Source organism: Bradyrhizobium sp., assembly GCF_016219575.1.
Classification (GTDB): Bacteria; Pseudomonadota; Alphaproteobacteria; order Rhizobiales; family Xanthobacteraceae; genus Bradyrhizobium.
Map to the genome: position 1 here is coordinate 53887 of NZ_JACRMG010000029.1, position 114859 is coordinate 168745.

Sequence of the window (114859 nt, forward strand, 5' to 3'; positions counted from 1 at the left end):
TGCTGCCGCCGGACAACGCCACCGGCAACTTCACCAAGATCGTGCAGCGCGTTCCGGTTCGCATCCGCGTGCCGAAGAGCGTGGCGAGGCAGCATCTGCTGCGCGCCGGCATGTCGGTCTATACCACCGTCGATACCCGTGAAGGCGCGCACGACGCCGACGACGAAGCTGATCTGGACTCACCCGGGACGGTGAATTCGAAATAGTCGGGGCCGCGGATCATGGCCGACGCCACCACTGCACCGCCTGCAATGATGAACCCGGCCGCGGAGTCTGAACGGATTCCGCCAAAGCGGCTGCTTTGCTTCCTCATCATGGTGTTCGGGATGTTCATGTCCATCCTGGACATCCAGATCGTCTCGGCCTCGCTCAACGAAATCCAGGCCGGCCTGTCGGCGAGCCAGAGCGAAGTGTCGTGGGTGCAGACGTCGTACCTGATCGCCGAGGTGATCGCGATCCCCTTGTCCGGCTTCATGTCGCGCGCGCTCGGCACGCGGCTGCTGTTTGCGATCTCCGCGTCCGGCTTCACCATTGCGAGCTTCTTCTGCGGCTTCGCCTCGACCCTGGAGCAGATGATCGTCTGGCGCGCGATCCAGGGATTCCTCGGTGCCGGCATGATCCCGACCGTGTTCGCCTCCGCCTACACGGTATTCCCGCGCAGCAAGTTCCACATCGTCGGTCCCATCATCGGGCTGGTCGCGACGCTGGCACCGACCATCGGTCCGACGGTCGGCGGCGCGATCACCGACTGGATGTCGTGGCACTGGCTGTTCTTCATCAACATCGTGCCCGGCATCGGCATCACCATCGGCGTGCTGATCCTCTGCGATTTCGACCGGCCGGATTTCAAGCTGCTGCAGCATTTCGACTGGTGGGGCCTGTTGTTCATGGCGGGTTTCCTCGGCACGCTGGAATATGTGCTGGAGGAGGGGCCGCGCTATGAATGGCTGCAGGACACCTCGATCGCGGTCTGCGCCGCCATCTGCGCGATGTCGGCCATCGCCTTTTTCTGGCGCGTGCTGACGGCGAGGGAGCCGATCGTCGACCTCACTACGTTCGCCGACCGCAATTTCGGCATCGGCTGCCTGATCGCGCTGTTCATCGGCGTCGGCCTCTACGGTCTCACCTACATGTATCCGCGCTATCTTGCCGAAGTGCGCGGCTACAGCGCGCTGATGATCGGCGAGACCATGTTCGTCTCGGGGATCACCATGTTCCTGGTGGCGCCGATCATCGGGCGCCTCATGACCAAGATCGACATGCGCCTGATCATCGCGTTCGGCCTGATCGTCTTCGCACTCGGCTCCTACCAGATGACCTGGATCACCAAGGACTACGATTTCTGGGAGCTGTTCGTGCCGCAGGTGCTGCGCGGCGTCGGCATGATGTGCGCGATGGTGCCGACCAACACCATTTCGCTGGGAACGCTGCCGCAGGAGCGGGTGAAGAACGCTTCCGCTCTGTTCAACCTGATGCGCAATCTCGGCGGCGCGATCGGGCTTGCGGTCATCAACCAGGTGCTGAACGAGCGCACCGACCTGCACATCGCGCGGCTGCACGAGCGCGTCAACTGGGGCAACGCCACCGCCGTCGAAACGCTCAACATGCTGACCCAGCGCATGCAGGGCATGGGCGATTCGACGCTGATGGCGCTGAAGCAGCTGTCGCAGATCGTGCACCGCCAGGCCGCCGTGATGGGCTATGGCGACGCCTTCTTCCTGCTGACGGTGTTCTACGTCGGCCTCAGCCTGCTGGTGCTGCTCTTGAACAAGCCGTCCCCCGCCGCGCTCGGCGGGGGCGACGCAGGGCATTAGTCCGCAATCGAACTGATCCGCCTCGAAGGCCCGGCCTCAGCGGCCCAACATGTAGTTGACGCCGACGCGGAAAACGTGGCCGTCGAAGCGTGTGTTCGAGTTTGACGCCGCCGTGATGATTCCACCGCCTGAAAAATTGGTCGGGCCGACATTCTGTGCAAGCACGCCGTTCGCGTAGGTTACCGAGCCCAGGTCGTAATAGAGGTATTCAAGCTTGGCGTTCCAATTCCTCGCGAACATCCACTCGAGGCCGGCACCGACGGTGTAGCCTGCTCGCAATCCCGACGATGATCCGGCGATAGCTGACGGCGCCGGTGGAAAGCCGCCCGGGTCGAACCCGGCCTGGAAGATCGAGGTGCTCGAGTTTGCACCGCCGTAGGCCAGGCCGCCCGTGCCATAGATCAGCACGCTTGGCGTGACGATTCCGCCGAGACGTCCACGCAACGTTCCGAGGTAGTCGAGGCTGCGCGACGCCGTGATCTGCGTCCTCCAGAACTGTCCGGGAATGTTGGTGGGCACGATGGTGGTGACGCTCCCGCTTTCTCGGAGCGACGACCACTGGATATCGGTTTCGATACCGATCAAGAGAGATGGCGACGCAAGATAATTCCAGCCGAGTTGCGCGCCGCCGATAAAGCCGCCGTTCCCCTTTCCGATCCGGGATCTCGCGCCGCTGGCCACACCAGCGACTTCGACGGGGTCGGTGCCGGTACCGGGCGAAATGATGGTGGCGTCGGTGCTGACGAGCGAACTGGCGGGTTCGAGATAGCCGGCGTTCAATCCGACGTACCAGCCGCTCCAGCTATTGGGGGCGGCGACCTTGGCTGGCATCTTGACCGGCATATCGGCCGCAACGCCAATCCCACCCACGGCGAGGCTCAGTCCCATCCCGGCCAGAACGGCCAAACCGACCTTGCGCATAAGTGTAGCCCCCAACGATCGTTATCACTCTCGTTGGTACGCGGAGATGTTTCTCCTGTATACTTTTCATGGGCTCCGGCGATCGGTTGCGCGAAGAACCCGTTCTCATGTGGCTGCTCGGCAACGGAAACATATTTCCATTTGTGCGCCAATGACGAGCAAATTGCTTGTCGCGCGCCTACGCGTTGAGGACGGGTGCGCCCGCCGTCACATCAATCCGCCTCGAACGCCGAGCTGTAATCCTGCTTCAGCGCGGGATCCTGCTCGCTCTTCTGCAGCACGCAATTGCCGATCACGAGCACGTCGAGCTCGTTGCCCATGAAGCAGCGGAAGGCGTCTTCCGGCGTGCAGACGATCGGCTCGCCGCGGACGTTGAAAGAAGTGTTGACCAGCACGGGGCAGCCGGTCAGCTCCTTGAAGCGGCCGAGCAGGCGGTGGAACAGCGGGTTGGTGTCGCGGTGCACGGTCTGGATGCGGGCGGAATAGTCGACATGCGTCACCGCCGGGATTTCCGAGCGTGACACGTTCAGCTTGTCGATGCCGAACAGCGCCTGCTCTTCCGCGCTCATCTGGCGGCGGCGATCCTCGCGCACGTCGGCGACGATCAGCATATAGGGGCTGTCGGATTTCAGGTCGAACCATTCGGCGACGTCCTCGCGCAGCACGGCCGGCGCGAAGGGGCGAAAGCTCTCGCGGTACTTGACCTTGAGATTGAGGTTCTTCTGCATCGCAGGCGAGCGGGCGTCGCCCAAGATCGAGCGCGCGCCGAGCGAGCGCGGGCCGAACTCCATGCGGCCCTGGAACCAGCCGACGGCTTTCTGGTCGGCGAGCGCCTGCGCCGTGGCGTCGATCATCGCGGCTTCGTCGAGCACGGTGAATTTGGCCTTCGCCGCGGCCAGCCGCCGCTCGATGTCGGCCTGCGCATATTGCGGGCCGAGATAGGCGCCGGCCATGCCGTCCGCGCCGTTGCTCTTGCGCGGCTGCGCTGCGAAGCCGTGATAGGCGGAAAGCGCCGCGCCGACCGCGCCGCCGGCGTCGCCCGCGGCGGGTTGAATCCAGATATTGTCGAAATGGCCGTCGCGCAGCACCTTGCCGTTGGCGACGCAGTTCAGCGCCACGCCGCCGGCGAGGCACAGATTGCGCGATGCCGTCTGCTTCGCGATGCTGCGCGTCAGCCGCAGCACCGCCTCGTCCAGCACCGCCTGGATCGATGCCGCGACATCCATGTGGAACGACGTCAGCAATTGATCCGGCGTGCGCACCGGCTGGCCGAACAGCTTTGCGAAGCGTTCGTTGGTCATGGTGAAGCCGGTGCAGTAGTCGAAATAGGAGAGGTCGAGGCGGAACGAGCCGTCGGGCTTCAGGTCGATCAGGTGATCGAGAATGAGCTTTGCGTATTTCGGCTCGCCATAGGGGGCGAGCCCCATCACCTTGTATTCGCCGGAGTTGACCTTGAAGCCGGTGAAATAGGTCGCGGCGGAATACAACAGGCCCAGCGAATGCGGGAAATGGATCTCCTGGAAGATTTCCAGCTTGCTGCCGTCGCCGGTCGCGGCCGACGTCGTCGCCCATTCTCCGACGCCGTCCATGGTGAGCACGGCCGCGCTCTCGAACGGCGAGGGATAGAAGGCCGATGCGGCGTGGCTGAGATGATGCTCGCAGAACAGCAGTCTTGTGCGGTCGAACTCCGGCGCGAATTTCTTCAGCTCGTCCGTGAGCAGGCTCTTCTGGAACAGCTTTTCCTTCAGCCACAGCGGGATCGACATCTTGAAGGAAGCAAAGCCGCGCGGCGCCAGCGCCACATATGTCTCAAGCAGCCGCTCGAATTTCAGGAACGGCTTGTCGTAGAACACGACATGGTCGAGTTCCTCCGCCGCAACGCCGGCCTCGGCAAGACACCAGGCGATGGCGTTGTGCGGGAAGGAAGGATCGTGCTTCTTGCGGGTGAAGCGCTCCTCCTGCGCGGCGGCGACGATGCGGCCGTCCTCGATCAGTGCCGCGGCGCTGTCGTGATAGAAGGCTGAGATTCCGAGGATGCGCATCGTCTGCTGGATCGCGTCGCTCAGAACAGCGTGTAGATGAACGGTGCGATCGCCGAGCCTTTGGTAAGCACGACGAGGCCGCCGAACACCACCATCATGATCAGGATCGGCAGCAGCCAGAATTTCTTTCGCACGCGCATGAAGCGCCAAAGTTCTTTCAGGAAATCCATCTCTCTCGTACTTTCTAGAACTGATCCTTCATGGTCTCCGGCGACGGCCCGGGCGGCGCGCGCACGATCCAGTAGCTTGCGGCATCGGGCTCGCGCTTCAGCCGCAGCAGGTCCTTGCCCATCGCGCGCGCGATCAATCCGGTCGGCAGCACCGTGCCGTAGAACAAAAGCGCCATGATCACGGGGTTGACGATCCGGTGCAGCAGCAGGCCGAATTTGAGCCAGAGGCGGTTGAGCGGATTGAGCACCGCCGGCCGAGCCAAGGCCGCGACCAGGAACGCGGCGGCGAGCCCGGCCGTCCACTGCCAGATCCGCCCCGCATGCCAGCCGTTCAGCGCCGTCACCACCGCGAACGCGCCGGCCATCACCAGCCCGAACGAGCGGTCGGAGCCGGCGACGATCTCCTCGTCGCGTTCAAAGGCCTCGTGGGTGGATGGGGCGCGGTTGGTCATCTGGGAGGTTTCGGGGGGGAGGGCTGGCGGTGGTTTCATTCGGGGTCCTTTTATGCTTTGCAGGCTGCCCGGGAAAGCCGAAAAAGCACCTGTTCCGAGGTAGGTTTCGTTAAATGTCAGAGGATGTTGCGACCCGGTCCCGCAATGGCAGGCTGCCTCGGGGCCTGATCTGGGGCGGAATGGCCCTCTATTGCCTCGGTCTGTTCCTGTTGTTCGATTTCGGCTGGTCCAGCCTGACCCGGGGCGAGGAAACCCAGCGCGCGGCGCGCATCGCCAATCCCGTCTACGATCACGGTTTCGCCGCCAGGTTCGAGGGCTACGACGTCTGGGGCGAGCTGCGCTATCCCCTGATCACCAACAGCCTCGGCTTCAAGGATGCCTCCGCGCGCGACGTGCCGCTGAAGGCCGGCTCCCGCCGCATCCTGCTGATCGGCGATTCCTTTGCCGAAGCGATCGGCATGAGCTTCGAGGATTCCTTCGCCGGCCGGCTGTATCGCGCCGGGCAGGAGCGCAGCGACAAGGTCGAGTTCCTCAACGCAGGCGCCGCGTCCTATTCGCCGAGCATCTACTACCGCAAGATCAAATATCTCATCGAGAGCGGATTGCAGTTCGACGAAGTCATCCTGTTCTCCGATCCGTCCGACGTCACGGACGAGGCGACGTCCTACTTCTGCATCGACGAGGACCCGAAATATCGCGTCCACTGCACCGCGGCGGAAGGCTCGATGCAGCCGGCCGCGGGGCCGAAGAAATCCGATTTCTTCATCGACCGCTTCGTCATCACCAACCGCGTGCGCATCGCGGCCAAGCGCTGGATCCAGTCGCTGCTCGGCAACCGCAAGCGCGCGCTCTCCACCGATCGCGGCCGCATCGGCTGGTCCATTTCCGGCTTCGACGTGACGAACGAGACCCGGCCGCTCGGCGCCGAAGGCGGCGTGCAGCGTTCGTTGCAGAACATGGGCAAACTTGCGGATCTGCTGGCGGCGCGAAACATTCCGCTCACCATCGTGGTCTATCCTTGGGCGCAGCAGATCGCGCAAGGCGACCGCAACAGCCGCCAGGTCGCGCTGTGGCGCGAGTTCTGCGAGAAGCGCTGCAAGCAGTTCATCGACCTGTTCCCGGTGTTGTTCGCGGCGAGCGAGGCCGACAAGAACTGGTACGAGCGCCTCTATATCGTCGGCGACGATCACTTCTCCGCGGAAGGTAACGCGATGGTGGCGCGTGAGATCGAGAAGCGGCTGCGCTGAGTGCCGTGCGGCTTATCCGCAACATCGGCGGGGCAATCGCGTCGCCGGCCGCGTAACGCAGGTTGCAATTTCGCCATGATGGCTTTATAGGCTACACATTGTAGCACTCGAACCGGGAGGGATTTGCATGATTATGCTGATTTCGCAGATCGACCGCCCGCGTTCGCTTATGTCGGGCCTCAGCGCTTTCTGAAGCGCCTTCTTGCCGACAAGGGTCGGGCCTGACGTCCCGATCTCCCATACTTCCCAACGAGTTAACGATCTAACGACGCGCGAGTCCGGCCCGTTGCCGTGTGCTCTGCGTCAAACATTTGGAGCCGGCATGCGTGTGGAGCGCTGCCGGATGACGCCATGACCGCCAGAAGAAAAGACCGGCCCGCTGCGATTCGCGTGGTGCTGCCCTTCGTGTTCCGCCACTGGCTGGAGCAGCCGCGCCGCGCGGCGACCGTGGCCGGCGGCCTGCTGGGCGCGACGGTTGCCGACCTCTTCATGCCCGTGTTCTCGGGCCATCTCGTCGACGCGCTGACCCGCGGCGCCGAGAACGCCGGCGCGCGCGATGCGGCGTTCGCCGCCTTCGGCGGCATCGTGGCGCTGGGCCTGACCTCGATGATCCTGCGGCTGATCGGCTTGCAGGCGATCGTGCCGTTCACGCTGCAGATCATGTCCGACGTGGCGCGCGACGCTTTCATGCGCGTGCAGCGCTTCTCCACCGACTGGCACGCCAATTCCTTTGCAGGTTCCACCGTGCGCAAGCTCACGCGCGGCATGTGGGCGCTCGACCTGCTCAACGACACCATCCTGATGGCGTTGCTGCCGTCGTTCACGGTGCTGGTGGGATCGATGATCCTGCTCGGCCTGCACTGGCCGCAGCTGGGTCTCGTGATCCTGGTCGGCACCATTGTCTATGTCTCGATGACGCTGGTCTTCTCGGTCCGCTTCATCGCGCCGGCCGCGCGCGTCTCCAATGCCTGGGACACCAGGGTCGGCGGCACGCTGGCCGACGCCATGACCTGCAACGCCGTGGTGAAATCCTTCGGCGCGGAAATGCGCGAGGATGCGCGGCTGGAGGGCGTCATTGCGCGCTGGCGCGCAAGGGTGCGGCGGACCTGGTTCCGCTACAACTACACGTCAACGGCGCAGCTGACCGTGCTGCTGTGCTTCCGCGCGTCCGTCATCGGCGGCGCGATCCTGCTCTGGATCGCCGGCCGCGCCACGCCGGGCGACGTCACCTATGTCCTGACCAGCTACTACATCATCCATGCGTATCTGCGCGACGTCGGCATGCACGTCAACAACCTGCAGCGCTCGGTGAACGACATGGAGGAACTGGTGGCGATCCACGACGAGCCGATCGGGATCGCGGACGCAGCCGGTGCGAAGCCGATCGACATCGGGGGCGGGCGCATCGTCTTCGACAACGTCACGTTTCATTACGGCGGCCATCCTGCGCCGCTGTACGACGGACTGTCCGTCGACATCCGCGCCGGCGAGCGCGTCGGCCTGGTCGGGCGCTCCGGCTCCGGCAAGACGACCTTCGTCAAGCTGGTGCAGCGGCTGTACGACGTCACCGGTGGCCGCATCCTGATCGACGGCCAGGATATCGCGCTGGCTTCGCAGCAATCGCTGCGCCGCCAGATCGCGATCGTGCAGCAGGATCCGATCCTGTTCCACCGCTCGCTGGCGGAGAACATCGCCTACGGTCGGCCCGGCGCCAGCATGGCGGCGATCGAGCAGGCGGCCCGGCTGGCGAACGCGCACGACTTCATCCTGCGGCTGCCGAAAGGCTATGGCACGCTGGTGGGCGAACGCGGCGTCAAGCTGTCGGGCGGCGAGCGGCAGCGCGTGGCGCTGGCGCGCGCCTTCCTGGCGGACGCGCCGGTGCTGATCCTGGACGAGGCGACGTCGAGCCTGGATTCGGAATCCGAAAGCCTGATCCAGCAAGCGATGGAGCGGCTGATGAAGGGGCGCACCTCGATCGTGATCGCACACCGGCTGTCGACGGTGCGCAGCCTCGACCGCATCCTGGTGTTCGATCGCGGCGAGATCGTCGAGCAGGGCACGCACGCCTCGCTGATCGCGCGCCAGGGCGGCATCTATCGCGGGCTGTTCGAGCGGCAGGCCACCGAGTTCATCTCGGCGGCGGAGTGAATTGTGACGCGTGGCTGACCGGCAAATGTCCGGACAGCCACGCGCCGGAAATGGATTTTGACAATGAAAGACCTGACGCGCGGCTCCATTGCGGGCCACATCCTGAGCATGGCGCCGCCGATCGTCGCCGGCATGGTCACCATCATGATCTGCCAGCTGGTAGACCTGTACTTCGTCGCAGGTCTCGGCGAAGCCGCCGTCGCGGGCGTGGCGGCGGCGGGCAATGCCGGATTCCTGATCAACGGGGCGATGCAGGTGCTGGGTGTCGGTACGGTTGCGCTGATGGCGCACGCCGTCGGGCGCGGGGATCGCGCCGACGCCAACCTGGTGTTCAACCAGTCGATCATCCTGTCGGTGCTGTGCGGCTTGTTGACCCTGGTCGCGGGATTCGCGGTGGCGCGGTCTTATATGCGCGCCGTCGCTGCCGACGAGGCCACTGTCGAAGCGGGCACCACATATCTGTTGTGGTTCATGCCGGCTCTGGCGCTGCAATTCGTGACGCAGGTGATGGGTGCCGCGCTGCGGGCCACCGGCATCGTGCGGCCGACCATGCTGGTGCAGGCGCTTGCGGTCATCCTCAACATCGCGCTGGCGCCGGTCTTGATCGCAGGCTGGGGTACCGGCCACGCGCTCGGTGTTGCCGGTGCGGGCCTGGCGAGTTCGATCGCCGTCCTGATCGCCGCGCTGATGCTTTTTGCGTATTTCCACAGGTTCGAGCGCTATGTCCGCTTTGATCCAGCGCAGTGGCGTCCGCAGCTTCGGCAATGGAACCGCGTCCTCAATGTCGGCCTGCCTGCCGGCGGCGAGTTTGCGATCATTTTCGCGTGGATGGGCGTGATCTATTATGTGTTGCGCGATTTCGGCGCGGCGGCGCAGGCCGGGTTTGGTATCGGCACGCGGGTGCTGGGCCTGATCCAGATGCCCGCGCTGGCGGTTGCTTTGGCAGCCGCGCCGATCGCCGGCCAGAATTTCGGCGCCGGCGATGTCCGCCGCGTACGGGAAACCTTCGTCAAGGCAGTGTTGATCGCCACCGCTGTCATGATCGGCTTCATGATCCTGGCGCAATGGAAGCCCGGCCTTTTGCTCGCAGGCTTCTCGGAGGATCGGGACGCGATGGCGGTCGCCGTACAGTTCCTGCACTTCGTGTCGCTGAATCTGGTGGCGCAGGGGGTGATCTTCACCTGCCACAGCATGTTCCAGGGCCTTGGCAACACCAAGCCGGTGCTGCTGAGCTCGGGCACCCGCCTGTTGACCTATGCGGTGCCGGTGATCTGGCTCTCGACACGGCCCGGCTTCGCGATCGAGCATGTCTGGTATCTGTCGATCGCCACCGCCACGCTGCAGGCGGGCCTTGCGCTGTGGCTGCTGCGCCGCGAGTTGAGGAAACGGCTGGCGCCGCTGGAGCGGAAAGTCAGTCCGGAGCCAATGGCGGCCGGGTAGCGAGCGCCTTCTGCGCGCGCGTCCGCGTCGAGATCGCAACCGTCGCCACGACAGCTGCTGCGAACGCCAGGATCTGCCAAGTGATGGTCTCGCCGTTGAAGTAGGAGGCGAGTGCGAAGGTGATGAAGGGTTGCAGCAACTGCACCTGCGATACCCGCGCAATGCCGCCCATGGCGAGGCCGGCGTTCCAGGCAAAGAAGCCGATCCATTGCGAGAACAGGGTGACATAGACGAGGCCGAGCAGGGGCTTTGCGGGCAGCTGCAGGATGTCGGCGGGCATGGTGAGCAGGGCCGCCGGGATCGAGATCGGCAGCGCGATGACCAGTATCCAGCTGATGACTTCCCAGCCCGGCATTCCCGCGGTCAGGCGCCCCGAGAAGGCGTAGCCGATCGCCGCGACGGCCACCGCGGCAAACAGGAAGAGATCGCCCGTCGACAATGTGCCACCGCCGTCGCGCAGCGCAAAGGCGATCACGAGCGCAGCGCCGGTGAGCGAGGCGATCCAGAACAGCGGCCGCGGCCGCTCATGGGTGATGGCGACGGCGATCAGCGCCGTTGCGATCGGCAGCACGCCGAGCACCACGCCGCCATGCGACGCATCGACCGTCTGCATGCCCTGCGCCATGAACAGCGGGAACAGGATGACGACGCAGATCATGGCGATGACGATCTGCGGCCACAGCGCGCGCGGCGGCAACGGCCGGCGCAGCGCGATCAGCAGCGCCAGCGAGCACAGGCCGGCAATCGCCGCACGCAGCGCCGTCAGTGCGACGGGATCGATGGCGGACACTGCGAGCCGCGTCGCCGGCAGCGTGCCGCCGAATATCGCCATGCCGACGAAGCCGAGCAGGAGGCCGAATTGTTCGCGCCGATCGTGCGACGGCATGACGTGCGTGGTGGAGGACATGCCCGTGTGGTTATCGGCTTCGCGCGATTCCGTATAGCCGGCTCAGTCGGTGCACATGGCCGCCATGCGCGCGTCATCTCGGTGCAATGCTGCTCCACAGCAAGCCGAGGCCGGAGAGAAAGAGCAGGCCCAGCACGATGTCGTAGAAATTGCGGTCGCTCAGCGAACGATAGGTCCACATGCCGAACCGCGCGCCGGCCAGCGTGCCCGGCAGTGCCAGAAGAGCGAGCCAGAACACTTCCTTCGCGACGAAGCCGCTGGCGATTTGCAGGGCGAGGGCCGCGCCGAGCACGGTGCCGTTGAAAATCTGGAACACGCCGCGGCGCTGATCCTTGGTCCAGCCGCGCACGCTCGCCCACAAGGTCGGCAGCGGGCCGGACAGGCCGGCGAGGCCGCCAAGAATGCCGCCGGCAAATCCGACGGCGGCGTCCGCCGGCCGGCCGCCGAAGCGGAATGCCATCGGCTTGCGGATCAGATAGAGCGCGGCCGGGAACACGATCAGCATCACGCCGACGCTCATCTTGAAGACCCGCGGGTCGGCACGCTCGACCAGCAGTACTCCGACCGGCATGCCCGCGAGGCCGCCGAGCACGAAGGGCAGGGCAAGCCTGAAGTCCATCAGGCGCCACATCGACGGCAGGGTGGAGAGCTGCGAGGAGACCGAGCAGATCAGCACCAGCGGCACGGCCAGCGCAGGCGACAGCACATAGAGCCAGATGCCCAGCGCCATCAGCGCGGTGCCAAATCCGGCGAGCCCCGACACGAAGCCGCCGGCCAGTGCGCCGAACAGCAGGACGGCATAGGTGGCGGCGTCCACTCTTTCTTTTCCTTTGTCGTCATTCCGGGTTCGGCTCTGCGAGCCGCCCCGGAATGACGGTTGAATTTGCGGCATCGTTTACACGCCGCCGCGGGCAGGTACTATCGTGACCGCCAACGAAATAACAGATGGAAACGCCCCGATGAGTTCTTCCCCGAAGACATTCCTGGTGTGTCACGGCGCCTGGTCGGCCGGGTGGGCATGGAAGAAAATGCATCCGCTGATGAACAGGGCCGGCCATCGCCTGCTGACGCCGACCTATACGGGGCTCGGCGAGCGCGCGCATCTGGCGCATCCCGCGATCGACCTGGAGACACACATCACCGACATGCTGCAGGTCATCAGGTACGAAGACCTGCGCGACTTCGTGCTGATCGGCCACTCCTATGGCGGAATGGTCGCGACCGGCGTCGCCGACCGCGCGCGCGACAACGTGAAACAGCTCATCTATATCGACGCCTTCGTGCCTGCGGACGGTCAGTCGCTGCTGGACTTTCTGCCTCAGTCGGAGCAGCGGCGCATGCAGGAGGCGATGCAGAGCGGCGACGGCTGGCGCGTGCCGCCGAACCCGACGCCATCAGACACTTCGCCCGAGGACGTCGCCTGGCTCAGCGAGCGCCGCGTCCACATGCCGGTCAAATGCTTCGAGCAGAAATTGAAGTTGTCGGCGCCTCTGACCCTGCCGCGCAGCTACATCTACGCCACCCGCATTGCGCCCGCCGACATCTTTGGCCGGTTCGCGAAGATGACGAAGAACGATACCGCCTGGCGCTACCACGAGATCGATGCCAGCCATTCGCCGAACGTCACCGCGCCGGAGGCGCTGATGACGATGCTGGAGAAGGTCGCGGCGGGGTAAGATGGCAGGGTTGTTCTGGACAAGTAGGCCTGCCAATAATGCGCCAGATTATCGAGGGATGCATCGATACTGACGAATTATGTTCGATTTGCCGCCAACCTTCGTGTGGTTGCCGCCGATCACTTCCCTGATCTGGCCGGGACCGCAAGAGCCGTCATCCACGAGAACGCGCTGGCCTTCCTTCAGCGCCCCCATGGGAGGCTCCGCTTTCAGAACCGTAGCCGCGATTGCGGCGGCAAGCATCGTCGTCGATAATGCCGTGACAATGAGCGCCTGGAGCGGAAAGTGTCCATTCATCTCACTTCCCCCGCTTGATTTTATCGCATTGCAGTTTACCCAAAGTATAAGCCGAGGTGAAGCAACCTATCCCGACGGCCCCCTTTATTGTATCCGCTCGTTCGGGCATGCGATAAGCTTGCGAACAGGCCATAGTATCTCCCCGCTGTTCGGGAACTGGTATGGCCAGCGGTCCGGGCTCTGAGGGGCCGGCTCGCTTGCAGTCTTGAGCACCGAAACACTGGTCGAGGGGTCCAATGGACAAACCTCTGCAAAGTGTGACCGAGACCGCTGCCGTCATGGACGGCCACCTGCAGGTTGCGCTCGATAACATGCCGGGCGCGCTCGTCTATACCGACGAGGATATCAACATCGTCTTCTGCAACGACCGTTTCAGGGAGATGTACCCGGTCCCTGCCGAATTGCTTCGATCGGGCCAACCCTACCCACAGTTCCTGCGCTACCTCGCGACGCATGGTTACTATGGCAAAGGCGACGTGGATACGATGGTAGCGCGGCGCGTGGAAAGCCTGCGTCATCCGAGCGGCAAGAGCTTCGAGGACATCACGCCGGATGGGCGATGCTATCTGATCTATCGTCGCAGGGCGGCCGCAGGCGGAACGGTGACGGTGATGACCGATGTCACCCGGCAAAAACAGGCCGAGCAGGAGTTGGCGAGCAAGGAGGCCGAGTTTCACCTGGTGCTGGACAACATGCCCGGGGCGCTCGTCCATACCGATGAGGATATGAACGTCGTCTTCTGCAATGACCGCTTCAGAGAGATGTATCCGGTCCCCGCCGAATTGCTTGAGCCCGGCCAACCCTATCCCCAATTCCTGCGCTACCTCGCGACCCATGGCTACTATGGCGAAGGTGACGTGGAGGCGCTGGTTGCGCGGCGCGTGGAGAGCCTGCGCCATCCGACCGGCAAGAGCTTCGAGGACATCACGCCGGATGGGCGATGCTATCGTATCCATCGTCGCAGGGCCGCCGCCGGCGGTACGGTGACGGTGATGACAGATGTCACCGAGCAGAAGCAAGCGGAACAGGATCTGGCAAACAAGGAAGCCGAGCTTCACTTGGCGCTCGACAACATGCCGGGCGGGCTCGTCTACACCGACGAGGATCTGAACATCGTCTTCTGCAACGACCGCTTCAGGGAAATATATCCGGTTCCCCCCGAGTTGCTTCGCGCGGGACGACCGTACCCCGACTTCTTGCGCTACCTGGCGACGCACGGCTACTACGGCAAGGGCGACGTTGATGCGCTGGTCGCGCGACGCGTGGACAGCCTGCGCCATCCGACCGAGGCGAGCTTCGAGGACAAGACGCCGGGCGGCCGACATTATCGCATCCGTCGGCGCAAGGTTAGTTCGGGCGGGACGGTCACTGTGATGACTGATGTTACCGAGCAGAAGCTCGCCGAGCATGCGCTCATTGAGGCCAAGCGACGCCTGGAAGAGGCGAATGGCAGTGTCACCGAGAACAACCGGATGCTCGAGGCGCTTTCCTCGAAGCTGTCGAAGTATCTGTCGCCGCAGGTTTACGAGTCGATCTTCAGCGGCGCGCAGACGGTCGAGATATCTGCCAAGCGCAAGAAGCTCACCGTCTTTTTTTCCGATATCGCAGGCTTCACCGAAACCACCGACCAGCTGGAAGCGGAAGAACTGACGGATGTCCTCAATCAGTATCTGACCGAGATGTCGAAGATTGCGCTTGCGCACGGCGCGACCATCGACAAATTCATTGGCGACGCGATGTTGATGTTCTTCGGTGACCCCGAAACCAGGGGCATGCAGGAGGACGCCAAGGCCTGCGTGACGATGGCGATAGCAATGCAGCGCCGCATGCGCGAACTCGAACAGGAATGGCGGGCGCGCGGGCTCGAGCGTCCATTCCGGATGAGGATCGGTATCAGCACCGGCTTCGCCACCGTGGGCAACTTCGGCAGCCGCGATCGCATGGACTACACGATTTATGGCAACCAGGTGAACCTGGCCGCGAGGCTTCAGTCAGCGGCCGAGCCGGGGGGAATCCTGCTGTCCTACGAGACCAATGCGCTGGTGCAGGCAATCGTGCTCACCGAAGAATTCCCGCCGATGACGGTGAAGGGCTTTGTGCGGCCAATTAACGTGTACAAGGTTCTCGGTACCTATCATGAACTCGTGGACGACGGCAGGGTGGTGCTGCAGGAGCGCGATGGTTTGCGGGTTCTGGTTGACCTGACGAAACAGGTCAGCTCCGAGGCGATCAAGGTGCTGGAAGAGGTGTTGGCCGAGCTGAAGCGGCGCAGCTAGATGCCTGCTGGTGTTCAAGATGGCGAGGGGCCCGGATGCGAAGCTCCAGAAAAAAGGCCGGCAGCTCAAATCCCAACCCTTTGACGAAGATCAAGTTCTGCGAGATTATCTGACCTATTCAGAAACTGGGTTATTTTCTGGATTTTCGCCATGGTAATGCGTCTCTTCGCGCCGCAATTCCTCATCCTCTGGGCCTTTGTTGGCTCCGCCATCGCCGTCCATTTCAGGGGCAAGGTGCGGCTCGGCTTCTGGCGGCAGTTCACGGACCATTCCACCCTGATGGCGCCCTACAATGTGCTGATGTACCTGTTCTCGGCGGTGCCGAACCGGCCGATCTTGGACGAGGAGTTGATCCCGGATCTCAAAAAGCTGCGCGATAACTGGCAGCCGATCCGCGACGAGGCGCTGGCCCTGTATGCGCACGGACAGATCAAGGCCGCGGACAAATACAACGACTGGGGTTTCAATTCGTTCTTCCGCACCGGTTGGAAGCGGTTTTACCTGAAATGGTACGATGCGCCGCTGCCGTCGGCGATCGCCAATTGCCCAAAGACCGTTGAACTGTTGAATTCGATCCCAAGCATCAAGGGGGCAATGTTCGCCAGCCTGCCGCCGGGCGGCAAGCTGGTGCAGCATCGCGATCCCTACGCCGGCTCGCTGCGCTACCACATGGGACTGATGGTACCGAAGTCGCCCGGCGAATGTCGCATCATTATCGACGGCGAACCGCACTACTGGGGTGAGGGCAAGGGTTTGCTGTTCGATGAGACCTATCTGCACTACGCCGAGAACACTACCAGCGATGACCGCGTCATCTTGTTCTGCGACGTCGAGCGACCGCTTCGTACCCGTGTGATGACCGGGATCAACCGCTGGTTCGGCAAACACATCATCAACGAGAGCGCGACCCAGAATGAGGAGGGCGAGCGGATCGGCTGGATCAACCGAATTTTCAGTTACGTGTATCAGGTGCGGCTGTTCGGCAAGCGGATGAAGGCCTGGAACAAGCGAGTTTACTACTCGGTGAAGTACTTTTTGGTCGGCGGTATCATTGCCGCGTTTCTGGCGACAGCGTTTGTTTGAGAAGGTCGGCAGAATGCGAGATGGGTAAACGGCACCGGTTGGCTGGATGCGGAGCACCCTTCACATCGATAGAGAACAGGCAACTCGGGCTGCGATGCCGACGAAGTCGTAGCCAGCGATTTTGTGCAGTGACTGAGTGGTGACTTCCGCTTCCGGGACAGCGGACAATCGTTATTGAATTCCAGCGGCACGACATCATCCAAAAATGGCGAGGGGCCCGGCGTGTTCGCGCCGAGCCCCTCATTTAGACGTATCAGCCGGCCTGTAAGCCGGGTTCTGTAGGGCACCGCCCGCTTGCGCAGACGATACGTGACGGCCATTCCTCTGGGACCATGTTCGCACATGGCCTCGAGCAACCTACCCGGACGGCGAGCCTGACATAGCCCTGCGGCGTTATCGCTTTCGCGAACAGCCCGCGATGCCGTCCCTATTCGGTTTTGCTCCCGGTGGGGTTTGCCGTGCCGTCTCCGTTGCCGGAAACGCGGTGCGCTCTTACCGCACCTTTTCACCCTTGCTCTCGCCTTCGCAGCTTGCGCTGCTACGTCGTAGCAGGCCCGAGGGCCTGCCTCGCCGAAGCCCAAAGGGCGGAGGCGGGGGCGGTTCGTTCTCTGTGGCACTTTCCCTGGGGTCACCCCCGCCGGATGTTATCCGGCACCGCATGTCGATGGAGCCCGGACTTTCCTCTCCGGCAGCCTTTCGACCCTAGCCGGAGCGGCCGTCCGGCCGACTGACGCCCCTGTGATGGGGGCTGGGGCGGCCCGCGTCAAGCGGAGAGCACGGCCGGAACCGGCGAAAATAAACTATCCTGAACATGTCGTTTGGGCCGCAGGCCGTTCGACCGGATGTCGGCAACCCCGCCGATCAGAAGGATGAGAGCGATGCAGTATTTGTTGTTGATCTACCGGAGCGAAGCCGAACTCGGCAAAATGGACGCCGCGGCGCGCAAGCAAATGATGGCGGACTACGGCGCGTTTACGCAATCCATCGTCCAGAGCGGCAATTTCAAATCCGGCGACGGCCTGCAACCGAGCACGACTGCGACCACGGTGCGGGTCCGCGACGGCAAGACCCTGACTACGGACGGTCCGTTCGCCGAGACGCGCGAACAGCTCGGCGGCTATTACCTGGTTGAAGCCAAGGATCTCGACGCCGCGATCGCGATCGCTGCGCGGATTCCCGGTGCCAGGGCAGGTTCGATCGAGGTCCGGCCGATCATGATCTATGATTGATCACTGCCGTCATGACCTCCGCCGATATCGAAAGAACATTCCGCGACGAGGCGGGCCGGGCGATGGCCACGCTGATTCGCCTCGTCGGCGATTTCGATCTGGCGGAGGATGTGCTGCAGGAAGCGTTCGCAGCCGCATTGGAGCGCTGGCCGCAGGGCGAAATGCCGGCCAACCCCCGCGCATGGCTGGTCAATGTCGGGCGCAACAAGGCGATCGACCGTATCCGCCGCAACGTCGCCTTCCGCGGCAAGCAGCAGCAATTGACGCACGAGCTCGAGCTCAACGCATCTGCGGCATGCGAGGCCGGCGACGTCGTGCTCGACGACGACATGCTGCGGCTGATCTTCACCTGCTGCCATCCGTCGTTTGCGCCGGAGGTGCAGGTCGCGCTGACCCTGCGCACGGTGTGCGGGCTGAGCACGGCGCAGGTGGCGCGTGCATTTGTGGCGAGCGAGGACGCGATGGCGCAGCGGCTCACCCGCGCCAAGCAGAAGATTCGTCTCGCCGGCATACCCTATGAAGTGCCGGAGCGCGACGCGCTGGAGCCGCGGCTGCGCGGCGTGCTCGCGGTGATCTATCTCGTCTTCACCGAAGGCTATGCGGCGACGTCGGGCGAAGACCTGATGCGTCCGGACCTCGCGCGCGAGGCGATCCGGTTGGCGCGGCTGCTGGACGGGTTGATGCCAGGCCGCGGCGAGATCAAGGGCCTGCTTGCGCTTATGCTGCTGCATGATGCGCGCCGCGCCGGGCGCGAGACCGATGGCGGCGACATCGTGCTGCTGGAGGAGCAGGACCGTTCATCGTGGGACCGCGCACAGATCGCGGAGGGGCTCGCCCTCGTCGAGGACGCGCTGCGCATGCCAGGCCGGCCGGATGCTTACGCGGTGCAGGCGGCGATCGCCGCGCTGCATGCGCGCGCGCCCAACTACGAAGACACCGACTGGCCGCAGATCGCCGGCCTCTACGAGGTGCTGCTGCGCATCAGCCCGTCGCCGGTGATCGAGCTCAACCACGCCGCCGCGGTATCGATGGTGGACGGTCCGGAGCGCGCGCTTCAACTGATCGACGCGCTGGAGGCGCGCGGCACCCTGAAAGGCTACGAATTGTTGCCCGCGGTGCGCGCCGACCTGTTGCGTCGGCTCGGTCGCCATGATGCCGCGCGCGCGGCCTATCTGGCAGCGACCGCGGCGACGCAACTTGAGCCGCTGCGCCGCCTCTATGCGCGCCGTCTGGTTGAACTGGATCGGGTTGCCGCGACCAAGGGCTGACCGCCCCTCGGCTTGCCAACCCTGTCGCCGGGTCTAGAATCCCCACTTTATTCAAGGGGGAATTGCCATGGCTGACGAAAAGGATTTGTCCTCGCCGAACTATTACTCGACCGCATCCGGGGCGGTGGGCACCGTCATGATGGTCAACGCGGCGCGCAAGGGGCCGAAATGGCTGCGCTACCTGCTTTACACCTTCGCCGCGATCACGGCGCTTGCGACCACCGCCGGCCTGATCGACAAGGTGACGAGCGTCGGCAGCCTTCCGGCGTGCGATGCGCAGACCACGCGCGACACTCTCTCCGACCTGAACCGGGATAACAAGTTCAACGCCTCGAAGTACAATTTCATCAAGAGCGTCGGCAAGACCGATAGCGAAGTCACCTGCATGGCGAGCCTCGCGCTGAAGGGCGGCGGCAATGTCGAATATGACTACCGCATCTACAAAGAGGGCGGTTCGGTGAAAGTGAAGATCACCGAGATCAGGAGATAATGAAATCGTAGGATCGGTAGAGCGAAGCGAAACCCATCGATTTCTTGCGCGGAGAGGTGATGGGTTTCGCTTCGCTCTACCCATCCTACACACCGTGTTCGATGGCGCGCTATGGGCCGACGGATTGCAGCGCCCGCTCGATGTCGCGCGAGGCGTTCAGCAGGGTCTCCGCGACTTCCTGCTCGCGGCGCGGCCCCAGCCGCGAGCGCACGGCCGAAACCGTGATCGCGGCCGCCGGACGGCCGTCGACGGTCTTGATCCAGGTGGAGATCGACTTCGTCCCCTGCACGAGGCCGACCTCGCGCAGATTGTAGCCCCTTCGTCTGGCGGCGGCGATTTGCGCGAGCACCGCTGAAATGTTGGTGCGATAGGCCAAAAATCTTGCTTCGTTGGCGGCGACGATCCTTCGCGCTTCCGGTGCCGGCAGCGCGGCGAGGATGGCGACGCCCGCGCTGGAGACGCCGAGCGGTCGCCGCGCGCCGATCTCGATCGAGAGCACCTGGATCGGCCAGGCGCCGATCCGGCGATCGACGCATAGTGTGTCGTTGCCGGTCCGCACCGTCAGGAACAGGGTGTCGCCGACCTGCCGCGAGGTTCGCCGCAGCACCTCGTCGGCGGCTGCGAGCAGCGGCGAACGCGACGGGCGGGCCAGCGCCAGTTCCGGCACCTGGTTGCCGATCGCGTAGCGGCCGGTCTTTTCGCTGCGCTCGACGATGCCTTCCTCGATGAGGGCATGCACGATCCGGTGCACGGTGGGGCGGGTCAGTCCGGTGGCCTGCACCACCTCGGCCAGCGGCAGGCCGGTCTCGCGGCCGGCGGCGAGAATGCGCAACACGGCCAGCGCGCGCCGGATCGCCTGCGCGCCTTGCCGCGGTTCCGTCCTGCCGTGAGCCGTCATGCCGCAGACCCGATGTCCACAATGTGGACAAGAACGGCATAATTCAGTCGACAGGTAAAGTCGGTAATCCAATGATCGCCGCCAAAGCTGGCGGACCCGATCCGCCGCGCTTCGGGAGGATGCGATGAGATTTCGGACGCTGATGGCGGCTGCGCTCGCGGCGGTTCTCGCCGGCCCGGCAGCCGCCCAGGAATGGCCGGCGCGGAACGTCAAGCTGATCGTGCCCTATCCACCAGGCGGCAATGTCGATACTGCCGCCCGCATCGTCGCCGACAAGCTGCAGGAACGTCTCGGCCAGCCCTTCATCATCGAGAACAAGGCCGGCGCCGGCGGGCTGATCGCGGGCGAGGCCTTCGCGAAATCGCCCAATGACGGCTACACGCTGTTCGTCGGCGCCAACGGGCCGGTGCTGTTCGCCCCCGAAATCGCCAAGCGCGACGCCTATGACTGGAAGCGCGACTTCGTCCCGATCACCACGATCTCGATGACGCCGCTGGTGCTGGAGGTCCATCCCTCCGTCAAGGCGCAGAACCTCAAGGAATTCCTCGACCTCGTGAAGCGTGAGCCCGGCAAGCTGACCATGGCCTCGCCCGGCGCCGGCACCACCAATCATCTGCTCAGCGAACTCGCGCAGTCATCGCTCGGCCTGCAATGGGTCACCGTGCATTACCGCGGCAATGCGCCGGCCACCAACGACCTGATCGGCGGGCAGGTGCATTTTGCCTTCGACCAGATTTCGGTCGCGCTGCAGTACTTCAAGAACGGCATGCTGCGGCCGCTCGCCGTCACCAGCGCGCAGCGCACGTCGTGGCTGCCGGACGTGCCGACCTTCAAGGAACTGGGTTACCCCGACTTCGATGCCCAGACCTTTACCGGCCTGTTCGCGCCCGCCGGGACGCCCGCGCCGATCGTGGCGAAACTGCAGGAAGCGATGACGGCGATCCTGAAGGACGCCTCCGTCGTCGAGAAATTCAACAAGCTCGGCGCCGAAGCGGTGGCGATGACGCCGGTCGATTTCAGGGCGTACCTGTCGCGCGAGGACGCCAAATGGATTCCCGTCGTGCGCAAGGCCAACATCAAGGCCGATTGATTGCCGGACAGGCGCGGTGGCGAGGCGGTTATGCGGATCGATCCCAGCGAGCTCGGTGCGGAACGCATCTACCGCCTGATGACCGGCATCGTGGTGCCGCGCCCGATCGCCTGGGTCACGAGCCTGTCGGCCAAGGGCGTGCTCAACCTCGCCCCGTTCAGCGCCTTCACCTTCGTCTCGCAAAAGCCGCCGATGCTCGCTATCAGCGTCGGCCGCAAGGCCGGCGTATGGAAGGACACCGCCCACAACATCCTCGACACGCGGGAGTACGTCATCCACATCGCCGACACGCCACTGATGAACGTCCTGCACGAGAGTTCGGTCGAGCATCCGCCTGAAGTCAGCGAAGTCGAGCATCTCAAGCTGGAGACCGTGCCGAGCGAGCTGATCGGGGTGCCGCGCCTCGCCGCGCCGCCGGTCGCGATGGAGTGCCGCTTTCATCAATGTCTCGAGTTCGGCGAGGTCAGGAGCCGGCTCATCGTTGGCGAAGTCGTGATGTTCCACCTCCGCGACGGGCTGATGAACAACGGCAAGGTGGAAACGAAACAGCTCGACCCGATCGCGCGCATCGCCGGGCCGCGCTACGCCCGCCTCGGCGAGATCGTGACGCTGAATACGGTGTTTCAAACGTCGAAATCGACCGAAGGGGAATCGTCATGACCGGACCATCGCGCCGCAGGAGCATCCACATCGGCGGGTTCAAGCACGCCAATCCGATTCCGAATGCCAGCCGCATCGGCAATCTCGTGATGTCCGGCGTGATCCTGGGCCGCGACTCCGCCGGCAAGATGCCGGACAGCCTGGAAGCGCAATGCGCCAACATGTTCGCGCATATGAAGGCGACGGTGGAGGCCGCCGGCGGTTCCACCGACGACATCATCAAGATGACGGTGTGGCTGAAGGACCGTTCGCAGCGTGCGCCCGTCAATGCCGAGTGGCTGAAGATGTTTCCCGACGAGCATTCGCGGCCTGCGCGCCACGCGCTGCAGATGGACAACATGGAAGGCGGCGCGCTGGTGCAGTGCGACTTCACCGCCGTCATCGACTGACAGGAGTTTTTGGTGCCGACCTATCTTCCGTTCGATCCGAACCCGCGCCAGCCCTCGCGATTGCCGCCGAAGGGAACCATCGACAGCCAGTTTCACGTGCTCGGGCCGGTTGAAAAATATCCGGAGCGGCCGGGCGCGGCCTATCGCATGCCGACCGCGACATGGGAAGCGGCGCTGCGCATGCACAAGGCGCTCGGCATCGAGCGCGGCATCATCGTGCAGACCACGACCTACGGCGCCGACCACGCGGTGGTGCTCGACGGCCTTGCCGCCATGGGCAAGGGCTATCGCGGTTGCGCCAACGCGCTGGTATTTGCCGAAAAGGATGACGCTTACCTCGCCAAGCTGCACGATGCCGGCGTGCGCGGCGCGCGCTTCAGTTTCCGCCAGGAGCTTGGCGCGGTGCTTTCGGACAAGGACTTTGCACGCGCCATCGCGCGGATCCGCGAACTCGGCTGGTACGCAAAAATCCAGCCGGAAAAGGACGGCATCGTCTCCAGTGTCGACAAATACGCCTCGCTCGACGTGCCCGTGCTGATCGACCACATGGCGCGCCCCGATCCCTTGCGCGGCAAGGACGATCCGAACCTGCGCAAGATGCTGGAGCTGCTGTCGAAGGGCAATTTCTGGGTGATGCTGTCGCTGGGCGAGAAGACGTCGAAGGCGGGTCCGCCCTGGGACGACGTCATCCCGATCGCACGCGCCTATATCGAGGCCGCGCCCGACCGCTGCGTCTGGGCCAGCGACTGGCCGCATCCGGTCTCGGTGGTGCAGCCGCCGAACGACGCCGACCTGCTCGAGCTGATGTACCGCTACGCGCCGGATCAAGCGACGCTGGAGAAAATCCTCGTTCGCAATCCGGCGAAGCTGTTCGGGTTTGCAGAGTAGGATGGGTAGAGCGAAGCAAAACCCATCACTTCTTTCCCGATGCGGATGCATGATGAGTTTCGCTTCGCTCTACCCATCCTACCGGTTGGACCGCCCGCATGCGCGGGATGACAACACGCTCCGCGGGCGGCTTCCCCTCACCCCGACCCTCCAAGAGCCAGGCTTTCGCTCGTCTCTTCCCCCAACGAAGACGGGGTGAGGGGGCTCGCCGCCGCTGCGGAATTACCTTGCCGCGATGTTCACCGCCTCGCTCGGCAGGCTCGACAGCAAGGCATGAAGCGTCTCCATGGTCGAATGATCGAAGACGCCGTCGATCTTGGCGGGACGGAAGTGACGCTGGAATGCGGAGACCACCTCCATGGTCGCGCCGTCATACTTGCCGGTGACGGGAATGCCGTAACCGTACTTGGCGAACGCCGTCTGCATGTTCATGACGTCGTCGCTGATCGAGCCGAGCTGCAGCAGCTCGCCGCGCACGATCGGCGCTGGCTGCACCCAGTGGCCGACGCCGGAATTGGCCAGCGAATGCCACGGGAACTTCTCGCCGGGGTCCTTCTTGCGCGAAGGCGCGACGTCGGAATGGCCGAGCACGCGATGGGCGGGAATGTTGCGGCGGAGCATGATGCCGCGGCACAGCGCGATGACGGCCGCGATCTGGCGCAACGGATAGTCCGGATAGCCCCAGTCATGGCCGCGGTTGACGATCTCGATGCCGATCGAGCAGGAATTGATGTCGTCCTCGCCGGCCCAGGTCGAGACGCCGGCATGCCAGGCGCGCTTGGCTTCGGGCACGCATTGCACGATACGGCCGTCTTCCAGCACGATGTAATGCGCGGACACGTCGGTGCCGGGCGTGCAGAGCTGGGCGATGGCGCCCTCGACGTCGGGCATGCCGGTGTAGTGCAACAGGATCATGTCGGGCGCGCGGCCCTTGTTCCGCTCGCCATAGTTGGGCGAGGGAATGACGTCGGACGCGATCGAGGAATCCGGGGTAAAGGCCTTCATGTCCGCGGTGCCCTTGGGAACGGGGAGGGCGCGTTGACGCTTCGAATCAATACCAGCAGACGCGAACGAACCAGAAGGCATGACAAAACCCAAACCGGGCAAGACGACGGCAGACAAGAGTGGACGTTTACTATTCCTTTACGATCTGGTCGTGGCAATCCGGGAAGTCACGCAGCCTATCGCATTTTGGCGGAGTGTGTGCAGGAAGCATCAGTGCGCGTCGCGCGGCAAGACGAGCGCGCAAGAGCCGCGCCCAACCGTCAACGCTTTCTTAAGGCTAAGTGCCGTTACTAAGTGGTGAAGAGCCGCGCCCCCTGTGGGAGCGGCCAAGGCCATTTTCGCGTTCGAAATCCCATGGCAGCCCGGCAAATTCCGTCTCTAGAACAGGGTTTGCGGCCCCCAGGGACCGGCGGTCCTGGCCTGCGACGGCATTTCGACCGGACCAGCCCGGTTAGCTGTGGGGATTTGAGACGCAGGGGTTTTGAGCGCGATGGGCCTGTCAGCGTCAGGGTTCCCTCATTCCGTCCGGCGCGCCGCGGTCGGGGCCCTGGCATGAGCGCTTCCATCCAGCGCCATGTCTCCGTGCTCGGCCGCGAGGCGATCGAATGGCTCGCGCCGCGCGCGGGCGGCATCTATGTCGATGCGACCTTCGGGGCCGGCGGCTACAGCCGGTCGATCCTCGAGATTGCCAGGACGAGGGTGATCGGCATCGACCGCGACCGCACGGCCATTGCCGGTGGCTTCGATCTTGTCGACCGGTCGGAAGGCCGGCTGGTCCTGGTACAGGACCGCTTCTCCAATCTCGCCGATGTCTGCGCCGCGCAGGGCGCGGCTGCCGTCGACGGCGTCGTCATGGATGTCGGCGTCTCCTCGATGCAGCTCGACCAGGCCGAGCGCGGCTTTTCGTTCCGCTTCGACGGGCCGCTCGACATGCGGATGGGGCAGGACGGGCCGACCGCGGCGGACGTGGTCGCGAAAGCGTCCGAAACGGATCTCGCCAACATCATCTACATCTATGGCGAGGAGCGGAATTCCCGACGCATCGCCCGCGCCATCGCAGCCGCCCGCAAGGACGCACCGATCAAGACCACGCGGGCGCTGGCCGAACTCGTCGCCAAAGTGGTGCGCGCCAAGCCGAACGAGATCCATCCGGCGACCCGGACGTTCCAGGCGCTGCGCATCTTCGTCAACGAAGAGCTCGATGAGCTGCACGAGGCGCTCGCCGCCGCCGAGCGCGTGCTGAAGCCGGGCGGACGGCTCGTCGTCGTTTCCTTCCATTCGCTGGAAGACCGCATCGTCAAGAATTTCCTGGCCGATCGTGGTAAGGTTTCCGCCGGCTCGCGGCATCTGCCTGAAGTGGCAAAGGCCGCGACCAGCTTCGAGATTCTGACCAAGCGTCCGGTCACGCCCGGCGAAGCCGAGATCGCGGCCAATCCGCGCGCACGCTCGGCGAAGCTGCGCGCGGCCGAGCGCACGGCGGCTCCCGCCCATGGCGAAGACAGCTTGCCGGACTGGCCGCGGCTCGCCGACGTCCTGAGGGGAGGCTGATCGTGCGGATCATCCACTTCCTCGTCGTCGGCATGCTGGTGTTCGCGGCGGCCTATGTCTATCGCATCAAGATGGAGTCGACTTCCCGCGTCGAGCGCGTGCAGCGGCTCAATGCCGAGATCCGCGAGCAACGCGACGCGATCGCGATATTGCGCGCCGAATGGGCCAAGCTCGACGCGCCGCTGCGGCTGCAGGGCCTGACCGAGCGCCATCTCGCGCTGAAGCCGGTCACCGCCCAGCAATACGACCAGTTGAAGAACCTGCCGGAACGCCCGCCGAATTTCGCCCGCGACCCCGATCCGATCGGCTCGATGCTCAACACCATCGAAGCGGCGAGTGACGCCGCGGTCGTCACCGGCTCGGTGCCTTCAGGCGGAGCGCGGCGATGAGCGAGCACGTAAGGCCCATCGAACCCTGGCGGCAGCGGCTGATCCGCAGCCTGCTCTACGGGCGCAATGTCGACCGCAACGTCAAGGCGCGCGCCCGCGTCGGCTTCGCCATCGTGGCCTTTGCCGCTATCTATGCCGTGATCGGCGGGCGGCTCGTCATGTTCGCGATCGGCGCCGACAGCCACAGCGCGCGCCGTGCCGCCTCGCAGGATGCGATTGCCACCGCGCGACCCGACATCGTCGACCGCAATGGCGAGATCCTCGCCACCGACATCAAGACGCCCAGCCTGTTTGCCGAGCCGCGCCGCATCATCGACAAGGACGAGGCGATCGAGCTCCTGACCGGCGTGCTGCCCGACCTCGACACCATCGAGGTGCGCGACCGCCTGTCCACGCGCAAGGGCTTCGTCTGGCTGAAGCGCGAAATCTCGCCCAAGCAGCAGCAGGCCATCCACAAGCTCGGCATTCCCGGCATCGGCTTCCTGCGCGAGAACAAGCGCGTCTATCCGACCGGCGCCGAGGTCGCTCACCTGATTGGCCTGGTCAACATCGACAACCAAGGCATTGCCGGCATGGAGAAGTGGCTGGACAGCAACGGTCTGGCCGATCTGCATCGCGCGGGCTTTGCCACCGACCGGCTGCAGAAGCCGGTGGAACTGTCGATCGACCTGCGCGTCGAGCACGCGCTGCGCGACGAGCTATTGAAGGCCAAGGACAAGTACAGGGCCAGGGCCGCCTCCGGCCTCGTCTCCAACGTCAGGACCGGAGAGATCGTCGCCCTGGTGTCGCTGCCGGATTTCGATCCCAACAACCCCAAGGAAGCGCACGACCCCGAGCGCATCAACCGCCTCACCACGGGCGTGTTCGAGATGGGCTCGACCTTCAAGACGCTGACGCTGGCGATGGCGCTGGATTCCGGCAGGGCCAACCTCAACACGCTCTTCGACGCGCGCGGCGCGCTGCACTACGGCAAGTTCGCCATTCACGACACCCATCCGCTCGGCCGCTCCATCACGCTGTCGGAAGTGTTCACCTTCTCGTCGAACGTCGGTGCTGCGCGCGTGGCGCTCAGCCAGGGCGTCGAGGCACACAAGACTTTCCTGAGGAAGGTCGGCCAGCTCGAGCGGCTGCGCACGGAATTGCCGGAGAGCGCCTCGCCGATCGTTCCCAAGCGCTGGAGCGAGCTCAACACCATCACGATCGCCTTCGGTCACGGTATCGCTGTGGCGCCGCTGCAGGCGGTGATGGGCATCAACGCCATGGTCAATGGCGGGCTCTTGATCCCACCGACCTTCCTGAAGCGCTCCGAGGAAGATGCGAAGGCGATGGCGAGGCGGGTCATCAAGCCCGAGACCTCGGAAAAGATGCGCTACCTGATGCGCCTCAACGCCGAGATCGGCACCGCCAAGAAGGCCGACGTCAAGGGCTACTACATCGGCGGCAAGACCGGCACCTCCGAAAAGGTGGTGAACGGCCGCTATTCCAAGAAGCAGGTGCTCAACTCCTTCACGGCGGTCCTGCCGGCCGACAATCCGCAATACCAGCTCCTGATCATGCTGGACGAGCCCAAGCCGCTGCCGGAAACCCACGGGTTCATCACCTCGGGCTGGAATGCGGTCCCGACCGGCGGCAACGTCATTGCCCGTATTGCGCCCCTCCTGGGGGTCGAACCCCGCTTCGACCTGCCGCCGTCCGACCGCCTCATTCTTGCAGCATCGAGGACAAATCAGTAATCCACTGGTCGGGCTCGCGGATATTGAGTCTCCGCGGCAGGCCGGACTGGAACAGCATGCGACTTCGCGACCTCTTTGGCACCGATGCCACGATCGATCCGCTAACGCAGGGGGTCGAGGTGAGGGGGCTCGCCGTCGACAGCCGCGTGGTCAGGCCGGGCGACCTGTTCTTCGCGCTGGCAGGTAGCAAAACCGACGGTTCGCGCTTCATCGATGCGGCTATTGCGGCGGGCGCCGTTGCGGTCGCGAGCGACCACCGGCCCGAGGGTGCGCGCGTTCCCTTTGTCGTGACATCGAATGCGCGCCGCGCGCTGGCGCTGGCGGCGGCGAAATTCTTTCCGAGGCAGCCGCAGACCATCGCGGCCGTCACCGGCACCAGCGGCAAGACTTCCGTCGCGGCGTTCACCCGCCAGATCTGGCAAAACCTCGGCCATGAATCCGCGAGCATCGGCACCATCGGTCTGGTCTCGCCGAAGCGCACCGTCTACGGCTCGCTGACCACGCCCGACCCGATCGCGCTGCACCGTCAGCTCGACGAGATCGCGCGGGACGGCGTCACGCATCTGGCATTCGAGGCGTCCTCGCACGGCCTCGATCAGTTCCGCCTCGACGGCGTGCGCGTCGCCGCCGGCGGCTTCACCAACCTGTCGCGCGACCACATGGATTATCACCCCGACGTCGCGCACTACCTCAACGCAAAACTGCGGCTGTTCCGCGATCTCGTGATCGACGGCGGCGCGGCGGTGATCTCCGCCGATCACGATTGCTCGCACGAGGTGATCGAGGCCGCGCGTGCGCGAAAGCTGCGCATCATCAGGGTAGGCCGCAAGGCGGACGGTCTGGAGGGCATCCGTCTGCTCGATGCCGCCATCGAAGGCTTTGCACAAAGGCTCGTCATCGGGCATCGCGGCCGCAAGCACGCAATCAGGCTGCCGCTGGTCGGCGAATTCCAGATCGAGAACGCGCTGGTCGCGGCCGGTCTCGCCATCGGCACCGGTAGCGAAGTGGAAAAGGTCTTTGCCGCCATCGAGAAGCTCGAAGGCGCCAAGGGCCGGCTGGAACGCGTCGGCGAGCGCAACGGCGCGCCTGTTTTCGTCGACTACGCGCACAAGCCGGACGCGTTGGCAAAGGCGCTGCAGGCGCTGCGGCCTTACGCGAAACGCAAACTCGTCGTCGTGTTTGGCGCCGGCGGCGACCGCGACGCCGGCAAGCGTCCGATCATGGGTGCGATCGCGGCGGAGAACGCCGACAGCGTGATCATCACCGACGACAATCCGCGCAGCGAAAATCCCGCCGCGATCCGTGCCGCCATCCTTGCCGCTGCAAAGGGCGCCAAGGAAATCGGCGATCGCAACGAGGCGATCCGCGCCGGCGTCGCGGCGCTCGAGCCGGGCGATGCGCTCTTGATCGCCGGCAAGGGCCATGAGACCGGCCAGATCGTCGGCGACAAGACGCTTCCCTTCAGCGATCACGACGCGGTCGCGGCCGCACTTTCATCGAGGGTGGCATGAGCGCAAAGCCGCTGTGGACCGTCGCCGAAGTCGCCCGGGCGCTGGGCTTGTCGGAAAAGTTTCCCGATACGGCAATCGATTTCGTCACGCAGGACAGCCGCCTGGTGAAGCCGGGCAGTCTCTTCATCGCGCTCAGCGGCACGCCGAGCGGCGGATTCATTTCGAGCTTCGCCAGCGCGCGCGATGGCTGGGAGTTTGCTGCGAACGCGCAAAGCTCCGGCGCGGTGGCGATGATCGTGCCGCACCGGATCGAGGGCGTCACCGTCCCGCAACTCATCGTCAAGGACACGCTGATCGACGGCCTCTGGGCGCTCGGCCGCGCCGCCCGCGCCCGCTACAAGGGACCGGTGATCGGGCTGACCGGCAGCGCGGGAAAAACCAGCACAAAGGAATTCATCGCCGCCTATCCGAACGCGTTCGCCAGCCCCTCCAGCTTCAACAATTTCTGGGGCGTGCCGCTGACGCTGTGCAACGGAAATCCCGACGCCAGCGTCTGGGTCGTCGAGATGGGCATGAACCAGGTCGGCGAAATCTCGCGCCTGTCCGGACTGGCGCGGCCGACGGTGGCGCTCGTCGTCAACGTGCAGCCGGTGCATCTGGAAAAGCTCGGCAGCCTTGAGGCGATCCGCCGCGAGAAGGTGTCCATCGCGCAGGGCCTGCCTGGTGATGGCGTGCTGGTGCTGCCGCCCGACGTCGACGCGCCGGAATGGAAGGGCAAGACCATCCGTTTCGGTGCCAATACGGAAGTGCGCGAGACAAAGCATGCCGCGCGCGGCGAAAGCTGGGACGTCACCGCTGATGTCGGCGGCAAGCAAGTTTCCTTCGCACTGACGCCCGGCGCGCCGCATCGCCTGCACAATGCGCTCGCGGCCCTTGCCTCGGTCTACGCCGCCGGCCTCGACGCGGTGGCGCTCGCGCCGGAGCTCAACGATGTCGGCATCATGACCGGCCGCGGCGTCGAGCAGACGGTGGCGGGCGCCACCCTGATCGACGACAGTTTCAACGGCAACCCGGCGAGCATGGTCGCAGCCCTCGACAGCCTGAAGGCGCGCCCGGTCGCAAAGGGCCGCCGCATCGCCATCCTCGGCGACATGCTGGAACTCGGCGACGAGGCGCCGTCCTATCACACGGGCCTGGCCAAGCATCTCGACGGCATCGACGGCGTCTATTGCGTCGGTCCCCTGATGCATCATCTTTATGCCCTGCTGCCCAGGGACAAGGGGCTGGGCTGGCATGAAGACCCGGCCACGCTGGAGCCGCAGCAGGTGGCGAGCCTGCTGCGCGGCGGCGACGTCGTGGTGGTCAAGGGCAGCAAGAAGATGTTCTGGGTGAACAAGTTCGTCCCCAGGCTGGTCGCTGCACTGCAGTCAAAGGCGTGAACTGCATATGGCAGGCTTTCAGATGAGACTTGCAAACTTTCAACCCGCCATGACTCGCGCTTGTCGCAAGGCCGTGGTTAAAGGGCGTCTCGCCGTTCCGGCACGGCCGCGCCGGCGGCATGGGGCATATTGAATGCTGTATTGGCTGATCGAACTTTCGAACACGGTTCCGTTGCTCGGCTTCCTCAAGGGCCTGCTGAACGTGTTCCGCTACATCACCTTCCGCACCGGAGGGGCGATGGTGACCGGCGCGCTGTTCGTGTTCCTGTTCGGACCCTGGATCATCGATCATCTGCGCCTGCGCCAGGGCAAGGGCCAGCCGATCCGCACCGACGGCCCGCAATCCCATCTCATCGCCAAGAAGGGCACGCCCACCATGGGCGGGCTGATGATCCTTTCCGGCCTCGTCGTCTCGACGCTGCTCTGGGCCAACCCGGTCAATCCCTATGTCTGGATCGTACTCGCGGTGACGCTCGGCTTCGGCTTCGTCGGCTTCTATGACGATTACCTCAAGGTAACCAAGCAGTCGCACTCCGGCTTTGCCGGCAAGCTGCGGCTTTTGATCGAGGGCATCATCGCGCTGGCCGCGTGCTATCTGCTGGTGCGGCTCGGCCGCGATGCGTCGTCGACGACTCTGCAGATTCCGTTCTTCAAGGAGCTCTTCATCAATTTCGGCTGGTTCTTCGTGATCTTCGGCGCCTTCGTCATCGTCGGCGCCGGCAACGCGGTGAACCTGACCGACGGCCTCGACGGCCTTGCTATCGTGCCGGTGATGATAGCCGCCGCCAGCTTCGGCATGATCGCGTACCTGACCGGCAATGCGGTGTTCTCCGATTACCTGCAGATCAACTACGTCGCCGGCACCGGCGAACTTGCCGTGCTGTGCGGCGCAGTGCTCGGCGCCGGCCTCGGCTTCCTCTGGTTCAACGCGCCGCCGGCCTCGATCTTCATGGGCGACACCGGATCGCTCGCGCTCGGCGGCATGCTCGGTGCGACGGCCGTGGCGGTGAAGCACGAGATCGTGCTCGCCGTGATCGGCGGATTGTTCGTGCTCGAAGCGGTCTCGGTCATCGTGCAGGTGGTGTCGTTCAAGATGACGGGCAAGCGCGTGTTCCGCATGGCACCGTTGCATCATCATTTCGAGCAGAAGGGCTGGACCGAGCCGCAGATCGTGATCCGCTTCTGGATCATCTCGGTGATGCTGGCGCTCGTCGGCCTCTCCACGCTGAAGCTGCGTTGATGGCGTTGCGGACCTTCCACCGTCATTCCGGGGCGATGCGCCAGCATCGAACCCGGAATCTCGAGATTCCGGGTTCGCCCTTCGCGCGCCCCGGAATGACGATGGGGTAGTCATGATCCCCGTCACCTCCTTTGCGGGCAGGACGGTCGCCGTCTTCGGCCTCGGCGGCTCGGGGCTGGCGAGCTGTCACGCACTGAAAGCGGGCGGCGCCGACGTCATCGCCGCCGACGACAATGCCGACAATGTTGCCAAGGCCGCGCAGGCCGGTTTCATCACTGCGGACCTGCGCAGCGTGTCCTGGCAGAACTTCGCCGCCCTGGTCCTCACCCCCGGTGCGCCGCTGACGCATCCGGCGCCGCACTGGAGCGTCCTGATGGCGCGGCAGGCCGGCGTGGAAGTGGTCGGCGACATCGAGCTGTTCTGCCGGGAGCGGCGACGCCACGCGCCCGATGCGCCGTTTGTCGCCATCACCGGCACCAACGGCAAGTCGACGACGACGGCGCTGATCGCGCATCTGACCAAATTCGCCGGCTACGACACCCAGATGGGCGGCAATATCGGCACCGCGATCCTGTCGCTGGAGCCGCCGCGCATGGGCCGCGTGCACGTCATTGAGATGTCGTCCTACCAGATCGACCTCGCGCCCTCGCTCGATCCTTCCGTCGGCATCCTGCTCAATGTCAGCGAGGACCATATCGACCGCCACGGCACGCTGGAGCGTTACGCCGCGGTGAAGGAGCGCCTCGTCGCTGGCGTGCAGCGGGATGGCACCTCCATCGTCGGTGTCGATGATGGCTGGTGCCGCAACATCGCCGACCGCCTCGACCGCGCGGGCAAGAACATCGTGCGCATTTCCGTGAGGAATCCGCTGGCCAGCGGCATCTATGTCGAGCGTGAGACCATCGTGCGCGCCGACGGCGGCGCCCGCACGGAGATCGCGCGGTTAGGCGGCATCGGCTCGCTGCGCGGCCTGCACAACGCGCAGAATGCGGCGTGCGCTGCTGCCTGCGCGCTGGCGATGGGCATCAGCGCCGAAACACTGCAAAACGGCCTGCGCAGCTTTCCCGGGCTTGCGCACCGCATGGAGCAGGTCGGTCGCCGCGGCAGCGTGCTGTTCGTCAACGACTCCAAGGGCACCAATGCCGATGCCGCCGCGCATGCGTTGTCGTCTTTCGGCGAAATCTTCTGGATCGCCGGGGGGAAACCGAAGGCCGGCGGCATCACGGGGCTCGCGGAATATTTTCCGCGCATCAAGAAGGCCTATCTGATCGGCGAGGCGGCGGCCGAATTCGCCACCACCCTCGGCGATCGCGTGCCGCACGAGATCTCGCAGACGCTGGACGTTGCGGTCGCCAACGCCGCGCGCGACGCCGAAGCCTCCGGCCTTGCCGATCCCGTCGTGTTGCTGTCGCCCGCCTGCGCCTCGTTCGACCAGTACCGCAACTTCGAAATCCGCGGCGCCGCCTTCCGCGAACTCGTCACCGCGCTCCCCGGCGTCAAGCCGGTGGTGTAAGCCCCAGCTTGTCATCGCCCGCGAAGGCGGGCGATCCAGTATTCAAGAGACGTCTGAGTTCGAACCGAGAAGCCTCGGCGTACTGGATACCCCGCATGCGCGGGGTATGACAGCTGACTTTGTGGCGACCTTACGCTTCCCTCGAAAGTTACCGACTCCATTAACCCCCCGGTAACCAACCTCCGCCACCAATGGGACGGACCTCTGCCCATTGGGGACGCCATGATCTCCCGCGAAGTACGCACGCCGCTTTCCGAATGGTGGTGGACCGTCGACAAGCTGCTGCTGGTCGCGATCTTCGCGCTGATGCTGACCGGCGTGATCCTGTCGCTGGCGGCGAGCCCGCCGGTGGCGACCCGCATCGGGCTCGATCCCTTCCACTTCTTCGGCCGCCACGTGCTGTTCCTGGCTCCGGCCTTCATCGTGCTGGTCGGCGTCTCTTTCCTGTCGCCCAAGCAGATCCGCCGCACCGCGCTGATCGTGTTCGCGGTGAGCATCGCGCTGATCGTGGCGACGCTGCTGTTCGGGCCCGAGGTGAAGGGCTCCAGGCGCTGGATCACCATCATCGGTGTCAACATCCAGGCCTCCGAATCCGCAAAGCCTGCCTTCGTCGTCGTTGCGGCCTGGCTGTTTGCGGAGTCGACCAAGCGGCCGGAGATGCCGGCGACCTCGATGGCGCTGGGCATGCTGCTGTTGCTGGTCGCGCTCCTGGTGATGGAGCCGGACTTCGGCCAGACGATGCTGATCCTGATGGTGTGGGGCGCGCTGTTCTTCATCGCGGGCATGCGGATGATCTGGGTGCTGGGGCTCGCGGGTGCCGCGGGCGCCGGGCTGTTCGGCGCCTACCTGTTCGTGCCGCATGTCGCCGGCCGCATCAAACGCTTCATGAACCCCGCCTCGGGCGACACGTTCCAGGTCGATACCGCGATGGAAGCCTTCTTCAACGGCGGCTGGTTCGGCCTCGGGCCGGGCGAGGGCATCGCCAAGCGCAGCCTGCCAGACAGCCATACGGATTTCGTGTTCGCGGTGGCCGCCGAAGAATTCGGCATCATCCTCTGCCTGATGCTGCTCGCGCTCTATGCCTTCATCGTGATCCGCGCGCTTTCCCGCGCCTATGCCAGCGAGGACATGTTCGCGCGCTTTGCGGCGTCGGGCCTGGCCATCCTGTTCGGCGTGCAGGGCGCCATCAACATGGCCGTGAACCTGCAGCTGATCCCCGCCAAGGGCATGACGCTGCCCTTCATCTCCTATGGCGGCTCTTCCATCATCTCGCTCGCCTATGGCGTCGGCATGATGCTGGCGCTGACGCGACTGCGCCCGCGCACCGAGGTGGAGAGTAGCAACGACGCCGGGGCGCGCAGCTACGCGTGAGCCGCGTCTCACAATGATCGTCATGCCCGGGCTTGTCCCGGGCATCCACGTCTTTGTCACCAGTTGCAAGAAGAACGTGGATGGCCGGGACAAGCCCGGCCATGACGGAGGATGTTTGGGGCCATCGGCGCAGGTGACGAGCGTAGCGCCGTCCGCTATCAAGGCCCCATGACCACCCCACCTCTCATCCTCCTCGCCGCGGGAGGCACCGGCGGCCATCTGTTTCCTGCGGAAGCGCTGGGCGTCGAACTGATCAGGCGCGGCTATCGCGTGCGGCTCGCCACCGACTCCCGCGCGCTGCGCTACAGTGGCCTCTTCACCAAGGACATGACCGACGTGGTGCCGAGCGAGACCGTGCGCGGCCGCGATCCCGTGTCGCTGGCGCGCACCGCGATCATGCTCGGCTATGGCATGGTGGTCGCGCTCAAGCTGGTGCAGCGGCTCAAGCCCGCCGCGGTGGTGGGCTTCGGCGGCTATCCGACGCTGCCGCCATTGCTGGCAGCAAAACTGCTCGGCGTGCCCGGCATTATTCACGAGGCCAACGCCGTGCTGGGCCGCGCCAACCGTTTCCTCTCGGGCCGCGTCAGCGCGATCGCGACCTCGCTGCCCGGCGTGCTCGACCGCGATCCCGCGCTTGCAGGCAAGACCACCACCGTCGGCACCCCGATGCGCCCGGCGATCCTCGCCGCCGCCGCGATGCCGTATGAATCGCCGCAAGCAAACGGACCGCTGCGCCTGCTCGTCGTCGGCGGCAGCCAGGGCGCGCGGGTAATGAGCGATATTGTTCCTCCCGCCATCGAGCGGCTGGAGCCGGCGCTGTGGAGCCGCATCGTGCTCACCCAGCAGGTGCGCGAGGAAGACATGGCGCGGGTGCGCGCGGTCTACGACAAGCTCAAGATCAATGCCGAGCTGGCGCCGTTCTTCTCCGACCTGCCGGCGCGGCTGGCGCAAAACCATCTCGTGGTCGCGCGCTCCGGGGCCGGCACGGTGGCGGAGCTCGCCGCGATCGGACGGCCCTCGATCCTGGTGCCGTTGCCCGGGGCGATCGACCAGGACCAGTTCGCCAATGCCGGCGTGCTGTCCCAAGCCGACGGCGCCGTGCGCATCGTGCAGAGCGAGTTCACGCCGGACCGGCTGGCCTCGGAAATCTCCGCTTTTGCGGCCGAGCCTGAGCGGCTGACCGCCATGGCTCTCAAGGCGCGCAGCGTCGGCCGGCTCGATGCTGCCGAGCGGCTGGCCGATCTGGTGGCGAAAGTCGCCGGAATCTAGGCCAAGAGCCTGAATTTTCGTTGTTTTGGCGTCATGGCCGGGCTTGTCCCGGCCATCCACGTCTTGCATGAAGTGAGGGAGATTCGTGGATGCCCGGGACTAGCCCGGGCATGACGGAGACTACGGGACGCACCATGAGACTGCCACGCGATATCGGACCCATCCATTTCATCGGGATCGGCGGCATCGGCATGAGCGGCATCGCCGAAGTCCTCGGCAATCTCGGCTACACCGTGCAGGGCTCCGACGCCGCCGACGGCTACAACCTCGACCGGCTGCGCAAGAACGGCGTTACCGTCTTCGTCGGCCACAAGGCCGAAAATATCGGCAGCGCCGCCGTCGTCGTGGTCTCCACCGCGATCAAGCGCGACAATCCGGAGCTGGTGGCGGCGCGCGCACAGCGCATTCCGGTGGTGCGCCGCGCCGAGATGCTGGCTGAACTGATGCGGCTGAAGAGCTGCGTCGCCATTGCCGGCACCCATGGCAAGACCACCACCACGACAATGGTCGCGACCCTGCTCGATGCCGGCGGGCTCGATCCCACCGTCATCAACGGCGGCATCATCAATGCCTATGGCACCAATGCGCGGCTGGGCGCCGGCGACTGGATGGTGGTGGAGGCCGACGAGAGCGACGGCACCTTCCTCAAGCTGCCGTCCGATGTCGTGATCGTCACCAATATCGATCCCGAGCACCTCGACCACTTCAAGACGTTCGAGGCGATCCAGGAGGCGTTCCGCCAGTTCGTCGCGAACGTGCCGTTCTATGGCTTTGCCGTGATGTGCACCGATCATCCCGTGGTGCGGAGCATGGTTGGCCATGTCGAGGATCGCCGCATCATCACCTACGGGCAGAACCCGCAGGCCGATGTGCAACTCGCCGATCTCACGCCGGTGGGCGGCGGCTCGAAATTTCGGGTCGTGTTCCGCAACCGCAAGAGCGGCGGCACGCATGAAATACCCGATCTCGCGCTGCCGATGCCGGGATGGCACAATGCCACCAACGCCACGGCGGCAATCGCGGTGGCGCATGAGCTCGGCGTTTCCGACGACGCGATCCGCAAGGCACTCGCCGGCTTCGGCGGCGTGAAGCGGCGCTTCACCAGGACCGGCGAGGCGAACGGCGTCACCGTCATCGACGATTACGGCCATCACCCCGTCGAGATCGCAGCGGTGCTGAAGGCGGCACGGGAGTCCACCAATGGCAGGATCATCGCCGTGGTGCAGCCGCATCGCTATACGCGGCTGCAGTCGCTATTCGCCGAATTCTCCAACTGCTTCAATGACGCCGATGCGGTCGTTGTAGCGGAGGTTTATCCGGCCGGCGAGACGCCGATCCCGGGCATCGATCGCGATCATCTCGTTGCCAGCCTGCGCGCCCACGGCCATCGCGAGGCGATCGCACTGCCGAATGCCGGTGAGCTCGCCAAGATCGTGCATGGTCTCGCCAAATCGGGTGACCTCGTCATCTGCCTCGGTGCCGGCAACATCACGCAATGGGCCTACGCGCTGCCCGGTGAATTGAAGGCGTTGGGGTGATGGACGCGACCCTTTTTCCTTCGTCATGGCCGGGCTTGTCCCGGCCATCCACGTCTTTACTTCGTGATCTCGTCATAGAGATCGTTCCAATCCGGATTCATGGCTACGATCTTTTGGAAGTTCCACGCTCGCGGCCAGTGCTTAATATTGTGCTCGCGTTGAATAGCGTCCCGGATGTCATCGAACTGTTCGAAATAGACCAACCGCTTCAAGAGGTCGTAGGTGACGCCGACATACAGGATGTCGTTCGGGCGATTGGTCAGAATGTAGACGTAGCCACCTGCCATGCGGCTAGTCTGCAAGACGTGGATGGCCGGGACAAGCCCGGCCATGACGAGTTGAGAGGGCTCGCTTGACCTTCCCCGACATTACGTCCGACCTCAAAGCCGCGATGCCGCAATTGCGCGGGCGGCTGCTGGCCAACCAGTCATTGGCGGAGCTGACCTGGTTTCGCGTCGGCGGGCCGGCGCAGGTGCTGTTCACGCCGGCGGATGAGGACGATCTCGCCTATTTCTTGAAGCATCTTCCGAAGGAGCTGCCGGTCTATGTCGTCGGCGTCGGTTCCAATTTGATCGTGCGCGATGGCGGCATCTCCGGCGTGGTGATCCGGCTTGCGCCGCGAGCTTTCGGCGAGACCAGCGCGCAGGGCGACACCGTCACCGCCGGCGCGGCGGCGCTCGACAAGCGCGTGGCGGAGACGGCGGCATCGGCCAATATCGGCGGCATGGAGTTCTTCTTCGGCATTCCCGGCACCGTCGGCGGCGCGCTGCGGATGAATGCGGGGGCCAATGGCCGCGAGACGAAGGACGTGTTGACCGAGGCTGTTGGCATCGGCCGCGACGGCACGAGGCATGTCTTCTCCAATGCCGACATGAAATTCGTCTATCGCAGCAGTGGCGTCGATCCCCAGATCATCTTCACCTCGGCAAGATTCCGTGGAACGATCAGTTCGCCCGAAGTGATCCGCGCGCGGATGAACGAGGTTCAGACTCACCGCGAAACGGCTCAACCGATTCGTGAAAAGACCGGCGGGTCCACCTTCCAGAACCCGCCCGGCAACAGCGCCTGGAAGCTGATCGATGCCGCCGGATGCCGGGGCTTGCGCGTCGGCGGCGCGCAGGTGTCGGAAATGCACTGCAACTTCCTGATCAACACCGGCAATGCCACCGGCCATGACATTGAAACGCTGGGCGAAACCGTACGCGAGCGGGTCAAGGCGAATTCCGGTATAGAGCTGCATTGGGAAATCAAGCGGATCGGGATTCCCGCGTAGTTGTCATTCCGGGGTGCGTAGCGTGAACCCGGATTCTGGAAGTTGGTTGAGGAATGGATTCCGGGTCTGGCGCTTCACGCCATCCCGGAATGACGAAAGTGAAAATTGATGCGCAACACCATTCTCTTCGGCGGCACCAACAAGGAGCGACTGGTCTCGGTCGCCTCCGCTCAGGCGCTGTGCGAGGCGCTGCCGGAGGCCGACCTCTGGTTCTGGCACGTCGCCGATACCGTGCACGAGGTGACGACGGCCGAGCTGCTCGGCCACAAGCGTCCGTTCGAGGACGAGTTTCAGCCCGAAAGCCGCGGCGTGCCGCTGGCGCAGGCGCTCGACCGCGCCAGCGCGGAAAGCCGAGTGCTGGTGCTCGGCCTGCACGGGGGCAGGGCGGAGAACGGCGAACTGCAGGTGATGTGCGAGATGCGCGGTGTTCCCTTCACCGGTTCGGGTTCGGCATCTTCGCATCTGGCCTTCGACAAGACCGCGGCCAAACGTTTTGCCGCCATCGGCGGCGTGACATCGCCGTCCGGCATCGACCTCGGCAATCTCGAGGAAGCCTTCGCCGAATACGGCAAGCTGATCGCCAAGCCCGTCAAGGACGGGTCGAGCTACGGCCTGATCTATGTCGTCGCCCGGCAGGACCTCGTCGCCGTTCGCAATGCAGCAAGGGCCGAGGAATACCTGATCGAGCCCTTCATCTCCGGCACCGAGGCGACCTGCGGCGTGCTGGAACAGTCCGACGGCAAGATGTTGTCGCTGCCGCCGGTCGAGATCGTCGCGGCGGAGGGGCGCTTCGACTACACGGCCAAATATCTGCTGAAGTCGACGCAGGAAATCTGCCCCGGCCGCTTCTCGCCTGAAGTCACCGCGCAATTGATGGACCTTGCGGTGAAGGCGCATCGCGCGCTGTCGTGCTCCGGATATTCACGGTCCGACTTCATCATCTCCGCGAAGGGGCCGGTCTATCTGGAGACCAACACGCTGCCGGGTCTCACCAAGGCCTCGCTCTATCCGAAGGCGCTGAAGGCGCAGGGCATCGACTTTACCGATTTCCTGCACGATCAGATCGCGCTGGCGGTCAAGCGCACGCAAAGGTAGCGGAATCCCGGTTTCCTACGGGCGCCTCGAAATCCCCCAAAACTCTACAAACCTGCGGCAAACCCCTCACAGCACGGGCCAAATCGCCGCCTGAGGGGACCTGCTTTACCCTTTGTTTACCAGGAAGAACGAAGGTTAACGCTGGCGGCGCAGGTGTGCGCTCGGCCGGCCATGGAGGCATGACCGAGACGCCATTTGTGCCAGCACCCGCAAAGGCTTGCGGGTCGTGATTGACGGGCTCGTGCAATGGATGGTGCAGGGCGCTCCAACCGATCCAGGCGATCGTCGGAGCCGAAGACTGACCTGAAGGCGGCCGCCATCGGCGCGGTCGTGCTGCTGCGCGAGTATTTTGGATTTGATCGTAAACGCCTGAAGGCCGCGCCCGACCGCCAGCCACCGAGCCGCGCGATCCTCTGGCTCGAGCGATACACGCCGCGCCGCGCCGTGCTGATGTTGACGCTCGCTACGCTGCTCGGCAGCGCCGTGCTCGGTGTCTTCAGGGGCGGCCATGTCGACGCCGTGCTGACGCAACTCGCCGACGGCCGCAACGCGCTCGCCAATTCCGCCGGCTTCCGCATTACCTCCGTGGTCATCAACGGCCGCAAGCAATTGAGCCAGGACGAGGTGCTCGGCATCGGCGGCGTCAACGGCCGCTCGTCGCTGCTGTTCCTCGACGCCGCCACCGTGCGCGACAAGCTCAAGGCCAATCCGTGGATCGCGGATGCCACCGTACAGAAGTTCTATCCCGGCGAGTTGCAGATCGATCTCGTCGAGCGCAAGGCGTTCGCCCTGTGGCAGCAGGATGGCCGCCTCGCCGTGATCGCCGAGGACGGTGCGGTGCTGGAACCCTACGTGGCGCGCCGCTTCGTTTCGCTGCCGCTGGTGGTGGGCAAGGGCGCCGAGACCCGCGCGCGGGATTTCCTGGCGCTGCTGGCGCGCTATCCGCAGGTTCATTCCGTCACCAGGGCCGCGGTCTTCGTCGGCGAGCGGCGCTGGAACCTGCGCCTGAAGGATGGCCTCGACATCCGCCTGCCCGAGAACGATGTCGGCAATGCGCTCGCCGCGCTCAGCAGGATGGACAAGGAAGACAAGCTGTTCTCCCGTGACATCGTCGCGGTCGACATGCGCTTGCCGGATCGCCTGGTCGTGCAATTGTCCGAAGACGCGGCGAAGGCACGCGAAGAGCTCTTCAAGGACAAGAAGAAGAAAAAGGCCGGTGACGCATGACCGGCCTCGATCGCACCCAGACCCCGAAGACGCGGCCGATGACCAGGCGCACCGCGCTGGTCGCTTCGCTCGACATCGGCACCAGCAAGATCGCCTGCATGATCGCGCGGCTCAAGCCGAGCCCGCCCAACGACGCGCTGCGCGGCCGCAGCCATGCAGTGGAACTGATCGGCTACAGCCAGATCCAGTCGCGCGGCATGAAGGCCGGCGCCGTGGTCGACCTCGCCGAATGCGAGCAGTCGGTGCGCCAGGCCGTGGCGCTGGCCGAGCGCATGGCCAAGGTGCGGGTCGAATCCGTTCTGCTCTCGGTTTCCGGCGGCCGGCTGCAGGGCCAGCTCGTCGAGGCCGCCGCCGACATCAAGGGCGGCTCGGTGACATCGGCGGACGTTACCCGCGTCACCTCCACCGGCATGCGCCACGCAACGGCCGAGGGCCGTACGGTACTGCACACCCTGCCGACGAGCTATTCCGTCGACGGCGTCAAGGGCATCCGCGATCCCAAGGGCATGGTCGCCCGCCAGTTCGGCGTCGAGATGAACGTCGTCACCGGCGACGCGGCTGTCGCCCGCAACCTGATGCTGGCGGTCGAGCGTTGCCATCTCAACGTCGAGGCCATGGCGGCGAGTCCTTATGTCGCAGGTCTGGCAGTGCTGACCGACGACGAGGCGGATCTGGGCGCTGCCGTGGTCGAAATGGGGGCAGGCTCCACCACGATTGCGACTTATTCGGCCGGCCGCTTCGTCCATGCATCCGGGTTTGCGCTCGGCGGGCAACACATCACGATGGATCTCGCCCGCGGACTCTCCGCCTGCATTGCGGATGCCGAGCGAATCAAGACGTTATATGGCACCGTGCTGACCGGCGGGTCCGACGCGCGAGAATTGATGTCAGTACCGACTGCGGGCGAGGAGACCGACGCGCCGCAGATCGTGTCCCGCGCCACGATCGCGAACATCGTCCGGCATCGCGCTGAGGAGATTTTTGAGATGGTGAGGGACCGCCTGGCGGATTCCCCCTTTGCAGCGGAGCCGAGGGCGAGGGTCGTCCTGAGCGGCGGCGCCTCGCAACTCACCGGCTCGGTCGAACTCGCCACCCGTATCCTCAATCGCCCGGTGCGGATCGGCCGCCCGCTCGGTTTCGGCCGGCTGCCCAACGAGGCCAAGAGCGCCTCCTTCGCGGTTCCCGCGGGGCTGCTGGTCTACCCGCAATACGCCCATCTCGAACATGTCGAACCGCGGCATACGCGGCAGCTCAGGACAGGGACTGACGGATACTTCGGAAAGGTCGGACGATGGCTTCGCGAGGGCTTCTGATGACCGATGTCACCATCATTCGACTTTCACCAAATCCCGCGGCCGCCGGCCGGGGCGAACCAACGCGCGCGTAGCTACGAGAGGCAACCATGGCACTCAACATCACCCCCCCTGACATCAGCGAGCTGAAACCGCGGATCACCGTCTTCGGCGTCGGCGGCGCGGGCGGAAATGCCGTCAACAACATGATCACTGCCGGGTTGCAGGGCGTCGACTTCGTCGTCGCCAACACCGACGCGCAGGCGCTGACGATGTCGAAGTCGCAGCGCATCATCCAGATGGGGACGCAGGTCACGCAGGGCCTCGGCGCCGGCTCGCAGCCGGATGTCGGTGCCGCCGCCGCGGAAGAGGTGATGGACGAGATCCGCGATCATCTCTCCGGCGCCAACATGGTGTTCGTCACCGCCGGCATGGGCGGCGGCACCGGCACCGGCGCCGCTCCCGTCATCGCCAAGTGCGCGCGCGAAATGGGCATCCTCACGGTGGGCGTGGTGACCAAGCCCTTCCACTTCGAGGGCCAGCGCCGCATGCGCACCGCGGAAGCCGGCATCGCCGAGCTGCACAAGGTGGTCGATACGCTCCTGATCATCCCGAACCAGAACCTGTTCCGGGTCGCCAACGAGAAGACCACCTTCGCCGACGCCTTCGCGATGGCCGACCAGGTGCTCTATTCGGGCGTCGCCTGCATCACTGACCTGATGGTCAAGGAAGGCCTGATCAATCTCGACTTCGCCGACGTCAGGGCGGTGATGAGGGAAATGGGCAAGGCGATGATGGGCACGGGCGAAGCCGCCGGCGACAAGCGCGCGCTGACCGCCGCGGAAGCCGCGATCGCCAACCCGCTGATCGACGACTCCTCCATGAAGGGCGCGCGCGGGCTGCTGATCTCCATCACCGGCGGCAAGGATCTCACGCTGTTCGAGGTCGACGAGGCCGCCACCCGCATCCGCGAGGAAGTCGACCAGGATGCCAACATCATCGTCGGCGCCACCTTCGACGAAGCGCTCGACGGCGTGATCCGCGTCTCCGTCGTCGCCACCGGCATCGAGCAGGCCGCGGTCGCGCGCTCGCTGAATTCGGCCTCTACGCCCATTGCCCAGGCCACGCCTGCCGCGACGCCGGAGAATCGCCTCGCCGATCTCACCGCGCGGCTGCGCGCCGACAACCAGCGCCTTGCTGAGCGTGCCCAGAAGCTGGAGGCCGCGGTCCCGGCGCCTGCGCCGGTCACCACGCCGATCGCCCCGCGCGCGACCAGCAATGTCGAGCGTGCGGCGCTGGCGGCGATTGCGGCCGCGGTCGCACCCGAAGCGCCGCAGGCCTCCACGCAGCCCGCCACCTATGGCGACGTCACCGTGCGCCCGGTCGCGCAGAAGCCGACCTTGTTCCCGGACAAGGAAGCTGACCGCGCCGAATCGCACGAGCCGCCGCCGGCCGAGAACTTCATCCCGCCGGCCGCCGAACGCCCGTCATCCCGCTCGCCGCGCATGCCCAAATTCGAGGACCTGCCGATGCCGGCCCAGGCCGAAATCCGCAAGGCGCATGAGACCGAGGAGGAGCATCCGCACAAGAAGCTGTCGCTGCTGCAGCGGCTGGCCAATGTCGGTCTCGGCCGCCGCGACGAGGAGAGCGAGCCGCCGATTGCCGCCCGCGCCTCCGGCCCCGCCATGCCGCCGCTGCCGGAACGCAAGCCGGCCCGCACGGTGGCCCAGCAGATCGCAGCCAGCGAGCCGGTCTCCGAATACGCCAAGCAGCGGCAGGCCCCCCAGGGGCTCGACGTTCATGGCCGTCAGGCGCCTGTTGCATCGGCGCCACAGGGCGATGACCATCTTGATATCCCGGCCTTCCTGCGCCGGCAGGCCAACTGAAGTTTGTTACAATTCTGACGATGCAAGAGGTCCCGGTGGCAGCACCGGGACCTTTACTTTTCCACAGGGTATGGTTTTGCCGTTCCAGGCAAGCTTTTGTTTTTAAATGATTAATTATTCTTTCCTTGCTTTAATTCATGTGTCGGAAGCCGGCGCATTTTGGTTAAGCTTTGGCGTGAATGCGGCACAGTTGGGGTAACAATCCGTAAAAAAGCGTGAGTTGGCGCGCTTTCGGGCAGTGATTAGAGTTCACCGCGACTAGGGGATGCTTGAAGCGTGAGTCGATCCCGGAACTGGGGTTGGGCGGTCTTTGAGTTAGTCGGGTAGTGGGCAGTCTTCGGATGAAATTAAACCGTCAAACCACGCTTCAGTCGCAAGCCACTGTGACGGGCGTCGGCGTTCATTCCGGTTTACCCGTTAATCTGACCATCGGACCTGCACCTGTTGATGCAGGTCTTATTTTTGTCCGCACCGGCCTTGAGGGCGTCGACCGCGAAGTCGTGGCATCGGCCGAATCGGTCATCTCCACTGAATTTGCCACCGTCCTGGGCGACAGCGAAGGCCCACTGGTTGCCACCGCCGAGCATGTTCTCGCTGCGCTACGCGGCATGGGCGTCGACAACGCCACCATCGAGATCGACGGCCCCGAAGTCCCGATCATGGACGGCAGCGCGGCTGCCTTTGTTGCCGCGATCGATCAGGCCGGCATCGTGGCCCAGCCCGCGGTCCGCCGCTTCCTGCAAATCCTCAAGCCCGTTACGGTCACCCGTGGCGATTCCTTCGGCGAGTTCCGGCCCTATGCGGCGGGCTTCCGCGCCGAGGTGGAGATCGACTTCGTCAATCCCGTGATCGGCAGGCAGAGTTACGCGCTTGAACTTAGCCCGGAGCGGTTCCGCCGCGAGATCAGCCGCGCCCGTACCTTCGGCTTCCTCAACGAGTTTGCGCGGCTCTCCAGCGCCGGTTTTGCGCTCGGCTCCTCCTTCGAGAACACGGTGGTGTTCGACGACGAGCGCCTGCTCAATGCCGAAGGCCTGCGTTACGCCGACGAATGCGCCCGTCACAAGGTGCTGGATGTCATCGGCGATCTCGCGCTGGCCGGCCTGCCGCTGCTCGGCGCCTTCCGCTCTGTGCGTGGCGGCCACAAGCTCAACCACGCCGCCCTGACGGCTCTGCTGGCCGACCGCACCGCCTGGCGCGTGGTCGAGGGCGAAACCCCCCGCCGCAGCCGCGTTCCGGCCGAAGCCGGCCGTGCCATCGTCGGCGGCATGGTGTCGCCGGCCTACAGCCCGGACGTGTCCTGAAGGGGCGGATCGCCCCCTGGCGCAGCCCGCGCCGTCCGATTTTCCCTAGTAACCACAATTGGTAAGGATCGTGGCCGGCCGCCTTAATCCGGGCGGAATGCCTGCCTATCCGGTTGGTTAATGGGGTTATTTCGGCTAAGTGTAGCCCGCGGTTGCGTTGCTCCCGTGAACCTTGCGGCCATGACCGGCCGTAACAGCAAGCATCGCATCACAGGCGTCAGGTCTCAATTCATGTCGGCACAGCGTATGACGCTTCGAGGGCGCAAATCACCGGCCGGGCTGCGGCTCGCCGGCCTAATTGCGCTGTTCGCGTTGCCGCTCGGCGGATGCGGCACCGGCGATCTCTGGGACAAGTTCACCCGGAAGGACGACACCTTCGTCGAGGAGCCCGCGGACAAGCTCTACAATGAGGGCTTGTACCTGATGAACCAGCGCAAGGATAGCAAGGCCGCCTCGAAGAAGTTCGAGGAAGTTGACCGCCAGCATCCCTATTCCGACTGGGCGCGCAAATCGCTGCTGATGTCGGCCTACGCCTTCTACAACGCCGGCGACTATGACAGCTGCATCGGCGCGGCCACCCGCTACGTCACGCTGCATCCCGGCAGCCCCGATGCGGCCTATGCGCAATACCTGATCGCCGCCTCGCATTACGACCAGATCCCCGACGTCTCGCGCGACCAGGGCCGCACCGAGAAGGCGATCAACGCGCTCGAGGAGGTCGTGCGCAAATATCCGACCTCGGAATACGCCAACTCCGCCAAGGCCAAGCTGGAAGGCGCGCGCGACCAGCTCGCCGGCAAGGAGATGGATGTCGGCCGCTACTACATGCAGAAGCGCGACTACACGGCTGCGATCAACCGCTTCAAGACCGTGGTGACGCGTTACCAGACCACGCGCCACGTCGAGGAGGCGCTGTTCCGCCTCGCCGAGGCTTATATGGCGATCGGCATCGTCGGCGAGGCGCAGACCGCGGCCGCCGTGCTTGGCCACAATTTTCCGGAAAGCCGCTGGTACAAGGACGCCTATAATCTTGTAAAGTCCGGCGGTCTCGAGCCGAGCGAGAACAAGGGCTCCTATATTTCCAGGGCCTTCAAGAAGATGGGCCTCGGCTAGGTTCTGGGTTCCCCGCATGCTGGCGCGTCTATCGATCCGCGACATCGTCCTGATCGAACGGCTCGATATCGAATTCTCCCGGGGCCTTGCCGTGCTCACCGGCGAAACCGGTGCGGGCAAATCCATCCTGCTCGATGCCTTTGCGCTGGCGCTCGGCGGCCGCGGCGATGCCGGCCTGGTGCGCCATGGCGCGGAGCAGGGCCAGGTCACGGCCACCTTCGACGTGCCGAAGAATCATCCGGCCACGAAAATCCTCGCCGACAACGGCCTCGAGGATACCGGCGAAATGATCCTGCGCCGCGTGCAGTTCGCCGACGGCCGCACGCGGGCGTTCATCAACGACCAGTCGATCTCGGTGCAGACGCTGAAGGCCGTGGGCGCCGCGCTGGTCGAGATCCACGGTCAGCACGACGAGCGCGCGCTGGTCGATGCCTCCACCCACCGCCGCCTGCTCGACGCCTTCGGCGGGCTGGAGAAGGACGTCGCCGCAATAGAGACGCTGTGGGAGGCGCGCCGCACCGCTGCTGCCTCGCTGGAGGAGCATCGGGCCTCCGTCGAGCGCGCCGCGCGCGAGGCGGATTATCTGCGCCATGCCTCCGCCGAGCTGAAGACGCTGGCGCCGCAGGAAGGCGAGGAGACGCAGCTGGCGGAACGCCGCACCGTCATGATGCAGGGCGAGAAGATCGCAACCGATTTGCGCGAGGCGCAGGAGGCGATCGGCGGCGCGCATTCGCCGGTACCGTCGCTGTCCGCCGCCGTGCGCCGGCTGGAACGCCGCGCCGCCAATTCGCCTGCGCTGGTCGAGCCCGCGGTGAGGGCCATCGATGCCGCCATCAACGCGCTGGAAGAGGCCGACCAGCATCTCAACGCCGCGCTGCGGGCGGCCGATTTCGATCCCGCCGAGCTCGAGCGCATCGAAGAGCGCCTGTTCGCGCTGCGCGCCGCCGCGCGCAAATATTCCACGCCGGTCGACCGGCTTGCCGCACTCGCGCTGCAGATGGCTGGCGATGTCGCCCTGATCGATGCCGGCGCCGAGCAGTTGAAGAAGCTGGAGGCCGCCGCGCTCGAGGCCGACAAGCGCTACGCCGCCGCTGCCGCAAAGCTCTCGGCGTCGCGCGCAAGGGCCGCCACAAAGCTCGACAAGGCCGTCAACGCCGAGCTGCCGCCGCTGAAGCTGGAACGCGCCAGCTTCACCACGCAGCTGGAGGCCGATGACGCCTCGCCCGGACCGCAGGGCATCGATCGCGTCGAGTTCTGGGTGCAGACCAATCCCGGTACGCGGCCGGGCCCGCTGATGAAGGTGGCCTCCGGCGGCGAGCTGTCGCGCTTCCTGTTGGCGCTGAAGGTCGTGCTCGCCGACCGCGGCTCGGCGCCGACGCTTGTTTTCGACGAAATCGACACCGGCGTCGGCGGCGCGGTGGCCGACGCCATCGGCACGCGGCTGGCGCGTCTCGCCACCAAGGTGCAGGTGATGGCGGTGACGCATGCGCCCCAGGTCGCCGCCCGCGCCGGCCAGCATCTCTTGATTTCCAAGGATGCGCTCGACAAGGGCAAGCGCGTCGCCACCCGCGTCAACGCGCTCGCCGCCGACCATCGCCGCGAGGAAATCGCGAGGATGCTCGCCGGCGCCGAGATCACCGCCGAGGCGAGGGCCGCCGCGGAGCGGCTGCTGAAAGCGGCCTCGTAAGCGGCGTCACGCATGGCCAGCAAAGCGAAGAAACCGCTCACCGATATTGCCAAGCTGACCAGGCCCCAGGCCAAGGTCGAGCACATGCGGCTGGCGCTTGAGCTCGAAGCGCATGACAGGCGCTATTATCAGGACGACGCGCCTGTTGTTTCCGACGCCGAATACGACGCGCTGCGCCAGCGCTTCAACGCCATCGAGAAGCGCTTTCCCGAGCTGGTCAGCGCCGAATCGCCGTCGCAAAAAATCGGCGCCGCGCCCTCCGGACGTTTCCGGAAAGTCCGCCACGCGGTGCCGATGCTGTCGCTCGACAACGCGTTTGCCGAAGCGGACGTGCGCGATTTCGCCGAGCGCATCCAGCGTTTCCTGAAGCTGGCTGACGACAAGATCGATTTCTCCGCCGAGCCGAAGATCGACGGGCTGTCGATGTCGCTGCGCTACGAGGGCGGCGAACTCGTCACCGCCGCCACCCGCGGCGACGGCGCGGAGGGCGAGGACGTCACCGCCAACATCCGTACGCTGGACGACGTGCCGCAGAAGCTGAAGGGCCGCAACGTGCCCGATATCTGCGAGGTGCGCGGCGAGGTCTACATGACCAAGAAGGCGTTCCTCGCGCTGAACAGGAAGCAGGTCGAGGCCGGGGAGGCGCCGTTCGCCAATCCCAGAAATTCCGCCGCCGGCTCGCTGCGCCAGAAGGACCCGTCCATCACCGCTTCGCGTCCGCTCGGCTTCTTCGCCTACGCCTGGGGCGAGATGAGCGCCATGCCGGAGGAAACGCAGACCGGCATGATCGGCTGGTTCGAGCGCTGCGGCTTCAGGACCAATCCACTGACCAGGCTATGCCATTCCGTCGAGCAGCTGATCGCCTTCCATCGCAGGATCGAGGAGAGCCGCGCCGGGCTCGACTACGACATCGACGGCGTCGTCTACAAGGTCGATCGCATCGACTGGCAGGAGCGCCTCGGCTTCGTCTCGCGCACGCCGCGCTGGGGCATCGCGCACAAATTTCCGGCCGAGCAGGCCGTCACCGTGCTGCGCGACATCGAGATCCAGGTCGGCCGCACCGGCACGTTGGCGCCGGTCGGCAAGCTGGAGCCGGTCGGCGTCGGCGGCGTCATCGTCCAGAACGTCACGCTGCACAACGAGGACTACATCAGGGGCGTCGGCGGCGACGGCGAACTGATCCGCGAGGGCCGAGATATCAGGATCGGCGACACCGTCGTGATCCAGCGCGCCGGCGATGTCATCCCGCAGGTGGTGGATGTCCTGATCGACAAGCGGCCGAAGGGCGCCAGGGAGTTCCACTTCCCGAAAAAGTGCCCGTGCCCGCTGCACACCGACGTGGTGCGCGAGGAGACCGCCACGGGCGAGGAGGGCTCGCGCGCCCGCTGCACCGGCGAGTTCGCCTGTCCGTTCCAGAAGATCGAGCACCTGAAGCTGTTCGTGTCGCGCAGGGCATTCGACATCGACGGCCTCGGCGAAAAGCAGCTGCAATATTTCTTCGACGAGGGTTGGGTCAAGGAACCCGGCGACATCTTCACGCTGCAGAAGCGCAACAGCAGGCTCAAGCTCGAGGAAATCGAGGGTTACGGCGAAACCTCGGTGCGCAATCTCTTTGCCGCCATCGACGGCCGCCGCCGCATCGCGCTCGAGCGTTTCATCTTTGCGCTGGGCATGCGCCATGTCGGCGAGACCACGGCGCTGGCGCTGGCGCGCGGCTACGGCTCGTGGGAGGCCTTTCACGACGCCTGCCTCAAGGTCGCGAGGGGCGACGAGGAGGCGATCGCCGAGATGGATGCGCTCGACCAGATCGGCGACACCGTGATTGCGAGCGTCGCCGCCTATTTCGGCGAGAGCCACAACCGCGGCATCGTCGACCGGCTGGTGAAAGAGCTGGAGGAGATCGTCGACGCCGAGAGGCCGAAGAGCAATTCAAAGGTCGCCGGCAAGACGGTCGTCTTCACCGGCTCGCTGGAGAAGATGACCCGCGACGAGGCCAAGGCCACCGCCGAACGCCTCGGCGCCAAGGCCGCAGGCTCGGTGTCGAAGAAGACCGACTACGTCGTCGCCGGACCCGGCGCCGGCTCGAAGCTGGCCGAAGCGAAGAAGCACGGCGTCACCGTGCTGACCGAGGACGAGTGGCTGAAGCTGATCGGGGAGTGACGCGGGTAACCAAGAACTTCAAACAGGAGGAAGCGATGATCAAGGTAAGCGTGATGTATCCCAACAATCCCGGTGCGCGGTTCGACCACGACTATTACCGGGAAAAGCACATGCCGCTGGTGAAGGCTCGCATGGGCGATGCCTGCAAGTACTACACCATCGACAAGGGTCTTGCCGGCGGCGCGCCGGGCGCGCCTGCGACCTATGTCGGCATGTGCCACATCTTCGCCGACTCCGTCGACGCGTTCCAGAAGTCTTTCGGACCGCACGCCAAGGAGATCATGGGCGACATCAGGAACTACACCGACATCGCGCCGGTCATGCAGATCAGCGAAGTCGTAGTGGAGAAGTGAGGCCACGCGCCCGGTTTTCCGCATTCGTCATGGCCGGGCTTGACCCGGCCATCCACGTCTTTGCCGCCGCACGAAAGAACGTCGTGGATGCCCGGGTCAAGCCCGGGCATGACGAGTCGGGAGGGCCGTGCCTCACATCATCCCCGACTCTTCTTCCTTCTCCTTCCCGATCAGCTCCTCGCTCACCACCACGTCCCGCCGCGGCACGAGGAAGAGCATCGTCGCCGCGCAGGCGATCGACAGTGCGAAGATAGCAGCCGTCAGCGGCAGCGTGGTGGTGGAGTGGCCGCCGAGATAGGCGCCGAACTGCGAGAGCAGCGAGCCTATGCCCTGCTGCAGGAATCCCATCGCGCCGGAGGCGGTGCCGGCGGCTTCGGGCCGGACGCTGATGGCGCCGGCCGCCGCGTTCGACATCACGATGGCGTTGGCGACCATCACGACCATCTGCGTACCGAACAGAAATATGGGAACCTGGTTGATGCCGGCAATGCTCAGGACCAGATTGAGCAGGCTGCCGGCGAGCTGAAGCGCCAGGCCGAACCAGATCAGCTTCTCCAGCGAATGGCGCGGCGCGAAGCGGACGTTGAGCAGGTTGCCGAGGAGGAACGCAAAGCCCGTGGCGGCGAACCATGCGCCGTATTCGGCTGACGTGCGCCCCATCTGGGTGACGACGATGTAGGGCCCGCCGCCTGCGAAGGCAAAGATGATTTGCGACGCCAGCACCTGGCAGAGCACATAGCCGACGAAGGCGCGGTTCCTGAGCAGCGAGCCGACATCGCCGCGAAAACCGCTGCCCTCGGTCCGCGCGCGCCGCGTCTCCGGCAGCGCGATCGCGATCAGCACGGCGACGGCGAGCGAGGAGGCGGTGATGAAATAGAAGATGGCGCGCCAGCCGAAGGTGATCTCCAGCAGGCCTCCCGCCAGCGCGCTCAGCATCTGCGCCACCATCATCACGGCGATGACGAGGCTGATCCTCGCGCCGACGCGCTCGCGGCTGTAGAGGTCGCGGATGATGGCGCGGCTCACCACCATGCCGGTGGCCCCGCCGAGCGCCTGCAGGAACCGCGCGCCGATCAGTTGCGGCAGTGTCTGCGCCAGCGAGCAGCCCACGCTCGCCGCCACCATCAGCGCCAGGCCCGCCAGCAGCACCGGGCGGCGTCCGAACTTGTCCGACAGCGGCCCCATGATCAGCTGCGAGCAGGCGATGCCGACCATGTAGAGCGACACCGTCATCTGCGCGACCTGGATGTCGCTCTGGAAGGTGGAGGCGAGCACCGGCAGCGCCGGCACCAGGATATAGAGCGAGATCGGCGCGACGCCGGTCATCGCGACGAGCATCAGCAGCATGACGCGCGATGTCGCGAGGTCGTGCCCGTCCGTAGCTGCGCCGGGCGGTTTGCCCATCACGCCATGCATGCAATGCGTCCGAATTGATCGACCCGGACTCTAGCGGCACGGCGGCGCGCGAATACGCCAGTTTCGGCATGCGGCCATGAGGAATTCGGGGAACAGGTGAGGGCGCGTTGCTCTCTCGTCGTTATTCCGCGGCGCCCCTTGGCGCGAGTCCGGAATTCGACTTGACAACATGCGCATCCGCAACTGCGCCGTAAGCTCGTTCTATGTTGATTTCCCGGCGCTCACTGGAAGGTTGACATAGATCAAGCCGGCCGTAGCAGCCCGGCCCAGGAATGGTCACCCCTGCTGCTAGCACGGAGTTGGATCATGAGGCTGTTCAGTTTACTGCCTACCACCATTCTCGCTGCAACCGCCGCCCTGCTCGGTGCGAGCGCACAGGCGGGGCCGTTGCCGACCAATGTGGCGGCGATGAAATCGATGGTCGAAAAAGATACGATTGAGGTGCGCTATCGCGGCGTCGGCCGCGGCGTCGCATACCGCGGCGGCAGGCTGGCCTATCGCGGCGGGTTGGGCTACCGCCGTCTTGGCTACGGCGGCCTCGCAGCTGGCGCCATCGTCGCCGGCACGGTCGCCCGCCGTGCCTATTACGGCGACGGCTACTATGGCGGCGGCTATCCCTCCTACGGCTACGTCGAACCGGGCTACGGCTATGACGGCGGCTATGGCTACGCGCCGGCGCCGTACGGCTATGGCGGTGGTTACGTTGTCAGGCGCTATTACGGCTGGTAAGGCGCGCGATTCAGTTCCCTCTGTTGGGCGGCGCGCTTTCTGCGCAGCTTTGGCGTAGCCGGGTCGCAGGGACGACAGCGAGCGTTACTTCAACTCCGCCGTGGCCTCGTCCAGCCACAGCTTGGTTGCGTTGTCGTCGAGCTGCGGCCGCACGATCTTCGCCACCCTGGCGTGATAATCGTTGAGCCATTTCAGCTCCGCGGCATCCAGCATCTTCACGTCGATCAGGCGGCGGTCGATTGGTGCGAAGGTCAGCGTCTCGAAGGCGTTCACCGGTTTCTCCGACCCCCTGATGTCGGCGCCGATCACCAGTTCGAGGTTCTCGATGCGGATGCCGTAGGCGTCGGCCTTGTAGTAGCCCGGCTCGTTGGAGAGGATCATGCCGCGCTTCAGCGGCGTGGTGCCTAGTTTCGAGATGCGCGCCGGCCCCTCATGCACCGAGAGATAGCTGCCGACGCCGTGTCCGGTGCCGTGCTCGAAATCGAGTCCGGCCTGCCACAGGAATTGCCGGGCAAGGGAATCGAGCTGCGCGCCGGTGGTGCCGTCGGGGAAGATCGCGCGGGCGATCGCCATGTGGCCGCGCAGCACGCGGGTGAAGCGGTCGCGCATCTCCACGGTCGGCTCGCCGATCGCGATGGTGCGGGTGACGTCGGTGGTGCCGTCCTGGTACTGCGCGCCGGAATCGATCAGCAGCAAATCACCGGGCGCAATGCGCCGGTTGCTCTTGCGGGTGACGCGGTAATGCACGATGGCGCCGTTCGGGCCGGTGCCGGAGATGGTGGGGAAGGAGACGTCCTTCAGCGCGCCGGTCCGGCGCCGGAATGTCTCCAGCGCCTCGACGGCGTCGATCTCGGTCAGCGCGCCCGACGGCGCCTCGCGGTCGACCCAGGCCAGAAACCGCGTCAGCGCCACTGCGTCGCGGTGATGCGCCGTGCGCGTGCCCTCGATCTCCGTGATGTTCTTCACGGCCTTGAGCAGGCTGACGGGATCGCTGCCGGCGACAGCCTTGCCGCCGGCGCCCTTGATCAGGCGGCTCAGCGCGTCGGCTGCGGTCGCGCTGTCCAGCGCAATCGAGGCGCCGCGCCTGGCGAGCTCGGTCAGCTTCGGCGCGAGCTTGTCCGGCTCCTCGACATCGGCGGAGCGTTCGAGATGGTCGCGCGAGGAGTTGGACAGCTTGCGGTGGTCGATGAAGACCGTCGGCCGGCCCTCTTTCGGCACCAGCGCCCAGGACAGCGGCAGCGGCGTGTGCGACACGTCGGCGCCGCGGATGTTGAAGGTCCAGGCCACGCCGTGGGAATCCGACAACACCAGCGCATCGACGCCGAGCTTGTTGATCTCCAGGCGAATGCGCTTCAGCTTCTCGGCCTCGATCTCCCCGGAAAATTGCGGCCCCTGGATCGTCACCGGGCCGAGCGGCGGCCCCGGGCGATCGTGCCAGATTGCATCGACCGGGTTGCTCTCGACCGCGATCAGCTCCGCGCCGGCCTTGGCGCAGGCCGCTGCCAGCCGCTCGGCTGCCGCAGAAGTGTGCAGCCAGGGGTCAAATCCGAGGCGGTCGCCCCTGGCGAGGTGTTTGGTCAGCCAGTGTTCCGGTGGCGGATCGGCCAGCGGCTCGACATGCCAGGCCTTGCGGTCGACCTGCTTGCCGGCCTGCAGGGTGTAGCGGCCGTCCACGAATACCGCCGCCTCCCGGGTCAGCACGGCGGCCATGCCGGCCGAGCCGGTAAAGCCGGTCAGCCAGGCCAGCCGTTCTTCTGAGGGCGCGACATACTCGTTTTGCTGCTGATCGGCGCGGGGAATCACGAATCCCGTGAGTTTCCGCCGCGCCAGTTCCTCGCGGAAGGCGGAAAGCCGCGCGGTCAGCGCCACGCCGCCCTCGGGTTCCTCGAATGTCTGGAAATGGGCTTCGAACATTGCGCTCACACTTTAGGTTTATGGGGAGGGCTCGGCAATGCGGCCGGATTCTCCTGACTTTGGCACAAGTTATGCTTGAAATCTGATGCTTGCATCAGACGAGCCCGAACGATCTGCGGGGCGGATGGTCCGGATGATAACCGGGAGACTTCGAGGAGTGTCTCAACTCAACGACGAGGTGATACACCATGCCTGCCTTTACCTTTGAGAAGATTTCGCCGCCGGCAAGCCGCGGTCCAATAGCGCCCATCGTGGTCAAGAAGCGCGGCGTCATCGTCCAGATCCTGGACCGCTTCGTCGAAGCCCGCGTCAAGCGCGGCGAGAAAGGCGTCATCTTCCGCAGCAAGCGCAAGAAGAAGGTCTAGCTTACCTTTCGCAGCAACAGACTGCTCCAGCCTTCGATCCGCAAATGCCTTAGCGGCACCAGGCCGCGGGCGCGATAGGCCATGATCACGGCCGGAGCCTGGTGCGTCAGCAGGCCCGACAGGATCGCCAGCGCGCCCGGCGCCAGTTGCCGCGCCATCGGCGTCGCCAATTGCCTCAAGGGATTGGCGAGGATATTCGCCAGCACCAGGTCGAACGGGCCGCGCTGCGAAAATTCCGGCGCTGAGAAACCGGTGGCGCGGATCGCCTGTACGAGATGGCCGGCCTCGTTCAGCCGCGCATTCTCCCGCGCCACTCTCACCGACGGCGGATCGATGTCACTGGCAAGCACGCCGGTCTTCAGCGCCTTTGCCGCCGCAATGCCCAGCACGCCCGTGCCGGTGCCGAGATCGAGCACGCGCCGCGGCTGATACGCTTTCAGCACATGGTCGAGCAGCAGCAGGCAGCCACGCGTGGTGCCGTGATGCCCGGTGCCGAACGCCAGCGCCGCCTCGATCTCGATCGCTAGCTTGTTCGGCGGTACGCGCTCCCTGTCATGCGCGCCATGGACGACGAAGCGGCCGGCCGGCACCGGCACCAGATCCTCGAGGCTCGCCTTGACCCAGTCCCTGGCTTCCACGGTGTCGAAGGCGAGGGTACCTGCGATCTCCGCGCTCGCTGCATTGGTGACGAGTTCGCGCAGCAGGTTCTGGTCCGGCGCCTCGGCAAAATGCACGGTGACGTCCCAGCGCCCGTCCGGCCGCTCGAACGCCGCCACCGCCGCCTCGCCATCGAAGAAGACCTCGGTCAGCACGTCGACGACGCGCTTGGCGGCCTGCTCGTCGCCAATGGCAAAGCTGGCGCGGTGGGTGGAGGGGGTGACGTTCATCGGGGAAGCGGTCCACAGCTAACGAAGAAGAAATACAGCCCTTGTTTACAGGCTTCTCACCATCGCGTGCGCGGGATTTTCACAGCTTCTTCACCCTGCAAGCTGCGTAGTTGGAAGCTGCCGAGCCGATCGGAAAAGCCGAGCAAAGTGAGGGCGTCGTGCGCGATTTCCACCGATCCCTGCACAGCTTATCCCGAACTTATCCACAGGCGGCTCCCCGATTTCCACGGGCCGGCGCTGGTTAACGTCCGCGTTAATTCATCGCCGATTCACCCCGACTCAGGATCGGCCGCGCGATGGAACTGCGCATTAAGCGCCGTGCGCGAGGATGGCCGTATCAAGAAACCAAAAGGGGGGAAGTCAAATGAAGAAGATCACTGTTGCGCTCGCTGTCATGCTCGCACTGGGCGCCTATGTGAGCTATCCGTCGGCCGAAGAGCGCGCTGCGACGATCTCGCCGTCGTCTCTGATGTCGGACACGCGTTCGCTTCCGGTCGAAGCGTACGACGCCGTCTAAGCCGGACGCACAAACAATGGCGGCCCGCCTGGCCCAGTAAGGGCCGAGCGGGCCGTCGTCTATTTTGCGAACAGCGCGCGGTGATCACCGATGATCGCGCGCGCCGCGTTGTGGCCGGGCGCGCCGGTGACGCCGCCGCCGGGATGGGCGCCGGAGCCGCAGTGATAGAGCCCCTTCAGCGGGCCGCGGTAATCGGCATGACCCAGCATCGGGCGCGCGGAAAACAGCTGGTTCAGCGTCAGCGCGCCGTGGAAGATGTCGCCGCCGAGCAGGCCGAACTGCCGCTCGAGGTCGAGCGGGGACAGCACCTGCCTGCCGATCACGCTTGCCGCAAAGCCCGGCGCATAGCGGTCTACCGTCGCGATCATGAGGTCGGCGACTTCCTCGCGATGATCGTCCCAGGATTTTCGATCCGGCAATTCCGGCGCGACATGCTGGCAGAACAGGCTGGCGACGTGCTGGCCCGCAGGCGCCAGGGTATCGTCGAGTGTTGAGGGGATCAGCACTTCGACCACGGGCTCGCGACTCCAGCCGTGCGCGCGGGCGTCCAGCCAGGCGCGGTCCATGTAGCCGAGCGACGGCGCCAGGATGATGCCGGCGGTGAGGTGGTCGCCATCGCCGGGCAGAGCCGTGAACGAGGGCAGGGCCCTGAGCGCGACATTCATGCGGAAGGTGCCGGAGCCGTTGCGCCAGCGCGAGATGCGGTCGAGGAAGGCGGTGGGCAGCGCATCCGCGGGCACCAGCCGCGTGTAGAGCAGTTTCGGATTGACGTTGGAGACGACATATCTGGCGCGGATGGTCTCGCCATTGTCGAGGATGATTCCCGCGGCGCGGTCGTTCTCGACGATCACCTCGCGCACCCCGGCATCGGTTTCGATCTCGGCGCCGTGCTTCTGCGCCGCGCGCGCCATTGCGAGGCCAATCGCGCCCATGCCGCCGATGGCATGGCCCCAGACGCCCTTCTTGCCATTCACCTCGCCGAAGGCGTGGTGCAGCATCACGTAGGCGGAACCGGCGGCATAGGGGCTCGCATAATTGCCGACGATGGCGTCGAAGCCGAACAGCGCCTTGACGAGGTCGCTCTCGAACCGCTCGTCCAGCATCTCGCCGGCGGAGCGGGTGAAGAGATCGAACAGGCTGCGTTGCTGTTCCAGCGACAGTTTTCGCAGGATATTGCCGGTGCCCACCGCGTTGAAGGCCTCGCGGATCGCGGCGGCGCCGAAGGCTTCGACGATATTGGGCGGGGCGCGCAGCACAAACTGCCGCAGCACGTCGGCGATGCCTTCCAGCTCGCGGCTGAATGCGTCGATACGATCGGCGTCGCGTTCGCTCAGCCTGGCGACGGACGCTCTGGTGCGGCCTTCGCCGGTGAGGAGGTAGCTGCCGTCGGGCGCGGGCAGGAAATTCTGCGCGCGGCGCTCGACGATTTTCAGCCCGTGGTCGGCCAGCCGCAAATCGGCAATGATTTTCGGATTGAGCAGGCTGACCGTGTAGGCCGCGACCGAATTGCGGAAACCGGGATGAAATTCTTCCGTGACCGCGGCGCCGCCGACCACCTTGCGGCGCTCAACCACCTTCACCTTGAGGCCGGCCATCGCCAGATAGGCCGCGCAGGTGAGGCCGTTATGCCCCGCACCGATGATGACGACGTCCGTTTCGTTCATGTTCGCTTCAAGTAGGATTGATTATGGGCTGCTTCGCGCCCATTCCGCGTTCCGTCAAGGTTTCTTGCCCCTGATGTTGCCATATGCTCAATTCGGCGTCTCTGGCGACCCCCTGCCGGAAGTGCCATCCCCCGCCGGGCTTTTGCCGGAGCCTTCATGACTGTTGCTGCACCGTCCCTCACGGATCAGGCCGCCGTTTCGCGGAACCGGCTGATCCTCGTGGTCTACACGCTGGCGACTTTCGTCAGCGCGCTGCTGTTGTTCTCGGTGCAGCCGCTGTTCACCAAGATGGTGCTGCCGCGGCTCGGCGGCTCGCCGGCGGTGTGGTCGGTGGCGATGGTGTTCTTCCAGTCGCTGCTGCTGGCCGGCTATGCCTATGCGCACTACCTGACCAAGGCGAGCAACCGCGTTGTCCCCGTCGCGGTGCATTTGCTGCTGCTGGTGGCCGCGATGCTGACCCTGCCGCTGGCGATCCGCAGCGGCTGGGGCGAACCGCCGGCCTCGGGCTATGCGTTCTGGCTGCTCGGCCTGTTCACCGTCTCGATCGGGCTGCCGTTCTTTGCGCTGGCCGCCAACAACCCGCTGCTGCAAGCCTGGTTCGTGCGCACCGGCCACCCCAACGGTCCGGACCCGTATTTCCTCTATGCGTCCTCCAACATCGGCAGCTTCCTGGCGCTGTTGTCCTATCCGGTGCTGCTGGAGCCGATGTTCACGCTGCGCACCCAGAACCTGATCTGGACCGGCGGATACGGCCTCCTGATCCTGCTGATCGCGGGTTGCGGCGCATTGCTGCTGAAATCGCCCGCGAATGCCGCGGCGCTGAACCTGCCGGCCGACGACGCCGCTGCGCCGGCGCCGTCATGGCTTCTGCGCGCGCGCTGGATTTTCCTCTCCGCGGTTCCGTCGGGCCTGCTGATCGCGGTGACCGCGCATATTTCTACCGACGTGGCAGCCGCCCCGCTGTTGTGGGTGCTGCCGCTGTCGCTCTATCTGCTCACCTGGGTGCTGGTGTTCCAGTCGCGGCCGCTGCTGCCGCACTGGCTGATGCTGCTGTTGCAGCCGCTGGCGATCGCCGGCGTCGTGATCCTGCTTGCGGTAGGCGGCGAGCAGAACCTGCTGCTGACGCTGGGCGGGCATCAACTGTGCTTCTTCCTGATCGCGATGGCCTGCCATGGCGAACTGGCGCGCACGCGTCCGCCCGCAAAATATCTCACCGGCTTCTATGTGGCGCTGTCGTTCGGCGGCATGGTCGGCGGCCTGTTTGCCGGCCTGATCGCGCCGTTCGCGTTCTCCTGGGTTGCGGAGTATCCGATCCTGCTCGCGCTGGCCACGCTGTGCCGGCCGCCGGTGCCCGAACGCCTGCCGCGGATCGCGCAATGGTACTGGCCGCTGCTCGCCGCCATCGCGGTCGCGCTGATCCTGCCGGTGTATTACGCCGGCCATATCTTCAACTGGCTGGACGAGCACCGTCCCTGGATGATCGGAGCCGTCGGCGTGCTGGCGGCGGCAATGGCGCTCGCGCTCAACGGCAACCGCTGGAAGATATTCGCCACCATTGCGGTGGCCCTGGTGCTGCTGCGCGCCTATCCGACCGATGCCGGGCGGGTGGAAACCGTGCGCAGCTTCTTCGGCGTGCACAAGATCGTGGTGACGCCGAACGGCCAGTATCACGTGCTGATGCACGGCACGACCATTCACGGCGCCGAGAAATTCAAGAACGACGACGGCACGCCGGTGACGGGGCGGCCGGAGCCGATCACCTACTACCACAGGGACGGCGGCATCGGTCAGGCGATCGCCGCGATGCGCGAGCGCAAGGGCGCGCCGCTGCGCGTGGCGGTGATCGGTCTCGGCTCGGGCTCGCTGACCTGCGCCTCCGAGCCTGGCGAGGACTGGAAGTTCTTCGAGATCGACCAGACCATGGTCGACAGCGCCCGCGACTCGAAATATTTCACCTACATCCAGAAATGCGAGCCCGACCTGAAGCCCGTGATCGGCGACGCGCGGCTGACCTTCGCCAGGGAGCCGAGCGGCGCCTACGATGTGATCATCGTCGACGCCTATTCCTCGGATGCGATCCCGATCCATCTGGCGACCGAAGAGGCGATGGAGATATACAAGGACAAGCTGGCGCCGCACGGCGCGGTCGTGATGCACGTCTCCAACCGGCATCTCGAACTGGAGAGCGTCGTCGTCGGCATTGCCGATGCCAACGATCTCAAGAGCTGGGTCTACAGCGAGGATACCGGCCGCGACGCCGAGTACATTTTCTCCACCACGGTCGTGGTCTCCGCGCGCGAGGAGGCCGACGTCGGCAAGCTCGCCTCATCCGACAAGTGGACGCTGACGGAAGCGGAGGATCACCATCGGGTCTGGACCGACGACTATTCCAACATCATCGGCGCCGTCTGGCGGCGCATGCGCGACGGCGAGTAGTAGCGGGCTTTTCTAACCTCGCCCCGCTTGCGGGGAGAGGTCGGCGCGAAGCGCCGGGTGAGGGGGACTCTCCGCGAGTCCGTCTCTCACCGAGTTTGAGGAAGCGCCCCTCACCCCAACCCTCAAAGAGCGAGCTTCGTTCGTCTCGACCCCGCAAGAGCGGGAGAGGGGAGAAGCTGTTAGTCCTGATAGGTGTAGTAACCGCGTTGCGGTGGCTGGTAGTACGGCCGCGGCTGGTAGTAGCCCTGCGGCGCCGGGGCATAGCCGCGGTCGTAATAGTACTGCTGCTGCGGATAGGCCTGGGGCGCATAGACTTGGGGCGCATAGACTTGGGAGCGGCGGCGCGGGGCCGGGTAGATCTGCTCGGTGGAGCTGCCGTCGGCCGGATAGACGTAGCCGTCGTCGGGACGCGGCTGCGGCGCGTAGCGCGCTTGTGGCGTGATCACGACGGGATCGCCGGCATTGTCGTATTGCTGCTGTTGTTCGTAGTCGCGGCGCGCGACGGCGGTGTTGGCGCGGCCGCGCGGATTGCGGGCGAGCGCGACCTGCGAGGAGCCGGTCAGCGTCACCGTGGTGGTCAGCACGCCGTGCTCCTGAACGAGAGCATAGAGCGTCGCCGCATGGGCACGCGACAGCCGCACGCAGCCATGCGAGGCCGGGCTGCCGAGCTTGCCGGCCGCATCGGTGCCGTGGATGGCATGGCCGATCTTGGTGAAGAAGATCGAATGCGGCATCGGCGCGTCGTCGAATTCCTTGGAGTAATGATCCGCTTCCATGCGGAAGGTGCGGAACGAGCCGTTCGGCGTCTCCCAGGAGGGAAGGCCGGTGGAGACCGGCCAGCGATAGCGGTCGACGCCGTCGACCGCGACGGTCATCTGCTGGTTGTCCTTGTCGACGGTGATGGCGACCTTGGCCTCAGCGCCGGTGGCGATCAGCATCAACCCGGCAAGAGCGACGAGAAAGGAACGCATGTACTTCTGGCCTCCCGGCTGGCAGCGCCGCGGCTCTCCGTCCCCCGGCACGCACTATGCCCGGATTACGCCTTTGGTTCCAGTGGGCCGGGGCGCAATCGTTAATGAACCGCGCTGACTTTTTCGCGAGTTGCCGTTCATCTCTCTCCGACCGTCATTCCGGGATGCGCCCCACTTGGGGCGCATCCCGGAATGACAGTGCGGGTCAACTCTTCAACCGGTACCCGGTCCGGAATATCCACCACACCAGCGCCATGCAGATGGTGAGGAAGCCGATCGTCATGCCAAGGCTCAGCCAGATGCTGACATCGGCGATCTCATAGAAGCTCCAGCGGAAGCCGGAGATCAGATAGACCACCGGATTGAGCAGGGAGACGGTACGCCAGCCCGGCGGCAGCATGTTCACGGAGTAGAAGCTGCCGCCGAGGAAGGTCAGCGGCGTCACGATCAGCATCGGTATCATTTGCAGCTTTTCGAACCCGTCGGCCCAGATGCCGATGATGAAGCCGAACAGGCTGAAGGTGACGGCGGTCAACACCAGGAAGGCCAGCATCCACAGGGGATGGTGGATGTGCAGCGGCACGAACAGGCCGGCGGTGCCGAGGATGATGAGGCCGAGGACGACCGACTTGGTGGCGGCGGCGCCGACATAACCGATGACGATCTCGAAATGGGAGATCGGCGCGGAGAGGATTTCGTAGATGGTGCCGACGAATTTCGGAAAATAGATGCCGAACGAGGCATTGGCGATGCTCTGGGTCAGCACCGACAGCATCACCAGCCCCGGCACGATGAAGGTACCGTAGCTGACGCCCTCGACTTCGGTGATGCGCGAGCCGATCGCGGCGCCGAACACCACGAAATAGAGCGAAGTGGACACGACCGGCGAGACGACGCTCTGCAGCAGTGTGCGCCAGGTACGTGCCATTTCGAAGAGATAGATGGCCTGGATGGCTCGCCAGTTCATTGCTGCCTCACCAGGCTGACAAAAATGTCTTCCAGCGAAGATTGCTCGGTATCGAGGTCGCTGATCCGGATACCCGCGGTGCGGAGATCGCTCAGCAAGCTGGTGATGCCGGTGCGTTCGCCCTTGGTGTCGTAGTCGTAGGTGATCTCGCGTCCGCCCTCGGAAAGATGCAGATTGTACGGCGCGAGCGCGGGCGGAATCGCATCGACCTTTTGCTGCAGCTGCAGCGTCAGGCGCTTCCTGCCCAGCTTCTGCATCAGCCCGGCCTTGTCCTCGACCAGGATGATCTCGCCCTTGTTGATGACGCCGATGCGGTCGGCCATCTCCTCGGCTTCCTCGATGTAATGCGTGGTGAGGATGATGGTGACGCCGGATTGCTGCAGCGCGCGCACCACCTCCCACATGCCCTTGCGCAGCTCGACGTCGACGCCGGCGGTCGGCTCGTCGAGAAACAGGATCTGCGGTTCGTGCGACAGCGCTTTTGCGATCATGACGCGGCGCTTCATGCCGCCGGACAGCGTGAGGATTTTCGAATCCTTCCTGTCCCACAGCGACAGGTCTTTCAGCACCTTCTCGATATGGGCCGGGTTCTTCGGCCTGCCGAACAGGCCGCGGCTGAAGCTGACGGTTGCCCAGACCGTTTCGAACGAGTCCGTGTGAAGTTCCTGCGGAACCAGCCCGATCATCGCGCGCGCCGCGCGGTAGTCCCTGATGATGTCATGTCCGCCGACCGTAACGCTGCCGGAGGTCGGATTGGCGATGCCGCAGATGATGCTGATCAGCGTAGTCTTGCCGGCGCCGTTCGGCCCGAGCAGCGCGAAGATCTCGCCGCGCTTGATGTCGAGGTTGATGGCGCTCAGCGCCTTGAAGCCGGAGCCGTAGGCCTTCGATAGGTTTGAAATGGAAATGACGGACGACATGCTTGATCGTTCGGACTCTGGAATTGCGGGAGGAACCGGCAACGCGCTGGTATGCCAGAGCCGGAATGGAAGGAGCTGAAATCAGATAGGAAGGAGAAGCAGGTTCTGCAATCGCTACCGCGACTTACTTTTTCTTCTTCGCCGGCTGCTTCTTCGCTGGCGTGGCAGCCGCAGGCTGCTCGGTCTCCGGAATCTTCGCGAGCGTCATGATCTGGATCTGGTTGTTGACCGGCGCGGTGGGGCGCGCGTAATCGAGCAGTTGCTCTTCGCCGAGGCCGACCGACTGGATGCGCTTGGCCGAAATCTTGAAGGTGTTGACCAGGATTTCGCGGATCGCGTCGGCGCGGCGCTGGCTGAGGATGGCGTTGGCCTCGCGCTTGCCGTTGGCTTCGATATGGCCGACCACCAGGATGGTGTAGGGCAGCAGCGAGGAATGCACCAGCGCATCCGCGATGCGGCCGACGGTCTGGTAGGATTCCGGCTGCACGATCGGCGTGTCGACGTCGAACACGATATCGACGTTGAAGGTCGGCAGCCTCTTCAGGTCGGGCGCGATGGCGGGGCGCTTCTGCGGCGGCGGCTCGGTCTTGCCGCGCATTTTCGAGCGTTCGGTGACCTGCTGACGCAGAGCGGGGACGTCGAGCTCCAGGTCGGATTCGTATTTCTCCAGTTTGCCGACGATGTCGTCGCGGGTCGGGGCGTTCTGGGCGAAGGCAGGCGCGACCGCCAGCAACGCGAGCACGCCGGCCGCCAGCAAACCGATGTCGCGGATGCCGGCCATCAGCGATACCCCGCGTCGGTCATGGCCTGGGTGCAGTTGCGGCTGACGCCGCTCGCCGTCATCAGGCAGGGCACCGACTTGCTGGTCTCCTTGGTCGAGCCGTGGCAGATCTTGACGATCTCGCGCGTGCAGGCGTTTGCCACGGTTACGCGCGCGGCGATCCGCTTCTGGATGGCGTCAAGCGCCTGCAGATAGGTCGCCTTGCACTGGGCCGAGGTCACGTCCTGGTTGCGCGATAGGCATTCCTTGAGCCGGTTGGAGTCGAGATTGACGCCGCGGCAATTGGCGGTGATGTCCGCGCCGCAGCCCTTGGCCAGCATGGCCGCCGCATCGCCAAAGCTCATCGTCTCCGCCGCCGCCACAGACGGCACGGCCAGCAACGCAGCCAACAGAAAAACCCCTCCCCGGACCATGGGGACATCTCAACCGATGATTTCGCCGGGGGTCAAGGGCCAGGGGGGCCGTGCGAAGCGGTGTCCACGGCACTGTTGCCGCGGCGACAGGGCGGTCACACCCGCTCCACAAAACTGTCGACCACCTTCTTCTCGCCGGCCTTCTCGAAGGCGATGGTGAGCTTGTTGCCGTCGATCTTCACGACGTGGCCGTAGCCGAATTTCTGGTGGAAGACGCGGTCGTCGAGCGAGAATTCGGAAACCGAGGTCGATTTCGCCACCAGTTCGCCCTCGATCACCATGGGGCCGCGCTTGTTGCGCGAGGAGAACGACGACTGGTCTTCATTGAAACCACCGCGGGCCTGGCCGCCGCGGTTTCGATTGCGGTTGGCCTGGGCGCGCTGCCAGCCCGGCGTGGTGTAGCTGGAGCCGAATGATTCGACATTGTCGAAGCGGGAGGGGCCGTAGCCGCCGGCACCGCCCCAGCCCGAGCCGCCCTTGGACTCCGTGATCTCCACGCTCTGCGCCGGCAGTTCGTCGAGGAAGCGCGAGGGGATGGTGGTCGACCAGGTGCCATGGATGCGGCGGTTGGTGGCAAAGAAGATCTTTGCGCGGCGGCGGGCGCGGGTGAGGCCGACATGGGCCAGCCGGCGCTCTTCCTCCAGCCCGGCGCGGCCCTGCTCGTCGAGGGTGCGCTGGCTCGGGAACAGGCCTTCCTCCCAGCCAGGCAGGAAGACGTTGTCGAATTCCAGCCCCTTGGCGGAATGCAGCGTCATCAGCGACACCGCCTCTTCCTGCGCGCCGTCCTCGCGGTCCATGACGAGCGCAATGTGCTCGAGAAAACCCTGCAGGTTCTCGAACTCCTCCATGGAGCGGACCAGTTCCTTCAGGTTCTCGAGCCGGCCGGCGGCATCCGCCGAGCGGTCCTTCTGCCACATCTCGGTGTAGCCGCTCTCGTCGAGCACGATTTCGGCCAGTTCCGTGTGCGAGGTGACCTCGCGCTGCGCGCGCCAGCGGTCGAAATGCAGCACGAGATCGCGCAAGCTTCCGCGCGCCTTCGGCTTCAGCTCGTCGGTCTCGACCACGGCCCGCGCCGCGTCGAACAGCGAGATGCGGCGCTTGCGGGCGTGGTCGTGCAGCAGCTGCACGGTGGCATCGCCCAGGCCGCGCTTGGGCACGTTGACGATGCGCTCGAAGGCGAGATCGTCGGCCGGCGAATTGATGGTGCGCAGATAGGCCAGCGCGTCGCGGATTTCCGCGCGCTCGTAGAAGCGCGGACCGCCGATCACGCGATAGGGCAGGCCGAGGGTGACGAAGCGGTCTTCGAACTCGCGCATCTGGAACGAGGCGCGGACGAGGATGGCGATCTCGTTGAGGTTTTCGCCGGCGCGCTGCAGTTCCTCGATCTCCTCGCCGATGGCGCGGGCTTCCTCCTCGGAATCCCAGGCGCCGGTCACGGTGACCTTCTCGCCGTCGACGTCCTCGGTGCGCAAGGTCTTGCCGAGTCGGCCTTCATTGTGCGCGATCAAATGCGAGGCGGCAGCGAGGATATGGCCGGTCGAGCGGTAGTTGCGCTCGAGGCGGATGACTTTCGCGCCGGGAAAATCGTGATCGAAGCGCAGGATGTTGTCGACCTCGGCGCCGCGCCAGCCATAGATCGACTGGTCGTCGTCGCCGACGCAGCAGATGTTTTTCGGCGGAGCCTTCTCCCTCTCCCCGCTTGCGGGGTGAGGGGCTGCCTCCAAGAGCTCGGTCTGCGGAGAGTCCCCCTCACCCGGATTGCTGTGCAATCCGACCTCTCCCCGCACGCGGGGAGAGGTGGAGGCAGCCGAGGGCGCCTGCGACAGCAGCCGCAGCCACAGATACTGCGCAACGTTGGTGTCCTGATATTCGTCTACCAGGATGAACCTGAAGCGGGTCTGGTAGCTGCGCAGCACGTCCGGGTGTTCGCGGAAGATGCGGATGTTCTCCAGCAGCAGATCGCCGAAATCGGCGGCGTTGAGGATCTTCAGCCGCTCCTGATAGCTGGTGTAGAGCTTGCCGCCCTTGCCGTTGGCGAACACGGCGGCTTCGCCCGGCGGCACCTGCGACGGCGTCAGTCCGCGGTTCTTCCAGCCGTCGATCAGGCCGGCCAGCATGCGCGCCGGCCAGCGCTTGTCGTCGATGTTTTCCGCCTGCAGCAGCTGTTTCAGCAGCCGCACCTGGTCGTCGACGTCGAGCACGGTGAAGTTGGACTTGAGCTGCGCCAGTTCCGCATGGTGGCGCAGGATGCGGCCGCCGATGGAATGGAAAGTGCCGAGCCATGGCATGCCCTCCACGGCATGACCGAGCATCTGGCCGAGGCGCAGCTTCATCTCGCGCGCGGCCTTGTTGGTGAAGGTCACCGCGAGGATTTCCTGCGGCCGGGCGCGGCCCTGGCTCAGGATATGGGCAATACGCGTGGTGAGCACGCGCGTCTTGCCGGTGCCGGCGCCGGCCAGCACCAGCACGGGGCCGTCCAGCGTCTCCACCGCCTCGCGCTGCTCGGGATTGAGGCCGGAAAGATATTGCGGACCGGCCGCGGCGCGCGCACGCGCGGCGATCCCGCCAGCAGCAGGCTGGTGGTCGGGAACGCTCGCATGGGGCAATTTGTTCGGCTCGGTCATCGCGAATCGCATTTTCCCACGATGGCACCGTGGGGTGGTGAAGGGGAGCCTTCTTAGCAGGGATTGACGGTCATATAGGGCCCGAACGGCCGTTTTGACAGGTTTTCACTCTGTAAATGGCCGGCGAGTACGGACTCTTTGGTTACGCGGGCCCTGCTGGATCGGGTCGACGCCTGCCCACTACGACCATGTAATCCGGAGTTCCAAAACTGCAGAACAAGCGGACATAGGCTACCAAGTAGGCCGGAGTGGCCTTCTCAAGCCAACCGATGTGAAGGTTATGAAGTCCGTGATTGTCAGGTTCTGGGGATGCTTGGGCGGAAACGTACTGCATGAGATGGTTCGATTTGCCGAGGATAAGATCGGGCAGGTAGGGTGCAAACGAATCCAAGCCGTATTCCGCGACAGCGAGTGAATGCGCGATCTTGCAGATCATCCGGCCGTAGGTGAGAGGGCTAAATCTCCCAACGCCGTCGAAGTTTTCGCCAGGCTTAGCTAGCTTATGAACATCATCGGTATCATATTTTAGCCAGATGCTTCCGGTGAAGCGGTCGCTCGGTTCTGCGCCGCGCAAGACGCCTGGCCGAGCGTGTTCTGTGGTGAATCCAAGAAATGCAAGAGGTGCTTCACTCGCTTTGACAGTAACCGTGCGGGTCTCGCCGTTCGCGTCTGTAATTTTTATCGTTCGCTGTTCCGGACGTTTCTTTGGCTTCCGAGTAGGAAGGTTTAGCCGTAGTCTCGGCGAACTGTAGGTGCCCCAGTGCGCGTTTAAGACTTCTCCCTCGACCTGTCGTCCCGTGATGTCGGAGCACTTGGGGCAACTTGCCTTTGGCAGTATTAGATTTCCCCCTAAGCCAAATGGGATGATGTGCTCCTCCCCCAGCGTTCCTTCTCGTTCCCCGCAGTAGATGCACGAGCCAACCGGAGGGAAGACTTTTTTCCGCTTGCCGAGACCGTTCAAGATTTCTGTTGTCATGCCTCAGGGGATATAGGGCTTGAGCGGCCATTTTGACAGGTTTTATCGACCCCTATGGCCAAGCCATTTCGTTACCGTCTCACGAAGAATCTTCGGCATGTCCGCGCCGGAACTTGCGTTCCCCGCCCGGCATTGTCCGGACATGGTCTAGCGATCAAACGCCCTATTTCGCGGGCATCGCCACCTTGCGGCCGATGCCCTCCGGCCGCGGCACCGCGGCGTGGACATTTACGATATCGGCGATGCGGGCGCGGATGTCGGGCGGGAAGGGCGCGACCTTGCGCGTGGTCATGTCGATGTGCAGCGAGATGTTCTCCGACGTGGCCGAGAGCCAGCCTTCGCCGGCATGGCGCAGCTCCTCGAAGGTATGCAGCCGCTTCTCGTCGGCCCCTAACAGGTAGATCGTGACCTGCACGGGATCGCCCAGATGGATCTCCTGGAGGTAGCGCACGTGGCATTCGGCGGTGAAGGTCGAGCCGTGGCGCTCCTTCTTGTAGGCCGGCCCGATGCCGAGCTGCAGCCACAGTTCGTCGATCGCGCGGTCCATCATCACGTTGTAATAGGCCATGTTGAGATGGCCGTTATAGTCGATCCATTGCGGCTCGATCTGCATCACCGAGGACACGAAAGGGGCGGTCGGCAGCTTGAGGTCCCGGGCAGCGGTGGCACTCGTCATCGTCACTCCCTGATGGCGCAATCCAGTTCTTGACCCCTTATATATCCTTTGCCACCGTCCCCCAAAGCCGGGAGGAATCTTGACGTGGCGACAACGATAACAAGCAGCAATCTGAAGCGGCCGGAGCCGCAGGCCCTGAAGAGCACGATCGAGGCACTGGCGGCGCGGTTCGGCAACCGGCTGATCACCTCGCAGGCGGTCCGCGAGCAGCATGCGCATACCACCACATGGCTGGCGTCGCAGCCGCCGGACGCCGTCGTGATGGCGCAGGAGACCGCCGACATCCAGGACGTGGTGCGGATCTGCGCCAAACATGGCGTGCCCGTCATCGCGTTCGGTACCGGCACCTCGCTCGAGGGCCAGGTCAACGCGCCGGCCGGCGGCGTCTGCATCGACCTGCGCGACATGAACAGGATTCTCGAAGTGCATGCCGAGGATCTGGATTGCGTGATCCAGCCCGGCGTCACCCGCAAGGCGCTGAACGAGCATCTGCGCGACCAGGGGCTGTTCTTCCCGATCGATCCCGGCGCCGACGCTTCCCTCGGCGGCATGACCTCGACGCGGGCCTCCGGCACCAATGCGGTGCGCTACGGCACCATGCGCGAGAACGTGCTGGCGCTGAAGGTCGTGCGCGGCGACGGCGAGATCATCACCACGGGCACACGGGCGAAGAAATCCGCCGCCGGCTACGATCTCACCCATCTCTTCGTCGGCGCGGAAGGCACGCTCGGCATCATCTGCGAGCTGACGATCAAGCTGCGCGGCATTCCCGATACCATCGCGGCGGCGGCCTGCTCGTTCGAAACGGTGCGCGGCGCCTGCCAGGCGACCATCCTGGCGATCCAGACCGGCATCCCCGTTGCGCGCATCGAGCTGCTCAATGCCGAGCAGGTGAAGGCCTGCAATTCCTATTCGAAACTGTCGCTGCCGGAGACGCCGCTGCTGCTGCTGGAATTCCACGGCACCGCAGCCGACGTCGCCGAGCAGTCGAAGAATTTCGGCGAGATCGCGCGGGAATGCGGCGGCGGCGATTTTTCGTGGACCACACGGCCGGAGGATCGCACCAAGCTGTGGCAGGCGCGGCATGACGCCTATTGGTCGGTGAAGGCCCTGCGCCCCGGCGCCGGCGTGGTGGCGACCGACGTCTGCGTGCCGATCTCGCGGCTGGCCGATTGCGTCACCGAGACCGAGGACGATCTGAAGCGGCTCGGCCTGCTCTCGCCGATCGTCGGCCATGTCGGCGACGGCAATTTCCACTGCTCGCTGGTGTGCGACGTCGACAACGCCGAGGAGATGGCGCGCGGCGAGGAGTTCATGCACCGCCTGGTCGAGCGCGCGCAGGCCATGGGCGGTACCTGCACCGGCGAGCACGGCATTGGGCAAGGCAAGCAGAAATACCTTGAGGCCGAGCTCGGCAGCGAGGCACTGGACGCGATGCGGGCGCTGAAAAAGGCGCTCGATCCGCAGAACATCTTCAATCCCGGCAAGATCGTCCCGGCGGCCTGAGGCCTTCGCCGCCTGCGCGCCGCCCGAATGGTGCGGAACTTTTGCCGTCTTCCTGCGTCATCTCTCGCGCCGCGATTTGGGCGGCGTGACCGCAGGAGGGTGCCATGTTCGGGCGCGCGTTGGGAATTGCGGTTCTTGCCCTCGTTTTGGCGCTGCCGGGCGATGTCATCGCCAAGGGCGGCGGCCACGGAGGAGGGCGCGGCGGCGGCCACGGTCATGGCGGCGGCCACGGCTTCCGCGGGCACGGCGGCGGGCATCATCACTTCGGGGGACATCGAGGCGGCCATTCGCGCCATGCGATCGGACGCGCCCATTTTGGTGGCCCGCGCTTCTCCGCGCGACACCGGAATTTTGGCCAGATGCGGCATGCAGCGTTCGCGCCGGGCCGCAACGCAATGAACCTGTTGTCGCGTCCCGGCGCGTTGCGCCACGGCAAGCTGCTGAGCAGTCCGGCGGCGCGCGCGCAGATCGCCGCGGCCGCAGCGCTCGCAGGCTGGCATGGCGGCGCGGTCGGTAGCGGCTGGTGGCGTCACGGCAATGGCGGATATGGCTGGGTCGGCCCGCTGTTCTGGCCGTTCGCCTATAACGACATTTACGACTACGCCATCTGGGACGACGGCCTCGGCTTCTGGGGCTACGGCTATCCCGACATCTACGCGGGAATCTTCCCGCCTTACGGCTATGGTGACCTCGCGGGCTATTTCCCGCAGCGAAGATTTGATCGCCGCCGCGGCAGAACCGTGGCGATAGGACAGATGTGCGGCGATGACAGCCGCGCGGTCGCCGGCATGCCGGTCGACCAGATCGCCGACGCCGTTCAGCCCACCGAGCCGCAGCTCGCTGCGCTGTCCGAGCTCGGCCAGGCCTCGCTCACGGCCGCCCAGAATATCCGTCTGGCGTGCCCGGCGCAGGCCATGCTGACCGCGCCGGGAAGGCTCGCGGTGATGCAGCAGCGGATCGAGGCGATGATCGCGGCGACGGCCATGATCCAGCCGCGGCTGGAGAGGTTCTACGGCCTGCTCAACGACGAGCAGAAGGCGCGGCTCAACGCGCTCGCCGAAGAGCAGCGCAAGACGTCGGCTGCTCCAGCCGACGCTGCATCGCCGGCGCAAGGCTGCGGCGCTCCGGGACCGTCGGCGCTGCAATGGCCGACCAGCGAGATCGAGGCCAGGATTCATCCGAACGAAACGCAGAAGGGTGCCTTGCAGGCGCTGCAGGACACCAGCACCCGTGCCGCCGAGCAGCTGAAGTCCGCCTGTCAGACGGAACATCTGCTTACCCCGCCCGCGCGGCTTGCCGCCGCCAGGAAGCGGCTCGACGCCATGCTGGAAGCCGTCAAGCAGGTGCGCGCGGCGCTGGAGGATTTCTACGCCACGCTCAGCGACGAGCAGCGTGCGGCGTTCGAAGCGATCGGGCCGGCGCGGCCGGCCTGACGGGCGCCGCTCGCGGCCGCATTGTGCGTGCCGGTTCACCGGCAAGATCAACCCGGCGGCCCACCGAAAGCCACCGTCGCGCATGCGCGATGCTTTCCATGCTTTGTCCACCAAGACGCCGCAGCGAGCGCGGAGTCTTGCCGGTATTGCACCCGGGGTCACCGCATTCCGGTTCCAATCCCTTCCCGTTTTCATCACGCCGGGAACCAAAGTCAAACATTCTGCGGCCTGACTTGGCTTCCAGTAGTTCCCGCGACACGCGTTGAACGGCGCGCAACGTGTCGTGTCGAAGTATGGAAGGAAGTGTTGATGAAGATTGTGCCTGGATTCGCAGTCGCCGCGGGTAGTCTCTTTCTTGCAATGCAGGTCGCGCAGGCGGCCGATATCAGGAGACTGGAGCCCGCGCCAACGAACAATTCGCCTTACTACAATTGGTCCGGGTTCTATGCAGGCGTGTTCGCCGGCGGCGCCCACGGCGTCTGGACCGTCGACTTCTACCGCAACAACAATCACGGACACGCCGAGGAAGGCGCCGACGGCATCGCTTTCGGCATCTATGGCGGATACAATTATCAGTTCGCCAATCGCTTCGTGATCGGCGCCGAGCTGGACCTCGGGAAGTCGACCGCGTCGCAGAACAACAACATTTTCGACAATGATGCCTCGCTGGCGAAGTTTGGCGTATTCGGCTCCGTGCGCGCGCGTTTCGGCTACACGTTCGACCGCCTGCTGTTGTTCGGCACCGTCGGCGTTGCAGCGGCCAATCTCAGCAACAACATCCAAAAGGGGCGCAATGCCGGGGAGGAGGTCGTCTGGGAAGACCAGGTCAAGGCGGGATTCACCGCCGGCGCGGGTGTGGAGTATGCGTTCACCCGGAACTGGATCGGCCGCGGTGAATATGTCTACACCGATTATGGCACCGTCACGCTCTACAATCGCGATGGCAACCGTGCCGACTTCAGGAACGAGATGCACCTCATCCGGGCGGGTGCGAGCTACCGCTTCTAGGCCGCGATGACGGCTCAAGCCAGGACTGCCCCCTCGGGGAGGGGCAGTCGCCGGCCCATCGTGGAGATACGCTTCCGGCGCTGGTGCGGTTCACAGATCGCGGCAAATGACGCTATGCTTGCTCCACTGTGGAGTGGGGCGACGATGCAGTGGTTCAGGAAGGCCCGGCGCACGGAAATCTGGGACGAGGCGATCGAAGAGCCGCTCGGCGATATCGAGGCGGCCAAGCGGATCCGGGAAATCTGCCGCGCCGCCGCCGACAGCGCCGGCAAGGTCGGCGCCGCGACGGACCTCACGCACAGGAAGACCGGGCGCGAGGTCGAGCGCTACGAGCGCGCGGCACGGGCGGCAATGGAAATCGCCATGAAGGTTTCCGACGAATTGCTGCGTGATGCCGCCGTGCGCCAGATCGTCGAGCTGTGCCTCACGGCGGGCAACGTCACGACGGCGCAAACGCTGTTTCGCGCCATCCAGGCCAAATCGATCCGGGACGAGGTGCTGCGCGATCATCCGCGCCTGGCGGACGAATAGCTGCTGCGGCGGGCGCTACGACTTCTTCGCGACCGTCCATTGCGCCTTGCTGTGCCGCAACAGCAGCTTGACGATTTCGCGGCGGGATGCCGGCGCCAGTCCGATGACGTCGCCGGCCTGGTTGAGGATCCGCTCCCTGGCCCCGAGCGGCAGCCGCGGCCAGCAGAGCACGACCGCCGCCCCGAGATGCTGGAGGATCAATTCGTCAGGCGGACGATCTGCCGCGGCGTGGCACGCGTCTTCGGGAAAAGGGTCTCCCGGATTGTCCGTCATCAAGCCGTCCGGATCGTCGCAAAGAAGCCTTCGACGCTGGCGCGCATCGTTTCCGATTGCACCGACAATTCGTCGGCCGAGGACAGCAACTGCATCGCGGTCTCGCGCGTCTGTCCCGCCGCATTGCTGACGCCGCTGATGTTGCCCGACACCTCCCGCGTGCCGCGCGCGGCTTCCTGGATGTTGCGGGCGATTTCCGCCGTCGCCACGCCCTGTTCCTCGACCGCGGCCGCAATCGCGGTGGCGATCTCGTTGACCGATCCTATCGTCGAGCCGATCTCGGCGATGGCGGAGACCGATTGCTTGGTCGCCGCCTGGATGGCGAGGACCTGCTGGCTGATCTCCTCTGTGGCGCGCGCCGTCTGTTCGGCGAGCGCCTTGACTTCGGATGCGACGACGGCAAAGCCGCGGCCGGCCTCGCCTGCGCGCGCCGCCTCGATGGTGGCGTTGAGCGCAAGCAGATTGGTCTGCGCCGCGATCGTGTTGATCAGTTCGACGACGGCGCCGATTTTCTGCGCGCCCTCGGCCAGATCGCGGATGCTGGCGCCGGACAGGCGCGCCTGGTCCACCGCCTTGCCGCTGATGCGGGTGGATTCGGCCACCTGCCGGCCGATCTCTGTGACCGACGAGGCGAGTTGCTCGGTCGCGGACGCCACCGCCTGCACGTTGGTGGATGCCTGTTCGGACGCTGCAGCGACGGTGGTCGATTGCCGGGTCGATTCCTCCGCATTGGCCGCCAGCGCATTGGCCGCCTGCTTCAGATTGCCGGCGGAGCCGCCGACGGTCGCCAGAACGGTCCCGATGTGGCCATCGAATGCCGTGATCGCCGCGGCGATCTTGCGCTGCTGCTGCGCGCGCTGTTCCAGCATCGCCTCCTGATAGACCGAGATCGCGAGGTCCATGTCCAGCATCACGGCGCAGTTCACCGCGGCCAGCACCGCCGTCAGCCGGCCGGTCCGCCAGCGATAGTGCCGCACCGCGACGCCGGCGAGCCGGCCCAGCACGTAATTGTAGCCGCCGATGTACCAGCGCGGCTCCAGTCCGATCCGGCTGTGCACGAGGCCGATGGCCCGCACGCCCTGCATGTATTCACGGTCGAACCGCCCGTTGAACAGGCGCGCCCAGTGCGTGGCCTGTGCCGATTTCAGCCGCGGAATGTCGTTGCCGATCATCCGCGCGAGTTGCGGCTCGGCGGTCGCGTCACGGTAGAAACCTTCGAGGATGTCCGGCAGCTCCGGCTCGACCACGGCCCAGAATTCGCGGAGCAACTCGCCGGTGACGCCGTCGATGCGCATGAAGCGCATCCGCGTTTCGCGATCGTGATTTCCGTCGGCCAGAATAACTTGTGTCATGAAATTTTCCCCTGGGCGAATTCGATCGATTGAATGACCCGCTGTACAAAGTGTCGGCGGAGCGGGAATGCACGTAATGCTGTCGATCCCGGAGTTAAGGTGATTCCCGGTTAATTTCCGAATGGCATAATTTGATGCAGGTTGTTGATCTGAGTTAAGACACGTGAATTCCGCGTCAGGGCGGCGATGCGGGTCACTTCCAGCGCCTTGACGCAAGTGTCGACTGGCGCAGTGCGTCCCAGCTTGCATTCCCGACGGCACTATGGGTAGGTTGCATCTGCAAGTCGCTAGCGATGAAGCCGGCGAATCGATGCCAACAACCCCCGATTGTGTGCCATCGGGCGATCAAGACGAATGAACTCGACCTCGCTTTGCGTCAGCTGTCCCCATCACGATTCCGGTTTCTGCGGGACGCTCCTCGGATCTGAAGACGCGCGCAGGAACCAGCGTTTCCAGACTCTTCGGGCCGGCGCACAGATTGCAGTCCGCAACCAGGCTGCAGCCGATGTGCTGGTGCTTTGCACAGGGTGGGCGTTTCGGTACCTGCAGCTCGCGGACGGCCGCCGCCAGATCCTCAAGTTCATGCTGCCCGGCGATGTTCTCTCCCCGGCGACGATCTTCCAGAAAAATTACCCTTCTTCGGTCAAGGCGCTGACCGACGTCATGCTCAGCGGCTTCCCGCGTACGGCGATTCGGGAAAGATGCGCGATAGGACCGGGCGCGCCGTCGGCGGTCGCCAGCACGTCGATTGCCGAGATGCGCGATGTGACCGAGCTTGCGACGATCCTGGGTCAGTGCTCTGCAGAGGAGCGTATCGCCTATTTGCTCCTGCGCCTGATGTCGGGGATCGCCGCGCGCAACGTGATTCGCGACAATCGCTATCCCTTTCCCTTGCGCCAGCAGCATATCGCCGACGCGGTCGGGTTGACCCCGGTTCATGTCAGCCGGGTATTCGGCCTGCTTCGCGAGCGCGGCGTCCTGACCATGTCGGAAGGGGTCTTGACGGTCTTCGACGTGCCGCAGCTGGAGCGGCTGGGGTCGCTGAAGTAGCGAGGTTGCGCCTCAGGTCCCGCCGTCGAGCGCCTTGATCGCCTCGGCGACGCTGCGGAAGACGCGGTCCCTCGGCAGCCGGTCGTAAATCCCGAAACGCTGGAATGCTTCCTGCGCGCGGGTCGATTCCAGCCGTGCAATCGCCAGCGTCACTCCCTGCGTGCGGCATTCGCCGATCACCTCGAGCAGGGTTTGTGCGGCGGTGAAGTCGATCTCCAGGATGCCGCTCGCTTCCAGCACCAGCAGCTTCGGTTTCGGCGGGGACTTCAGGACGTCGAGAATGTCGGCGCCGAAATTCTCCGCGTTGAGAAACGTCAGCGGCGCCTGCAGGCCGACCACGGCGATGCCGGGGCTCTGTTCGCCCGGCACATGAGGGTTGGCCGGCCACCAGATGGTCGTGCCGGGCAGATGCTCGAAAGCCACCAGCCGCGCCCGCGTCGTGCTCCAGATGCCGTGCAACAGGGACAGTCCAATGCCGAGAGCAACGCCCTGTTCGATCGGCAGCGCGATGATGGCAGCGGCGGTGGCGATGACGAGCAGGAATTCGCCCAGCGACTGGCGGTAGATTTTCGCGATCTGTCCGAGGCGAATGATGCGCAGCGCCACGAACAGCAGCACGCCGCCCAGCGCGGCATCGGGAACATGGCGCAGCAGCGTGGCGCCGAAGGCGATCAGCGCCAGCACGATCGCCGCCGCGAACAGGCTCGACAGCTGCGTGCGGCCGCCGGTCTCCCGCACGATGCCGGTGCGCGGCGGGCTGGCGTTGACGGGAAATGCGCCGAACAGGCCGGCCAGCATGCTGCCGGCGCCGGCGCCGAGAAAGTCGCGATCGACATCGGCCGGCTTGTCGCGATCCGATGGAAATGCGCGCGTCGTGGCTGCGGTCTGCACCATGACGACGATGGCGACCAGAAGGGCGAGGGGGACGAGCCTGGCCCATTGCTCGGGATACAGGTACGGCAGCGACGGCATCGGAAGCGTCGCCGGCACGGCCCCGACCACGGCGACGCCCTTTCTCTCGAGCCCCGCAGCGATCACCGCGACGGTGGCGGCGACCAGGGCGATCAGCGCGCCCGGGATTTTGGCGCTGATCGCTTCGGCGCCGGCGACGATCGCGAGCACGCCGGACCCGATCAGCAGCGTGTAGGGGTTGGTCGCCCCGAGCTGCTGTGCCAGCGCGAGGATGCGGTCGGGCATCGGCCCCTTCGGCGCGGGCAGACCGAGCACGCCGGGCAATTGCGAGACCAGGATGTGCACGGCGATGCCGGCGAGGAAGCCGACCGTCACCGGCGTCGACAGCAGATTGGCGATCCAGCCCATGCGAAACAGGCTCGCGAGAACGAGGATCACGCCGACCATCACCGCCAGCGCCACCGCCAGCGACTGATAGTCGGCCGGGTTGCTTGCCGCCATCAGCAGCAATCCACCGGCGAAGATCGGCGTGATCGTGGAATCGGCGCCGCACGACAGGAACCGGTTGGCGCCGAAAATGGCAAAGCCGACCGATCCCATGATGAAGGCGAAGAAACCGATCTGCGGCGGCAAGTGGCCGAGCCGCGCGGTTGCCATCTGTTCGGGGATCGCGATCGCGGCGAGCGTGAGGCCGGCGATCAGGTCGCCCGGCAGGTCGGCGGCGCGGAACGAGCGAAGCGAGCGGAAGACATGCCAGCGGCTTTCGGATTCGTCGGAGGCGGTTTGCGCCATCGTTGTTCGTTCCCTTGCCGCCGATTGCCGGAAAATATTCCCTCAATCGCCGGCAAAAGGCCAGCGCCGCCGCCGGCGCATCAGGTCAGTTCGGCCGCGCCGTGATCGCCTTGCGGATGGCGGCCAGCGGCGCGGCGTCGTCGAATTCGAGCGCCTCGCCGCGGGGGCGCAGGCCGAGGTCGCGCCAGAGGCCGGCGAGATCGGGCGTCACCGGCTTTCCTCCCATCTCGCGGTAAAGGCGCTCCAGCACGTCCGCGCCGACGGCCTTGTCGGCGGTGGCGAGCACGCGCGCGATGGGCCAGTCGTGCTCGTGGTTGCCGCCGGCTGATATCACGCCGCGCATCGCGTCCTGCAGGCCGAGCCGGTTGCCGGTGGCCTTGCGGATTTCGATGTCGGCAAGCAGGCAGAACATCGCGCCGCCCCAATATTTGCGGCCCCAGGTGCCGGTATTGTCGAGGCCGCGGTCGCCGGCTTCCGGCAGGCCCTGCGGCATGTCGCGCATCATCGCCTGCCAGATTTCGGCGACCGTCAGATCGCCTGCCTGCGCCCGCGCGATCGGTTCGACATAGACCGCGAGGCCCTCGGACAACCATGCATGCCGCTCGGCGAGGTCAGGCAGGGCCAGATGCACCATCTCGTGCACCATCACCCAGTCGCGGCGCAGGGCGTCTTCGCCGGCATCGCGCCCGAGCATCACGCGAATGGCCGCGCCGCGATAACCCCATGTGGTGCCGCCGCGCACGCGCGTTCCGTTGACCGGCACGATCAGCAGCTTCAGATCGCTGACGGGGAAGCGGCCGTAATAGGTGGCGACGGCCCTGGCCGACGCCTTCACCCAGTCCAGCACTTTCTCCTTCGGCAGCGCGATCTCGCCGGGCGCGAACGCGACATGGATGACGCCGCCGGGCACATCGAGGTCGGTCTTCGACAATTTGTCGAAGGCGTCATAGGGCATGCGGTCGCCGCGCGTGAATTCGGACTGCGCGCCGGCGAGGAAAGGAAATGCGCTCGCGAGCACTAGAGCGAGGGCGGCGGCAAGCGCAACGGCACGAGATGCTGCGGCGGATTTCATGACGCCGCACCTCTCGCCCGGCCCGCAGTGTCGGACAGCTTCGCCAGGAACGATGTCGTCTGTTCGACGAGATCGTCGAGCATCGCCGCCAGCAAGGCTTCGCCCTTTTCGAGGGTCGCAAGCGTCGGATCGCCGAAACTGCCGGAACGGCTGTAGTTCGGCGACGTCCGGTCCGACGGTGTCAGGCGGCCCGGCACGGCTTGCGCGATCGCCGGGCTCGCCTCGGCGCGCGGCATGTCGACGATTTCGGGCGCGATCGCCAGCATCAGCGACGTCTCGAGCTCGTCGGCATGGCTGCCATGGCCTTGCCGGGCGAGGGCGGCTGCGGCGTGGCGATAGCGCGGGCCCTCGTGAATCCCGAGATGCAGCGTGTTGCGGGCGGCGAGCCGTGCCAGCGCGCGGTCGACGGAATCGCGCGTGCTGATGCCGGTGTCGAGCACCAGCAGCGCGCGGCAACCGTGGCGCAAAATCTCCGATGCGATCTCGGCGACCATGGCTTCGAACGTCGCCGCCGACAGGCTGGTGCTTCCCGCATATTCGATGAATGCCGGATAATGCCCGTAGGTCAGCGCCGGCCAGACCAGGGCGTCGATGCGCGCGGCGAGCCGCGACGATAGAAACTCCGCTTGGATGCGGTCGGTGCCGAGCGACATGTGCAGGCCGTGCTGCTTTGCGCCGGCACCGATCGGCAAGATCGCGGCAGCGCCGGCGTCGATGCGGTGCGCGACTTCGTCCCATGTCATGTGCCCGACGAAATCGCGTTCGGCCTCAACGCCCATGGAGGCGGCCTTTCGATATCAGGCGGAAACGCCCGAGAGACATCCGCCCGTGACCCAGCCGTGCAAATAACCCGCGCCGCGCGCCGCGGCGTTGTCGGGATCGTCGTAGGTGGCGAGCATGGAGCAGAGCACGCCAAACGGAACGCCTCTTGCCGCTTCGTCCCACACCATGGCTTCATCGGGCGGAAGCTCGCGGAACATCGGCGTCGTGTCCTGCCGCCACACCAGAATGCGGACGGGCTCGTCGAGCATCGCCGCATCCGGCGGCGTCTCGTCGGCCTTCAGCGCGCGCCAGATGGCGGCTGCGTTGGTGGTGAGATCGAGACGCGCCGCGGTCGGGTGCGGAACGAAGTTGAGATCCTTCCAGATCTCGGGCGCGTGAGCTGCGACGGCGGCGAGCGTCACCGCTGCGCCATCCCTGCCATCGAAGGCGTCGTTGAGCGCTTTCTCCAGCGCGGCGAGGTCGCCCAGCACGGGATGTTCGCTGTACGGCGCGTTCGCCCGCAGGAATTCGGGCAGCCCTTGCGAGTACCAGCGCAAATTGGGGTGCTCGGAGGTCCGCGCGCGGACATAGGCGTGCCCCATCTCGTCGAACATCTCGTCGCCGAGATAGGCATGCAGCAATTCGTGGTCGTTGCGCAGCGCTTCGACCAGCCGGGAACCGTAGGCGTAACGGTAGACGCCGAACAGCGTCTCGCGTTTCTCCCTGGGGCTGTCGAGGATTTCGGCCAGCACGCCGTCGTCGCCGGCCAGAATGCCGCGCTGGAACTCGGCTTGCTGGCGCGCGAAGTCGCTCATCGCACGACCGGGCCCAGCACCTGCGCGGCCATCTCGCGCGTGCGGTTGACTTCGACGATGAGCTCGTCGAGTGGCGGGATATTGTCGTCGCGCTCGATCATGGTCGAAACCCGGCCGAAGCGCCTCAGCGCAGCGGCGTAGAGCTCCCAGACGTCCTCGCAGACGGGGTGGTCGTGGGTGTCGATGATGTGGGTGCCCATATGGCTGTGGCCGGCCATGTGGAACTGCACCACGCGATCCCCGGGGATGCCGTTGAGGAAGGTGAGGGGGTCATAGCCGTGGTTGAAGGCGCTGACATAGACGTTGTTGACGTCGAACAGCAGCCAGCAGCCGGAGCGGCGCGAGAGCTCGGAGAGAAACTCCCACTCGGTCATCTCCGAATTGCTGAACTGGACGTAGGTCGATACGTTCTCGAGCACGATCGCGCGGCCGAGGAAATCCTGCACCAGCTGCACGCGGCTCACGACGTGATCGAGCGCTTCCCTCGTGTAGGGGATCGGCAGCAGATCGTGCAGGTTCTTGCCGTGCACACCGGTCCAGCACAGATGGTCGGAAATCCATTTCGGCTCGACGCGATGGGCGAGGTCTTTCAGGGCTTGCAGGTACTCGAAATTGGGCGGCGTGGTCGAGGCGATCGACAGCGACACGCCGTGCATCACCACCGGGTAGCGCGCACGGATCTTGTCCAGCGTCTGCAGCGGCTGGCCGCCCGGCACCATGTAGTTCTCGCTGATGATTTCGAACCAGTCGATCGGCGGATTGCCGGAAAGGATTTCATCGTAATGCTGGGGGCGCAGGCCGAGGCCGAAGCCGAGGAAGGGCGGCCTGACAGAGTGACGCGGCGCCTCGTTGCGCGAAGTGTCCGGCAATCTGCTCGCGACGTTCATCCGGTTCCGCCCGACTGTATCCGATGCGCAAGAACCTATCAGGAAACAGGGGCCCGGCCTACCGGACCCCTGTTCCGATGGCGGCGGAGTTCTAGGACGGCGTGAACTTGCCCTTGGCGGCGGCGCACTTGTCCTTGGTCATGGCCGAGAAGCCCTGACCCTTGCAGGCATTCTGGCCCTTGCAGGCGTTGGACGCGCCCTTGCACGCGCTCTGGCCCTTGCAGGCATTGGCGCCCACGCACTTGCCGTCCTGGGCAAAGGCGGTGGTGGTGGTCGAGAGGGTGGTGCCGGCCACGAACAGGGTGGCAGCGGCGGCGGCGAGAACGGCACCGGACTTGGACGTCATCTTCATGGGGTTTCTCCTCCAGAGCGAATGAAGGTGCCAGCCCGGCCTGGGACTGCACCTGCGATAGCTACGGACAAGATCGTGGTTTGGTTACGCCGGCGGAAGAATTTTTTTGCGGCCTTCGATCGAAAAGGAGGCCCGGCGAGCCGCCGGACCTCCCGGGAAGGCATGGAATCGGCCGTCAGCCCTTGACGAATGCGCCGCCCTTGGCCTTGCACTGGGCTTCCGACATCATCGAAAAACCCTGGCCCTTGCAGGCGTTCAGGCCCTTGCAGGCACTGGCCCCGCCCTTGCAGGCGCTCTGGCCCTTGCAGGCATTGGCGGCCATGCACTTGCCCTGGGCGGCATCGGCAGGCGTGGACACGGTCGATACGGCAGCCCCGGCCAGGAACAGCGTGGCGGCAGCCGCAGCGAGCGTGGCACCCGATTTGGAATCCAACTTCATGACGTTCTCCTCGATGTTGACGAAAATGACGCCGTGAGCCTCCGATGATCGGTCGATCCGGAAGCTGCACAACGCAGGACGCCCATTGCATCGAGATGGCTTCGCCGAGATCGAAACCGCCCCGATGAATGCTTGTCCGGAAACGAGCTACGGGGCACCCCGCGGTTTGGTTACAGCGCTTCAGAAGATTTTTTCATTGTGGGCGCCCGCAACACCGGCCCGTGTCCTGCAGCGGCCCGGCGGGAGGATTTCGTTGCGCAAGCGGAAGCAGCTTCAGTCAGTCGTGCCGACCGCTCGCGCGCCTCAATTGAGCGCCGCCCGCTGTGGCTTCAATTTGGCCATCTGCTTGACGGTGGCCGCCAGCTCCTCGGCATTGAACGAGGGAAACGAGCAAATGCGATTGCTGCAGGCGAACGCCGCGGGCTCGCCCAGATCGGGATATTCGACGTCGGGATTGGGCAACTTGCCCTCGCGCAGGTCCAGCCATTCCAGCCGCTTGTAGCGGGCGGGCAGCGCGCGGGCCAGCGCGTGCAGCGACTGCGCCCGCTTGTCGTCCTTGTGCCCGACGACGGTGACGTGGGTGGGCTCGATCGCCAGTTCCTCGTCGGCGAGCAGCACGCCGGGCAGTGGCCGAACCATTTCCACCGAAGCGCTGGCAAGGTACCGCATGGCGTGCGAGGCCTGCTCGCGCCAGGCGTCGTTGCCGAAATAGCGATTGAGCAGGTTCAGGAAGCGCGCGACCTGGACCTGGTCGTCGAGCAGCTTGGCCGGCTTGGCGAACACGCCCGTCTTTGCTTCCGATCTCCTGGAGGTGAAGAAGCCGCCGGCCTCATCCCGGAAGGTCGCGATGAAATCGCCGGCCTTTGCCGCCGCCGCCAGCCAGTCGCGGTTGCCGGTCGCGGCATAGAGATCGAGGAACGCCTGTCCCATCGCAAGCGTATCGCCGATGAACGGCCCGCCGCGATCCCTGGCGCCATGATCGAAGCCGCCGTCGGGCCGCGCGCGGTTGGCCAGCACCCATTTCGCCGATCGTTCGGCGCTTGCGAGCGCCTTGACGTCGTTGCTGACGTTGTAATAGGCGGCGAGAGACGAGATCGCCCAGCCATTTTCCCGCGCGTAGAGATTCCTGTCGATGCGGGGCATGCCGAGCTTGCGGCGCTCGGCGTCTCCGAGCGCGTAGTATTTGTGTCCGTCAATGTCGTGATTGAGGTCGGCGTCCTGGCTGACATAGAAGGCGCCGTCGCTGCCCTGCATGAAGGCCACCAGGTAGCGCTCGATGTCGCGGGCGGCAGCGAGATATTTCGCATCCTTCCACAGCGCATAGGCCTGGCTGTATTGCCGCAGATACTGCGCCTGGAACGACATGATCTTCTCGAAATGCGGCTTCTGCCACGAGCCGCCCTCCGAATACTGGAACACGCCGCCCCACACCGGATCGATCAGGGCGATGGCCGCATCCAGCGTCTGCCGGGCGCGCCTGACGGCGGTGGCATCGCCCGCTTCGGCGCGGGTGATGGCAAGATCCATGCTGTCGGCGTCGATATATTTCTGCATCTCGCCCCAGCCGCCGAGCTTGTCCTCGTAGGACTCGTCGTAGTTCTTCGACAGCGCCTCGCGCTGCGCTTTGGGGAGGAACGCGGACTCCGCCGGCTTCACCTCAAAGGCTTCGGTGACGGAAGGGCCGGGCGTGGGATCGTCGATGATCGCCTTCAACAGCGCCTGCATCCGCGGCGGCTCGATATAGCCCCTGATCTTGGCGAGTTCGCTGCCGTCCGGACCGAACACGATGGTCGCCGGCCAGCCCCAGTCGCCATAGCGGCTCGACAGGTCCGGATTGGCGTCCTGGTCGACACGCACCGGAATGTATTTCGAGGCCAGCAGCGACTGCACCTCGGGATCGGCATAGGTGGTCTTCTCCATCACGTGGCACCAGTGGCACCACACCGCCTCGAGATCGAGGATGACGAAGCGCTTTTCCGCCGTCGCGCGCGTGAACAGCTCGTCGTTCCAGTCGCTCCATTTCAACTCATTGGCCGAAGCAGGCGACGCCGCAAGTGAGGCAAGGACGATGGCGGCGATGCGAAGGAATTTCATGGCGGTCCCCGGAACGCGGATCATCCCCGAGCTACGGGCAGGGGACGGTCGCGGCTCAGGCTTTGCGGGCTGTCACGCGAAAGTGAGCCGCCTTACGGCGTCGCTTCGCGGTGCCCGCTGACATTGAGCAGCAGCCGGTCCAGCGAGGCCGCGCCGGGCCCGGCGATGGCCAGCCACAGGAAGCCCGCAAAATAGGTCGCTTCCTCGAAGCCGAGCAGCGTCTCCAGCGAATCCGCCGCTTCCCATTTCGCCGACTTGATCGCGACCAGCATGGTGAAGGCGAGCATCGCCGCCGGGATGCGGGTGAATAGGCCGAGCATCAGCAGGATCCCGCCGAAGAACTCCACGCCCGAAACGAAGGGGGTCATGATCTTCGGGAAGAGGATGCCCCATTCGGTGAAGTTCTGGGTGATCTGCGGCAAATTGTTGAGTTTGCCCCAGCCGCTCAGCATGAAGACGTACCCGACGATCACGCGCATGATCAGCGGCCCGGCCCAGGCGAAATGTGATGCGATGCGCGACGGCAGCAGGATCAGCAGGTTGGCAACGGAATTCATAGGGTAACCCTCTCGAAGTATCGGCGCGCGGCCACGACCGGCCATCAGCCGGGGCGCTCAAAATTTACGCATCGTCCTGGAAGGAGTTTCGAGTGGGCCGGCCCGCTTGTTACGTGGCCGTTGCCGAAATTTGCGGGTGGCTAGCCGAAATTTTGCAGCGCGGGAAAAGTCTCCAGCAGCCAGATACTGACATTGGAGATGGCGCCGGTGAGGAAGGCGACGCCGGTGATCACCATCAGCACGCCCATCGCATGCTCGACGCGGGCGAGATGCTTCTTCATCCGCATGAATAGCTCGGAGAACTGCTCGACGGCGAATGCCGCCAGCAGGAAGGGAATGCCGAGCCCGGCGGAATAGACCGCCAGCAGCATCGCGCCCTTGGCGACGGTGGCTTCCGCCGCGGCCACGGAAAGGATGGCCGCCAGGATCGGCCCGATGCAGGGGGTCCAGCCGAACGCGAACGCCAGTCCCATCACATAGGCGCCCCACAGCCCGACGGGTTTCGGGATCGGCAGCCGGCCCTCGCGCATCAGGAAGCCGATCCGGGTCAATCCCAGGAAATGCAGCCCCATGATGATGATGATGATTCCGGCGAGGATCGACAGCTCCGCCGACCAGGCGCGGATCAGCCCGCCGACCAGCGAGGCGCTGGCGCCGAGCGCCACGAACACGGTGGAGAAGCCCAGCACGAACATCAGCGCCGAGCTCATCACCGCGCGCCGCGAGGCCTGCACGCTCTCGTCGTTGGCGACGTGCTCGATGGTGGCCCCGGTCAGGTAGACCAGGTAGGGCGGCACCAGCGGCAGCACGCAGGGCGACAGGAAGCTGATCAGCCCTGCCAGGACCGCCGCCGGGACCGATACGTCGTTCATGACTCACCTCGGGAAACTCGCGTCCTCTACCCTATTGGCTTGTACGAGGGCAACTTTCCAGTGGTTTCGCCGAAGGCAGGGCTTTATCGCGGTCACAGGGCCGTGTGTAACTTATCCCGCCGTGGTCCGTATCATCTGAGGCAAGCAACCCGAATGATCAGGGAAGGCCGGATGCGCATTGGAATCCGCAGCGCCATTTCTGCGCTCGTGCTGACGTCGATCGTCGTCAGCGCGATCGTGGTGCATTTGCTGTGGTGGCGAACCGCCAACCAGGTCAGCCAGACCCTGGCCGACACCATCAACGATCAGATCGTTTCGGCGGTCGGCGACCAGTTGCAGTCGATCACGACGGAAGCCCGTTCGGCCTCGATCGCGGTGCGCGCGCTGCTCACGGAAAAGGTGCTCGATATAAGCGATGCGAAGCGGCGCAAGTTCGTGTTCCTGTCGCAGTTGCAGGCCCAGCCGACCATTTCCTGGGTCGCGTTCGGCTGGCCGGACAATTCGTTCTTTGCCGTTCACAAGCTCGGCGACGCCGGCGTCGAGACGGTCGAGATAGGCACGGACAGCAAGCTGAAGATCGAGCGGTATGACCTCGAGGGTGGCGACATCAAGCTCAGGGACAGCCGCATTGAAGACACCAAATATCAGGTCACCGCGCAGGAGTGGTACAGCGGTTCCGATCTATGGTCGACGCTGACGGTTCACCCGACGGGCGAGCGGCCCGCCGCCGCATTTGCCGTGCCGATCGAAATCGACGGCGCACGCGCCGGCGTGCTCGCCGTCATCATCGAGCTGACGCGGGTGTCGAACTTCCTGTCGCAGCTCACGGTCGGCAAGTCGGCCGGTGCCTTCATCCTCGACCCCGACGGGGCCGCCATTGCCTCGCCCGACGCCAATGCCGACGAGCTCACGCCGCTGAAGACCGATCATCCGCTGTTTGCGGTCGCGGTCGACGCGATCCGGCAGGCGGGCGGCGCCTACAATGCGGCGGGCTCGCAGCCCCTCAACACGGCGGTCGTCAGGGACGGCAAGGCCTACAAGACCGTGCTGACGCCGATCTCGTTCCCGGGCTGGTCGCTGGTGACCGTCGTGTCTGAATCGGAATTTCTCGGACCGGTTCAGGCGACGATCCGCAACCTCCTGATCGGACTTGCCGCGCTGATCGCCTTTGCCGGGCTGTTGTCGGCCTGGCTGGCGCAGCGCCTGATCGCTGCGCCCCTGATCCGCGTGGTCAACGAGATCAGGCATGTCGAGCGCTTCGATCTCGACAAGGTGCAGCGCCATCCCTCGCGGCTGACCGAGATCTCCAACCTTTCGGGCGCAATCGGCGACATGGCGCAGGGGCTTGCCGCGTTCCGCAAATACATCCCGGCCGACCTGGTGCGGCGGCTGATCAGCGACGGCAACGGTGCACGGCTCGGCGGCGCGGTGCGGCCGATGAGCGTGATGTTCATCGACCTCGCCGGCTTCACCGGCATGTCGGAACGGCTGGGCGACCGCATCATCCCGCTGCTGTCGCGCTATCTCGACGTGGTCTCCGCGCAGATCCAGGATTGCGGCGGCACCATCGACAAGTTCATCGGCGACGCCGTGATGGCGTTCTGGGGCGCGCCGTCGCCCAATCCCGATCACGCCGTCGATTGCTGCCGCGCGGCGCTCGCCAGCCGGCGCGCGGTGGAGGAGGCCGGTCTCGTCGACGACCGCGGCGAGAAGGTCAGGATCCGCATCGGCATCAATTCCGGCGACATGCTGGTCGGCAATATCGGCTCGGAGGTGCGGCTGAACTACACCGTGATCGGCGATGCCGTGAACATCGCAAGCCGGCTCGAAAGCACCAACAAGAGCTACGGCTCCACCATCATCATCGGCCCGGAGACGCGACGTCTCGCCGGCGATCGCATCGTGGTGCGCGAGCTCGATCGCCTTGCGGTCTATGGCCGCGCCGGCGGCCTGCAGATCTACGAATTGCTAGGCATGGCCGGCGAGTGCGATGAGCTGCGCGAGTGGGTCATGACTTATGAAGCCGGACTTGCCGCATGGCGCACGGGCGATTTCGGCGGCGCCATCGGTTGTTTCGAGCGGGCGCAGAAGCTCAGGGCGAGCGATGCGGCGTCATCGCTGATGATCGAGCGCTGCAAGCACCAGATCGAGAACCCCACAGCCGAAGGCTGGGACGGCACCACGGTGGCGCGGACCAAGTAGTAGCGGTGCCTACCGTCTCAGCGTCGGCACGGAGAGGCGCGGACTGACGGATGGCAGGTTCGCGCGTCCCAGGTCCGGCGCCGATATCGATGGCGTGGTCGGCGAAAGCGACGGGCTGCCCGGCAGTGCGGTGTCGCGGGTCGGGTTGTTCAGCAGCGGCAGGTCGCGCGACGGCGTGGTCGGCAGCGACGTTTCCCGCAGCGGATCGAGCCCGGGTCCGCAGGAGACTCCCTTCATGGGTTGACCGTCGGGGCAGAAGCGGGTGATCGCGCCCTTCTTGCCGAGCTTGTCGCGGACCGGTGCGGTCAGGCTCGCCTTGCGGAGCGCCGGCAGTGGCGAACACAGGGTGGAATTGGTCGAGCAGACGGAAGCAAATGTCCATGTCGGCACGAGGTCGCGCTTGATCTGGATGATACCGCCTTCCCGGGTGATATTGGCGGTGTGTCCGCGCTCGAGGAGTTGCGTGCATTTGCCGCCGGCGCAAACATTTGCCCGGCCGTTCTGCAGCGAAACCAGGGTTTCTTTCTCCGATATGCGGATATCGAGGATCGTCCCGCGCACGCCGATCGATGCGCTCGGGGTCTCGATCCTGTAGGACTTCTTGTCGGAGTTGCCGGTGATGAAGCGGAACGCACCCTCGGTCAGGCGGATAGTGATCTGCTTGTAGCGCGACTGGTCGGCGAGAACGGCGCGGTCGATCTTCAGCGTCGATGCCGGCCCGAGCGTCAGCTTGGTATTGTCGATCAAGCCGAAGCGCGCATTGGCATCGGCGCTCGTGCGGATGACGTCATCGCGCATCACATTGTCGCCGACATTGATCGGAACCGACTGGGCCTGGGTGGCGTTGACGACCTCGTTGCGGATGACCTCGGCCTGTCCGACCTTTGGCGTATCCGCAGCCGCGGGAGCGACAGCAAGGCCGGCTGTGCAGAGCAACGCCAGTTCCCAGGTGCGGCGAATCGTTGAAATCCGGCTCATGACGCTGAAGTACCCACCCGGCGGTTTCCGATCAACCCGCATATGCCTGGTATATTATTGACCACGGCTGGAACCCGGTGCGACCGAGACGGCGGTGATGCGCAAGTCGCTCCCGAAAGGCATCATCTCGTAGGGCGGCTTCCACCCCTTCAGCGATGCGAGGCGCTTTCGCCAGGCATCGATAGCCGGATACTCCGCCGCAATGTCGAAGCCGGTTTCTTCCGGAGGATAGAAGACATATCCGGCCAGTGAGAAGTCCGCGATGGTCGGCCGCTCGCCCAGCATGAACGGGCGCTCGCCGAGATGTTTCTCGACGATGGCGTGGGAAGCTTCCACGCGCGTACGCATGAACGCCAGCACGGCCGGATGCGGCGGCTGCGCCATGAAGCTCTTCTGGAAGCGATGGATGGCGTAGTTGTTGGTGAACTTGTGATTGTCGAACAGGATCCAGCGCAGCGCCTCGTATCGCTCTTCCGGCGTCGGCGCATAATGCCCGGTAGCCTCGGCAAGCCAGGTCAGGATCGCGCCGGATTGCGACATCCGCGTTCCCGCCACCTCCAGCACCGGAACTTCGCCCATCGCGTTGTTCTCGCCGCGCCAGTCCGCGTCGCGCTGCACGCCGCCGGCGAAGTCGATGCCCACCGGCTCCCAGTCGAGGCCGGCGCAGTTCAGATAGAGCGCGACCTTGTAGGAATTACCGGAAGCACCGATGCAATAGAGCTTGTAGTGGGCCATGTAATCCCCGCGCTTACGTCTGCCGCAGCGCAAGATGACGCAGGGCGTCCGCGCGGGCAAGGGTTGCGGCGATGGCTCTTGACCTCTTTGTCCGCAGATGGTCCGAAGGATCACCGATAGAATTGTCCCCTTGAAAGTATTGCTGGCCCATACCCCGCAGATGCGGCGCGACTATTACGGCGAGCGCAGCCTGAGCGGCCTGCGCGCGGTGGCCGATGTGAGGCTGCATGAAGGTGCCGACGCCCTCGATGCCGCCGCGCTGATCGACGCGGCAGGCGACGCGGATATCGTCGTCGCCGACCGCATGACGCCGGGGGCCGGCGAGATCTTTCCAAGACTGCCGAAGCTGCGCGCCTTCGTGCGTTGCGCGGTCGATATCCGCAACATCGATGTGGCCGCGGCTTCCGCGGCCGGCGTGCTGGTGACGCGCGCGAGCCCCGGCTTCGTGCAGTCGGTCGCCGAGCTTGCGCTCGGCTACATGGTCGATCTCTCGCGCGGCGTTTCGCGTGCGACTGCCGATTATCACGCGGGCAGGGCGCCGGAGGTGGTGATGGGGCGGCAGCTCTTCGGCAGCCGCATCGGCATCATCGGCTTCGGCAGCATCGGGCGCTATCTCGCAGGCCTGGCGAAAGTGCTGGGCATGGAAGTGCTGGTGGCCGATCCCTTCGTCACCATCGACGACGCGGCGATCCGGCATGTCACGCTCGACGATCTTCTCGCCCGCTCCGACTATGTCGTCTGCCTTGCCATCGCCAATGAGGCGACCGAGAACCTGATCGGGCAGGCGGCGCTGGCGCGGATGCAGAAACACGCCTGCTTCATCAACCTGTCGCGCGGCAACCTTGTCGATGAAGCCGCGCTCGCCGCGGCCCTGCGCGATCATCGCATCGCGGGCGCTGCGCTGGACGTCGGTCGTGCGCCCGACCAGATGCCGTCGCCGGAACTGGCCAAGTTGCCGAACGTGATCGCGACCCCGCATGTCGGCGGGCTGACGCCGCAGGCCATCGAGCATCAATCGGCGGAGACCGTGCGCCAGGTGGCGGAAATCATCAGAGGCAACGCGCCGGTCGGCGCCGTCAATGAAGCGAGCTGGACGCGCCGGCCGGAGAAGAAACCATGAAAAGCCGGCTGCCCTTCTACTACGGCTGGATGATCGTCGCCGTGGTGTTCGTCACCATGGCGATCGGCGTCAACGCGCGCACCGCATTCTCGCTGCTGTTTCCGCCCATCATCTCCGAGTTCGGCTGGGATCGCGGCGTCACCGCGGGCGCCTTCTCCTTCGGCTTCGTGGTGTCGGGGATCATGAGCCCGCTGATCGGGCGGCTGATGGACCGCTTCGGTCCGCGCGCGGTGATGGAGCTTGGCGTCGTGCTGATGGGCGGCGGCATGCTGCTGGCGCCGCTGACCACGCAGCCCTGGCATCTCTATCTCACCATCGGCGTGCTGGTCGGCGCCGGCAGCGTCTGCCTCGGTTATTCCGGGCAATCGCTGTTCGTGCCCAACTGGTTCGTCCGCCGCCGCGGGCTGGCGATCGGCATTGCGTTTGCCGGTGTCGGCGTCGGCTCGGTGACGCTGCTGCCGTGGGTGCAGCACATGATCGAGCAGGCGGGCTGGAAGACGTCCTGCACGGCGATGGGCATCCTGATCATCGTCGTGCTGGCGCCGATCAACCTCTTGCTGCACAAGCGGCCGGAGGACATCGGCCTGTTGCCCGACGGCGATCCCGCGCCGACGGCGACCTCCGCAAAGCCGGTCTCGAACGTCGTCGATCCCGTGTGGGCCGGCACCGACTGGACGCTGCGCCTCGCGATGCGCACGGCGCGTTTCTGGTGGATCGCGATCGGCTATTTCTGCGGGCTGTACATCTGGTACGCGGTGCAGGTGCACCAGACCAAGTTCCTGCTCGACATCGGCTTCAGTCCGACCGTCGGCGTCTGGGCGCTCGGCGTGGTCAGCCTGCTCGGCATTCCCGGCCAGATCTGGCTCGGCCATGTCTCCGATCGCGTCGGCCGCGAATGGGTGTGGGCGATCGCCTGCTTCGGCTTCGCGATCTGCTTTGCCGCGCTGGTCGCGCTGAAATATGTGCCGAGCCTCTGGCTGGTCTATCTGATGGTGCTCACGCAAGGCGTGCTCGGCTACGGCCTTACTTCGGTGATGGGACCGATCGTGCTGGAGATTTTCCAGGGCAGGCAATACGGCAGCATCTTCGGCACCATCATGCTCGCCGCGCTCGCGGGCGGCGCCGCGGGACCGTGGGCCACCGGCGTGCTGCATGATTTCACCGGCAGCTATACCGTTGCCTTCGCGGCCGGGATTGTCGTGAGCCTGCTGTCGGCCATCGCGATCTGGCAGGCTTCGCCCGGCAAGGTCCGCGCCGTTGCGGGGAAGATAGCGCAGGTGTAGGGCGCTTGATCTGAGTATGCATTTGCGCGCAGCGTCGAGCATGGGAGCCGGGGACGGTGCGTTCGCTTTTTGACCCAGAGCCGGCATCCTGTCCATTTACCCCATAGGTAGAGGCTGGCAGGCTCCACGCCCCTGTGATTTGATAGCCGGAACGGTAGGCAGGCGGGGCTCGGTGGCTGGAGAGCGGACAGAGCGGCGGTTAGCGGCCATCTTGGCTGCTGATGTGGTGGGCTACAGCCGGCTGATGGGAGCCGATGAAGTCGGTACCCTGGCGGCGCTAAAGGCGATTCGCCGCGACGTCGTCGATCCGGCCATCGGCGACCATAAAGGGCGCATCGTGAAGACGACGGGCGACGGCCTGCTGGTCGAATTTGCCAGCGCGGTAGATGCCGTGAACTGCGCCATGACTGTGCAGGGACTGATGGCGGAGCGGGCCAAGGACGGGTCCAAAATCACGTTTCGCATCGGCATCAACATCGGTGATATCATCATTGATGGCGACGACATTTTCGGGGATGGTGTGAATATTGCGGCCCGCGTCGAGAGCGAGTGCAAGCCAGGCGAGGTATGCCTGTCGAGCAGCGCCTTCGAGCAGGTTCGGAGCAAGACCAGCTTCGCTTTCGAAGACTTGGGCGAGCGCTCGCTGAAGAACATCGACCGGCCGGTTCGGCTCTATGCGGCGCGTCCGGCCTTGGCAACGCCGCATCCAGACCGAGAGCGGGTCGAACTCGCCAAGCCACTTCCGCTACCCGACAAGCCTTCGATCGCCGTGCTGCCGTTCCAGAACATGAGTGGCGATCCGGAGCAAGAATACTTTGCCGATGGCATGGTGGAAGACATCATCACTGCACTGTCGAGGTTTAAATCACTGTTCGTGATCGCTCGCAACACGAGCTTCATCTACAAGGGCAAATCCGTAAACATCAATCAGATAGGTCGCGATCTCGGCGTTCGATATGTGCTCGAGGGAAGCGTAAGGAAAGCGGCCGGAAAGCTGCGAATTACCGGACAGCTGATTGAAGCGGCCACCAACAATCATCTCTGGGCAGAGAAATTCGACGGTAAGGTTGAAGACATATTCGAGCTTCAGGACAAGGTAGTAGGAAACGTCGTCAGCTCCATCGCCCCCATGCTTGAACTCGCCGAAATTGAAAGGGCAAATCAGAAGCCGACCGAAAAATTGGAGTGTTACGATTTTTATCTGCGGGGCCTCTCCAAGCACCGTTCACTCCAGTCGGGGCGCGAAGCTCGCGAGCTTTTCGAGAAGGCAATCGAAAAGGACAGGAACTTCGGTCCCGCTTATGCGATGATTGCCTGGGGCATCTTGATGGAACAATCGACCACCGGGAGGCCCTTGAGGCCGGAAAAGCTTGCCCAATCACTCCAGTTTGCTCGCATCGCGGCGCAACTGGCACCGGAAGACGCCTTTTCACTAGCACGCTCAGGTCATGTGCTGACCTACCTTGGACACGAGTTTGATCTTGGAGCCTCAATGATCGAGGAGGCCTTGATCCGCAATCCGAACCTGGCTGCGGCATGGTATTCGCAGGGTTGGGTGACGATGATGTGCGGCGATGCAGCAAAGGCTGTCGAAAGTTTTGATACCATGCTCAGGCTTAGTCCGCTTGATCCCCTGCGTGGGAGCGTTTGGAACGGAAGAGCCTTCGCTCTTTTCCTGCTTGGACGCTACGGTGAGGGACGTGCATCTGCCGAGCGAACGAAGCAGTTTTACACTGATATCCATACACTATCACCGATCGCTCTCAACTGCGTTGGATTGGGGCAACTTGACGAGGCGAGAGATATCGTTCAGCAGATTCTAAAGCTTAGCAGTCAATTTTCCATTGCCCGCGCCATGCAAGCGTTTCCGACTCGGTCGAAGGAATACAGCAGGGTAATAGCTGCAGCGTTTGAGCAAGCTGGTTTGCCTGCAGGGTGACAAGGGATTCCCTCAAGACATTCAGGATTGGAATGCGAGCGCCGGGTACGCCGCTCAAAGCGGGATAACCGTAACGACCGCTTCTTACTTCACGTCGAACGTATCGCCGATCGCCTGCTGCAGGTCGTTGAAGGCGCGCAGGAAGCTGTCGGCCGGCGTGGTCTCGGGATCGATCAGGCGGTGCAGGCGGAAGCCGTCCTCGAGCGCAAGCAGGATGGCGGCGACCCATCCGGGGTTCTCGAAGTTCTTGCCGCTGTGCTTCGAGATGATCGCGACGATCTCCGTGAGCATCTGCCGGCAATTTTCGATGCAAGCGTGCGTTATGGTTGTGGCGGTTCTACCAACCCTTGCATGATGCCGCGTATTTTGTTTGGCGCGCTGACGATCCGCGCGTCGCGCAATTCGACCACGGTTTCACTCGCGCCGACTGGCCCATTGGTAATGATGACTGGTCCCAGCAGCGTGCCCGAGATTGGAATGCCAAGGTTGACGAATCCCTCGGTCGCCTCGACAGCTTGATAAGCCAGGAAACTCTGCTCGTCGGAAGACAGCACGCCAATTCCTGCGCCGCGTCCAGTGACCTTGATTTGTGCCCGAAGCCACAATTCGCTGGCAGCACCGATCCGGGCACTGATATCTTGCGCGACGACGGGAATGCGTGCCGCATACATGTACGGGTGTGCATTGCGATTGATCCGCACAGTGAGGTTAGAAGCAGTTTCGACCTTCGCTGAGTCAACCGCGGGCAAGGAAACTGTTGCAAGACAGCAACTGTTGGAGAACCTCAGGGCCGGGGTCTCAAATTGCAGGGCCTCCCGCGGCCGTTCGTTGAGCTGCCGAGCCACTCTGTCAGATGGGTTTGCGAGTGCGCCGATAAGTCGGCTCCCTTCGAGAAGTATTGTCGGGGCGCGCAAGGGCTTTGCCGCGACAAGGGATGCCATGGTCATGGTGTGGACTCTTGTTCGCTGTGGGGTTGTAGTGATAAGGTATCCTGCGATCTCTTCAAACGCAGGGAGCCGAACTGTGCCAGTGACCGAAGCCAACCGACAGGCGCAGGCGACCTTGAGCAATCAGGCTTGCGGAACGCGCGGGTGAAGGTCTGGCGCCCGATTACGCTGAGATGGCACGGCGTCGATACACTGAGGATGATCCGTGGGATCCCGGTGTCATTGACTTCCTGTCAAGGAAGAGTAAGCACGTCCTCGAGATCGGCCACGACATGGGATGCTATTTCGCAATCGCCGCACGGCGCGGCAAAGCCGCGCAATAGATGACGCCGATGCTTCTTGTCTCGCTCACCGCAATCCTCGGGCTATCACTTGCTATTTGCCGGGCTCTAAGGGTCCCAGTCGAAACTGGACCCCTGCTTGCGATATCCTTGATTATGGTGGTGCTATACGCCTTCGCCCTAGGGAACGTGCTAATAGTTGGCACATATGTTCTGACCGGCCTCGGTGTTGTTTGGTTCCTATATGAGGCAGGACAAGTCGCATGCGTCGGGAGGTCCGTACCTGTCCTAAACTTGGGGGTCTTGGTCTATGCAGTAACCGGCGTTGTCCTCTACTGGGGGCTAGACAATTCTGAGTTCACGCAATGGGACGACTTCTCGCACTGGGGATTCGCGACAAAGGAATTGCTCGTACGACACCACCTTGCTGACCTAAACAACGTCCAACAGATTAAGGATTACCCACCCGGCCTGAACCTGTTCCACTTCTTTGTGGTCTTCCCGTCGGCAGGAACGGAGGGAGAAATACTAACTGCAAATTCGTGGGTACTGTTCGCGATCTTGCCTTGTTTCCTATATCGCGCGACGCCTTGGAGCATTTTTGCAATTTGCGGCGCCATAGGGGCGCTTTTCTTGGCGCCTTACGCGCTAGGGACCGGCCTCTACACAGTCATGAGCGATCAAAGTCTCAGCATATTCTTTGCCGGAGCTATCGTAGCGTACTGGATAATATACAGAGCGCGACCAGGCTCAGTCGCTATCGTGGCATTACCACTCGCCGCCCTACCATTGATCAAGGCTTCTGGCGCGCTGTTCGCCTTTATCGCCGCCATCGCAATAAGTATCGATATCGCCTCGCGACAGCGAAATCTGCGTTCCGCAGCGATCATTTGTGCATTGATTGCCGCTCCCGTGTTTGCTCGATCGTCATGGCAAGGATACGTGTCGTCTCATGCTATCCCGCCTACTTTCCCGACACAGACGACTTCCATTTGGGCCGCTTTTTCAGGCACCTCCAGAGATCGGTCGCAAGCTATCGCTTACAACTTCATCGACGCACTGACTGGATTATCGGTGGGAATATCTCCGGGATGGAGCACCGCATTATGGTGCGTCGTCTTCGCGAGCTTCACCGCTGTCATTTTAGTTTTTTGCGGTAGCGAAAATCGCCGACAGGCCTTGATTTTCCTCACGGTTCTGTGGGTGGGGTTAGGGGTCTATCTAACCGGACTGCTGACAATGTACGTCGCCTCCTTCAAGTTTGGGGACGAAGATTTGCGTCTTGCGTCGTTCGGCCGATACGTTTCGACTTATATTGCCGGCCTATTGCTGGTTGTTCTGTTTTGTGTCCGCCAGATTAGCAGCAGCGACAACAGCCTACGCGATGGGTGGGCACTCAGCGCCATCATGGTCTCTTTCCTTTTCGTATTCGAATTTCCGGAGGTGAGAATTATTGGCGCTAAGCGGCAAGATCCATTTTTGTCCGAACACCGAGAGCTGCTTAACCGCGTCGCAAGCATTATTCCGTCAAACGCGCGGGTCAGAATAATTGTTCAAAATAGTAACGGGGCAGAAGTTGTACGCACTCGTTACGCACTCATTCCACGCCGCTACACGGGTGCATGGTCGATCGGCAAACCATATCGGGAGAACGACTATTACACCAAGAATATAACGGCAGAGCAGTTCGCGAGAGAGCTTTCTGACGTGGACTACTTGTTGCTGATCCGGGCAGACCAGAATTTTTGGTCCAACTTTGGATCGCTCTTTGAGGGAATCGAGGGAGTAGATTCCCATCGCCTCTTCAAAATCTCAAAATCAGGACCACTCAAGCTCGTCCCAGCATTGTGAAGCTCGGATACGAGACCTTCGATAAGCCAGGTAGCCGCAACCGTTTCTTGCTACTTTCTATCAGATCGCTGCGAAATGGCAGAAGAGGGCCCCAACAAACTCGACCCATACTTCCGTCCTAACCCGAGAAGCGGACATCGAAGCTAGTCGACCGGAGTGTCGGCTTAGGGGCCCCTGGCAGACATTCCGGTCATACCCCGGACTGTCCGATCCCAAGAGGGACGCGGCTGCGCCTGCATGAACCTGCCAGGGATGAGGACACGTCTCACTTCACATCGAACGTTTCGCCGATCGCGTGCTGCAGATCGTTGAGGGCGCGCAGAAAACTGTCGGGCGGCGTGGTCTCTGGGTCGATCAGGCGATGCAGGCGGAAGCCGTCTTCCAGCGCGAGCAGGATGGCGGCCACCCATTCCGGCTTCTCGAAATTCTTGCCCTCGTGCTTCGAGATGATGGCGACGATCTCCGTCAGCATCTGCCGGCGCGCACGCAGGCGCTTGGCCAGTTCCGGCCGCCGCTTCTCGGCGCGCGCCACGAACAGGATCATTTCCATGTGAAGCAGGGGCGAGCGGCCGAGCGGATCCTGCCGCGCGCGCTCCATGTTGCGGAACGCGTCGATGAAATCCTGCAAATCCTGATGCTTGGCCAGGAGGTCGAGGTTGCGCCGGATCGTCTGCTCGACGTGATCTTCCAGCATGGCGACGATCAGCTCGTCCTTGCTGGCGAAATTCGAATAAAACGCCCCGCGGGTGAAACCGGCGGCCGCCGCGATCGTTTCGATGCTGGCGGCATTGATGCCCTGTTCCTCGAACACCCGCGCGGCGGCCTCGAACAGTTTGTCGCGGGTATCGTCCCGGGTCGGTCTGGTGCGCAACCTTGACATCGGCGCATTTTAGGGCACAATGCAACTCGATACAACAATGTATCGAGTTGCGCGACACAGAAACAAATCCGGCGCGACAGCTTGAGGGGAGGTCTCATGAACGAGCACGTTCAGCCCGCGACCAGTGCGCCGCTTTTCAATCCGCTGGCGCCGGAGTTCATCAACAACCCCTATCCCTATTACGAGCGGCTGCGCACGACAGATCCGATGCACCTTTCGCCGTTCGGCATGTATGTGGCGAGCCGGCACGCCGAGGCGAGCCTCGTGCTGCGCGACAAGCGTTTCGGCAAGGACTATGTCGAGCGCACCGTCCGCCGCTACGGTCCCAAAATCATGGACGAGCCGGTGTTCCGCAGCATGAGCCACTGGATGCTGCAGGCCGACCCGCCGGACCACACCCGCCTGCGCGGCCTCGTGGTGAAAGCCTTCACCGCCCGCCGCGTCGAGGACATGCGCCCGCGCATCCAGGCAATCGTCGACGAGAACATCGACCGCATCCTCCCGCAAGGGAAGATGGACTTGATCGAGGATTTCGCGTTCCGCCTGCCGGTCACGATCATCTGCGACATGCTCGGCATACCCCAGGAGCATCGCGAGGCGTTCTATGCCTCCTCGCGCGAGGGCGGCCGCCTGCTCGATCCGGTGCCGCTGTCGCCGGAGGAGATCAAGAAGGGCAACGAGGGCTACGCCCTGTCGGCGATGTACTTCCAGCAGTTGATCGAGCTGCGGCGCAAGAATCCCGGCGACGACCTGACCACCCAGCTGGTGCAGGCCGAGGAAGACGGCAACAAGCTCTCAACCGAAGAGCTGATCGCCAACATCATCCTGCTGTTCGGTGCCGGCCACGAGACCACCGTCAATCTGATTGGCAACGGCTTGCTGGCGCTGTTCCGCAACCCCGATCAGCTTGCACTGCTCAAAGCGAAGCCGGAGCTGATCGGCAACGCGATCGAGGAATTCCTGCGCTACGATTCTTCGGTGCAGCTCACCGGACGCGTCGCGCTGGAGGACATCGAGGACCTCGGGGGCAAGCGCATTCCCAAGGGCGATACCGTGCTGTGCCTGCTCGGCTCGGCCAACCACGATCCCGCCGTCTATCCGGATCATCCGGAGCGGCTCGATATCACGAGGCCGAACGTGCGGCCGCTCTCCTTTGGCGGCGGCATCCATCACTGCCTCGGCGCCCAGCTGGCGCGGATCGAGGCGGAGATTGCGATCTCGACGCTGCTGCGCCGGATTCCCAACCTGCGGCTGGATGACGCGGAAAACCCGCAGTGGCGCCCGACCTTCGTGCTGCGCGGCCTCCAGCGGCTGCCGGCGAGCTGGTAGGACTGCCGGATATTCTGTCGTCCCGGCGCAGGCCGGGACCCATACGCCGTGGCCCGTGTTGTCGAAAGACGCTGTTCGACGGCTTTCCCTCAACAATGACCACTCGTGGTTATGGGCCCCGGCTTTCGCCGTGGCGACGAAAACAAGGCGATCGCCCCGCCTGCGATGCCGCTGTGACTTCGCCTTAACTGTCTCTATATTCCCCGGTGTCCCGGCGCCGGCTCCCTTGGGTGCGGCCGCGTCCGGCGGCACAGGAGAGCGTTTTCAAGCGAAGTGGATGCCGGTTCGCGTGAAGAAAACGCGTTGGATTGAGAATCTGGAGACACCGTGCAGACGACGCTGCTCGGACTGGCGATTGCCTTCATCATTGCTCTGGCAGCGGCGCTCGTCGGGCCGTATTTCATCGACTGGAACCAGTTTCGCCCGCAATTCGAGGCCGAGGCGAGCCGGATCGTCGGCGCGCCGGTGCGGGTGGCGGGCAAGCTGGATGCGCGGCTGTTGCCGGCGCCCTCGCTGCAATTGCGCTCGGTGACGGTCGGCGGCGCCAACGACCTCGGCAAGGTGCGCGCGGACAAGCTCGACGTCGAGTTCAGCCTGGGCTCGCTGATGCGCGGCGAGTGGCGCGCCACCGAGCTCACCATCAACGGCATGGCGCTGGACCTCGGCCTCGATGCGCGCGGCCGGATCGACTGGCCGTCTTTGACCGGCAGCTTCAATTTCGGTCAGCTCGCGATCGACCGGCTCAACCTCACCGGCCGGGCCGCGCTGCATGACGCATCGAGCCGCGGCACGCTGGAACTGAACGACATAGCGTTTTCCGGCGACGTCCGCTCGCTCGCCGGCTCGATCCGCGGCGACGGCAATTTCCTGCTTGCCGGCACCCGCTATCCGTTCCGGGTCTCGTCGGGGCAGACCCAGGACGGCAACGGCACGCGCGTGCATCTTAACATCGATCCCGGCCAGCGCGCGTTGGCGATCGATCTCGACGGGGTGCTCGTGTTCGAGCAGCGTGCGCCGCGCTTTGACGGTTCGGTGACCGTGGCGCGGCCGGCGGTGAAGGCCGATCCTTCCGCCTTGCCCTGGAAGATCGCCGCCAAGGTCAAGGCCGACCACAGGGCGGCCCGGCTCGACCAGCTCGATGTGAGCTACGGGCCGGAGGAGCGCGCGCTGCGCCTTGCCGGAACGGGCGATGCGAGCTTCGGTGCCTCGCCCTTGCTGCGTGCGCAGCTCGTGGCTCGGCAGCTCGACGTCGACCGCTTCGTCGCCAGAGACAATGCGAAGGACAATGCCGCCGAGCCGGTTCGGGTCATGCCGGCCGTGCGTGCGCTGCTGGCGGGCATTCCATCGGCGCCGTGGCCCGTACAACTGGAATTCTCCTCCGACCAGATCATGCTCGGCGGGCGTCCGGTGCAGGACGTCGTCACCGAGCTGCGGGCCGATGAAGCGGCCTGGAGCGTGCGCAAGCTGGAATTCCGCGCGCCGGGCTCGACGCGGGTCTCGCTGAGCGGCGCCAGCGCGCAAAGCACCGACACGTTCAAGGCGGCGCTCAATGTCGAGTCCGCCGATCCCGATGCGCTGGTGACCTGGTTGCAGGGCCGCAGCGATCTCGCCTTGCGCAGCCAGAAGCCGCTGCGGCTGCGCGGCGAGGTCAACGCCGCGCCGCACAGCGTGGCGATCGACGCGATGAAGGCCGAGTTCGACGGCGGCGCGGTCGAGGGCCGGGTCGCGATCTCGCACAAGCGGCCCGACAGCGGCATGCGGGTGGAAGCGGATTTGAAATCCGACCGCCTCGATCTCGATGCCGCAACCGCGCTGCTGCGCTCGCTGGGCGGGCCGCAGGGCGAATGGCCGGAAGAGATGCGGCTGTCGCTCGACATCGGCCGCGCCATCTCCATGGGCCAGGAGCTGCGTCCGCTCCTTGCGAAGCTCGGCTATGGACCAAAATCATTCACGCTGGAGCAGCTGAAGATCGGGCAGCCCGACAGCGTCATGCTTGAAGGCTCCGGCAATTTCGATCGCGCCGGCGTCACCGGAAGACTGGCGCTGGATTCCAGCGCGGCCTCGTTCGGCCAACTGACCGCGCTGATCAACCCGTTTGCGCCGTCGCTCGCCGCGCGGCTGAATGCGATGGGCGCAAGCCCGGGCCCCGCGCGCGCGAAACTGGCGCTGGAGCTGGAGAAGGGGAGCGCCGACCGCGCCAGCGCGCGCATCGTCCTCGATCTCGACGCGCCGCAGCTGAAGGGGATGACGTCGATCGCGGCTAGGCCGCCGATTGCCGCCGTCAACGGCTTCGATCTTGAAGCGCTGCGCCGCTCCGAGCTATCAGTCGAAACGAAATTGTCGGCCGAGCAGGGCAACGCATTGCTGAAATTGCTCGGCCTCGAGCGCGCGATTATCGCCGGCGCAGGGCTCGCGCGTCTCGAGGGTAGTGCGAGCGGTGCCTGGGGTGCGCCGCTGCAGGTGAAGGCAAGACTTTCCGGCGCGGGGCTCGATGCCGAAGTGCAGGGCTCGGCCGAGCCGTTCGCGCCGGAGGCGAGGGCGAACGTCAATCTGCGGATCGCCGGCGCCAATCTCGCGCCGCTGCTCGATCTCAAGCCGGCCGATGCGCTGGCGCAGAACATCGCGCTTGCGTCGCGACTGATCGTTGCCGGCAACAAATGGACCTTTGACGATCTCGACAGCACCATCGCCGGCTCGCGGCTGCGCGGGCGCGTGGCGCTGACGCTGGCGGAGGAGAAGTCGATCGAGGGCGAGATCGGACTCGATGCGCTGGCGCTGGCGCCGGCCTTCGGGCTTGCGATCGGCGCGGCGGGCCACGACAGCGCCGAGCCGCTCGGCGCGGGGCTGGTGAAGGGCTGGCGCGGCCGCATCGCCTTCCAGGCGCTGCGCGGCGCGCTGCCCGGCGGAGTCGAACTGCAGCCGGTGAGCGGCACGGTGAAGGCCGACGGCCAGTCGCTGCTGTTCGAGGACATCAAGGGCAAGGTCGGCGGCGGCGAAGTCGTCGCGACGGTCGATGTGAAGCCCGGCGCCAACGGCATCTCGCTGAATGCGCGCGTTGCGCTGAACAATGTCGACGGCGGGGCCTTGCACTACCGTGCGCTCGCCATGCCCGCGGGCCGCACCTCGCTGCAGATGACGCTGGCGAGCCAGGGCCGCAGCGCCGCGGCGCTGATCGGCGCGCTGTCCGGCAGCGGCACCGTCACGCTGGAGCAGGCCAGGTTTGCCGGGCTCGATCCGCGCGCCTTCGAGATCGCGGTGCGCGCCAGCGACAACGGGCAGGTGCGGGACGACGCGCGGCTCAAGCAGATCGTGGAGCCGGCACTGGCGGCTGGCAGCCTGGCGGTTGCCTCGGCGCAGGTGCCTTTCACCATCCGCGACGGCCGCATGCGGGTTGCCGCCACCGCCATCGATGCGCAGGGCGTGCGCGCGGTGATCTCCGGCGGCTACGACATTCCCGCCGACCAGGCCGACATCCGCGCGGCGCTGGCGCTGACATTGGCCACGACGGCCAGCGGCCGTCCGGAGATCCAGCTGTTTGCGGCGGGTACGCCCGATGCGATGACGCGCACGGTCGACGTGGCTGCGCTGTCGTCGTGGCTGGCGGTGCGCGCCATCGACCATGAAACGAGGCGGCTCGATGCCATCGAGCGCGGCGAACCGCCGCCTCCGCCGCCGATGCCGGTCTCGATCCCGCAAGCCCCGGACGCCGCCGAGGATCTCGGCCCGCCGGTCGAACCGCTCAAGAATGTGCCGTTGCCCGGCCGCGATCCGCGCCGCGCCAAACAGCCGAAGGCGGCTGCGCCGCCGCGTCCGCCCGCACCGCCGCCGATCGCGACTGCGCCCGCATCACCGCGGCCGACCGCGCCGGCAGCGCCGCCGAATGCAGCCGCATCTCCGCCGCCGGTGACGCAGCAGCAGGCCGCGCCGCTGCCGCCGCCGGTCGAGGTGAGGCCCGCACCGGGTGCAGCGGCAAAGCCGAAACCAAGACCGCCGCTGGCGTTGACGCCGCAGGTCGCCAACCCGCCGCCGCGCCCGCCGGCGCCGAACTAGAGCTTGTACTCATATGTTCGCGATGTCCGCTGGTCCCCAACAGCGGCGCAGATGCGGACATTGCACGAGGTCCGGGAAGGGCCAGAAGCAGACATGGTAATCCCTATTCGATCACCTTGTCGGCGTGGGCGAGCAACGTCGGCGGCATGGTAAGGCCGAGCGCCTTTGCAGTCTTGAGGTTGACAACAAGTTCAAACCGCATCGCTTGAAAGTACGGTATTTCGCCCGGATTGGCTCCTCGGAATATGCGCAGTGTGCGGGTCGCTCGGCGGCAAGGCCCATGTCCGCTAAGGGTCATTTGCAGACATGCCCAGCCCGGCATGTCCGCTTCACCCCTGAAGGCAGACACTAGAGCCTGCGGCCAGCCCGTCCGCTAAGGGCCAATAGGCGACATCCATGCCTTACTCAATCACCTCGTCCGCACGGGACAACAGAGTGGCTGGCAATGCCCGTCGAATGGACTGCGCGGCCTTGACGTTCGCGATAAGCTGGAACTTGGTCGGCTGGAAGAAGGGGATATCGCCGGGCTTTGTGCCGTTGAAGATGCTCACGATTTGGCGGGCTATCTGACGCAATGCATCCGGGAGGTCGACCGAATAGGCAAGAAGCCCCCCAACATCGACAAATTCGCGGTATGGGTAGATGGCTGGCAAAGCATGTTGCGCCGCAAGCTCGACGATCAGATTTCGATTTGAAATGTTCTCCGCAACCTCGGAGACCAGTAGCGCCACTGCGCGATCTTCGGTGAGCCTGTCAAAGGCTCGAACATAGTTCGATCGATCGACATCTCCATCCAGTTGCACAACTGCAAGCGGAATAGCTGCACGTTTGGCTGCGTCCCGAATTGCATCACCGGTCCGCGCACCCCATTGCTGCGAAGTCGTCAGGAAGTGCATTTGGGAAGGCCGGCCGACGGCTTCGGAGAGGATGTCGATCCGCTTGCCCCATATTTCGAGCCCCCCGTCGACGCTAACGCCCGTGATGTTCCCGCCAGGTCGGGCAAGATTTGAGACCAGACCCAATGCAACCGGATCGCTATTGATTGCCACGATCGGAATCGAGGATGTCTGAGACTTAAGATACATCGCGAGCCGGGCGTGCATGGAAACAATGACATCGGGCGCGGCGTCAACGGCCCTGCGAGTGACAATCTGATACTCGTCTTGGCGCCCTTGCCCGCTCAACCGCAGGACTTCCAGATTTCGGCCTTCAACATAGCCCAGTCGATCAAGCTCCTCGAAGAAGGCCTTGAACGAAGGTCGACCATTCACGGTCATACGGGAGGGTTGCTCGCTCGCATGAACCATTGCAAGCCGTCTAGGTGGGGCGGCCGACTGGGCCCGAACCATGTTGGGCGCCCCGACGGCCAAGACAGCTCCAGCGATGAAATCCCGACGCCTCATTTGCGCTCCCATGCTGTATAGTAGTGCTTCAGCCCAGTGGGGCAAGCAAGTCTGACTGGATCAATTTGGGTCCAAAGGCGACCTCGGCCGTGCCACCCAACAGCCCGATGAAGTCGCGTCTCCTCGTGCCCACTCCCAAGGAATTGAGGGCGGCAGCTTAACCGCCCAAACTCGATGTGACCGAATCATTCAAGCACGTCACTCTCAGTGACAAGTAACGTGGCAGGAATGCTGACGCCGAGTGATTTGGCTGTTTTCTGGTTGATCACAAGTTCGAAATTTGGTCGGCTGTTCGACCGGCAGATCGGCGGGTAAGGCCCCGTTGAGGATTTTGTCAACGTAGACCGCGGCCCGCCGCGGTGAGGCCCGCACCGGGTGCAGTGGCAAAGCCGAAACCAAGACCGCCGCTGGCATTGACGCCGCAGGTCGCCAACCCGCCGCCGCCACGCCCGGCGGCGCCGAACTAGAGCTTGCACTCATATGTTCGCGATGTCCGCTTGTCCCCAACAGCGGCGCAGATGCGGACATTGCACGAGGTCCGGGAAGGGCCACGAGCGGAAGTCGCTGCCTCTAATCGATCACCTCGTCCGCTTGGGCAAGTAACGCAGGTGGTACGGCGAGACCGAGCAAACTGGCGGTCTTGAGGTTGATGGCCATTTGAAACTTGCTGGGTTGCTCTACGGGCAAGTCAGCCGGCTTGGCACCATTCAAAATTCGATCAACTAGCTTCGCAGTGCGGCGGTAATTGTCCGAGAAGTCGGGACCATAAGACAGTAGTCCACCCACTCTCACGATTGCAGTACCAGGGTAAATCGCAGGCAGGCGAACTTGAGCGGTCAATGCGACAATCGCTGGCATCCTTGCGCTCAGGAAAATGTCAGGAGGAACGACCAATGCGCTGTCGGGCTGCTGCGCTAACGATGTTATGGCCTGACCTAGCGCGGCATCATCGAGCACAGGAATTGCTGCGACTTCCACTTGAAGGGAACGTGCACCTGCCTCTACGGAGCGCACAATCGATTGCATGTAAGGTGCCGCCTGCGGATTGAAAATGATACCCATCCGCTTGGTGTTTGGCGCTATCTCCTTGAGGCTCTGTGCCCACTTGCCGCCCATGGAAAAGTCGAAGCTGGAACATCCAGTAATATTGTGGCCAGGGCGCGCTAAGCTATCGACAACCCCCTGGCTAACGGGATCAACACCAATAACAAATACAATCGGCACAGTGCTAGTTTCAAGTTGAAGCGCCTTCGCTTCGATTGGGCTACTTGCGAGGATGGCGTCCAGTGAGAGCTTCGCCAACTCTGCCGCAAATGAGCGCATGCGAGCCGTCTCGTTCCCGTAAAGACGCTCTTCGATGTGAATATTACGATCTTTGACCCAGCCCAGTCTCTCTAGTTCACGAAATACTGGAGCGCCGGATTGCCCAAATCCGCCGGAGAACAGCGCGCCGATCCGTCGCGTCGGTTCTGATCTTTGAGCGATAGCACTTGTGCTCGAAACCGTCGCCACGGTCGCCGCGGCAGACAGCGCTATGAACTCGCGCCGATTCATCTGATCCTCTAACGGTAACCCCTTCAACGACCATATGATCACATTTGGCCACCAGACTAGAGGCAAATTGTCCGCTTCGGGTCATTTGCAGACATGCCCAGCCCAAGAGGACATGCCCGCCTCAACTCTGAAAGCGGACATTGGAGCCAGCAACCGGCAGATCGGCTGCTAATCGACCAATTCGTCAGCGCGCGAGAGGAGCGAATGTGGGAGGTTGAGACCTAACTGAGCAGCTGTTTTGAGGTTGATGATCAATTCAAATTTAGCAGGCTGCTCAACAGGAAGATTGCTCGGTTTTGCGCCTTTGAAGATCTTGTCGATGTGGTCGGCGGCGCGACCAGCCATGGCGACGGCATCGGGTCCATACGAAAACAAACCACCGTCTTTCGCCCAAGCTCCCCAACCGCCCACCAGCGGAATGCGATTTTGTCCTGCAAACAAGACCAGCTTTTTTAGATTAAACACGGTTAGCCGCGACGAAACGACGTATATGGCTTCTATTCGCGCAGCCATTGCATCGTTTAAGACCCGTTCGACTTCATCGGAATTTCGTACCTCCGCTGAATGGAGTTGCAGAGAGAGTGCTTGTGCAGCTCTCTGAGCCTCCCGGTGCTCATTGTCCAAGTGGTCGGGATACCAAATGAAGGCTACCCGGGAGACATTTGGCACTGCCTCCTTGAGCAGTTCGAGCCGTTTCGAGGCAAGTTCGTCTTGAAGCAGCGACACACCCGTGGCGTTTCCCCCCGGTTGGCGAAGGCTGGCAACAAGACCCAGCTGCTCCGGGTCAGCGCTACTCACAAATACAAGCGGGGTTTTCTGGTCGGACTTCTTTGCGATTGGAGCGACGTCTCCTCCGACGGCTAAGATCACGTCCGGTTGAAGTGCTACGAGTTCGGCAGCCAAGGCTGGAAGCCGATCCAGTCGGCCCTCCGCGTAACGGTATTCGATAGAGATGTTTCTTCCTTCAACGTAACCCAACTCGCTCAGGCGGCGACGGATTGCCGCCATCTGCGGATCGCTTTGAGGATCACTATAGAGAAGTGCACCAAGCCGCCATTTTCCCTTGGATTGTGCTAGCGCCAGAGAAGGCCACGCTGCCGCACCACTGAAAAAAATAATGAACTCGCGTCGCTTCATTTGACCCTCCAGTTGGCCGGATCAGGAGCAGAGACGAAACATGAAGCATACTATACATCGGTCTGGGCGGGACGTCCGCTTTGGGTCATTTGCAGACATGCCCAGCCCGGCACGGCATGTCCGCTTCACCCCTGAAAGCAGACACTACAGCCTGCGGCCAGCCCGTCCGCTAAGGCCATAAGCGGACCTGGGCCGCCTGCTCCAAGGCCGTGATCATGATGACGGGAACGTTGGGACGCTCCGCCTTCACTTTGGGAAGCATCTCAAGACCGGTCATTCCGGGCATGTTGATATCTGACAGGACCGCAAATCCCGACGGAATTGCTGTCTGAACATTTCCGCGACGTCGGGTTCGTCATCCACGACCACAATGCAGGTGCTCAATTTTCGCTCCGCTGAGTTTGCGCGCCCGTTGCTCGCGGCAGAGTAATGACAAACTCTGTGAAGGCACCGAGCTTCGTGTCCACGGTAATGGTGCCACCATGTTGCTTGACGATGATGTCATGGGTCATTGACAAGCCGAGCCCCGTTCCTTCGCCCGCCGGTTTGGTGGTGAAGAAGGGATTGAATATCTTCTCTTTCACATCGTCCGGTATGCCCGTGCCATTGTCACGGATGCGTATCTCGACTGAAGCGCCGAGATTCCTCGTCGCAGCCGACAGAGTCGGCTCAAATCCCTCCTCGCCGTTCTCGGACTTGCGTTTGGTCGCGGCATAGAAGCCGTTTGAGATCAGGTTCAACAATGCCCGAGTGATCTCCTGCGGGAATAGCTCGGCTTCGCCAGCCGTAGCGTCAAATTGACGTTGAAGGGTGATGTTGAAGCCGGACTTCTCGGCACGCGCGCCGTGATAGGCAAGGTTGAGGCTTTCTTCCACCAGTCCGTTGATGTCTGCGGCTCGCAGCTCACCCGATCCTTCACGCGAATGCATCAGCATGTTCTTGACGATGGAGTCGGCGCGCTTGCCGTGCTGCACGATCTTTTCGAGATTGGACTTCAGGAGCTGCGTCAGCTCGTCGACCTCCTGCCGGAGCTTCTCGGCCATTTCCGTCTGCTTCAAAGCGTCGTCAAGCTCATCGGTAAGCTCAACCGAGAGCGCGGAGAAATTGTTGACGAAGTTGAGCGGGTTCTTGATCTCGTGGGCGATACCGGCGGTGAGCTGGCCGAGCGAGGCAAGTTTTTCAGTTTGCACCAGACGGTCCTGGGCGGAGCGGAGATCGTCGAGCGACTGCGACAGTTCCCGAGTGCGTTGCTGCACCTGCTTGAAAAGATTGACGTTGGAAATCGCGATTACCGCCTGGTCGGCGAAGGTCTGCAGCATGAGAACGTGATGATCGCTGAAGGTACCTGGTTCGCGCCGGGTGACCCTGATCATGCCGATCGCCATACCCTCGCGCATCAACGGAACCCAAAGGGCGCTACGCCATCCTCGCTGGCGGGTCAGCTTCAGAACGTCGGGCTGCGCCGCAAATTCGGTTTCAGTATCGACGATTCGATATACCTCGCCACGGCGGATAGCGTCGGCGAAGGCGTATGTCGAGAGCGGTCGTGGATAGAATCCCTTTAGCCCCGCGTCCGCCTCGGGTGTGGTCGGAGTGAATGCCGCCAAGTGAACGACATCATCGACGATGCTATCGACCGCCGTCGTAAGCCCGTTGACCAGCTGCTTCGAGCGATCGGCAATGGCCTGGAACACGGGCTGGACGTCGGAAGGCGAGCTCGCAATCGCCCTGAGGATATCGGCAGTGGCCGTCTGCCGTTCCAGCGCTTCCCGTGTTTCGTTGAATAGCCGCGCGTTCTCGATCGCGATCACCGCCTGGTCGGCGAAGCTGGTGGCGAGTTCGATTTCCTTGCTCGCGAAGGGGTCAACGCGCGTACGCGCAATGCTGAAAACGCCTATCAGCGTATTCTCGCGAAGCAAGGGAACGCCGAGCGTCGACCGATAGCCGGCGATCGCCTGCCCTTCGCTGAGAGTGTATTCCGGATCCTGCAAGACGTCAGCGATGGAATCGGCGCGAAGCTCCATCGCTGCCCGGCCGGACGTCGAGCCCCGGCCGGGCGTGAACGGGTTCGTCTTGAAGAATTCTCTCGCCTCGATCGATAGCCCGTAATCGGCGATCAAGTGCCAGAGGTCATGCCGAAGATGGAACATGTACACCTGGTCGGCCCGGCAGAGGCGCGCCACCGTCTCAACCAGAGTTTCGAGTACCGTCCCCAGGTCGACGGATGAGCGGCTTATGATCTTGAGCACGTCGCCGGTTGCGGTCTGCCGCTCCAGCGCCTCCCTCTTCTCGTTGAACAGGCGCGCGTTCTCGATCGCGATCACGGCTTGGTTGGCGAAGGTCTGCAGCAGCTGGACGTGATGATCGGCGAATGCTCCCGGGTCCCGCCGGGTGACCGCTATGAAGCCAATGGCCGCCCCCTTGTTCAATAAAGGCGTGAACATCGCGCTGCGCCAGCCTCGTGTCCGTCCGAGTCCTCGAGTTTGCAGATCAGCCGTTTCGCTATCCGCAATCTGCACAAACTCGCCGTTCGCGGCCAAGGCTACGGGAGGGGCAGCTCGGTTCAGTTTCACCGGAAATTCAGCCCTGATAGCTGCATCGGCCTCCGGGCTGGTGGGCGTCAGCGCAACGAGATGAATGGCATCATCGACGAGGCGGTAGACCGCGGCCGTATATCCACCCAGCAGGCGTTTTGCGCTTGACGCGATGGCCTCAAACACCGGCTGAACGTCGGACGGCGAACTGGCGATAACCTTCAATATCTCGGCCGTCGCCGCCTGTTGCTCGCGAGCTTCCTTAGCCTCCATTTCGAAGGCTCTTGAAGGCTTCATTCGGGTGGCGCGCCGAACGGGCTGTTTGGTCTTGGCGCGGCTGCGGCCCTGCGCTGAGCGCGCCTTGCGCGCCCTCGCCGCGCTCCTCTTGCCGCCCGCTTTTGCTGACCGCGTCATATCCGCCCCCGGAGGGTTTGAAAGGCCATCTTATCGGGCGGAACCCGTTCTGGAAGGGGGCGAACGAGCCAGAATCTTGCTCTCCGGCTTGATGTCCGTTTTGGGTCATTTGCAGACATACCGAGCCCAGCACGGCATGTCCGCTTCACCCCTGAAAGCGGACAGCAGAGCCCGGGACCAGCACGTCTGCTACGGGGTATTAGACGACATAGCGACCGCTACTCGATCACCTCGTCGGCCTGCGCCAGCAGCGCTGGCGGCACCGTGATGCCAAGCTGCTTCGCCGTTTTCAGATTTATGATAAGGGTGAACTTGTCGGCCTGCTCGATGGGCAGATCGCCGGGCTTCGCGCCCCGCAGGATTTTAGCGGCCAGGCCGCCGGCACGGCGAGTCTGCTCATCGATATCGGTATAGTATGACATCAACAGCCCGCCCCGCGTCCAGACGGGGGTGGGGCCGAAAGCCGGTTTACCGGTCTTTGCGAGAGAGGCCACAATCTGGGGAACGCGGGCCACGAATCTTGGTTCAACGGATAGGAAGAACGCGCTGACGTCGTCGCGTTGCCCTGACGCGATGGCGCTCTCGACGTCAGCGAGCGTCGGCACCTCATACATGGAAACCGCAAAGCCCAATTGCTGGGCTGTCTTTTGCACCGCAGCCCGCTCAACGGGGAATTGAACCGCCGTGTCCGCAAGACCAATAAAGCCGACCCGCGTCAGGTTTGGCACCAACTCCTTGAAAAATTGAAATTGCTTGCTCATCAGGCTCTCTAGCCCACCGATGGCGTTCTGGACGTTGCCAGTTGTCATGCCGCCCGGTCTTGCATAGCTCTCTACCCAACCGTACGCGACGGGATCGATTGCAATGGCCGTGAAGACCACTGGCGCGTTCGGTACCAGCCTGTGGATTGGCTTGGGGCCACCGGCGACGGTGACATAGACGCGGGGCTTTAAGGCATCCAGTTCCTTGACGATTTCCGGCAGTCGCGCGTAGTCACCGTCGAGGAAGCGCAGCGTCAGGACATAATCCTTGCCTTCGATGAGGCCGGCTTGCTTGAGACCCTCGCGAATTGAGGCAGCCCTTGCGTTTGCAAGTTGCTCAGTAAACGCGACTATGACCGCGACAAGCGGCAGGTTCGCAGGCTGCTGCGCGCCCGCCGCCAGCGGCCACGCTGCCGCTCCGCCGATCAGTCCGATGAACTCGCGTCGCTTCATGGCCAGCTCCAACTCGATACCGGGGCTGATGGTAAGCAGGTTTCAGTGCGGGTCCAAGAGCGCTCGCAATGTCTGCTTTGGGTCAGAAGCGATCCTAGGAAGGGGCAGTTGTGACGTCCGCTTCACCCCCGACAGCGTACATCCCCGGGACCGAGCGTGACGCCCGTTAAGGGATCATTTGGAGCCTCGACGCCCTAGCTGCGACTCCGAAGAGCTGCGAATAATTTGGGCGTGCGTGTTTACTTGCGTCTCGCCAGTACCCGCGCTCGCTGCTCGGGAGTCAGGTTATAGAACATCCGGCATACGGTCTTGGCGTCGTGGTCGTTCACGCCCAAGGGCCATGCACATTCCGGCGTGATAGCCAGGTTCTCGCCCGTTCCGGAAACCGGGTTTGATGCGCGGAATCCGGACGCAGAGAATTCACCCAGGACCAATGTCCAGAATGCTGCGGCCAGGAGCGCCAGGAAAGTCAGTGACGCTATTATTATCCATTTGATTGCGGCATAGAGCCTCGGAAACCGTATTCCCTCAGAGGCAGAAATGACCGGTTCCGGTTGTGTCATGGGTTCGAATCCTCTGAGGAGGGCGAAGTTGCTGCCGCATCGTCCCGTTGGATCGGTTGTCGTCAAAGGCCAACTTTGTAGCACGATTGGCAGTTGGTGAAATGTCCGCCTTGGGTCATCAGGCAGAGTTGGCCGGTGACCGGAACAGGTCAGCCTTGCCCCCGATGGGCGACCCCCGGCTCAAGGCCGTGGCACGCTGCGGACGATGGTTCCTACTGTGGACGCATCACAGGCGAATAGCTCCAGCCGGCTGCGGTGACGGCGGCGATGACCGGTTGCTTCAATGAGTCGAGATCGAAGTTGACGTCGAGTTGCTTGCCGAAACCGCCTCCGGCGGGGGTGTCAAAGCCATAGGCGACTTCGCGCTTGCGCTTGAACAGCTGGACACCGCGAAAGCCCGACTTGCTGTAGCGAAACGAGGGCGTGCCCATCAGCCCGCCGGACCATTCGATCTCCGAGGTCTCGTCGAGCGCGCCGACACGGTGCGTCGCCTCGTTGAGATAGAGTCTCAGCCGGTATGTCTCGCGCACGCCTTGTTTCGCCATGATGCCCCACCACGTGGCGTCGGCGTATTTCCATTCCACGACAAGGTCCGCTTCGGGCCCCGTCCGCACCAGCCAGGGCCGCGACGGATCGTTCAGCGCCATCAGCCGGGCGATCAGTTTCTCGCGCGATACCGCGGTCGCACCGGTTGCAGGTGCGACCACCTGACTGCGCAGCAGCCGGCGCAACAGCAGCGCGCCGACAGCGAGCGACAGCAGGACGATGCCGGCTATCACCCAGGGGAACCATTTGAGCTGCCCCTTGTCCTCGACGCCGCCGACACGCGAAGCCGCGATCAGGTCAACAAGCCGATCGGCGCTCGCGGCCTCGGCAGAGAACACCCATGGCCCGCTCACCCAGGCGAGACCGAATGTCGAGCCTCCGGAATAGCGCAAATACTGCAACGATCCGATCGCGACGCGGCTGCGGGAGGAAATGCCGGCTCGTGTCTCGACGCGCTTTGCCAGCGCATCGAGAGCGAGCACGGCATCCCCTGTGCTTGCGAACCGAAGCGCGGTCATGCGGCCTCCGCCATCGGCGGTCACCTGCGCACCGTCGGTCGCGGGTGGCGACTTGATCGCCTCGATCCGGCCCGGCGGCAGCAGCGTCCGCGCGGCAACATCGGGCGGTGTGACGGGCCGCGCCAGCTCGGCCGGCGGTGAGCACGCACCGAGAACGAGCACCAGAAACAGCGTCGCCACGCCTGCAATGCGGCCCATGAATTTCTCCTATGGCCAGATATTGGAGGGCTGACCGGCTGCACACCTTGCGGCAGGTCAAAATATGCTCCCTTCCGCGGCATACCGGATCGAGCTTGCGCGGCCAACAACGGACAAGCCGACCCATGCGGTGACGTTGCTTGGCGCGATCATCAATTTCCGCCGGTCGACTCTGCTAAAGGAGCGGGCTCGAGAACGATCCAAGATGGTGTACAATCAATCCTAAGCCAGGAAAGCAATCTCATGGGGGGGACAATCATGAAGGCACGAGTGATTATCGCAGTGGCAACAAGCCTGCTGCTGTCATCGGTGGCTGATGCGGCCGAGATCAAGGTCCTGGCTTCCGCTGCCATCAGGGATGCGTATCTCGAATTGCTCCCCCAGTTCGAGAAGGCGACTGGCAACAAGGTCACGGCAGAATGGTCCGGCAGCCCAGACATCCAGAAGCGCATTGCGGCGGGCGAAGCCGCCGACGTCGTCATTCTGGGTAACAGCGGGACTGAGGAACTGATCCGGCAAGGAAAACTCATGCCCGGAAGTCGAGCCAATTTCGCGAAATCGGGCGCCGGGATTGCAGTACGCGAGGGTGCGCCAAAGCCCGACATAAGCTCCGCCGATGCAGTGAAAAAGGCGGTACTCGCCGCGAAATCCGTTGCGTATTCCGCGGGGGCGAGCGGCGCCTACATCGTCAGCATGTTCCAGAAGATGGGCATCGCAGACGAGGTCAAGGCAAAGACCGCCACGGTGAAGCCCGGCGAACCCGTTGGCGCGGTGGTTGCGCGCGGCGAGGCCGAGATCGGATTCCATCAGATAAGTGAGCTCATGCCGGTGAAAGGCATCCAGTATCTCGGACCGTTGCCGCCCGAGATCCAGAACGTCACCGTGTTTTCGGGCGGCGTTCATAGCGGGACAAAGGAGCCGGACGCAGCGACGACGCTGGTCAGGTTTCTCA

Annotated in this window: 99 protein-coding genes, 1 other RNA gene and 1 pseudogene (2 of these 101 running past the window's edge); 52 read left to right on the forward strand and 49 right to left on the reverse strand. The window is 64.4% G+C overall.

Annotated features, from left to right (window positions below; genetic code table 11):
• Nucleotides 1-206, forward strand: partial view of an HlyD family secretion protein gene (locus HZB49_RS22900; protein WP_291615442.1) — the 3' end only. It extends 1102 nt beyond the left edge of the window; only the last 206 of its 1308 coding nucleotides appear in the window; the start codon falls outside the window, past its left edge; it ends in the stop codon at nt 204-206.
• Nucleotides 207-221: 15 nt separating this feature from the next.
• A complete protein-coding gene (locus HZB49_RS22905) occupies nt 222-1814 on the forward strand; it encodes a DHA2 family efflux MFS transporter permease subunit (RefSeq protein WP_291615444.1) in 1593 nt (530 codons plus the stop codon).
• A gap of 36 nt (nt 1815-1850) precedes the next feature.
• Here the strand turns inward: HZB49_RS22905 and HZB49_RS22910 are convergent, their stop codons facing one another.
• The 4 genes from HZB49_RS22910 to HZB49_RS22925 all read right to left on the reverse strand — a co-directional run bounded on the left by HZB49_RS22910 (nt 1851) and on the right by HZB49_RS22925 (nt 5399).
• On the reverse strand, nt 1851-2735 hold the full coding sequence (locus HZB49_RS22910; protein WP_291615446.1) for an outer membrane beta-barrel protein: 885 nt from the start codon (nt 2733-2735) through the stop codon (nt 1851-1853).
• Nucleotides 2736-2947: 212 nt separating this feature from the next.
• On the reverse strand, nt 2948-4777 hold the full coding sequence (locus HZB49_RS22915) for a carbamoyltransferase (protein ID WP_291615448.1): 1830 nt from the start codon (nt 4775-4777) through the stop codon (nt 2948-2950).
• 20 nt (nt 4778-4797) lie between these two features.
• Nucleotides 4798-4947 (reverse strand): DUF5989 family protein, encoded by a 150-nt coding sequence (locus tag HZB49_RS22920; protein ID WP_212224791.1) that lies wholly within the window; start codon nt 4945-4947, stop codon nt 4798-4800.
• Between the two features lie 14 nt (nt 4948-4961).
• Nucleotides 4962-5399: a hypothetical protein gene (locus tag HZB49_RS22925; RefSeq protein WP_291615452.1), complete on the reverse strand. Its 438-nt coding sequence runs from the start codon at nt 5397-5399 to the stop codon at nt 4962-4964.
• 179 nt (nt 5400-5578) lie between these two features.
• Here HZB49_RS22925 and HZB49_RS22930 point away from each other — a divergent pair, with 179 nt between their 5' ends.
• The 3 genes from HZB49_RS22930 to HZB49_RS22940 all read left to right on the forward strand — a co-directional run bounded on the left by HZB49_RS22930 (nt 5579) and on the right by HZB49_RS22940 (nt 10234).
• Nucleotides 5579-6646: a hypothetical protein gene (locus tag HZB49_RS22930; protein WP_291615454.1), complete on the forward strand. Its 1068-nt coding sequence runs from the start codon at nt 5579-5581 to the stop codon at nt 6644-6646.
• Between the two features lie 351 nt (nt 6647-6997).
• Nucleotides 6998-8794, forward strand: coding sequence for an ABC transporter ATP-binding protein (locus HZB49_RS22935; RefSeq protein ID WP_291615456.1), 1797 nt, complete (start codon nt 6998-7000; stop codon nt 8792-8794).
• Between the two features lie 63 nt (nt 8795-8857).
• Nucleotides 8858-10234: an MATE family efflux transporter gene (locus tag HZB49_RS22940; protein ID WP_291615458.1), complete on the forward strand. Its 1377-nt coding sequence runs from the start codon at nt 8858-8860 to the stop codon at nt 10232-10234.
• Here HZB49_RS22940 and HZB49_RS22945 read toward each other — a convergent pair.
• Complete coding sequence (locus HZB49_RS22945; protein WP_291615460.1) at nt 10206-11141, reverse strand: DMT family transporter; 936 nt, start codon at nt 11139-11141, stop codon at nt 10206-10208. The genes HZB49_RS22940 and HZB49_RS22945 overlap by 29 nt on opposite strands.
• Before the next feature lie 73 nt (nt 11142-11214).
• Complete coding sequence (locus HZB49_RS22950) at nt 11215-11958, reverse strand: sulfite exporter TauE/SafE family protein (RefSeq protein WP_291615462.1); 744 nt, start codon at nt 11956-11958, stop codon at nt 11215-11217.
• 142 nt (nt 11959-12100) lie between these two features.
• On the opposite strand from HZB49_RS22950, the gene HZB49_RS22955 reads away from it, so the two are divergent.
• Nucleotides 12101-12817 (forward strand): alpha/beta hydrolase, encoded by a 717-nt coding sequence (locus tag HZB49_RS22955; protein ID WP_291615464.1) that lies wholly within the window; start codon nt 12101-12103, stop codon nt 12815-12817.
• Between the two features lie 48 nt (nt 12818-12865).
• On the opposite strand, the gene HZB49_RS22960 is transcribed toward HZB49_RS22955, so the two are convergent.
• A complete protein-coding gene (locus HZB49_RS22960; RefSeq protein WP_291615466.1) occupies nt 12866-13114 on the reverse strand; it encodes a DUF6719 family protein in 249 nt (82 codons plus the stop codon).
• A gap of 236 nt (nt 13115-13350) precedes the next feature.
• Here HZB49_RS22960 and HZB49_RS22965 point away from each other — a divergent pair, with 236 nt between their 5' ends.
• Nucleotides 13351-15390: a PAS-domain containing protein gene (locus HZB49_RS22965; protein ID WP_291615468.1), complete on the forward strand. Its 2040-nt coding sequence runs from the start codon at nt 13351-13353 to the stop codon at nt 15388-15390.
• Nucleotides 15391-15504: 114 nt separating this feature from the next.
• On the opposite strand, the gene HZB49_RS22970 is transcribed toward HZB49_RS22965, so the two are convergent.
• Entirely contained in the window at nt 15505-15660 is a 156-nt protein-coding gene (locus tag HZB49_RS22970) for a hypothetical protein (RefSeq protein ID WP_291615470.1), read from the reverse strand.
• A gap of 9 nt (nt 15661-15669) precedes the next feature.
• Between HZB49_RS22970 and HZB49_RS22975 the strand changes: the two genes are divergently transcribed.
• Nucleotides 15670-16473: an aspartyl/asparaginyl beta-hydroxylase domain-containing protein gene (locus HZB49_RS22975; RefSeq protein ID WP_291615472.1), complete on the forward strand. Its 804-nt coding sequence runs from the start codon at nt 15670-15672 to the stop codon at nt 16471-16473.
• A 249-nt stretch (nt 16474-16722) separates the two neighbouring features.
• On the opposite strand, the gene rnpB is transcribed toward HZB49_RS22975, so the two are convergent.
• Nucleotides 16723-17204: RNase P RNA component class A (gene rnpB, locus HZB49_RS22980), an RNA gene on the reverse strand.
• 147 nt (nt 17205-17351) lie between these two features.
• Here rnpB and HZB49_RS22985 point away from each other — a divergent pair.
• From HZB49_RS22985 to HZB49_RS22995, 3 genes are all read left to right on the forward strand, one after another.
• The gene (locus tag HZB49_RS22985; RefSeq protein ID WP_291615474.1) at nt 17352-17702 is read left to right on the forward strand and encodes a YciI family protein; all 351 of its coding nucleotides are present in this window, start codon (nt 17352-17354) and stop codon (nt 17700-17702) included.
• An 11-nt stretch (nt 17703-17713) separates the two neighbouring features.
• Complete coding sequence (locus HZB49_RS22990; RefSeq protein WP_291615789.1) at nt 17714-18970, forward strand: RNA polymerase sigma factor; 1257 nt, start codon at nt 17714-17716, stop codon at nt 18968-18970.
• Between the two features lie 67 nt (nt 18971-19037).
• Nucleotides 19038-19460 (forward strand): hypothetical protein, encoded by a 423-nt coding sequence (locus HZB49_RS22995; RefSeq protein WP_291615476.1) that lies wholly within the window; start codon nt 19038-19040, stop codon nt 19458-19460.
• A gap of 109 nt (nt 19461-19569) precedes the next feature.
• On the opposite strand, the gene HZB49_RS23000 is transcribed toward HZB49_RS22995, so the two are convergent.
• Nucleotides 19570-20358 carry an IclR family transcriptional regulator gene (locus HZB49_RS23000; protein ID WP_291615478.1) on the reverse strand — a complete coding sequence of 263 codons (789 nt, stop codon included), beginning with the start codon at nt 20356-20358 and terminating at the stop codon, nt 19570-19572.
• A 124-nt stretch (nt 20359-20482) separates the two neighbouring features.
• Here HZB49_RS23000 and HZB49_RS23005 point away from each other — a divergent pair, with 124 nt between their 5' ends.
• From HZB49_RS23005 to HZB49_RS23020, 4 genes are read left to right on the forward strand one after another with little or no spacing between them, the layout of a single operon-like run.
• Nucleotides 20483-21448: a tripartite tricarboxylate transporter substrate binding protein gene (locus HZB49_RS23005; RefSeq protein ID WP_291615480.1), complete on the forward strand. Its 966-nt coding sequence runs from the start codon at nt 20483-20485 to the stop codon at nt 21446-21448.
• Nucleotides 21449-21478: 30 nt separating this feature from the next.
• Nucleotides 21479-22108 (forward strand): flavin reductase family protein, encoded by a 630-nt coding sequence (locus HZB49_RS23010; RefSeq protein WP_291615482.1) that lies wholly within the window; start codon nt 21479-21481, stop codon nt 22106-22108.
• Entirely contained in the window at nt 22105-22497 is a 393-nt protein-coding gene (locus HZB49_RS23015; RefSeq protein WP_291615484.1) for a RidA family protein, read from the forward strand. Before HZB49_RS23010 ends, HZB49_RS23015 begins: the two co-directional genes overlap by 4 nt.
• Before the next feature lie 12 nt (nt 22498-22509).
• A complete protein-coding gene (locus tag HZB49_RS23020; RefSeq protein WP_291615487.1) occupies nt 22510-23385 on the forward strand; it encodes an amidohydrolase family protein in 876 nt (291 codons plus the stop codon).
• A 222-nt stretch (nt 23386-23607) separates the two neighbouring features.
• Here the strand turns inward: HZB49_RS23020 and HZB49_RS23025 are convergent, their stop codons facing one another.
• A complete protein-coding gene (locus HZB49_RS23025) occupies nt 23608-24471 on the reverse strand; it encodes an N-acetylmuramoyl-L-alanine amidase (protein ID WP_291615489.1) in 864 nt (287 codons plus the stop codon).
• A 471-nt stretch (nt 24472-24942) separates the two neighbouring features.
• Between HZB49_RS23025 and rsmH the strand changes: the two genes are divergently transcribed.
• The 10 genes from rsmH (at nt 24943) to murC (ending at nt 37881) form a co-directional block, all read left to right on the forward strand.
• Nucleotides 24943-25938: a 16S rRNA (cytosine(1402)-N(4))-methyltransferase RsmH gene (gene rsmH / locus HZB49_RS23030; protein WP_291615491.1), complete on the forward strand. Its 996-nt coding sequence runs from the start codon at nt 24943-24945 to the stop codon at nt 25936-25938.
• A 2-nt stretch (nt 25939-25940) separates the two neighbouring features.
• Complete coding sequence (locus tag HZB49_RS23035; protein ID WP_291615493.1) at nt 25941-26327, forward strand: hypothetical protein; 387 nt, start codon at nt 25941-25943, stop codon at nt 26325-26327.
• Nucleotides 26324-28060, forward strand: a complete 1737-nt coding sequence (locus HZB49_RS23040; protein ID WP_291615495.1) for a penicillin-binding protein 2 — start codon at nt 26324-26326, stop codon at nt 28058-28060. The genes HZB49_RS23035 and HZB49_RS23040 overlap by 4 nt, the downstream gene beginning before the upstream one ends.
• A gap of 56 nt (nt 28061-28116) precedes the next feature.
• On the forward strand, nt 28117-29571 hold the full coding sequence (locus tag HZB49_RS23045) for a UDP-N-acetylmuramoyl-L-alanyl-D-glutamate--2,6-diaminopimelate ligase (RefSeq protein ID WP_291615497.1): 1455 nt from the start codon (nt 28117-28119) through the stop codon (nt 29569-29571).
• Nucleotides 29568-30950 (forward strand): UDP-N-acetylmuramoyl-tripeptide--D-alanyl-D-alanine ligase, encoded by a 1383-nt coding sequence (murF, locus tag HZB49_RS23050; RefSeq protein ID WP_291615499.1) that lies wholly within the window; start codon nt 29568-29570, stop codon nt 30948-30950. Before HZB49_RS23045 ends, murF begins: the two co-directional genes overlap by 4 nt.
• A gap of 133 nt (nt 30951-31083) precedes the next feature.
• Entirely contained in the window at nt 31084-32190 is a 1107-nt protein-coding gene (gene mraY / locus HZB49_RS23055; RefSeq protein ID WP_291615501.1) for a phospho-N-acetylmuramoyl-pentapeptide-transferase, read from the forward strand.
• Nucleotides 32191-32302: 112 nt separating this feature from the next.
• Nucleotides 32303-33703: a UDP-N-acetylmuramoyl-L-alanine--D-glutamate ligase gene (gene murD, locus HZB49_RS23060; RefSeq protein ID WP_291615504.1), complete on the forward strand. Its 1401-nt coding sequence runs from the start codon at nt 32303-32305 to the stop codon at nt 33701-33703.
• Between the two features lie 222 nt (nt 33704-33925).
• Complete coding sequence (gene ftsW, locus HZB49_RS23065; RefSeq protein ID WP_291615506.1) at nt 33926-35074, forward strand: putative lipid II flippase FtsW; 1149 nt, start codon at nt 33926-33928, stop codon at nt 35072-35074.
• Between the two features lie 168 nt (nt 35075-35242).
• Nucleotides 35243-36343: an undecaprenyldiphospho-muramoylpentapeptide beta-N-acetylglucosaminyltransferase gene (gene murG / locus HZB49_RS23070; RefSeq protein ID WP_291615508.1), complete on the forward strand. Its 1101-nt coding sequence runs from the start codon at nt 35243-35245 to the stop codon at nt 36341-36343.
• A 134-nt stretch (nt 36344-36477) separates the two neighbouring features.
• A complete protein-coding gene (gene murC, locus HZB49_RS23075) occupies nt 36478-37881 on the forward strand; it encodes a UDP-N-acetylmuramate--L-alanine ligase (RefSeq protein ID WP_291615510.1) in 1404 nt (467 codons plus the stop codon).
• A 56-nt stretch (nt 37882-37937) separates the two neighbouring features.
• Here the strand turns inward: murC and HZB49_RS23080 are convergent, their stop codons facing one another.
• Nucleotides 37938-38213: a GIY-YIG nuclease family protein gene (locus tag HZB49_RS23080; protein WP_291615512.1), complete on the reverse strand. Its 276-nt coding sequence runs from the start codon at nt 38211-38213 to the stop codon at nt 37938-37940.
• Between the two features lie 20 nt (nt 38214-38233).
• Here HZB49_RS23080 and murB point away from each other — a divergent pair, with 20 nt between their 5' ends.
• From murB to HZB49_RS23130, 10 genes are all read left to right on the forward strand, one after another.
• Nucleotides 38234-39154: a UDP-N-acetylmuramate dehydrogenase gene (gene murB / locus HZB49_RS23085; protein ID WP_291615514.1), complete on the forward strand. Its 921-nt coding sequence runs from the start codon at nt 38234-38236 to the stop codon at nt 39152-39154.
• Nucleotides 39155-39262: 108 nt separating this feature from the next.
• Nucleotides 39263-40249, forward strand: a complete 987-nt coding sequence (locus HZB49_RS23090) for a D-alanine--D-alanine ligase (protein ID WP_291615516.1) — start codon at nt 39263-39265, stop codon at nt 40247-40249.
• 246 nt (nt 40250-40495) lie between these two features.
• Nucleotides 40496-41476: a cell division protein FtsQ/DivIB gene (locus HZB49_RS23095; protein WP_291615518.1), complete on the forward strand. Its 981-nt coding sequence runs from the start codon at nt 40496-40498 to the stop codon at nt 41474-41476.
• The gene (gene ftsA / locus HZB49_RS23100) at nt 41473-42789 is read left to right on the forward strand and encodes a cell division protein FtsA (RefSeq protein WP_291615520.1); all 1317 of its coding nucleotides are present in this window, start codon (nt 41473-41475) and stop codon (nt 42787-42789) included. The genes HZB49_RS23095 and ftsA overlap by 4 nt, the downstream gene beginning before the upstream one ends.
• Before the next feature lie 89 nt (nt 42790-42878).
• Complete coding sequence (ftsZ, locus tag HZB49_RS23105; RefSeq protein WP_291615522.1) at nt 42879-44654, forward strand: cell division protein FtsZ; 1776 nt, start codon at nt 42879-42881, stop codon at nt 44652-44654.
• A gap of 341 nt (nt 44655-44995) precedes the next feature.
• Complete coding sequence (gene lpxC / locus HZB49_RS23110) at nt 44996-45955, forward strand: UDP-3-O-acyl-N-acetylglucosamine deacetylase (RefSeq protein ID WP_291615524.1); 960 nt, start codon at nt 44996-44998, stop codon at nt 45953-45955.
• 231 nt (nt 45956-46186) lie between these two features.
• Nucleotides 46187-47068: an outer membrane protein assembly factor BamD gene (locus tag HZB49_RS23115; protein WP_291615526.1), complete on the forward strand. Its 882-nt coding sequence runs from the start codon at nt 46187-46189 to the stop codon at nt 47066-47068.
• Between the two features lie 16 nt (nt 47069-47084).
• Nucleotides 47085-48755, forward strand: a complete 1671-nt coding sequence (gene recN, locus HZB49_RS23120) for a DNA repair protein RecN (RefSeq protein WP_291615528.1) — start codon at nt 47085-47087, stop codon at nt 48753-48755.
• 12 nt (nt 48756-48767) lie between these two features.
• Nucleotides 48768-50915 (forward strand): NAD-dependent DNA ligase LigA, encoded by a 2148-nt coding sequence (ligA, locus tag HZB49_RS23125; protein WP_291615529.1) that lies wholly within the window; start codon nt 48768-48770, stop codon nt 50913-50915.
• A gap of 35 nt (nt 50916-50950) precedes the next feature.
• Nucleotides 50951-51268 (forward strand): EthD family reductase, encoded by a 318-nt coding sequence (locus HZB49_RS23130; RefSeq protein ID WP_291615531.1) that lies wholly within the window; start codon nt 50951-50953, stop codon nt 51266-51268.
• A 132-nt stretch (nt 51269-51400) separates the two neighbouring features.
• On the opposite strand, the gene HZB49_RS23135 is transcribed toward HZB49_RS23130, so the two are convergent.
• A complete protein-coding gene (locus HZB49_RS23135; RefSeq protein ID WP_291615533.1) occupies nt 51401-52684 on the reverse strand; it encodes a multidrug effflux MFS transporter in 1284 nt (427 codons plus the stop codon).
• Nucleotides 52685-52990: 306 nt separating this feature from the next.
• Here HZB49_RS23135 and HZB49_RS23140 point away from each other — a divergent pair, with 306 nt between their 5' ends.
• Nucleotides 52991-53413: a hypothetical protein gene (locus tag HZB49_RS23140; protein ID WP_291615535.1), complete on the forward strand. Its 423-nt coding sequence runs from the start codon at nt 52991-52993 to the stop codon at nt 53411-53413.
• Nucleotides 53414-53497: 84 nt separating this feature from the next.
• Here the strand turns inward: HZB49_RS23140 and HZB49_RS23145 are convergent, their stop codons facing one another.
• Nucleotides 53498-55327: an aminopeptidase P family protein gene (locus tag HZB49_RS23145; RefSeq protein ID WP_291615537.1), complete on the reverse strand. Its 1830-nt coding sequence runs from the start codon at nt 55325-55327 to the stop codon at nt 53498-53500.
• A gap of 188 nt (nt 55328-55515) precedes the next feature.
• Here HZB49_RS23145 and HZB49_RS23150 point away from each other — a divergent pair, with 188 nt between their 5' ends.
• On the forward strand, nt 55516-55692 hold the full coding sequence (locus HZB49_RS23150) for a hypothetical protein (RefSeq protein ID WP_291615540.1): 177 nt from the start codon (nt 55516-55518) through the stop codon (nt 55690-55692).
• Here the strand turns inward: HZB49_RS23150 and HZB49_RS23155 are convergent.
• Nucleotides 55689-56579 (reverse strand): 50S ribosomal protein L11 methyltransferase, encoded by an 891-nt coding sequence (locus tag HZB49_RS23155; protein WP_291615541.1) that lies wholly within the window; start codon nt 56577-56579, stop codon nt 55689-55691. The genes HZB49_RS23150 and HZB49_RS23155 overlap by 4 nt on opposite strands.
• Nucleotides 56580-56943: 364 nt before the next feature.
• Here HZB49_RS23155 and HZB49_RS23160 point away from each other — a divergent pair, with 364 nt between their 5' ends.
• Complete coding sequence (locus tag HZB49_RS23160) at nt 56944-57096, forward strand: hypothetical protein (protein WP_291615543.1); 153 nt, start codon at nt 56944-56946, stop codon at nt 57094-57096.
• Between the two features lie 59 nt (nt 57097-57155).
• Here HZB49_RS23160 and HZB49_RS23165 read toward each other — a convergent pair whose 3' ends face one another.
• Nucleotides 57156-58760, reverse strand: coding sequence for an NAD(P)/FAD-dependent oxidoreductase (locus HZB49_RS23165; protein ID WP_291615545.1), 1605 nt, complete (start codon nt 58758-58760; stop codon nt 57156-57158).
• Nucleotides 58761-58916: 156 nt separating this feature from the next.
• On the opposite strand from HZB49_RS23165, the gene HZB49_RS23170 reads away from it, so the two are divergent.
• Nucleotides 58917-61196, forward strand: a complete 2280-nt coding sequence (locus HZB49_RS23170) for a fused MFS/spermidine synthase (protein ID WP_291615547.1) — start codon at nt 58917-58919, stop codon at nt 61194-61196.
• A gap of 179 nt (nt 61197-61375) precedes the next feature.
• On the opposite strand, the gene HZB49_RS23175 is transcribed toward HZB49_RS23170, so the two are convergent.
• The 8 genes from HZB49_RS23175 to HZB49_RS23205 all read right to left on the reverse strand — a co-directional run bounded on the left by HZB49_RS23175 (nt 61376) and on the right by HZB49_RS23205 (nt 69524).
• The gene (locus HZB49_RS23175) at nt 61376-62167 is read right to left on the reverse strand and encodes a L,D-transpeptidase (protein WP_291615549.1); all 792 of its coding nucleotides are present in this window, start codon (nt 62165-62167) and stop codon (nt 61376-61378) included.
• Nucleotides 62168-62372: 205 nt separating this feature from the next.
• Nucleotides 62373-63134 carry an ABC transporter permease gene (locus HZB49_RS23180; protein WP_291615551.1) on the reverse strand — a complete coding sequence of 254 codons (762 nt, stop codon included), beginning with the start codon at nt 63132-63134 and terminating at the stop codon, nt 62373-62375.
• Nucleotides 63131-64054: an ABC transporter ATP-binding protein gene (locus tag HZB49_RS23185; RefSeq protein ID WP_291615553.1), complete on the reverse strand. Its 924-nt coding sequence runs from the start codon at nt 64052-64054 to the stop codon at nt 63131-63133. The genes HZB49_RS23180 and HZB49_RS23185 overlap by 4 nt, the downstream gene beginning before the upstream one ends.
• A 124-nt stretch (nt 64055-64178) precedes the next feature.
• Nucleotides 64179-64835 carry an OmpA family protein gene (locus HZB49_RS23190; protein ID WP_291615555.1) on the reverse strand — a complete coding sequence of 219 codons (657 nt, stop codon included), beginning with the start codon at nt 64833-64835 and terminating at the stop codon, nt 64179-64181.
• Complete coding sequence (locus HZB49_RS23195) at nt 64835-65248, reverse strand: hypothetical protein (protein ID WP_291615557.1); 414 nt, start codon at nt 65246-65248, stop codon at nt 64835-64837. Before HZB49_RS23195 ends, HZB49_RS23190 begins: the two co-directional genes overlap by 1 nt.
• A 95-nt stretch (nt 65249-65343) precedes the next feature.
• Nucleotides 65344-67872: a UvrD-helicase domain-containing protein gene (locus HZB49_RS23200; protein ID WP_291615559.1), complete on the reverse strand. Its 2529-nt coding sequence runs from the start codon at nt 67870-67872 to the stop codon at nt 65344-65346.
• Nucleotides 67873-68014: 142 nt separating this feature from the next.
• The gene (locus tag HZB49_RS30105) at nt 68015-68848 is read right to left on the reverse strand and encodes an HNH endonuclease signature motif containing protein (RefSeq protein ID WP_365858975.1); all 834 of its coding nucleotides are present in this window, start codon (nt 68846-68848) and stop codon (nt 68015-68017) included.
• A gap of 163 nt (nt 68849-69011) precedes the next feature.
• Nucleotides 69012-69524, reverse strand: a complete 513-nt coding sequence (locus HZB49_RS23205) for a thioesterase family protein (RefSeq protein WP_291615561.1) — start codon at nt 69522-69524, stop codon at nt 69012-69014.
• Nucleotides 69525-69608: 84 nt separating this feature from the next.
• Between HZB49_RS23205 and HZB49_RS23210 the strand changes: the two genes are divergently transcribed.
• From HZB49_RS23210 to HZB49_RS23225, 4 genes are all read left to right on the forward strand, one after another.
• Nucleotides 69609-71030, forward strand: coding sequence for an FAD-linked oxidase C-terminal domain-containing protein (locus HZB49_RS23210; protein ID WP_291615563.1), 1422 nt, complete (start codon nt 69609-69611; stop codon nt 71028-71030).
• A 104-nt stretch (nt 71031-71134) separates the two neighbouring features.
• Nucleotides 71135-72463 (forward strand): Spy/CpxP family protein refolding chaperone, encoded by a 1329-nt coding sequence (locus tag HZB49_RS23215; protein WP_291615565.1) that lies wholly within the window; start codon nt 71135-71137, stop codon nt 72461-72463.
• Nucleotides 72464-72772: 309 nt separating this feature from the next.
• Nucleotides 72773-73471, forward strand: coding sequence for an outer membrane protein (locus HZB49_RS23220; RefSeq protein WP_291615567.1), 699 nt, complete (start codon nt 72773-72775; stop codon nt 73469-73471).
• A gap of 144 nt (nt 73472-73615) precedes the next feature.
• Nucleotides 73616-74002, forward strand: coding sequence for a hypothetical protein (locus HZB49_RS23225; RefSeq protein WP_291615569.1), 387 nt, complete (start codon nt 73616-73618; stop codon nt 74000-74002).
• 15 nt (nt 74003-74017) lie between these two features.
• On the opposite strand, the gene HZB49_RS23230 is transcribed toward HZB49_RS23225, so the two are convergent.
• A complete protein-coding gene (locus HZB49_RS23230) occupies nt 74018-74275 on the reverse strand; it encodes a hypothetical protein (RefSeq protein ID WP_291615571.1) in 258 nt (85 codons plus the stop codon).
• Nucleotides 74275-75627: a globin-coupled sensor protein gene (locus tag HZB49_RS23235; protein WP_291615574.1), complete on the reverse strand. Its 1353-nt coding sequence runs from the start codon at nt 75625-75627 to the stop codon at nt 74275-74277. The genes HZB49_RS23230 and HZB49_RS23235 overlap by 1 nt, the downstream gene beginning before the upstream one ends.
• Nucleotides 75628-75981: 354 nt before the next feature.
• Here HZB49_RS23235 and HZB49_RS23240 point away from each other — a divergent pair, with 354 nt between their 5' ends.
• Nucleotides 75982-76677 carry a Crp/Fnr family transcriptional regulator gene (locus HZB49_RS23240; RefSeq protein ID WP_291615576.1) on the forward strand — a complete coding sequence of 232 codons (696 nt, stop codon included), beginning with the start codon at nt 75982-75984 and terminating at the stop codon, nt 76675-76677.
• A 12-nt stretch (nt 76678-76689) separates the two neighbouring features.
• Here HZB49_RS23240 and HZB49_RS23245 read toward each other — a convergent pair whose 3' ends face one another.
• From HZB49_RS23245 to HZB49_RS23290, 10 genes are all read right to left on the reverse strand, one after another.
• Nucleotides 76690-78381 (reverse strand): SulP family inorganic anion transporter, encoded by a 1692-nt coding sequence (locus HZB49_RS23245; protein ID WP_291615578.1) that lies wholly within the window; start codon nt 78379-78381, stop codon nt 76690-76692.
• Nucleotides 78382-78466: 85 nt separating this feature from the next.
• Complete coding sequence (locus HZB49_RS23250; RefSeq protein ID WP_291615580.1) at nt 78467-79453, reverse strand: hypothetical protein; 987 nt, start codon at nt 79451-79453, stop codon at nt 78467-78469.
• Complete coding sequence (locus tag HZB49_RS23255) at nt 79450-80232, reverse strand: creatininase family protein (protein WP_291615582.1); 783 nt, start codon at nt 80230-80232, stop codon at nt 79450-79452. Before HZB49_RS23255 ends, HZB49_RS23250 begins: the two co-directional genes overlap by 4 nt.
• An 18-nt stretch (nt 80233-80250) precedes the next feature.
• Nucleotides 80251-81030, reverse strand: coding sequence for a DNA-binding domain-containing protein (locus HZB49_RS23260; RefSeq protein ID WP_291615584.1), 780 nt, complete (start codon nt 81028-81030; stop codon nt 80251-80253).
• Nucleotides 81027-81917 (reverse strand): DUF692 domain-containing protein, encoded by an 891-nt coding sequence (locus tag HZB49_RS23265; RefSeq protein WP_291615586.1) that lies wholly within the window; start codon nt 81915-81917, stop codon nt 81027-81029. Before HZB49_RS23265 ends, HZB49_RS23260 begins: the two co-directional genes overlap by 4 nt.
• 91 nt (nt 81918-82008) lie before the next feature.
• Entirely contained in the window at nt 82009-82269 is a 261-nt protein-coding gene (locus tag HZB49_RS23270; protein WP_291615588.1) for a hypothetical protein, read from the reverse strand.
• Between the two features lie 175 nt (nt 82270-82444).
• Nucleotides 82445-82708 (reverse strand): hypothetical protein, encoded by a 264-nt coding sequence (locus HZB49_RS23275; protein ID WP_291615590.1) that lies wholly within the window; start codon nt 82706-82708, stop codon nt 82445-82447.
• A 303-nt stretch (nt 82709-83011) separates the two neighbouring features.
• A complete protein-coding gene (locus HZB49_RS23280; protein WP_291615592.1) occupies nt 83012-84802 on the reverse strand; it encodes a DUF255 domain-containing protein in 1791 nt (596 codons plus the stop codon).
• A gap of 92 nt (nt 84803-84894) precedes the next feature.
• Complete coding sequence (locus HZB49_RS23285; protein WP_291615593.1) at nt 84895-85359, reverse strand: DoxX family protein; 465 nt, start codon at nt 85357-85359, stop codon at nt 84895-84897.
• A 140-nt stretch (nt 85360-85499) separates the two neighbouring features.
• Nucleotides 85500-86231 (reverse strand): cytochrome c biogenesis protein CcdA, encoded by a 732-nt coding sequence (locus tag HZB49_RS23290; protein ID WP_291615594.1) that lies wholly within the window; start codon nt 86229-86231, stop codon nt 85500-85502.
• A gap of 171 nt (nt 86232-86402) precedes the next feature.
• Between HZB49_RS23290 and HZB49_RS23295 the strand changes: the two genes are divergently transcribed.
• Entirely contained in the window at nt 86403-88433 is a 2031-nt protein-coding gene (locus HZB49_RS23295) for an adenylate/guanylate cyclase domain-containing protein (protein WP_291615596.1), read from the forward strand.
• 9 nt (nt 88434-88442) lie between these two features.
• Here the strand turns inward: HZB49_RS23295 and HZB49_RS23300 are convergent, their stop codons facing one another.
• Both HZB49_RS23300 and HZB49_RS23305 read right to left on the reverse strand, forming a co-directional pair.
• On the reverse strand, nt 88443-89411 hold the full coding sequence (locus HZB49_RS23300) for a FecR domain-containing protein (RefSeq protein ID WP_291615598.1): 969 nt from the start codon (nt 89409-89411) through the stop codon (nt 88443-88445).
• Between the two features lie 54 nt (nt 89412-89465).
• Complete coding sequence (locus HZB49_RS23305; RefSeq protein ID WP_291615600.1) at nt 89466-90146, reverse strand: glutathione S-transferase family protein; 681 nt, start codon at nt 90144-90146, stop codon at nt 89466-89468.
• A 130-nt stretch (nt 90147-90276) separates the two neighbouring features.
• Between HZB49_RS23305 and HZB49_RS23310 the strand changes: the two genes are divergently transcribed.
• The 3 genes from HZB49_RS23310 to HZB49_RS23320 all read left to right on the forward strand — a co-directional run bounded on the left by HZB49_RS23310 (nt 90277) and on the right by HZB49_RS23320 (nt 94488).
• The gene (locus HZB49_RS23310; protein ID WP_291615602.1) at nt 90277-91266 is read left to right on the forward strand and encodes an NAD(P)-dependent oxidoreductase; all 990 of its coding nucleotides are present in this window, start codon (nt 90277-90279) and stop codon (nt 91264-91266) included.
• On the forward strand, nt 91263-92549 hold the full coding sequence (locus tag HZB49_RS23315; RefSeq protein WP_291615604.1) for an MFS transporter: 1287 nt from the start codon (nt 91263-91265) through the stop codon (nt 92547-92549). Before HZB49_RS23310 ends, HZB49_RS23315 begins: the two co-directional genes overlap by 4 nt.
• Before the next feature lie 211 nt (nt 92550-92760).
• Nucleotides 92761-94488: an adenylate/guanylate cyclase domain-containing protein gene (locus HZB49_RS23320; protein WP_291615606.1), complete on the forward strand. Its 1728-nt coding sequence runs from the start codon at nt 92761-92763 to the stop codon at nt 94486-94488.
• Nucleotides 94489-94572: 84 nt separating this feature from the next.
• Here HZB49_RS23320 and HZB49_RS23325 read toward each other — a convergent pair whose 3' ends face one another.
• Together HZB49_RS23325 and HZB49_RS23330 are read right to left on the reverse strand one after the other, a co-directional pair.
• Entirely contained in the window at nt 94573-94779 is a 207-nt protein-coding gene (locus HZB49_RS23325; RefSeq protein WP_291615608.1) for a hypothetical protein, read from the reverse strand.
• Between the two features lie 29 nt (nt 94780-94808).
• The gene (locus HZB49_RS23330) at nt 94809-95435 is read right to left on the reverse strand and encodes a hypothetical protein (RefSeq protein WP_291615610.1); all 627 of its coding nucleotides are present in this window, start codon (nt 95433-95435) and stop codon (nt 94809-94811) included.
• 584 nt (nt 95436-96019) lie between these two features.
• On the opposite strand from HZB49_RS23330, the gene HZB49_RS23335 reads away from it, so the two are divergent.
• Nucleotides 96020-97567, forward strand: coding sequence for a hypothetical protein (locus HZB49_RS23335; RefSeq protein ID WP_291615612.1), 1548 nt, complete (start codon nt 96020-96022; stop codon nt 97565-97567).
• Between the two features lie 265 nt (nt 97568-97832).
• Here the strand turns inward: HZB49_RS23335 and HZB49_RS23340 are convergent, their stop codons facing one another.
• A complete protein-coding gene (locus HZB49_RS23340) occupies nt 97833-98447 on the reverse strand; it encodes a TetR/AcrR family transcriptional regulator (protein WP_291615614.1) in 615 nt (204 codons plus the stop codon).
• Nucleotides 98448-98543: 96 nt separating this feature from the next.
• Between HZB49_RS23340 and HZB49_RS23345 the strand changes: the two genes are divergently transcribed.
• Together HZB49_RS23345 and HZB49_RS23350 are read left to right on the forward strand one after the other, a co-directional pair.
• Nucleotides 98544-99776, forward strand: a complete 1233-nt coding sequence (locus tag HZB49_RS23345) for a cytochrome P450 (protein WP_291615616.1) — start codon at nt 98544-98546, stop codon at nt 99774-99776.
• Between the two features lie 327 nt (nt 99777-100103).
• Nucleotides 100104-103826, forward strand: a complete 3723-nt coding sequence (locus HZB49_RS23350; protein ID WP_291615618.1) for an AsmA-like C-terminal region-containing protein — start codon at nt 100104-100106, stop codon at nt 103824-103826.
• Nucleotides 103827-103929: 103 nt separating this feature from the next.
• On the opposite strand, the gene HZB49_RS23355 is transcribed toward HZB49_RS23350, so the two are convergent.
• The 8 genes and pseudogenes from HZB49_RS23355 to HZB49_RS23390 all read right to left on the reverse strand — a co-directional run bounded on the left by HZB49_RS23355 (nt 103930) and on the right by HZB49_RS23390 (nt 113907).
• On the reverse strand, nt 103930-104148 hold the full coding sequence (locus tag HZB49_RS23355) for an ABC transporter substrate binding protein (RefSeq protein WP_365858995.1): 219 nt from the start codon (nt 104146-104148) through the stop codon (nt 103930-103932).
• 79 nt (nt 104149-104227) lie between these two features.
• Nucleotides 104228-105103, reverse strand: coding sequence for an ABC transporter substrate-binding protein (locus HZB49_RS23360; RefSeq protein ID WP_291615620.1), 876 nt, complete (start codon nt 105101-105103; stop codon nt 104228-104230).
• Between the two features lie 696 nt (nt 105104-105799).
• Nucleotides 105800-106783, reverse strand: a complete 984-nt coding sequence (locus HZB49_RS23365; protein WP_291615621.1) for an ABC transporter substrate-binding protein — start codon at nt 106781-106783, stop codon at nt 105800-105802.
• A 168-nt stretch (nt 106784-106951) separates the two neighbouring features.
• Nucleotides 106952-107920, reverse strand: coding sequence for an ABC transporter substrate-binding protein (locus HZB49_RS23370; protein ID WP_291615622.1), 969 nt, complete (start codon nt 107918-107920; stop codon nt 106952-106954).
• A gap of 205 nt (nt 107921-108125) precedes the next feature.
• A pseudogene (locus HZB49_RS23375) lies at nt 108126-108304 on the reverse strand (response regulator); the annotation flags it as partial.
• The gene (locus tag HZB49_RS23380; RefSeq protein ID WP_291615623.1) at nt 108301-110868 is read right to left on the reverse strand and encodes a GAF domain-containing protein; all 2568 of its coding nucleotides are present in this window, start codon (nt 110866-110868) and stop codon (nt 108301-108303) included. The pseudogene HZB49_RS23375 and the gene HZB49_RS23380, both read right to left, overlap by 4 nt.
• A gap of 218 nt (nt 110869-111086) precedes the next feature.
• A complete protein-coding gene (locus tag HZB49_RS23385; protein ID WP_291615624.1) occupies nt 111087-112082 on the reverse strand; it encodes an ABC transporter substrate-binding protein in 996 nt (331 codons plus the stop codon).
• A gap of 775 nt (nt 112083-112857) precedes the next feature.
• Complete coding sequence (locus HZB49_RS23390; protein ID WP_291615626.1) at nt 112858-113907, reverse strand: hypothetical protein; 1050 nt, start codon at nt 113905-113907, stop codon at nt 112858-112860.
• A 258-nt stretch (nt 113908-114165) separates the two neighbouring features.
• Between HZB49_RS23390 and HZB49_RS23395 the strand changes: the two genes are divergently transcribed.
• On the forward strand, nt 114166-114859 hold the 5' portion of the coding sequence (locus HZB49_RS23395; protein WP_291615628.1) for a molybdate ABC transporter substrate-binding protein. It continues 53 nt past the right edge of the window; 694 of the gene's 747 nt are visible here — the first part of the coding sequence; it begins with the start codon at nt 114166-114168; its stop codon lies beyond the right edge, outside the window.

Bases quoted from the DNA above. Each gene is read 5' to 3' on its own strand.
- HZB49_RS22905 (WP_291615444.1), top strand. From the start codon at position 222: ATGGCCGACGCCACCACTGCACCGCCTGCAATGATGAACCCGGCCGCG.
- HZB49_RS22910 (WP_291615446.1), bottom strand. From the start codon at position 2,735: ATGCGCAAGGTCGGTTTGGCCGTTCTGGCCGGGATGGGACTGAGCCTC.
- HZB49_RS22915 (WP_291615448.1), bottom strand. From the start codon at position 4,777: ATGCGCATCCTCGGAATCTCAGCCTTCTATCACGACAGCGCCGCGGCA.
- HZB49_RS22920 (WP_212224791.1), bottom strand. From the start codon at position 4,947: ATGGATTTCCTGAAAGAACTTTGGCGCTTCATGCGCGTGCGAAAGAAA.
- HZB49_RS22925 (WP_291615452.1), bottom strand. From the start codon at position 5,399: ATGACCAACCGCGCCCCATCCACCCACGAGGCCTTTGAACGCGACGAG.
- HZB49_RS22930 (WP_291615454.1), top strand. From the start codon at position 5,579: ATGGCCCTCTATTGCCTCGGTCTGTTCCTGTTGTTCGATTTCGGCTGG.
- HZB49_RS22935 (WP_291615456.1), top strand. From the start codon at position 6,998: ATGACCGCCAGAAGAAAAGACCGGCCCGCTGCGATTCGCGTGGTGCTG.
- HZB49_RS22940 (WP_291615458.1), top strand. From the start codon at position 8,858: ATGAAAGACCTGACGCGCGGCTCCATTGCGGGCCACATCCTGAGCATG.
- HZB49_RS22945 (WP_291615460.1), bottom strand. From the start codon at position 11,141: ATGTCCTCCACCACGCACGTCATGCCGTCGCACGATCGGCGCGAACAA.
- HZB49_RS22955 (WP_291615464.1), top strand. From the start codon at position 12,101: ATGAGTTCTTCCCCGAAGACATTCCTGGTGTGTCACGGCGCCTGGTCG.
- HZB49_RS22960 (WP_291615466.1), bottom strand. From the start codon at position 13,114: ATGAATGGACACTTTCCGCTCCAGGCGCTCATTGTCACGGCATTATCG.
- HZB49_RS22965 (WP_291615468.1), top strand. From the start codon at position 13,351: ATGGACAAACCTCTGCAAAGTGTGACCGAGACCGCTGCCGTCATGGAC.
- HZB49_RS22970 (WP_291615470.1), bottom strand. From the start codon at position 15,660: ATGGTCCGTGAACTGCCGCCAGAAGCCGAGCCGCACCTTGCCCCTGAA.
- HZB49_RS22975 (WP_291615472.1), top strand. From the start codon at position 15,670: ATGGCGCCCTACAATGTGCTGATGTACCTGTTCTCGGCGGTGCCGAAC.
- HZB49_RS22985 (WP_291615474.1), top strand. From the start codon at position 17,352: ATGCAGTATTTGTTGTTGATCTACCGGAGCGAAGCCGAACTCGGCAAA.
- HZB49_RS22990 (WP_291615789.1), top strand. From the start codon at position 17,714: ATGACCTCCGCCGATATCGAAAGAACATTCCGCGACGAGGCGGGCCGG.
- HZB49_RS22995 (WP_291615476.1), top strand. From the start codon at position 19,038: ATGGCTGACGAAAAGGATTTGTCCTCGCCGAACTATTACTCGACCGCA.
- HZB49_RS23000 (WP_291615478.1), bottom strand. From the start codon at position 20,358: ATGACGGCTCACGGCAGGACGGAACCGCGGCAAGGCGCGCAGGCGATC.
- HZB49_RS23005 (WP_291615480.1), top strand. From the start codon at position 20,483: ATGAGATTTCGGACGCTGATGGCGGCTGCGCTCGCGGCGGTTCTCGCC.
- HZB49_RS23010 (WP_291615482.1), top strand. From the start codon at position 21,479: ATGCGGATCGATCCCAGCGAGCTCGGTGCGGAACGCATCTACCGCCTG.
- HZB49_RS23015 (WP_291615484.1), top strand. From the start codon at position 22,105: ATGACCGGACCATCGCGCCGCAGGAGCATCCACATCGGCGGGTTCAAG.
- HZB49_RS23025 (WP_291615489.1), bottom strand. From the start codon at position 24,471: ATGCCTTCTGGTTCGTTCGCGTCTGCTGGTATTGATTCGAAGCGTCAA.
- rsmH (WP_291615491.1), top strand. From the start codon at position 24,943: ATGAGCGCTTCCATCCAGCGCCATGTCTCCGTGCTCGGCCGCGAGGCG.
- HZB49_RS23040 (WP_291615495.1), top strand. From the start codon at position 26,324: ATGAGCGAGCACGTAAGGCCCATCGAACCCTGGCGGCAGCGGCTGATC.
- HZB49_RS23045 (WP_291615497.1), top strand. From the start codon at position 28,117: ATGCGACTTCGCGACCTCTTTGGCACCGATGCCACGATCGATCCGCTA.
- murF (WP_291615499.1), top strand. From the start codon at position 29,568: ATGAGCGCAAAGCCGCTGTGGACCGTCGCCGAAGTCGCCCGGGCGCTG.
- mraY (WP_291615501.1), top strand. From the start codon at position 31,084: ATGCTGTATTGGCTGATCGAACTTTCGAACACGGTTCCGTTGCTCGGC.
- murD (WP_291615504.1), top strand. From the start codon at position 32,303: ATGATCCCCGTCACCTCCTTTGCGGGCAGGACGGTCGCCGTCTTCGGC.
- ftsW (WP_291615506.1), top strand. From the start codon at position 33,926: ATGATCTCCCGCGAAGTACGCACGCCGCTTTCCGAATGGTGGTGGACC.
- murG (WP_291615508.1), top strand. From the start codon at position 35,243: ATGACCACCCCACCTCTCATCCTCCTCGCCGCGGGAGGCACCGGCGGC.
- murC (WP_291615510.1), top strand. From the start codon at position 36,478: ATGAGACTGCCACGCGATATCGGACCCATCCATTTCATCGGGATCGGC.
- HZB49_RS23080 (WP_291615512.1), bottom strand. From the start codon at position 38,213: ATGGCCGGGCTTGTCCCGGCCATCCACGTCTTGCAGACTAGCCGCATG.
- HZB49_RS23090 (WP_291615516.1), top strand. From the start codon at position 39,263: ATGCGCAACACCATTCTCTTCGGCGGCACCAACAAGGAGCGACTGGTC.
- HZB49_RS23095 (WP_291615518.1), top strand. From the start codon at position 40,496: ATGGATGGTGCAGGGCGCTCCAACCGATCCAGGCGATCGTCGGAGCCG.
- ftsA (WP_291615520.1), top strand. From the start codon at position 41,473: ATGACCGGCCTCGATCGCACCCAGACCCCGAAGACGCGGCCGATGACC.
- ftsZ (WP_291615522.1), top strand. From the start codon at position 42,879: ATGGCACTCAACATCACCCCCCCTGACATCAGCGAGCTGAAACCGCGG.
- lpxC (WP_291615524.1), top strand. From the start codon at position 44,996: ATGAAATTAAACCGTCAAACCACGCTTCAGTCGCAAGCCACTGTGACG.
- HZB49_RS23115 (WP_291615526.1), top strand. From the start codon at position 46,187: ATGTCGGCACAGCGTATGACGCTTCGAGGGCGCAAATCACCGGCCGGG.
- recN (WP_291615528.1), top strand. From the start codon at position 47,085: ATGCTGGCGCGTCTATCGATCCGCGACATCGTCCTGATCGAACGGCTC.
- ligA (WP_291615529.1), top strand. From the start codon at position 48,768: ATGGCCAGCAAAGCGAAGAAACCGCTCACCGATATTGCCAAGCTGACC.
- HZB49_RS23130 (WP_291615531.1), top strand. From the start codon at position 50,951: ATGATCAAGGTAAGCGTGATGTATCCCAACAATCCCGGTGCGCGGTTC.
- HZB49_RS23135 (WP_291615533.1), bottom strand. From the start codon at position 52,684: ATGCATGGCGTGATGGGCAAACCGCCCGGCGCAGCTACGGACGGGCAC.
- HZB49_RS23140 (WP_291615535.1), top strand. From the start codon at position 52,991: ATGAGGCTGTTCAGTTTACTGCCTACCACCATTCTCGCTGCAACCGCC.
- HZB49_RS23145 (WP_291615537.1), bottom strand. From the start codon at position 55,327: ATGTTCGAAGCCCATTTCCAGACATTCGAGGAACCCGAGGGCGGCGTG.
- HZB49_RS23150 (WP_291615540.1), top strand. From the start codon at position 55,516: ATGCCTGCCTTTACCTTTGAGAAGATTTCGCCGCCGGCAAGCCGCGGT.
- HZB49_RS23155 (WP_291615541.1), bottom strand. From the start codon at position 56,579: ATGAACGTCACCCCCTCCACCCACCGCGCCAGCTTTGCCATTGGCGAC.
- HZB49_RS23160 (WP_291615543.1), top strand. From the start codon at position 56,944: ATGAAGAAGATCACTGTTGCGCTCGCTGTCATGCTCGCACTGGGCGCC.
- HZB49_RS23165 (WP_291615545.1), bottom strand. From the start codon at position 58,760: ATGAACGAAACGGACGTCGTCATCATCGGTGCGGGGCATAACGGCCTC.
- HZB49_RS23170 (WP_291615547.1), top strand. From the start codon at position 58,917: ATGACTGTTGCTGCACCGTCCCTCACGGATCAGGCCGCCGTTTCGCGG.
- HZB49_RS23175 (WP_291615549.1), bottom strand. From the start codon at position 62,167: ATGCGTTCCTTTCTCGTCGCTCTTGCCGGGTTGATGCTGATCGCCACC.
- HZB49_RS23180 (WP_291615551.1), bottom strand. From the start codon at position 63,134: ATGAACTGGCGAGCCATCCAGGCCATCTATCTCTTCGAAATGGCACGT.
- HZB49_RS23185 (WP_291615553.1), bottom strand. From the start codon at position 64,054: ATGTCGTCCGTCATTTCCATTTCAAACCTATCGAAGGCCTACGGCTCC.
- HZB49_RS23190 (WP_291615555.1), bottom strand. From the start codon at position 64,835: ATGGCCGGCATCCGCGACATCGGTTTGCTGGCGGCCGGCGTGCTCGCG.
- HZB49_RS23195 (WP_291615557.1), bottom strand. From the start codon at position 65,248: ATGGTCCGGGGAGGGGTTTTTCTGTTGGCTGCGTTGCTGGCCGTGCCG.
- HZB49_RS23200 (WP_291615559.1), bottom strand. From the start codon at position 67,872: ATGACCGAGCCGAACAAATTGCCCCATGCGAGCGTTCCCGACCACCAG.
- HZB49_RS30105 (WP_365858975.1), bottom strand. From the start codon at position 68,848: ATGACAACAGAAATCTTGAACGGTCTCGGCAAGCGGAAAAAAGTCTTC.
- HZB49_RS23205 (WP_291615561.1), bottom strand. From the start codon at position 69,524: ATGACGAGTGCCACCGCTGCCCGGGACCTCAAGCTGCCGACCGCCCCT.
- HZB49_RS23215 (WP_291615565.1), top strand. From the start codon at position 71,135: ATGTTCGGGCGCGCGTTGGGAATTGCGGTTCTTGCCCTCGTTTTGGCG.
- HZB49_RS23220 (WP_291615567.1), top strand. From the start codon at position 72,773: ATGAAGATTGTGCCTGGATTCGCAGTCGCCGCGGGTAGTCTCTTTCTT.
- HZB49_RS23225 (WP_291615569.1), top strand. From the start codon at position 73,616: ATGCAGTGGTTCAGGAAGGCCCGGCGCACGGAAATCTGGGACGAGGCG.
- HZB49_RS23230 (WP_291615571.1), bottom strand. From the start codon at position 74,275: ATGACGGACAATCCGGGAGACCCTTTTCCCGAAGACGCGTGCCACGCC.
- HZB49_RS23235 (WP_291615574.1), bottom strand. From the start codon at position 75,627: ATGACACAAGTTATTCTGGCCGACGGAAATCACGATCGCGAAACGCGG.
- HZB49_RS23240 (WP_291615576.1), top strand. From the start codon at position 75,982: ATGAACTCGACCTCGCTTTGCGTCAGCTGTCCCCATCACGATTCCGGT.
- HZB49_RS23245 (WP_291615578.1), bottom strand. From the start codon at position 78,381: ATGGCGCAAACCGCCTCCGACGAATCCGAAAGCCGCTGGCATGTCTTC.
- HZB49_RS23250 (WP_291615580.1), bottom strand. From the start codon at position 79,453: ATGAAATCCGCCGCAGCATCTCGTGCCGTTGCGCTTGCCGCCGCCCTC.
- HZB49_RS23255 (WP_291615582.1), bottom strand. From the start codon at position 80,232: ATGGGCGTTGAGGCCGAACGCGATTTCGTCGGGCACATGACATGGGAC.
- HZB49_RS23260 (WP_291615584.1), bottom strand. From the start codon at position 81,030: ATGAGCGACTTCGCGCGCCAGCAAGCCGAGTTCCAGCGCGGCATTCTG.
- HZB49_RS23265 (WP_291615586.1), bottom strand. From the start codon at position 81,917: ATGAACGTCGCGAGCAGATTGCCGGACACTTCGCGCAACGAGGCGCCG.
- HZB49_RS23270 (WP_291615588.1), bottom strand. From the start codon at position 82,269: ATGAAGATGACGTCCAAGTCCGGTGCCGTTCTCGCCGCCGCCGCTGCC.
- HZB49_RS23275 (WP_291615590.1), bottom strand. From the start codon at position 82,708: ATGAAGTTGGATTCCAAATCGGGTGCCACGCTCGCTGCGGCTGCCGCC.
- HZB49_RS23280 (WP_291615592.1), bottom strand. From the start codon at position 84,802: ATGAAATTCCTTCGCATCGCCGCCATCGTCCTTGCCTCACTTGCGGCG.
- HZB49_RS23285 (WP_291615593.1), bottom strand. From the start codon at position 85,359: ATGAATTCCGTTGCCAACCTGCTGATCCTGCTGCCGTCGCGCATCGCA.
- HZB49_RS23290 (WP_291615594.1), bottom strand. From the start codon at position 86,231: ATGAACGACGTATCGGTCCCGGCGGCGGTCCTGGCAGGGCTGATCAGC.
- HZB49_RS23295 (WP_291615596.1), top strand. From the start codon at position 86,403: ATGCGCATTGGAATCCGCAGCGCCATTTCTGCGCTCGTGCTGACGTCG.
- HZB49_RS23300 (WP_291615598.1), bottom strand. From the start codon at position 89,411: ATGAGCCGGATTTCAACGATTCGCCGCACCTGGGAACTGGCGTTGCTC.
- HZB49_RS23305 (WP_291615600.1), bottom strand. From the start codon at position 90,146: ATGGCCCACTACAAGCTCTATTGCATCGGTGCTTCCGGTAATTCCTAC.
- HZB49_RS23315 (WP_291615604.1), top strand. From the start codon at position 91,263: ATGAAAAGCCGGCTGCCCTTCTACTACGGCTGGATGATCGTCGCCGTG.
- HZB49_RS23325 (WP_291615608.1), bottom strand. From the start codon at position 94,779: ATGCTCACGGAGATCGTCGCGATCATCTCGAAGCACAGCGGCAAGAAC.
- HZB49_RS23330 (WP_291615610.1), bottom strand. From the start codon at position 95,435: ATGACCATGGCATCCCTTGTCGCGGCAAAGCCCTTGCGCGCCCCGACA.
- HZB49_RS23340 (WP_291615614.1), bottom strand. From the start codon at position 98,447: ATGTCAAGGTTGCGCACCAGACCGACCCGGGACGATACCCGCGACAAA.
- HZB49_RS23345 (WP_291615616.1), top strand. From the start codon at position 98,544: ATGAACGAGCACGTTCAGCCCGCGACCAGTGCGCCGCTTTTCAATCCG.
- HZB49_RS23355 (WP_365858995.1), bottom strand. From the start codon at position 104,148: ATGCCGGGCTGGGCATGTCTGCAAATGACCCTTAGCGGACATGGGCCT.
- HZB49_RS23360 (WP_291615620.1), bottom strand. From the start codon at position 105,103: ATGACCGTGAATGGTCGACCTTCGTTCAAGGCCTTCTTCGAGGAGCTT.
- HZB49_RS23365 (WP_291615621.1), bottom strand. From the start codon at position 106,783: ATGAATCGGCGCGAGTTCATAGCGCTGTCTGCCGCGGCGACCGTGGCG.
- HZB49_RS23370 (WP_291615622.1), bottom strand. From the start codon at position 107,920: ATGAAGCGACGCGAGTTCATTATTTTTTTCAGTGGTGCGGCAGCGTGG.
- HZB49_RS23380 (WP_291615623.1), bottom strand. From the start codon at position 110,868: ATGACGCGGTCAGCAAAAGCGGGCGGCAAGAGGAGCGCGGCGAGGGCG.
- HZB49_RS23385 (WP_291615624.1), bottom strand. From the start codon at position 112,082: ATGAAGCGACGCGAGTTCATCGGACTGATCGGCGGAGCGGCAGCGTGG.
- HZB49_RS23390 (WP_291615626.1), bottom strand. From the start codon at position 113,907: ATGGGCCGCATTGCAGGCGTGGCGACGCTGTTTCTGGTGCTCGTTCTC.